This window comes from Caulobacter sp. LARHSG274, from assembly GCF_052871235.1.
In genome coordinates, this window is sequence record NZ_JBIXJO010000009.1 from 1 (window position 1) to 108,693 (window position 108,693).

The 108,693-nt window shown below is 69.8% G+C and carries 101 protein-coding genes and 1 pseudogene; 44 read left to right on the plus strand and 58 right to left on the minus strand.

From position 1 onward, the window contains the following. Window positions 1-212: 212 nt before the first annotated feature. Complete coding sequence (gene radC / locus ACIPQB_RS15435) at window positions 213-986, minus strand: RadC family protein (RefSeq protein ID WP_446486134.1); 774 nt, start codon at window positions 984-986, stop codon at window positions 213-215. A 56-nt stretch (window positions 987-1,042) separates the two neighbouring features. Beyond that, window positions 1,043-1,873, minus strand: coding sequence for a type I methionyl aminopeptidase (gene map / locus ACIPQB_RS15440; RefSeq protein ID WP_446486135.1), 831 nt, complete (start codon window positions 1,871-1,873; stop codon window positions 1,043-1,045). A 267-nt stretch (window positions 1,874-2,140) separates the two neighbouring features. Between map and ACIPQB_RS15445 the strand changes: the two genes are divergently transcribed. From ACIPQB_RS15445 to ACIPQB_RS15455, 3 genes are all read left to right on the plus strand, one after another. Then, entirely contained in the window at window positions 2,141-2,614 is a 474-nt protein-coding gene (locus ACIPQB_RS15445; protein ID WP_446486136.1) for a hypothetical protein, read from the plus strand. Then, window positions 2,571-3,749, plus strand: coding sequence for a DNA-packaging protein (locus ACIPQB_RS15450; RefSeq protein ID WP_446486137.1), 1,179 nt, complete (start codon window positions 2,571-2,573; stop codon window positions 3,747-3,749). Before ACIPQB_RS15445 ends, ACIPQB_RS15450 begins: the two co-directional genes overlap by 44 nt. A 195-nt stretch (window positions 3,750-3,944) precedes the next feature. Continuing rightward, a complete protein-coding gene (locus ACIPQB_RS15455) occupies window positions 3,945-4,487 on the plus strand; it encodes a dihydrofolate reductase family protein (RefSeq protein ID WP_446486138.1) in 543 nt (180 codons plus the stop codon). 141 nt (window positions 4,488-4,628) lie between these two features. Here ACIPQB_RS15455 and ACIPQB_RS15460 read toward each other — a convergent pair whose 3' ends face one another. The 6 genes from ACIPQB_RS15460 to ACIPQB_RS15485 form a co-directional block, all read right to left on the minus strand. After that, window positions 4,629-5,039 (minus strand): DUF3806 domain-containing protein, encoded by a 411-nt coding sequence (locus tag ACIPQB_RS15460; RefSeq protein WP_446486139.1) that lies wholly within the window; start codon window positions 5,037-5,039, stop codon window positions 4,629-4,631. A gap of 57 nt (window positions 5,040-5,096) precedes the next feature. Further along, window positions 5,097-5,744: a hypothetical protein gene (locus ACIPQB_RS15465; RefSeq protein ID WP_446486140.1), complete on the minus strand. Its 648-nt coding sequence runs from the start codon at window positions 5,742-5,744 to the stop codon at window positions 5,097-5,099. 176 nt (window positions 5,745-5,920) lie between these two features. Continuing rightward, window positions 5,921-6,604, minus strand: coding sequence for a DUF6445 family protein (locus ACIPQB_RS15470; RefSeq protein WP_446486141.1), 684 nt, complete (start codon window positions 6,602-6,604; stop codon window positions 5,921-5,923). Window positions 6,605-6,705: 101 nt separating this feature from the next. Continuing rightward, window positions 6,706-7,344, minus strand: a complete 639-nt coding sequence (gene msrQ / locus ACIPQB_RS15475; RefSeq protein WP_446486142.1) for a protein-methionine-sulfoxide reductase heme-binding subunit MsrQ — start codon at window positions 7,342-7,344, stop codon at window positions 6,706-6,708. Then, entirely contained in the window at window positions 7,344-8,261 is a 918-nt protein-coding gene (msrP, locus tag ACIPQB_RS15480) for a protein-methionine-sulfoxide reductase catalytic subunit MsrP (protein WP_446486143.1), read from the minus strand. Before msrP ends, msrQ begins: the two co-directional genes overlap by 1 nt. 216 nt (window positions 8,262-8,477) lie before the next feature. Continuing rightward, window positions 8,478-11,354, minus strand: coding sequence for a bifunctional [glutamine synthetase] adenylyltransferase/[glutamine synthetase]-adenylyl-L-tyrosine phosphorylase (locus ACIPQB_RS15485; RefSeq protein WP_446486144.1), 2,877 nt, complete (start codon window positions 11,352-11,354; stop codon window positions 8,478-8,480). A gap of 124 nt (window positions 11,355-11,478) precedes the next feature. Between ACIPQB_RS15485 and ACIPQB_RS15490 the strand changes: the two genes are divergently transcribed. The 4 genes from ACIPQB_RS15490 (at window position 11,479) to ACIPQB_RS15505 (ending at window position 15,120) form a co-directional block, all read left to right on the plus strand. Next, the gene (locus ACIPQB_RS15490; protein ID WP_446486145.1) at window positions 11,479-13,005 is read left to right on the plus strand and encodes a collagenase; all 1,527 of its coding nucleotides are present in this window, start codon (window positions 11,479-11,481) and stop codon (window positions 13,003-13,005) included. A gap of 204 nt (window positions 13,006-13,209) precedes the next feature. After that, complete coding sequence (locus ACIPQB_RS15495; protein ID WP_446486146.1) at window positions 13,210-13,578, plus strand: BlaI/MecI/CopY family transcriptional regulator; 369 nt, start codon at window positions 13,210-13,212, stop codon at window positions 13,576-13,578. Continuing rightward, window positions 13,568-14,470: a M56 family metallopeptidase gene (locus ACIPQB_RS15500; RefSeq protein WP_446486147.1), complete on the plus strand. Its 903-nt coding sequence runs from the start codon at window positions 13,568-13,570 to the stop codon at window positions 14,468-14,470. Before ACIPQB_RS15495 ends, ACIPQB_RS15500 begins: the two co-directional genes overlap by 11 nt. 98 nt (window positions 14,471-14,568) lie before the next feature. Continuing rightward, window positions 14,569-15,120 carry a hypothetical protein gene (locus tag ACIPQB_RS15505; protein ID WP_446486148.1) on the plus strand — a complete coding sequence of 184 codons (552 nt, stop codon included), beginning with the start codon at window positions 14,569-14,571 and terminating at the stop codon, window positions 15,118-15,120. A 448-nt stretch (window positions 15,121-15,568) separates the two neighbouring features. Here ACIPQB_RS15505 and ACIPQB_RS15510 read toward each other — a convergent pair whose 3' ends face one another. The 18 genes from ACIPQB_RS15510 to ACIPQB_RS15595 form a co-directional block, all read right to left on the minus strand. Further along, window positions 15,569-16,975 carry a sensor histidine kinase gene (locus ACIPQB_RS15510; protein WP_446486149.1) on the minus strand — a complete coding sequence of 469 codons (1,407 nt, stop codon included), beginning with the start codon at window positions 16,973-16,975 and terminating at the stop codon, window positions 15,569-15,571. A gap of 3 nt (window positions 16,976-16,978) precedes the next feature. After that, window positions 16,979-17,293, minus strand: a complete 315-nt coding sequence (locus ACIPQB_RS15515; RefSeq protein WP_446486150.1) for a type II toxin-antitoxin system RelE/ParE family toxin — start codon at window positions 17,291-17,293, stop codon at window positions 16,979-16,981. Next, window positions 17,294-17,512 carry a hypothetical protein gene (locus tag ACIPQB_RS15520; RefSeq protein ID WP_446486151.1) on the minus strand — a complete coding sequence of 73 codons (219 nt, stop codon included), beginning with the start codon at window positions 17,510-17,512 and terminating at the stop codon, window positions 17,294-17,296. 32 nt (window positions 17,513-17,544) lie between these two features. Continuing rightward, complete coding sequence (locus ACIPQB_RS15525) at window positions 17,545-18,216, minus strand: response regulator transcription factor (RefSeq protein ID WP_446486152.1); 672 nt, start codon at window positions 18,214-18,216, stop codon at window positions 17,545-17,547. Between the two features lie 239 nt (window positions 18,217-18,455). Beyond that, entirely contained in the window at window positions 18,456-20,021 is a 1,566-nt protein-coding gene (locus ACIPQB_RS15530; protein ID WP_446486153.1) for a trypsin-like peptidase domain-containing protein, read from the minus strand. Window positions 20,022-20,167: 146 nt separating this feature from the next. Then, window positions 20,168-20,632 carry a cytochrome c-type biogenesis protein gene (locus tag ACIPQB_RS15535; protein WP_446486154.1) on the minus strand — a complete coding sequence of 155 codons (465 nt, stop codon included), beginning with the start codon at window positions 20,630-20,632 and terminating at the stop codon, window positions 20,168-20,170. Beyond that, window positions 20,629-22,605 (minus strand): heme lyase CcmF/NrfE family subunit, encoded by a 1,977-nt coding sequence (locus tag ACIPQB_RS15540; RefSeq protein WP_446486155.1) that lies wholly within the window; start codon window positions 22,603-22,605, stop codon window positions 20,629-20,631. The genes ACIPQB_RS15535 and ACIPQB_RS15540 overlap by 4 nt, the downstream gene beginning before the upstream one ends. Before the next feature lie 166 nt (window positions 22,606-22,771). Then, on the minus strand, window positions 22,772-23,272 hold the full coding sequence (ccmE, locus tag ACIPQB_RS15545; protein ID WP_446486156.1) for a cytochrome c maturation protein CcmE: 501 nt from the start codon (window positions 23,270-23,272) through the stop codon (window positions 22,772-22,774). Continuing rightward, on the minus strand, window positions 23,269-24,384 hold the full coding sequence (gene ccmI, locus ACIPQB_RS15550) for a c-type cytochrome biogenesis protein CcmI (protein WP_446486157.1): 1,116 nt from the start codon (window positions 24,382-24,384) through the stop codon (window positions 23,269-23,271). The genes ccmE and ccmI overlap by 4 nt, the downstream gene beginning before the upstream one ends. Window positions 24,385-24,478: 94 nt before the next feature. Next, a complete protein-coding gene (locus ACIPQB_RS15555; protein ID WP_446486158.1) occupies window positions 24,479-25,819 on the minus strand; it encodes a hypothetical protein in 1,341 nt (446 codons plus the stop codon). 182 nt (window positions 25,820-26,001) lie between these two features. Then, complete coding sequence (locus ACIPQB_RS15560; RefSeq protein WP_446486159.1) at window positions 26,002-27,381, minus strand: ATP-binding protein; 1,380 nt, start codon at window positions 27,379-27,381, stop codon at window positions 26,002-26,004. A gap of 22 nt (window positions 27,382-27,403) precedes the next feature. Further along, window positions 27,404-28,081, minus strand: coding sequence for a response regulator transcription factor (locus ACIPQB_RS15565; protein ID WP_446486160.1), 678 nt, complete (start codon window positions 28,079-28,081; stop codon window positions 27,404-27,406). 18 nt (window positions 28,082-28,099) lie between these two features. Continuing rightward, window positions 28,100-28,417 (minus strand): PepSY domain-containing protein, encoded by a 318-nt coding sequence (locus ACIPQB_RS15570; RefSeq protein WP_446486161.1) that lies wholly within the window; start codon window positions 28,415-28,417, stop codon window positions 28,100-28,102. Window positions 28,418-28,647: 230 nt separating this feature from the next. Beyond that, complete coding sequence (locus ACIPQB_RS15575) at window positions 28,648-29,583, minus strand: DnaJ C-terminal domain-containing protein (protein WP_446486162.1); 936 nt, start codon at window positions 29,581-29,583, stop codon at window positions 28,648-28,650. Window positions 29,584-29,670: 87 nt separating this feature from the next. Further along, window positions 29,671-33,507: a baseplate multidomain protein megatron gene (locus ACIPQB_RS15580; RefSeq protein WP_446486163.1), complete on the minus strand. Its 3,837-nt coding sequence runs from the start codon at window positions 33,505-33,507 to the stop codon at window positions 29,671-29,673. After that, window positions 33,495-33,989 (minus strand): NlpC/P60 family protein, encoded by a 495-nt coding sequence (locus ACIPQB_RS15585; RefSeq protein ID WP_446486164.1) that lies wholly within the window; start codon window positions 33,987-33,989, stop codon window positions 33,495-33,497. The genes ACIPQB_RS15580 and ACIPQB_RS15585 overlap by 13 nt, the downstream gene beginning before the upstream one ends. Then, window positions 33,986-34,636 carry a baseplate hub domain-containing protein gene (locus ACIPQB_RS15590; protein WP_446486165.1) on the minus strand — a complete coding sequence of 217 codons (651 nt, stop codon included), beginning with the start codon at window positions 34,634-34,636 and terminating at the stop codon, window positions 33,986-33,988. The genes ACIPQB_RS15585 and ACIPQB_RS15590 overlap by 4 nt, the downstream gene beginning before the upstream one ends. Then, window positions 34,636-35,265: a phage distal tail protein, Rcc01695 family gene (locus ACIPQB_RS15595; protein ID WP_446486166.1), complete on the minus strand. Its 630-nt coding sequence runs from the start codon at window positions 35,263-35,265 to the stop codon at window positions 34,636-34,638. The genes ACIPQB_RS15590 and ACIPQB_RS15595 overlap by 1 nt, the downstream gene beginning before the upstream one ends. A 78-nt stretch (window positions 35,266-35,343) precedes the next feature. Here ACIPQB_RS15595 and ACIPQB_RS15600 point away from each other — a divergent pair, with 78 nt between their 5' ends. The 4 genes from ACIPQB_RS15600 (at window position 35,344) to ACIPQB_RS15615 (ending at window position 36,844) form a co-directional block, all read left to right on the plus strand. Then, a complete protein-coding gene (locus tag ACIPQB_RS15600) occupies window positions 35,344-35,820 on the plus strand; it encodes a DUF805 domain-containing protein (RefSeq protein ID WP_446486167.1) in 477 nt (158 codons plus the stop codon). A gap of 78 nt (window positions 35,821-35,898) precedes the next feature. After that, the gene (locus ACIPQB_RS15605; protein WP_446486168.1) at window positions 35,899-36,357 is read left to right on the plus strand and encodes a DUF805 domain-containing protein; all 459 of its coding nucleotides are present in this window, start codon (window positions 35,899-35,901) and stop codon (window positions 36,355-36,357) included. 49 nt (window positions 36,358-36,406) lie between these two features. After that, window positions 36,407-36,610, plus strand: a complete 204-nt coding sequence (locus ACIPQB_RS15610; protein WP_446486169.1) for a hypothetical protein — start codon at window positions 36,407-36,409, stop codon at window positions 36,608-36,610. Between the two features lie 54 nt (window positions 36,611-36,664). Next, window positions 36,665-36,844: a hypothetical protein gene (locus tag ACIPQB_RS15615; RefSeq protein ID WP_446486170.1), complete on the plus strand. Its 180-nt coding sequence runs from the start codon at window positions 36,665-36,667 to the stop codon at window positions 36,842-36,844. On the opposite strand, the gene ACIPQB_RS15620 is transcribed toward ACIPQB_RS15615, so the two are convergent. The 8 genes from ACIPQB_RS15620 to ACIPQB_RS15655 all read right to left on the minus strand — a co-directional run bounded on the left by ACIPQB_RS15620 (window position 36,845) and on the right by ACIPQB_RS15655 (window position 40,790). Next, window positions 36,845-37,372 (minus strand): phage tail tape measure protein, encoded by a 528-nt coding sequence (locus ACIPQB_RS15620; RefSeq protein ID WP_446486171.1) that lies wholly within the window; start codon window positions 37,370-37,372, stop codon window positions 36,845-36,847. A 9-nt stretch (window positions 37,373-37,381) separates the two neighbouring features. Continuing rightward, a complete protein-coding gene (locus ACIPQB_RS15625) occupies window positions 37,382-37,567 on the minus strand; it encodes a phage tail assembly chaperone (protein ID WP_446486172.1) in 186 nt (61 codons plus the stop codon). Beyond that, a complete protein-coding gene (locus ACIPQB_RS15630; protein ID WP_446486173.1) occupies window positions 37,564-37,854 on the minus strand; it encodes a gene transfer agent family protein in 291 nt (96 codons plus the stop codon). Before ACIPQB_RS15630 ends, ACIPQB_RS15625 begins: the two co-directional genes overlap by 4 nt. A 2-nt stretch (window positions 37,855-37,856) precedes the next feature. Beyond that, window positions 37,857-38,273 (minus strand): phage major tail protein, TP901-1 family, encoded by a 417-nt coding sequence (locus tag ACIPQB_RS15635; RefSeq protein ID WP_446486174.1) that lies wholly within the window; start codon window positions 38,271-38,273, stop codon window positions 37,857-37,859. 33 nt (window positions 38,274-38,306) lie between these two features. Next, complete coding sequence (locus tag ACIPQB_RS15640; protein ID WP_446486175.1) at window positions 38,307-38,735, minus strand: DUF3168 domain-containing protein; 429 nt, start codon at window positions 38,733-38,735, stop codon at window positions 38,307-38,309. After that, window positions 38,732-39,001, minus strand: coding sequence for a head-tail connector protein (locus tag ACIPQB_RS15645; RefSeq protein WP_446486176.1), 270 nt, complete (start codon window positions 38,999-39,001; stop codon window positions 38,732-38,734). The genes ACIPQB_RS15640 and ACIPQB_RS15645 overlap by 4 nt, the downstream gene beginning before the upstream one ends. Window positions 39,002-39,167: 166 nt before the next feature. Next, the gene (locus tag ACIPQB_RS15650) at window positions 39,168-40,394 is read right to left on the minus strand and encodes a phage major capsid protein (protein ID WP_446486177.1); all 1,227 of its coding nucleotides are present in this window, start codon (window positions 40,392-40,394) and stop codon (window positions 39,168-39,170) included. A gap of 189 nt (window positions 40,395-40,583) precedes the next feature. After that, window positions 40,584-40,790, minus strand: coding sequence for a hypothetical protein (locus tag ACIPQB_RS15655; protein WP_446486178.1), 207 nt, complete (start codon window positions 40,788-40,790; stop codon window positions 40,584-40,586). A gap of 212 nt (window positions 40,791-41,002) precedes the next feature. On the opposite strand from ACIPQB_RS15655, the gene ACIPQB_RS15660 reads away from it, so the two are divergent. Continuing rightward, a complete protein-coding gene (locus tag ACIPQB_RS15660; RefSeq protein ID WP_446486179.1) occupies window positions 41,003-41,146 on the plus strand; it encodes a hypothetical protein in 144 nt (47 codons plus the stop codon). Window positions 41,147-41,149: 3 nt separating this feature from the next. Here ACIPQB_RS15660 and ACIPQB_RS15665 read toward each other — a convergent pair whose 3' ends face one another. The 6 genes from ACIPQB_RS15665 to ACIPQB_RS15690 all read right to left on the minus strand — a co-directional run bounded on the left by ACIPQB_RS15665 (window position 41,150) and on the right by ACIPQB_RS15690 (window position 44,679). Next, window positions 41,150-41,578 carry an HK97 family phage prohead protease gene (locus ACIPQB_RS15665; protein WP_446486180.1) on the minus strand — a complete coding sequence of 143 codons (429 nt, stop codon included), beginning with the start codon at window positions 41,576-41,578 and terminating at the stop codon, window positions 41,150-41,152. Further along, entirely contained in the window at window positions 41,571-41,822 is a 252-nt protein-coding gene (locus tag ACIPQB_RS15670; protein WP_446486181.1) for a hypothetical protein, read from the minus strand. Before ACIPQB_RS15670 ends, ACIPQB_RS15665 begins: the two co-directional genes overlap by 8 nt. A gap of 43 nt (window positions 41,823-41,865) precedes the next feature. Then, window positions 41,866-43,014 carry a phage portal protein gene (locus ACIPQB_RS15675; RefSeq protein ID WP_446486182.1) on the minus strand — a complete coding sequence of 383 codons (1,149 nt, stop codon included), beginning with the start codon at window positions 43,012-43,014 and terminating at the stop codon, window positions 41,866-41,868. A gap of 413 nt (window positions 43,015-43,427) precedes the next feature. After that, window positions 43,428-44,024, minus strand: a complete 597-nt coding sequence (locus tag ACIPQB_RS15680) for a peptidylprolyl isomerase (RefSeq protein WP_446486183.1) — start codon at window positions 44,022-44,024, stop codon at window positions 43,428-43,430. Beyond that, complete coding sequence (locus tag ACIPQB_RS15685; RefSeq protein ID WP_446486184.1) at window positions 44,021-44,419, minus strand: type II toxin-antitoxin system VapC family toxin; 399 nt, start codon at window positions 44,417-44,419, stop codon at window positions 44,021-44,023. Before ACIPQB_RS15685 ends, ACIPQB_RS15680 begins: the two co-directional genes overlap by 4 nt. Continuing rightward, window positions 44,416-44,679 (minus strand): type II toxin-antitoxin system VapB family antitoxin, encoded by a 264-nt coding sequence (locus ACIPQB_RS15690; RefSeq protein WP_446486185.1) that lies wholly within the window; start codon window positions 44,677-44,679, stop codon window positions 44,416-44,418. Before ACIPQB_RS15690 ends, ACIPQB_RS15685 begins: the two co-directional genes overlap by 4 nt. Window positions 44,680-44,745: 66 nt before the next feature. On the opposite strand from ACIPQB_RS15690, the gene purL reads away from it, so the two are divergent. Beyond that, a complete protein-coding gene (gene purL / locus ACIPQB_RS15695; protein ID WP_446486186.1) occupies window positions 44,746-46,971 on the plus strand; it encodes a phosphoribosylformylglycinamidine synthase subunit PurL in 2,226 nt (741 codons plus the stop codon). A gap of 11 nt (window positions 46,972-46,982) precedes the next feature. After that, on the plus strand, window positions 46,983-47,339 hold the full coding sequence (locus ACIPQB_RS15700) for a hypothetical protein (protein WP_446486187.1): 357 nt from the start codon (window positions 46,983-46,985) through the stop codon (window positions 47,337-47,339). Window positions 47,340-47,427: 88 nt separating this feature from the next. On the opposite strand, the gene ACIPQB_RS15705 is transcribed toward ACIPQB_RS15700, so the two are convergent. Then, a complete protein-coding gene (locus ACIPQB_RS15705; protein WP_446486188.1) occupies window positions 47,428-48,309 on the minus strand; it encodes an AraC family transcriptional regulator N-terminal domain-containing protein in 882 nt (293 codons plus the stop codon). 141 nt (window positions 48,310-48,450) lie between these two features. Between ACIPQB_RS15705 and ACIPQB_RS15710 the strand changes: the two genes are divergently transcribed. Continuing rightward, a complete protein-coding gene (locus tag ACIPQB_RS15710; protein WP_446486189.1) occupies window positions 48,451-49,326 on the plus strand; it encodes an oxidoreductase in 876 nt (291 codons plus the stop codon). 43 nt (window positions 49,327-49,369) lie between these two features. Here ACIPQB_RS15710 and ACIPQB_RS15715 read toward each other — a convergent pair whose 3' ends face one another. Next, complete coding sequence (locus tag ACIPQB_RS15715) at window positions 49,370-49,870, minus strand: winged helix-turn-helix transcriptional regulator (RefSeq protein ID WP_446486190.1); 501 nt, start codon at window positions 49,868-49,870, stop codon at window positions 49,370-49,372. 117 nt (window positions 49,871-49,987) lie between these two features. Here ACIPQB_RS15715 and ACIPQB_RS15720 point away from each other — a divergent pair, with 117 nt between their 5' ends. The 7 genes from ACIPQB_RS15720 (at window position 49,988) to ACIPQB_RS15750 (ending at window position 58,232) form a co-directional block, all read left to right on the plus strand. After that, the gene (locus tag ACIPQB_RS15720; protein WP_446486191.1) at window positions 49,988-50,797 is read left to right on the plus strand and encodes an SDR family NAD(P)-dependent oxidoreductase; all 810 of its coding nucleotides are present in this window, start codon (window positions 49,988-49,990) and stop codon (window positions 50,795-50,797) included. 12 nt (window positions 50,798-50,809) lie between these two features. Then, window positions 50,810-51,409: a YdeI/OmpD-associated family protein gene (locus ACIPQB_RS15725; protein ID WP_446486192.1), complete on the plus strand. Its 600-nt coding sequence runs from the start codon at window positions 50,810-50,812 to the stop codon at window positions 51,407-51,409. A 52-nt stretch (window positions 51,410-51,461) separates the two neighbouring features. Then, entirely contained in the window at window positions 51,462-51,656 is a 195-nt protein-coding gene (locus ACIPQB_RS15730) for a hypothetical protein (protein WP_446486193.1), read from the plus strand. Window positions 51,657-52,138: 482 nt separating this feature from the next. Next, entirely contained in the window at window positions 52,139-55,021 is a 2,883-nt protein-coding gene (locus tag ACIPQB_RS15735) for a TonB-dependent receptor (protein ID WP_446486194.1), read from the plus strand. Between the two features lie 247 nt (window positions 55,022-55,268). Beyond that, complete coding sequence (locus tag ACIPQB_RS15740) at window positions 55,269-55,748, plus strand: hypothetical protein (protein WP_446486195.1); 480 nt, start codon at window positions 55,269-55,271, stop codon at window positions 55,746-55,748. Window positions 55,749-55,851: 103 nt separating this feature from the next. Continuing rightward, window positions 55,852-57,678 (plus strand): ABC-F family ATP-binding cassette domain-containing protein, encoded by a 1,827-nt coding sequence (locus ACIPQB_RS15745; RefSeq protein WP_446486196.1) that lies wholly within the window; start codon window positions 55,852-55,854, stop codon window positions 57,676-57,678. 128 nt (window positions 57,679-57,806) lie between these two features. Beyond that, on the plus strand, window positions 57,807-58,232 hold the full coding sequence (locus ACIPQB_RS15750; RefSeq protein WP_446486197.1) for a hypothetical protein: 426 nt from the start codon (window positions 57,807-57,809) through the stop codon (window positions 58,230-58,232). Window positions 58,233-58,707: 475 nt separating this feature from the next. Here ACIPQB_RS15750 and ACIPQB_RS15755 read toward each other — a convergent pair whose 3' ends face one another. Then, on the minus strand, window positions 58,708-59,610 hold the full coding sequence (locus ACIPQB_RS15755) for an EamA family transporter (protein WP_446486198.1): 903 nt from the start codon (window positions 59,608-59,610) through the stop codon (window positions 58,708-58,710). Window positions 59,611-59,691: 81 nt separating this feature from the next. Between ACIPQB_RS15755 and ACIPQB_RS15760 the strand changes: the two genes are divergently transcribed. Then, window positions 59,692-60,171 (plus strand): Lrp/AsnC family transcriptional regulator, encoded by a 480-nt coding sequence (locus ACIPQB_RS15760; RefSeq protein ID WP_446486199.1) that lies wholly within the window; start codon window positions 59,692-59,694, stop codon window positions 60,169-60,171. 63 nt (window positions 60,172-60,234) lie between these two features. Here ACIPQB_RS15760 and ACIPQB_RS15765 read toward each other — a convergent pair whose 3' ends face one another. Continuing rightward, window positions 60,235-60,867 (minus strand): hypothetical protein, encoded by a 633-nt coding sequence (locus ACIPQB_RS15765; RefSeq protein WP_446486200.1) that lies wholly within the window; start codon window positions 60,865-60,867, stop codon window positions 60,235-60,237. A gap of 317 nt (window positions 60,868-61,184) precedes the next feature. Between ACIPQB_RS15765 and ACIPQB_RS15770 the strand changes: the two genes are divergently transcribed. Next, window positions 61,185-62,558 (plus strand): APC family permease, encoded by a 1,374-nt coding sequence (locus tag ACIPQB_RS15770; RefSeq protein WP_446486201.1) that lies wholly within the window; start codon window positions 61,185-61,187, stop codon window positions 62,556-62,558. Window positions 62,559-62,571: 13 nt separating this feature from the next. On the opposite strand, the gene ACIPQB_RS15775 is transcribed toward ACIPQB_RS15770, so the two are convergent. Next, on the minus strand, window positions 62,572-63,327 hold the full coding sequence (locus tag ACIPQB_RS15775; RefSeq protein WP_446486202.1) for an aspartate/glutamate racemase family protein: 756 nt from the start codon (window positions 63,325-63,327) through the stop codon (window positions 62,572-62,574). Window positions 63,328-63,473: 146 nt separating this feature from the next. Here ACIPQB_RS15775 and ACIPQB_RS15780 point away from each other — a divergent pair, with 146 nt between their 5' ends. Continuing rightward, window positions 63,474-64,667, plus strand: a complete 1,194-nt coding sequence (locus tag ACIPQB_RS15780; RefSeq protein WP_446486203.1) for a MalY/PatB family protein — start codon at window positions 63,474-63,476, stop codon at window positions 64,665-64,667. A 48-nt stretch (window positions 64,668-64,715) separates the two neighbouring features. Here the strand turns inward: ACIPQB_RS15780 and ACIPQB_RS15785 are convergent, their stop codons facing one another. Continuing rightward, the gene (locus ACIPQB_RS15785; RefSeq protein WP_446486204.1) at window positions 64,716-64,916 is read right to left on the minus strand and encodes a hypothetical protein; all 201 of its coding nucleotides are present in this window, start codon (window positions 64,914-64,916) and stop codon (window positions 64,716-64,718) included. Between the two features lie 149 nt (window positions 64,917-65,065). Between ACIPQB_RS15785 and ACIPQB_RS15790 the strand changes: the two genes are divergently transcribed. Continuing rightward, the gene (locus ACIPQB_RS15790; protein WP_446486205.1) at window positions 65,066-66,721 is read left to right on the plus strand and encodes a phytoene desaturase family protein; all 1,656 of its coding nucleotides are present in this window, start codon (window positions 65,066-65,068) and stop codon (window positions 66,719-66,721) included. A gap of 69 nt (window positions 66,722-66,790) precedes the next feature. Here ACIPQB_RS15790 and ACIPQB_RS15795 read toward each other — a convergent pair whose 3' ends face one another. Then, window positions 66,791-67,033 carry a hypothetical protein gene (locus ACIPQB_RS15795; RefSeq protein ID WP_446486206.1) on the minus strand — a complete coding sequence of 81 codons (243 nt, stop codon included), beginning with the start codon at window positions 67,031-67,033 and terminating at the stop codon, window positions 66,791-66,793. A 450-nt stretch (window positions 67,034-67,483) separates the two neighbouring features. Further along, window positions 67,484-69,457, minus strand: a pseudogene (locus ACIPQB_RS15800) (long-chain-fatty-acid--CoA ligase); the annotation flags it as partial. Between the two features lie 202 nt (window positions 69,458-69,659). Between ACIPQB_RS15800 and ACIPQB_RS15805 the strand changes: the two are divergent. Then, window positions 69,660-71,435 (plus strand): response regulator, encoded by a 1,776-nt coding sequence (locus ACIPQB_RS15805; protein WP_446486207.1) that lies wholly within the window; start codon window positions 69,660-69,662, stop codon window positions 71,433-71,435. Here the strand turns inward: ACIPQB_RS15805 and ACIPQB_RS15810 are convergent. Next, window positions 71,432-72,931 (minus strand): bifunctional aminoglycoside phosphotransferase/ATP-binding protein, encoded by a 1,500-nt coding sequence (locus ACIPQB_RS15810; protein WP_446486208.1) that lies wholly within the window; start codon window positions 72,929-72,931, stop codon window positions 71,432-71,434. The genes ACIPQB_RS15805 and ACIPQB_RS15810 overlap by 4 nt on opposite strands. Before the next feature lie 108 nt (window positions 72,932-73,039). Between ACIPQB_RS15810 and ACIPQB_RS15815 the strand changes: the two genes are divergently transcribed. Beyond that, window positions 73,040-73,693 carry a TetR/AcrR family transcriptional regulator C-terminal domain-containing protein gene (locus tag ACIPQB_RS15815; protein ID WP_446486209.1) on the plus strand — a complete coding sequence of 218 codons (654 nt, stop codon included), beginning with the start codon at window positions 73,040-73,042 and terminating at the stop codon, window positions 73,691-73,693. Window positions 73,694-73,747: 54 nt separating this feature from the next. Here the strand turns inward: ACIPQB_RS15815 and ACIPQB_RS15820 are convergent, their stop codons facing one another. After that, on the minus strand, window positions 73,748-83,308 hold the full coding sequence (locus ACIPQB_RS15820; RefSeq protein ID WP_446486210.1) for a M10 family metallopeptidase C-terminal domain-containing protein: 9,561 nt from the start codon (window positions 83,306-83,308) through the stop codon (window positions 73,748-73,750). 434 nt (window positions 83,309-83,742) lie between these two features. On the opposite strand from ACIPQB_RS15820, the gene ACIPQB_RS15825 reads away from it, so the two are divergent. The 3 genes from ACIPQB_RS15825 (at window position 83,743) to ACIPQB_RS15835 (ending at window position 85,502) form a co-directional block, all read left to right on the plus strand. After that, complete coding sequence (locus ACIPQB_RS15825; RefSeq protein ID WP_446486211.1) at window positions 83,743-84,279, plus strand: phage tail protein; 537 nt, start codon at window positions 83,743-83,745, stop codon at window positions 84,277-84,279. 91 nt (window positions 84,280-84,370) lie between these two features. Next, a complete protein-coding gene (locus ACIPQB_RS15830) occupies window positions 84,371-84,922 on the plus strand; it encodes a phage tail protein (protein ID WP_446486212.1) in 552 nt (183 codons plus the stop codon). Between the two features lie 34 nt (window positions 84,923-84,956). Further along, complete coding sequence (locus tag ACIPQB_RS15835; protein ID WP_446486213.1) at window positions 84,957-85,502, plus strand: phage tail protein; 546 nt, start codon at window positions 84,957-84,959, stop codon at window positions 85,500-85,502. A 22-nt stretch (window positions 85,503-85,524) separates the two neighbouring features. On the opposite strand, the gene ACIPQB_RS15840 is transcribed toward ACIPQB_RS15835, so the two are convergent. Continuing rightward, window positions 85,525-85,836, minus strand: a complete 312-nt coding sequence (locus tag ACIPQB_RS15840) for a DUF6916 family protein (RefSeq protein ID WP_446486214.1) — start codon at window positions 85,834-85,836, stop codon at window positions 85,525-85,527. Window positions 85,837-85,910: 74 nt separating this feature from the next. Between ACIPQB_RS15840 and ACIPQB_RS15845 the strand changes: the two genes are divergently transcribed. From ACIPQB_RS15845 to ACIPQB_RS15875, 7 genes are all read left to right on the plus strand, one after another. Continuing rightward, window positions 85,911-86,435, plus strand: a complete 525-nt coding sequence (locus ACIPQB_RS15845) for a GNAT family N-acetyltransferase (protein ID WP_446486215.1) — start codon at window positions 85,911-85,913, stop codon at window positions 86,433-86,435. Further along, window positions 86,435-87,397: a Gfo/Idh/MocA family protein gene (locus tag ACIPQB_RS15850; protein ID WP_446486216.1), complete on the plus strand. Its 963-nt coding sequence runs from the start codon at window positions 86,435-86,437 to the stop codon at window positions 87,395-87,397. Before ACIPQB_RS15845 ends, ACIPQB_RS15850 begins: the two co-directional genes overlap by 1 nt. Before the next feature lie 241 nt (window positions 87,398-87,638). Continuing rightward, window positions 87,639-88,997 (plus strand): nucleotide sugar dehydrogenase, encoded by a 1,359-nt coding sequence (locus ACIPQB_RS15855; RefSeq protein WP_446486217.1) that lies wholly within the window; start codon window positions 87,639-87,641, stop codon window positions 88,995-88,997. Between the two features lies 1 nt (window position 88,998). Continuing rightward, the gene (locus tag ACIPQB_RS15860; protein WP_446486218.1) at window positions 88,999-89,652 is read left to right on the plus strand and encodes an acyltransferase; all 654 of its coding nucleotides are present in this window, start codon (window positions 88,999-89,001) and stop codon (window positions 89,650-89,652) included. After that, window positions 89,649-90,581, plus strand: a complete 933-nt coding sequence (locus tag ACIPQB_RS15865) for an NAD-dependent epimerase/dehydratase family protein (protein WP_446486219.1) — start codon at window positions 89,649-89,651, stop codon at window positions 90,579-90,581. The genes ACIPQB_RS15860 and ACIPQB_RS15865 overlap by 4 nt, the downstream gene beginning before the upstream one ends. Further along, window positions 90,578-91,663 carry a non-hydrolyzing UDP-N-acetylglucosamine 2-epimerase gene (gene wecB, locus ACIPQB_RS15870; protein ID WP_446486220.1) on the plus strand — a complete coding sequence of 362 codons (1,086 nt, stop codon included), beginning with the start codon at window positions 90,578-90,580 and terminating at the stop codon, window positions 91,661-91,663. The genes ACIPQB_RS15865 and wecB overlap by 4 nt, the downstream gene beginning before the upstream one ends. Beyond that, window positions 91,660-93,030 carry a hypothetical protein gene (locus tag ACIPQB_RS15875; RefSeq protein ID WP_446486221.1) on the plus strand — a complete coding sequence of 457 codons (1,371 nt, stop codon included), beginning with the start codon at window positions 91,660-91,662 and terminating at the stop codon, window positions 93,028-93,030. The genes wecB and ACIPQB_RS15875 overlap by 4 nt, the downstream gene beginning before the upstream one ends. Before the next feature lie 170 nt (window positions 93,031-93,200). Here ACIPQB_RS15875 and ACIPQB_RS15880 read toward each other — a convergent pair whose 3' ends face one another. From ACIPQB_RS15880 to ACIPQB_RS15890, 3 genes are all read right to left on the minus strand, one after another. Next, the gene (locus tag ACIPQB_RS15880; RefSeq protein ID WP_446486222.1) at window positions 93,201-93,371 is read right to left on the minus strand and encodes a hypothetical protein; all 171 of its coding nucleotides are present in this window, start codon (window positions 93,369-93,371) and stop codon (window positions 93,201-93,203) included. After that, window positions 93,368-94,465 carry a hypothetical protein gene (locus tag ACIPQB_RS15885; RefSeq protein ID WP_446486223.1) on the minus strand — a complete coding sequence of 366 codons (1,098 nt, stop codon included), beginning with the start codon at window positions 94,463-94,465 and terminating at the stop codon, window positions 93,368-93,370. The genes ACIPQB_RS15880 and ACIPQB_RS15885 overlap by 4 nt, the downstream gene beginning before the upstream one ends. A gap of 104 nt (window positions 94,466-94,569) precedes the next feature. Next, complete coding sequence (locus tag ACIPQB_RS15890; RefSeq protein WP_446486224.1) at window positions 94,570-95,658, minus strand: helix-turn-helix domain-containing protein; 1,089 nt, start codon at window positions 95,656-95,658, stop codon at window positions 94,570-94,572. Window positions 95,659-95,979: 321 nt separating this feature from the next. On the opposite strand from ACIPQB_RS15890, the gene ACIPQB_RS15895 reads away from it, so the two are divergent. Then, window positions 95,980-96,471: a hypothetical protein gene (locus tag ACIPQB_RS15895; protein WP_446486225.1), complete on the plus strand. Its 492-nt coding sequence runs from the start codon at window positions 95,980-95,982 to the stop codon at window positions 96,469-96,471. 140 nt (window positions 96,472-96,611) lie between these two features. Here ACIPQB_RS15895 and ACIPQB_RS15900 read toward each other — a convergent pair whose 3' ends face one another. Beyond that, window positions 96,612-98,285, minus strand: coding sequence for an MFS transporter (locus ACIPQB_RS15900; RefSeq protein WP_446486226.1), 1,674 nt, complete (start codon window positions 98,283-98,285; stop codon window positions 96,612-96,614). A 172-nt stretch (window positions 98,286-98,457) separates the two neighbouring features. Between ACIPQB_RS15900 and corA the strand changes: the two genes are divergently transcribed. Continuing rightward, window positions 98,458-99,426: a magnesium/cobalt transporter CorA gene (gene corA / locus ACIPQB_RS15905; RefSeq protein ID WP_446486227.1), complete on the plus strand. Its 969-nt coding sequence runs from the start codon at window positions 98,458-98,460 to the stop codon at window positions 99,424-99,426. A 220-nt stretch (window positions 99,427-99,646) separates the two neighbouring features. On the opposite strand, the gene ACIPQB_RS15910 is transcribed toward corA, so the two are convergent. Then, entirely contained in the window at window positions 99,647-99,874 is a 228-nt protein-coding gene (locus tag ACIPQB_RS15910; protein ID WP_446486228.1) for a hypothetical protein, read from the minus strand. 402 nt (window positions 99,875-100,276) lie between these two features. Beyond that, window positions 100,277-100,906 (minus strand): TetR/AcrR family transcriptional regulator, encoded by a 630-nt coding sequence (locus ACIPQB_RS15915; protein ID WP_446486229.1) that lies wholly within the window; start codon window positions 100,904-100,906, stop codon window positions 100,277-100,279. Between the two features lie 374 nt (window positions 100,907-101,280). Between ACIPQB_RS15915 and ACIPQB_RS15920 the strand changes: the two genes are divergently transcribed. The 4 genes from ACIPQB_RS15920 to ACIPQB_RS15935 all read left to right on the plus strand — a co-directional run bounded on the left by ACIPQB_RS15920 (window position 101,281) and on the right by ACIPQB_RS15935 (window position 108,222). After that, window positions 101,281-102,465 (plus strand): efflux RND transporter periplasmic adaptor subunit, encoded by a 1,185-nt coding sequence (locus ACIPQB_RS15920; protein WP_446486230.1) that lies wholly within the window; start codon window positions 101,281-101,283, stop codon window positions 102,463-102,465. Between the two features lie 153 nt (window positions 102,466-102,618). After that, the gene (locus tag ACIPQB_RS15925) at window positions 102,619-105,795 is read left to right on the plus strand and encodes an efflux RND transporter permease subunit (protein WP_446486231.1); all 3,177 of its coding nucleotides are present in this window, start codon (window positions 102,619-102,621) and stop codon (window positions 105,793-105,795) included. Window positions 105,796-105,965: 170 nt separating this feature from the next. Next, on the plus strand, window positions 105,966-107,366 hold the full coding sequence (locus ACIPQB_RS15930; RefSeq protein WP_446486232.1) for an efflux transporter outer membrane subunit: 1,401 nt from the start codon (window positions 105,966-105,968) through the stop codon (window positions 107,364-107,366). 436 nt (window positions 107,367-107,802) lie between these two features. After that, window positions 107,803-108,222 carry a hypothetical protein gene (locus ACIPQB_RS15935; protein ID WP_446486233.1) on the plus strand — a complete coding sequence of 140 codons (420 nt, stop codon included), beginning with the start codon at window positions 107,803-107,805 and terminating at the stop codon, window positions 108,220-108,222. A gap of 3 nt (window positions 108,223-108,225) precedes the next feature. Here the strand turns inward: ACIPQB_RS15935 and ACIPQB_RS15940 are convergent, their stop codons facing one another. After that, entirely contained in the window at window positions 108,226-108,477 is a 252-nt protein-coding gene (locus ACIPQB_RS15940; protein ID WP_446486234.1) for a hypothetical protein, read from the minus strand. Between the last annotated feature and the right edge of the window lie 216 nt (window positions 108,478-108,693).

Sequence of the window (108,693 nt, forward strand, 5' to 3'; positions counted from 1 at the left end):
GCCATGCAACCCGTCTACTCAAACAATGGCGGCACGCCCGTCAGCGTCCTCTCACGCCGAAAATCTCAAGACCCGAGTCAAATCAGCAACATCCCGACCGCTCCACAGCCCCAACCGGACAGCCGTGCCACAAGGGCGGGAATGACGGAGCTTTATTGGGGAAAGGAGACCCCAAATGGACAACCCGCACCTCTCCCCTCGCCCGCGAACGTTCAGAACAACCCCAGCGCCTTGAAGCTGGCCACGCCGTCGCGGCCGACCACCAGGTGGTCGTGGACGTTGATCTTCAGGGCCTTGCCGGCCTCGATGATCTGCTTGGTCATGTCGATGTCGGGGCGCGAGGGGGTGGGATCGCCGGAGGGGTGGTTGTGCAGCAGGATGATGTTGCTGCTTGATAGCTCAAGCGCCCGGCGCATCACCTCGCGCGGATAGACCGGGGCGTGGTCGACGGTGCCGTGGTTCATGATCTCGTCGGCGATCAGCTGGTTCTTCTTGTCGAGGAACAGCACCCGGAACTGCTCGCGCGGCTCGTTGGCCAGGGCGACGCGGACATAGTCCAGCAGGGCGGTCCAGGACGAGATCACCGGCCGCCGGGCGATCTTGTCGCGCCCGGCCCGCAGGGTGGCCTCGTGCAGCAGCTTCAGGTCGAGGGCGGCGCTGTCGCCGACGCCGGGCACGGTCTTCAGCTCCTCGAGGCCGGCGGCGATCACCGCCCCGAACGAGCCGAACCGGGCCAGCAGCGTCTTGGCCAGCGGCTTGACGTCGCCGCGGCTGAAGGTGCGGAACAGGTAGAGCTCCAGCAGCTCATAGTCCGGCAGGGCGACCAGGCCGCCGGTCCGGGCCCGCTCGCGCAGCCGCTCGCGGTGGCCGAGGCGGTGATTGACGGGGGCGGCGTCGGCCAGGCCGGGCGATCGGCCGCCCGGCGGCGCCTGGTCGGCCGTTCGTTCGGCGTTGAACCTCTCGCCCAGTGACTTGCCGCTGACCATCGCCTTCCCGCCTGCGCGAGGCGAGTAGGGCAGATCAATCGCGGGTTGTCGAGGGCTTAGGCCCCGAGGATCGGCGGCTGGAACAGGCCGGCCGGCGAGGCGGTGAAGATCTCGTAGCCGTCCTCGGTGACGCCGATCGAGTGCTCGCACTGGGCCGACAGCGACTTGTCGCGGGTCACCGCCGTCCAGCCGTCGCCTAGCACCTTGACCGCGCTCTTGCCCAGATTGACCATCGGCTCGATGGTGAAGAACATCCCCGGCTTCAGCACCGCGCCCTGGCCGGGCCGGCCGAAGTGCAGGATGTTGGGCGCGTCGTGGAACACCTTGCCCAGGCCGTGGCCGCAGAAGTCGCGGACCACGCTGCAGCGCTGGGCCTCGACATAGGATTGGATGGCGTGGCCGATGTCGCCCAGGGTCGCCCCCGGCTTCACCGCCGCCAGGCCGCGGGCCATGCCCTCATAGGTGACGTCGACCAGCCGGCGGGCCTTGGCCCCGACCTCGCCGACCCCGTACATCCGCGAGGTGTCGCCGTGCCAGCCGTCGACGATCACGGTGACGTCGATATTGACGATGTCGCCCTCGCGCAGGGCCCATTCGCCCGGAATGCCGTGGCAGACCACGTGGTTGCGCGAGATGCAGACGGTCTTGGGATAGCCGCGATAGAACAGGCAGGCCGGCAGGGCCCCGCGGTCGAGGATGAACTCGCGGGCCAGGCGGTCGAGCTCGTCGGACGACACGCCGGGCTGCACGTGGGGGATCAGCATGTCCAGGCACTCGGCCGCCAGCCGGCCGGCCTTGCGCATGCCCTCGAAGTCGGCGGGCTTGTGGATCTTGATCGCGCCGGTGCGGGTCTCGGCTTCGATCTCGGCCGTGTCTTCGAGGGTCATGGTGGTCTGCTCAGGCTGTAACGGCCGGCGCGGCCCGCCTGCGAGGCGGCGCGACCGGCGGATCTCTTCGGGGCTTATGTCGCAACGATAGCACAGAAGTTCAACACGCGCGTCCCGATGGGAGGCCTTTGCGGGGATCGAGCGCGGTCGATGCTCGGCGTCCAGCGCATGAACCCCAGAAAAATCAAAGCTCTAAACTTTCTCGACCAAACTTGTCCTCGGCGCCCGCAGCCCCCGTAGACTTCTGTCATGGCCGGGAGAAGCAAGATGAGCCCCGAAGAACGGATGCGAGGCAGCGACAGCCTGCTGGCGAGGATGCACGCCGAAAACGTGTTGCTGATCGAGGCGACCACGTCTCAGCGCAACGCGGCCGAACAGAACAAGCTGCTCGGCGAGGTCGCCCTGACCGGCCGCCGCGTCAACGCCACCCTGGCGATGGGCCGCAAGTCGCTGGCCGACGTCCAGGCCCAGCGCCGGAAGATCGCGGCCTCGGTCGCCAAGGGCCGCCCCGCCAACGAGAACGACCCCGCCCCCCAAGAGGAGATGGAAATGAATGACGACTCTGGCCGAACCCCCGAACGTTTTGAAGCGCTTCACGCCGAAATCCAGCGAAGACTGGCTGCACTTGCTGCCCGACGGGAAAGTAAAGCAATGGATGGTCGAAACGTTCTGGTCCCTCGTGGTGGACGCGGCGAAGATGCTGCCCCCGGTCCCGGCGGAGCACCAGACTCCCCCGCCTGATCCCTGGACCACCTGGCTGTTCCTGGGCGGCCGCGGCGCGGGCAAGACCTTCGCCGGGGCGGCCTGGATCGCCGACCAGGCCACGCGCCACGGCCATCTGGCCCTGGTCGGTCCCACCTTCCACGACGTGCGCGAGGTGATGATCGAGGGGCCTTCGGGCCTCAAGAGCCTGTACCTGCCCGGCGACCGGCCGCACTGGCAGCCCAGCCGCCGGCGGCTGGTGTTCGGGACCGGCGCCGTGGCCCAGGTGTTCTCGGCCGAGGACCCCGACTCCCTGCGCGGCCCGCAGTTCCACGCCGCCTGGGCCGACGAGTTCTGCGCCTGGCCCAAGCCGGCCGAGACCCTGGCCATGCTGCGGTTCGGCCTGCGGCTGGGCCAGGATCCGCGGCTGATGGTCACCACCACCCCGCGGCCGATCCGGGCCCTGCGGACCCTGGTCGCCGAGGCCGGCACCGTGGTCAGCCGGGCGGCGACGGCGGCCAACGAAACCAACCTCGCCCCGGCCTTCCTGGCCACCCTGCAGAGCCTGTACGGCGGCACCCGCCTGGCCGCCCAGGAGCTGGACGGGCTGATCGTCGAGGGCGAGGGCGGGCTGTTCCGGGCCGAGGACCTGGCCCGCTGCCGGGGCGCGCCGCCGGCCGCCTTCGAGCGGGTGGTGGTCGCCGTCGACCCGCCGGCCACGGCCACGGGCGACGCCTGCGGCATCGTCGTCTGCGGCCGGGCCGGCGAGCGGGCCTTCGTGCTGGCCGACCGCACCGCCCGCGGCCTGTCGCCCAACGCCTGGGCCCGGCGGGCGGTCGAGGCGGCGGTGCTGTGGCGGGCCGACGCCCTGGTCGCCGAGGCCAACCAGGGCGGCGACATGGTCCGCTCGGTCCTGGCCCAGGCCGACCCGCCCTGCGGCGTCAAGCTGGTGCGGGCCTCGCTGGGCAAGCGGGCCCGGGCCGAGCCGGTGGCCGCCCTCTACGAACAGGGCCGGGTGGTCCACTGCGGGGCCTTCGCGGCCCTGGAGGAGGAGCTGATGGCCCTGGGCTCGGGCGACCTCGACCACAGCCCCGACCGCGCCGACGCCCTGGTCTGGGCGCTCACCGACCTGATGCTGGGCGCGGGCCGCCGGCCGCGGCTGAGCGTGCTGTGAGGGGTCCGGCGGGGCGCCGGCGGTTCGCTGGATATGAGGGCCGGACCCGTCGGCTTGAGCCGGGTTCGGCCCCTCGTGAGACAGGGCGGCGCCCAAATCCGTGTTCGGGATGTCGGCGTCAGCGTCGCTCGGGCGTCCTTAGGAGCATCAAGACCACGGGAGATAAAAGTGTCCGCATCAGTGCTCTTCATGTCCATGTCGCTGGACGGCTATATCGCGGGGCCCAACGATGACGTGGGCAATCCCGGCGGCGACGACTTCATGCGGCTGCACGACTGGTACGGGGATTTTTCCCGACCGACCGGGCCGGTCGGACAGCTTTGGGACGAATGGAACGGGCCAGGCGCCATTCTGGCGGGTCGGCGAACCGTGGAGCAGGTCGATCACTGGGGCGGCGACAATCAGGGCGTCCCGATCTTCGTCCCCAGCCACAGGCCGCCCGGGCCGTCGGTCGCGAACTATCCGCTGGTCAACTATGTGAGCGACGGGATCGCCTGCGCCATGGCGCAGGCCAAGGCCGCCGCCGGGGACCGGGACGTCTTGATGCTGGGCGCCTATACGGCGCAACGGGCGCTGGAAGCCGACGTGCTCGACGAACTGCAAATCCACCAGATCCCAGTCCTGTTCGGACGGGGCCGCCGACTGTTCGACGTCTTGCCGTCGCGCGTCGAGCTGGAGATCGTTCGGGTGATCGATACGCCCGAGGCCACGCACCTCCGCTACCGCGTCCGCCGCTGAGCCCGCCGTCACGCGTTTGGGGTCGCCGGCGTCAAGGCGCGGAGGGGCCTCGGGCTGGGAGAAGGCCCAGGTGGAGACCGGTCCGGCGGGTATCCCCCTAATCCTCCCTTCTCAGAGTCAGAGAAGGGAGGAAAGCGGCTCCTAGGCGGAAGCCGCCTGTTGCCCGAGTTGGCGCAGTCTTCGCACCGTCGCGTCCAGCAGTTCGGCCAGATCGCAGGGTTCGCCATCCTCAAGCCTGTGGCGCATCATCGAGAGCGGTGAACAGCCTAGGGCCCGGTCCCGAACAACGATCGCGACCTCATCGCCAAACTCGTCGTCGAGCATCATCGCCCAGCAAAGCCATGTCTGCTCAAGGAGGAGGTTTCCAAAGGCATAGCCAAGCGCCTCGGTCGCGGCGTGGGGGCGGGTCAGGTCGGGCAATAGCGCGTCGTAGAGCGCTTGCACATCCACAAGATCCGGAAAGCCGTCCGATCCCGCGAGATGGCCGGCCAGGGCGACCCCTGCGGAAATGCTTTCGCGTTCGGAGTCGGACAAAGATCGGTAAATGCCCATAGCTGGACCTTTTGTGACGCCGCTCTGGTGTCGAAGAGGGGTGGAGAAGCGGACGTATCAGGAGACCCAAAGGGCCAACCAAGCGGCGACCTCCCAAACGCCGCCGGGGTCACGCCGTAAAAGCCAGAGGAACCCGCCTCCCGCCAGAGGGCCAGAACCGCCGCCGACATAGGTCAGCGCTTCCGTCCCGTCCGGTGAAAGCACCGGCACGCTCACTGTCATGGAACGGTATGCATACAGGCCGGTTCGTCGATCGACCCTGTCGGCGCCGGGAGGCGCCTGCAGATGCACGCCGCGAGCGGCCGCATCTTGTCGAACGACGTCGCAACGACTGACGCTGAACAACTGAGCCGTCACGAATGCATTGATGGTGGCAGCCGCCGGCGGCGTAGGTCGCGTCGATGACACCTCGCCGCTCGGCGCGACCGCGAACCATCGCGGCGGTTCGACCTCCTCGCCTTCGACCGGAGGGTTTACCCGTTGAAGATCATAGCCGTCCGATCCGACCCATAGCTTGATCTGGCCGGAGTCCACCCGATCATTCAGCACCGTTCGGGCGGCCGTCGCGCCACCCATCATTTTCTCAAATGCGACCTCAGCCGCCGAACAGGCCTCGTCTTGTGCGGAAGTGCTCCCGGCCGCCGCATTGGAGCTCGCGCCGAGAAGAAGGCCGCTAGCGACGAGGCTGCAAAGAATCCGGCTCATGAGTGAAACTACACTCGTAATTGGAGGGCCGCCACCCCTCGCCCCGTTGTCCGCAACGGGTCAGGTCTAATTACGGTGACAGTGCACTAATTAAGCCGGATCAGGCCGATCGCTCAGTCGCGTGGCCCCTGGAGGCGCAAGTCGAAGCGCGAATTAGATGCACTGTCACCGTAATACTATGCAAGGCGAATGAAGACGTTCGTCGTCAGTCGTTCCGGGCATCCCAGGTCGGTGAAGTGATCTGGAGGAATCATTCCCGAGTGAAGAGCATTGCTTGGATAGACGGCAATTCTGCCACTATGCCCGGTAATGGCGGCGGTCATTTCATAGTCGTCGTTTGATCCGCAAATATAACTTTCGCGAGCCCCAAGATGCTTTATCGAGGCCAGATAGTCGTCGAGCCTGTCTTCGGTCACTCGCTCCAGTCCCGTGGCCCGATGGCGGTAGAGGGCGGTGCCCAGGGTGGGGGTCAGGTAGTGCAAGATGGCGATCATCTTGCCGCTGGCGTCATCAAAATGCGGGTGGCTCTGAAACCTCGTGAGTTTTTCGGGGCGCGTCGTGACCCTTGAAAAGGATGCCGATGTGGCCCCCAAAATGTCCGCGTCGAAGGCGTCGCTGATCATGGGCGCCAAGGTGTCCAGCATGGGACCGATGTAATCAGCCATCAGGCTGTCGCCCGGCGTGATGAAATGGCGCTCACCCGGGTATGGGCCTGTCGCTTGCGGATAGGGAGCCAGCGCGCGCGCGCGACTGACGATCGCATCGAGGTCGACGACATAGTTGTCGACAATCAGGACCGGCACTTTTTCGTGCCCGACATGGAGCAGGTGTGGTTCGATTGTCGTCCGCCTTTCCTGCACGTTCCAGTTCGATGGCGGCCATCAAGACTTATTCTCTGAAAGTCCGCAACGGCTCGGGATTGCGGTGGGGATTGCGGTGACAGTGCACGAATTGGACCGGCTCAAGCCGAGGCCTTCCCCCTGCCCCACCGGTCCCAGGCCCGCCAGCCCAGCAGCGCCGCGAGGATCGCCCCATAGACCAGCGGCGGCCGGTGGTCGGCCTTGACCAGCAGGTAGTAGTGGACCACGCCCAGCGGGACGATCAGGTAGATCAGGTTGTGGATCTGCTGCCAGGTCCGCCGGCCCAGCCGGCGGATCATGCCGTTGGTCGAGGTCACGGCCAGCGGGACCAGCAGGGCGAAGCCCAGCATGCCCAGGGTGATGAACGGCCGCTTGAGGATGTCCTTGGCCAGCTGGTTCCAGTCGAAGAACAGGTCGACGCCGATATAGGTCAGCAGGTGCAGGGCGATGTAGCTGAAGGCGAACAGGCCGACCGTGCGCCGGAAGCGGACCAGGCGCGGCTGCTTGAAGATCCGCGCCGCCGGGGTGATCGCCAGCCCGACCAGCAGCAGCCTCAGGCCCCAGACGCCGATCTGGCGGATCAGGGCCTCGATCGGATTGGCCCCCAGGTCGCCGCTGAACCCGCGCCAGGCCAGCCAGACCAGCGGCGCGAAACAGGCCAGCCAGACGCCGGCATAGACCAGGTTGTCCTGCGTCTTGCTGGGCCGCTTGCGGACCAGCCGCTTGACCGTGGCGTCCATCAGAAGTTGGTCCGCAGGTCCATGCCGCGATAGAGGTCGGCGACATACTGGCCATAGCCGTTGAACGGCAGGGTTTCGCGGCGGCGGAACTCGCCGATGCGGCGCTCGGTGGCCTGCGACCAGCGCGGGTGGTCGACGGCCGGATTGACGTTGGAATAGAAGCCGTATTCGCGCGGGGCCGACAGGTTCCAGGCCGTGGCCGGCTGCTTTTCGACCAGGCTGATCCGCACGATCGACTTGGCGCCCTTGAAGCCGTACTTCCACGGCACGACCAGCCGCAGCGGCGCGCCGTTCTGGTTGGGCAGGACGTCGCCATAGAGGCCGACGGCCAGGATGGTCAGGGGGTGGACCGCCTCGTCGATGCGCAGGCCCTCGCGATAGGGCCATTGCAGCACGTCCCAGCGCTGGCCGGGCATCTCGGACGGCCGCTTCAGGGTCTCGAAGGCGACGTACTTGGCCTTGGCGGTCGGCTGGACCGCGGCGATCAGGTCCTTGAGCGGAAAGCCCACCCACGGGATGACCATCGACCAGCCCTCGACGCAGCGCATGCGGTAGATGCGCTCCTCCAGCTTGTTGGCCTTGATCAGGTCGTCGATGGCCAGGGTCATCGGCTTTTCGCATTCGCCGTCCACCCGCACCGTCCACGGCCGGGTCTTCAGGCCGCCGGCGTGCTCGGCCGGATCGGCCTTGTCGGTGCCGAATTCGTAGAAATTGTTGTAGCCGGTGACGTCCTTCTTCGGCGTCGGCGGCTCGGTGGTCGAAAAGCCCTTGCTGAAGCTCAACGCCGCCTGCGCCCCGCCCGCCAGCCCGGCCAGGCCCAGCCCCGCCGCCGCGCCCAGGAACTGCCGCCGGCGCAGATAGAGGCCATGGTCGGTGACGTCGTTGTCGGTCAGGTCGGGGGCGTGGCGGATCAGCATGGCGGCGACTCCAGGGCTACCCTGGAGGATACGCGGCGGCGGCGCGATTGGTTACAGGGGAAAAGTGGCCGTCGCACAGCACGACTCCCTTCCCCCTTGATGGGGGAAAGGCCGGGGATGGGGGTGACTGCTGAGCCGGCGGCGCGAGGAACGCTTCGCGTTCACCCCCATCCGACCCCTTCGGGGCCACCTTCCCCCATCAAGGGGGAAGGAAAATCAGCCCCGCACCACCGCCTCGAACGCCTGCCGGGCCTCCTTCTTGGCCCTCGTCAGCTTGGCCTTCAGGGCGCGGAACTCGCGCACGCCGCCGGCCCGGGCCAGCAGGGCGCGGAAGGCCTTGGGTTCGGTGTCGGGGTCGTGGCCGTCCTCCAGCGCCACCTTCAGCAGCTGCGACAGGTCCTGCTCCAGCCGCCAGGCCGCCTCCAGGGCGGTCAGGGCGGCCTTGTCGCCCAGGCCCGCGGCCTTCAGGGCGGCCAGGGCCTCGCCGGTGTTCTGGGCCAGGGGACCGCCGTCGGCCGCGTGGGCCAGCTGCAGGAACTGGGCGGCGAACTCGATGTCGACCAGGCCGCCGGGCGTCAGCTTGAGGTCCCAGTCGCCCTTGCCGGGCCGTTCGCGCTCCATCAGCGCCCGCATCTCCAGCACCTCGGCGGCGGTGCGCCCTGGATCGCGCGGCCGGCGCAGGGCGGCGGCGATCGCCGCCTCGGCCCGGGCCTGGAAGGCCGGCGAGGTCGCCCAGACCACCCGGGCCCGGGTCAGGGCCTGCAGCTCCCAGATCTCGGCCTCGCGGTCGTAATAGTCCTCGAAGGCCGCGAAGCTGACCGCCACCGGGCCCTTGGTGCCCGAGGGCCGTAGCTTCAGGTCGACCTCGTACAGCGTCCCCTCGCCGGTCGGGGCCGACAGGGCCGAGGTCAGGCGCTGGGTGAAGCGGGCGTAGAAGCTGTCGGCGCTCCAGCCCTTGAGTTCCGAGGCCGCCTCCGGGGCGTCGGCGGCGTAGAGGGTCATCAGGTCGAGGTCCGAGCGGGCGGTCATCTCGCGCGAGCCGGCCTTGCCCAGGGCGACCACCGCCACCTGGCCCGGGAAGCTTCCGCCCAGCCGGGCGACCTCGGCCAGGGCGACCGGGGCCAGGCCGCCGACGATCAGGTCGGCCAGGTCGGCGAAAGCCGCGCCGGCGTCGCGGGCCCCGGCCGTGCCGCTGATCACCCGCACGCCGATGCGGAAAGACTGGTCGCGGAACAGCCGCCGGGCCGCGTCCATGGCCGGCTCGAACGCCTCGACGCCCCAGGGCGGGTCACGCGGCATCTCGATCGGCCCGAAGAAGGCGGGGTCGAGCAGGGCGTCCAGGGCCGTCGGCCGCCGGGCCAGGGTGGCGGCCAGGCGCGGGGCGAAGGCCATGACCTCGACGATCAGCTCGAACAGGCGCGGCTGGGCCAGGAACAGCGACTGGATCTGCACGCCGGAACTGAGCGAGGAGAAGAAGTCGCTGAAGCGGTTGAAGGCGTCCTCGGGCGCGCCGGTGGCGTAGGCGGCGTCCAGCAGCCGCGGGGCCAGGCGGGTGAACAGCTCGCGGCCGCGCTCGGTGCGGGTGGCGGCGATGTGGCCGTGGTGCCAGCCGCGGATGGCGGCGGCGACCCGCTCGGGGTGGGAAAAGCCCATGCGCCGCAGGGTGGCCAGGGTCTCCGGATCGTCCTCGACGCCGGTGAAGACCAGGCTGCCGAACCGCGAGGACAGCGCCTCCTCGCCCTTGAACAGCGCGCCGTAGCGGCGGTTGACGCCCTTCAGCAGGTGGCCGACCACGGCGTCGAAGCCGCGCAGAGCCCCGTGCCCCCACAGGGCCGCCACCCGCCTGCGGTCGGCGTCGGACTCCGGAAGCTTGTGGGTCTGGTCGTCGGCGATCATCTGGGCCCGGTGCTCCAGGGCCCGCAGGTCGCCATAGGCCTTGGCCAGATAGGCGCGATCCTCGGGCGAGACATGGCCGGCGGCGGCCAGGGCGGCCAGGGCGTCGAGGGTGCGCGGCGAGCGCAGGTCCGGGTGGCGGCCGCCGAGGATCAGCTGCTGGGTCTGGACGAAGAACTCGATCTCGCGGATGCCGCCGCGGCCCAGCTTGAGGTCGGCGCCCTTGGCGGTCAGGCGCTCGTCGACCTTGTAGGCGTGGATCTGGCGCTTGATCGAGTGGATGTCGGCGATGGCCGCGAAGTCGAGGTTGCGCCGCCAGATGAACGGCTGCAGGTCGTCGAGGAAGGCCTGGCCGCGGGCCAGGTCGCCGGCCGCGATCCGCGCCTTGATGTGGGCCGCCCGCTCCCAGTTCTGGCCGACGCTCTCGTAGTAGTCGAGCGCCGCGTCGACCGGCATGGCCGGCGGGGTCGAGGCCGGGTCCGGGCGCAGGCGCAGGTCGATGCGGAATACGTAGCCGTCGGCCGTGCGCTCGGCCAGCAGCCGGCCCAGGTGGTTGGCGATGCGCACCGCCACCCCCTGCGGCTCGACGCCCGAGGCCACGGGCAGCGCCTCGGGCGCGTAGAAGATCGAGAAATCGATGTCGCTGGAATAGTTGAGCTCGAAGGCCCCGTGCTTGCCCATGGCCACGCAGAACAGGCCAGGCAGCGGGCCGTCGGGCCCCTCCCCCACCTGGCGCAGGGCCCCGCGCGCCGTCTCCAGCCGCGCCGCCTGGGCCAGGCTGGCCTCCAGGGCCGCGTCGGCGAAGCGGGTCAGGGCCCCGGTCACCGCGTCCAGCTCCCAGACCCCGCCCAGGTCGCACAGGGCGGTCAGCAGGTGCAGGTCGGCCTTCAGCTCGCGCAGGGCCTTGCGGGCGGTCTCAAAGTCGGGCTCGGCGGCCACGGCCGCGGCGGCGGCCAGGATCTCGCCCAGTCGCACGTCGGGATCGGCGGCCAGGATCAGCGGCAGCCGCCGCCCGTCGCGCCGGGCCAGGCCGGCCAGGTAGGGCGAGGCGGCGAACACCGGCGCCAGGGCCGGCCAGGCGGCCTCGACCGCCGCCATCGCCTCGCCGGCCTTGCGGGCGATCGCCTCATGGGCCCGCTCGGCGGCCTTGGGATCGACCACGGGGCCGCAGGGGGTGAGGCGTTCGAGCAGGCGAGTCATGCCGGCACTGTGGCGCGGGCGGACGGTCAAAAAAAGGGTTGCCTGCCGCCGCGTCGCCGGCTCAACCTGAGATAAGCTTCCGAAGACGGACATGTCTTCGGCGATGGGGATCGGGGGGAATCGAATGAAGGCGATCGCGCGCGGGCTGATGATCCTGCTGCTGGCAGTCCTGGCCCAGCCGGCTTCGGCCGCCGACCGCTGGCTGAAGGCCACGACCCAGCACTTCAACGTCTATGGCGCGTCGAGCGAAACCGAGCTTCGCGCCGCGGCGTCCGACCTCGAGCGCTACCACCGGCTGCTGGCCGGCGTCATGCCTGTGGACGGCCAGGCGGCGGCCAGCCGGCTGGACATCTATCTGGTCGGCGAGCGCGACGACCTGCAGAAGGTCGAACCGGGGCTGGACCGCGACGTCGCCGGCTTCTACCGCGCCGGCCCCGGCGGCCGGGCGGCCTTCGTCACCTGGAACGGCCGCGACCGCGACCAGGCCCGTCACATCCTGCAGCACGAATACGCCCACCACTTCATGCGCCAGAACTTCACCTGGGCCTATCCGGTGTGGTTCACGGAAGGCTTCGCCGAGTACTTCGCGACCGCCGAGGTGCGGGGCGACGCGATCCAGCTGGGCGGCGCGGCCGACATCCGCGCCCAGGCCTTGGAGCGGCAGCCCTGGATCTCGATGGACGCCCTGCTCGACGCCCGCCAGAGCGGATCGCGCGGGGCCATGGTCTACGCCCAGGGCTGGCTGCTGACCCATTATCTGCTGCGCGATCCCGAGCGGGCCGGGCAGTTGCAGGCCTATTTCGCCGCCCTGCGCGGCGGCCAGGCCGAGCCCGCCGCCTTCGCCGCCGCCTTCAAGACCGACAAGGCCGCCCTGCAGCGGCAGCTGACCACCTACGCCAAGTCGGGCATGACCTACACGGTGATCCCGATCAGGCCGCTGGCCGCCGCGGAGATCACGGTGACGCCGCTGCCGCCGTCGGCCGACGACCTGCTGCTCGACTCGCTGCGCCTGATGCGCGGCCGGCGCGGCGAGACCGACGCCCAGGCCGCCGACATCCTGGCGGCGATCGACAGGAAGGCCGCCCGCTATCCCGGCGACCCGCTGGCGGTCCGCACCCTGGCCCACGCCCAGCAGGTGTTCGGCGACCCCGCCGCGGCGGTCGCGACGCTGAAGGGCGCGCAGATCCAGGACGATCCCTATGGCCAGTACCTGCTGGGCGTGTCGTGGCTGTCGGTCGGCCGGCGCGACCCGGCCCGCCAGGCCGAGGCCGCGGCCGAGGGCAAGAAGGCGTTCGCCCGGGCCCTGAAGCAGGATCCGACCTTCTATCCCGCCCTCTACCGCTACGCCCGCACCCTGCCGGCCGGAAGCGACGCCGTGCTCGACGCGCTGGTCCAGGCGCACCTGCTGGCCCCTCAGGTCGAGGAGATCCGCATCGACGCGGTGATCGCCCTGCTGCGCAAGGGCGAGTACGACACCGCCGGCGCCCTGATCGCGCCCCTGGCCCAATCCCCGCACCTGAACCTCAATGTCGCCGCCGCCCAGGTGCTGCGCGACAAGGCCGCCGCCCGCCAGGCGCCGGCCAGCGACCAGGCCCTGGTCGCCGAGGCCCGGGCCCGACTGGCGGCCCTGGCCGCGGACGGCAAGTCCTAGAGCAAGCCGCGCGATGTTGGAATCGCTTAGCTTGCTCTAGATTTTTGTTTTCGCATCGCTTTTGCGGAAAACCGCCGGCCACTTTTCCGCGCGATGCTCTAGCCGACCGACCGCCGGACCAAGCCCGCTGAAGCTTGCTCGTCTTCGACCGCTTGACAGCCGATGTTACAGGCGTAATCGTTACGGTTCGACGAGGCGAAGCGCATGAACATCACCCAGGCCGAGAGCCGCATCATGGACGCGCTCTGGTCGCGCCACCCGCTGACGGTGGACGAGATCATGGCCGAGGTCGCCCCGTCGCAAGGCTGGGGCGAGGCCACGGTCAAGACGCTGATCAACCGGCTGCTGAAGCGCAAGGCGATCCGCTCGGACCGCATCGAGGGCCGGGCCCGCTACGCGCCGATCATCCAGCGCGCCGACTATGTGCAGGCCGAGAGCCAGAGCCTGCTGAACCGCCTGTTCGACGGCCAGCTGACGCCGCTGGTGGCCCATTTCGCCCAGCACCGGGCGCTGTCGGCCGACGAAATCAAGCAACTGAAGACCCTGATCGCGGACCTCGACGATGGTGGCTGAACTCCTGGCCATGACTCTGCTGCGGGCCCAGGCCGCCGCGGCGGCGGCGGTTCTGCTGGTGCTGCTGCTGCGCGGACCGGCCCGGCGGCTGATCGGACCGCGCCTGGCCTATCGCCTGTGGGCCCTGACGCCGGTCGCGGCGATCGCCACGGTCTTTCCCAGCCTGTCCGAGACCCTGGGTTCGGGCCAACCGCCGACCCTGATGGGCGAGGAGCACGCCGTCGCCCTGCTGGCCGCCTGGCTGGTCGGCGCGGTCGCCCTGGCTACGGCCATCCTGCTGCAGGAGCGGGCCTTCCGGGCCCGGGCCGAGGCCAGACGGGCCGGCCCGGCGGTGATGGGCGTTTTCTGGCCGCGGATCGTGCTGCCCGCCGACTTCGCCACCCGCTTCGACGCCGAGGCGCGGCGGATGATCGACCTGCACGAGCGCACCCACATCAAGCGCGGCGACCCGATCGCCAACCTGGCCATCGCCGGCGTCCAGGTGCTGGGCTGGTGCAATCCGCTGATCCACCTGGGGGCCCTGTGCGCCCGGCTGGACCAGGAGATGGCCTGCGACGCCACGGTGCTGGGCCTGCGGCCCGAGTTGCGCCGCACCTACGCCCTGGCGTTGGTCGAGGCCCATACCCTGCGCCAGGGCTCGCCCCTGGCCTGCTTCTGGGCCGCCCATCCGCTGCTGCTTCGGGTCAAGCTGCTAGCCCGGCCCGAACCCAGCCCGCGGCGCCAGGCGGTCGGCGCGGCCGCCATCGTGCTGCTGGCCCTGGTCACCGCCGGCGGCGTCTGGACCGTCACCCCGCGCGGCCCGCTGCCGCCGCATGACGTCTCCTGGCCCGGCCGCCCGATCGCCGAGGCCCCGGTCGACGGCATCAACCTGCCCACCATCCACCGCCGCTGACTTTCGCGACGTTCCGCCGTCGAAGCCCATGGCTTGACGCTTGAGATTACATCTGTAACTTTCATAGACTACAGATGTAATTTACACAGGGACCGCGCATGACCTTCGTCCTCCAGTTGCCGTTCTCAAGCGGCCGCAGGACCCGGCGCAAGGCCGTCGCGGTCCGCCTGTTCGACCTGATGGTCATGGCCCTGATCGCCCTCGGCGCCGCCCTGACGGTGGTCTATGTCGTGCAGTACGAGCTGAAGGTGGAGCCCAAGCGGCCGGCCCAGGGCGCGGCGCTGGCCAAGGCCAAAGTGATGGGCCGGGTGCGCTGGGCCATGGTCGAGCCGCGCCTGGTCGCCCGGCTGAAGCAGCCGCACGCCCTGGAGCTGGGCCGGGTCTGGGCCACCCGCGAGGGCCGGGTCTGCGGCCTGGTCCACGGTTGGGGCAGCTTCGGCGGCCTGACCGCCATGACCCGCTTCTACACGGTCGGCGACGAACCGGTGTTCAAGCAGGACGGCGGCGGCGACTTCGACTACCAATGGTGGCAGTGCAAGCGCGACCACTATGTGATCATCCGCGAGGGCTCCGAGGAGACCGGCTTCTGCGCCACCAAGCTGGGGCAAGAGCGCTGCTACACGGTGATCGTCGGCGCACGGACCTATTAGACCCACGGCCTTCGATTTCGACCGTTTTCATCCCCAACGCCGTCATCCCGGGCCTCGTGCCCGGGACCCATGGTTCAGCTGACAGCGAAGCGCAATGGCGCGCCAGCGCGCCACCCTCCTGCACCTGCGGCGGACAAATGGGTCCCGGGCACGAGGCCCGGGATGACGGAAAAGGGGGAAACGACAGGCCGAACTCAAGGGCGCTTGGCGGCGCGTCCCGTCCGACCCAGACCGGCTAGAAACGCACCGACCTCGTCGACCGCAACGGCCGCAACCCGGCCCCGCCGGGCGTCCCGCCTCGACGACCTGACGCAAGCGCTCGATCTTCAGATCGTCCTCACGCCGGCGCTGCACCACGAGCGGCAAGCCTTCGCGGACGACGTTCTTTGTCACCAAGGCAGCGTTCTCCAACCTCCGAAATTATCGACAGTTGGCGATCTTTGACAAGTCATTCGACCCGCGGCAGGACCAGGGCCACGCGCAGGCCGGGGCCGGAGCCGTTGTATTCGCCCGGCCCCTCGGCCAGTTCCAGCCGGCCGCCGTGCGAGGCGGCCACGGCCTGGACCAGCGACAGGCCCAGGCCCGCGCCGGGCTCGCTGCGGCTGTTCTCCAGCCGCACGAAACGCTGGATCACCCGGGCGCGGTCCTCGTCGGGCACGCCGGGCCCGGTGTCGGTGACCGAGAATTCCAGTTCGCCGGACGAGCGCCGCCGAGCCCGCAGCATCACCGCCCCGCCGCTGGGGGTATATTTGATCGCGTTGTCGAGGATGTTGGCCAGGGCCTGGGCGATGAACTCGCGGTTGCCGCGGATGTTCAGGGCGGGGGTGATCTCGGCCTTGAAGTCCAGGCCCTTGTCCTCGCAGCCGGCCTCGTAGAGCTCGGCCATGTCGGAGGCCAACTCGCTGGAGTCGAAGACCTTCTGGTCGGGCGCCTCGCCGGCCGCCTGCAGGCGGGCGATGGCCAGCACGGCGTTGAAGGTCTTGAGCACGCCGTCGGCGTCGATCAGCGCCGTCTCCAGGGCGGCGGTCGGGTCGCCCTTGCCGTTCTCGGCGTCGATCAGCGCCACCTCCATGCGGGCCCGCAGCCGGGTCAGCGGCGAGCGCAGGTCGTGGGCGATGGCGTCGCCGGCGTGGCGCAGGCCGCCCATCAGCCGCTCCAGGCGGTCGAGCATGTCGTTGAGGCCGACGGCCAGCTCGTCATATTCGTCGCGGGCTCCGCGCACCTGGGCGCGGGCGTGCAGGTCGCCGGCCCGCACCGCGTTCACCAGGTCGACCAGGCCCTGCATGCTGCGCGAGACGTTGCGGCTGATCAGCAGCCCCCCGGCCAAACCGAGAATGATCACCAGCACCGCCGCGCCCCACATGGCGCTGACGATCTTCAGCACATAGGCTTCGGACTCCTGGACGTCGGCCCCGACGAACAGCGCCTCGCCGCCGGCCAGGCGCTCCTGCACGCCGCGGGCAGAGCGTTTGACCTCGGCCCCGTCGATGTCGGTCTCGGTGAGCTTGAAGGTCTCCCAGGTCGGCCCCTGGCCTTCGAAGTCGTCGATCGGCGACTCCTCGATCGAGCCGGAGATCCGCTTGCCGTTCTTGTCGAGCAGCAGGTAGAGGAAAGGCCGCTCGCCGGTGGCCCGCTCGACGATGGTCTGGTTCAGGGCGTTGACCCCGCCCACCCGGTAGGCGGCCTCCAGGCTCTCCATCTCGCGGGTGATCTCGGCGTCGGCCCGGCGGTTCACCTCGCCGGCGGTGGCGATGTAGATGTAGCCGAGGAACGCGCTGGCGGCGGCCGCGAACAGGGCCAGGAACAGCAGGGTCAGCCGGAACGGCGTCGATCGGATCAGGCGCGGCAGGCGCATGGGCTAGCTCTTCTTGCCCATCAGGGCGGCGATGTCTCGGCGGCTGTCGAGGATGCGGAGGACGAGAATGCCGTCGCCATCCGAAAGCGGCTCGTAGATAATCAGCCACGGCGCAACACTGAAACTATGGGGATCGCCCCGTAGGTCTCGACGACGAGGACCAAGACGCGGGCGTTTCGCCAAACGCAGCATGGCCATGTCAAGGCGGACGAGAACCGTGTCCGCGCGAGCCTCGCCGCTGTCCTGAGCAATCCACGCGTATATACGGTTGAAGTCCGCCTGGGCTTCGCGGGACTTTACGACCTTGGGCGCGCTCATTCAGTCCTGGCGGTTCTTTCTGAACTCCCGTTTCGCCTCCGCGAGCATCTTCTCAAAATCCCAGGGCTCGGAAAGCCCCGCGGCATGTTCGCGCCGAGCCTGATCGAGCGACTCGTTGATCGCATCGCGATTGCGCACGATCCAGGCGTCCATCTCGGCCTCGGAAAGCTCCGGGCCGAAGTGGTCGTCATCAGGAACGGGCTGGGTCAGCTTGTTCATGCCGCTAGCCTATCACAGGCTCCGAACGCCGCCTACGGATCGAGCCGGTAGCCGGCCCCGCGCACGGTCTGCAGCATGGGTCGGTCGAAGCCCTTGTCGATCTTCGAGCGCAGGCGCGAGATGTGGACGTCGATGACGTTGGTCTGCGGATCGAAGTGGTATTCCCACACCTTCTCCAGCAGCATGGTGCGGGTCACCGACTGGCCGGCGTGGCGCATCATGAATTCCAGCAGTTGGAACTCGCGCGGCTGGAGATCGATCTCCTTGCCCTGGCGATGGACGGTGCGGTTGATCAGGTTCATCTCAAGCTCGCCCACCTTGAGGGTGGTCGCGACGGCCCCGGTCTCGCGGCGGCGGGACAGGGCGTCGACCCGGGCCATCAGCTCGGCGAAGGCGTAGGGCTTGACCAGATAGTCGTCGGCCCCGGCCCGCAGGCCGGTGACGCGGTCGTTGATCTCGCCCAGGGCCGACAGGAACAGCACCGGCGTCTGGTCGCCCTCGCGGCGCAGGGTCTCGACCACCTCGACGCCGTTCTTCTTGGGCATCATCCGGTCGACGATCAGCACGTCGAAGCCGCCCTTGCCGGCCTCGGTCAGGCCCGCCTCGCCGTCGGGGGCGTGGACGCACTGGTAGCCCGCCTCGGTCAGGCCGTGGCTCATCGCCCCGGCCGCCTCGAGATCGTCCTCGATGATCAGGATACGCATCACCAGCCCCCAAAGCAGGAAGGGGCGTCATCGCACGAATCGATGACGCCCCAGTCGTGTTGTCGTCACGTCCACCCATGGTGGCGCGATCCGCGCTCTGGCGAAAGCCCCCTTGCGAAGGCCTCCGTGATCGTCGCCCTAGAGCAAGCCGCGCGATGTTTGAAACGCCCAGCTTGCTCTAGTTTTTTGCTTTCGCATCGCTTTTGCGGAAAACCGGTGGCCACTTTTCCGCGCGATGCTTACGGCGCGATCTTCAGCGGCACGATGGTCGGCCGGCCGCCGCGGACGATCCGCAGGTTGACGCTGGGCCGCTGCAGCTTCTTGGCCGCCTCGACCGCCGTGGCGACCTGGGCGGCGTTGGTGACCGGCTCGCCATTGATGCTGGTCAGGACGTCGCCCTTGCGCAGGCCCTTCTCGCCGGCGTCGGAATTGGCTTTGACGCTGTCGATCAGCACGCCGCGCACGGCCGGATCGATGCTGTAGGTGCGACGGGCCGTGTCGTCGATCGGCGACAGGGTCATGCCCAGGGCGATCGACGTCTGGACCTGCGGCTTGGCCGGAGCCTCGGCGCCGTCGTCCTGGTTGTCGTCGTCGTTGAGCGCCAGTTCCTTTTCGGCCGGACGCACGCCCGAGCGGATTTCGATCGTGCGCGGCTTGCCGCCGCGCAGCACCGACAGCTTCAGGGTGTCGCCCGGACGGCCCTTGGCCACTTCGCGGGTCAGTTCCGAGCCGTTCTTGATCTCCACGCCGTTGACGGCGGTGATCACGTCCTCGGGCAGCAGGCCGCCCTTCTGGGCCGGACCGCCGGCCACTAGGTCGGCGACGATCGCGCCCTTGACGTCGCCCAGGCCCTGCGCCTCGGCCATCTCCTTGGTGAAGGGCTGGATCTGGGCGCCGATATAGCCGCGCACCACCTTGCCGCCGCTGATCAGCTGCTTGGCGGTGGCCTCGGCCACGTCGGCGGGGATGGCGAAGCCGATGCCCACCGAGCCGCCGGTCGGCGAGAAGATCGCGGTGTTGACCCCGATCACCCGGCCGTAGATGTCGAACGACGGGCCGCCGGAGTTGCCACGGTTGATCGGCGCGTCGATCTGGATGTAGTCGACGAAGGTCGAGGAGCTGTCGCCCAGGTCGCGGTTATAGGCCGAGATGATGCCCGCCGTGGCGGTGCCGCCCAGGCCGAACGGGTTGCCGATGGTGATCACCCAGTCGCCGACCCGCGGCTTGGCCTGGTTCTCGAAATTGACGAACGGGAAGGCCGCGCCCTTGGCCTTGGGGTCGACCACCTTGAGCACGGCCAGGTCGGTGCCCTCGTCGCGGCCGACGATCGTCGCCTTCAGCTCGCGACCGTCCTTGAGCACGACATTGATGCCGTCGTCGTCGGCGTCGGCGACCACGTGGTTGTTGGTGACCAGGTAGCCGTCGGCCGAGATGAAGAAGCCCGAGCCCGAGGACTGCTGCTTCGGGCCGGGGGCCTCCTCGCCGTCGTCGCCCGGCTTCTGGCCGCGCGGCACGATGTCGAAGCCCTCCAGGCCGGGGATGCGCAGCTTCGGCGCGGCGGCGGCCTTGGAGGTCACGTCGATCTGCACCACGGCGGGCGAGACCTGTTCGAAGATGTCGGCGAACGACAGCGGCGCGCCGGGCGGCGGCGCGAACATCGGGGCCGGGGCCCCTGAGGTGCGGATCACCTGCGGCTCGGCGGCGCCCGCCGGACCCATGCGCATGCCGACCCCGGCCAGCGCCGCGCAGGCCACGCCCGCGCCGGCCACCGCACCGATCATGAAACCAGACTTCCTAGCAGTCATCTTCCGTCTTTCCTCACCCACGGCGGCTCGGCGCCGGGTCTTTCGCGTTCAGAACCTAGTTGCGCTGGCGAAAGGCGCAATGGTCTTCGAACGATGTTTCCGCTACGCCCAAGATGGTCTTGCGGCGTCTTCGCGGCGCAATCGTGTCATTCGTCCTTCAACAACAGCTGAAGACGGGCTTCTTCCTCGGAAGAAAGCCCCTCCGGGTCCTGGCCGAGCGGCGTCGGGGCGGTCCGGCGGCGCAGGAGCAGGATCATCAGCCCGACGCCCAAAAACAGCGCAACCCAAGGCGTCGCCCAGAGCAGGGCGTTGCCGAGCGAGAACGGCGGCTTGAGCAGCACGAACTCACCATAGCGGTCGACCAGGAAGGCGCGGATCTGCTGGTCGCTGCGTCCCTGCTTCACTTGGTCGCGCACGATGCCGCGCAGGTCGCCGGCCAGGGCGGCCTCGGAATCGTCGATCGACTCGTTCTGGCAGACCAGGCACCGCACCTCGCGGAAGATCGCCCGCGCCCGGGCCTCCTGGGCCGGATCGGGCAGGCGCTCGGCCGGGTCGGCGGCGGCCCCGGCCATGCAGGCGACGGCGGCCAGGATCGCCAGGAGCCGCCTCACGCCGCCTTCTCCGCGCGCTTGGCCACCCCGAACCGCAGCCGCCGGTCCGACAGCGAGATCAGCCCGCCCAGCGCCATGACCAGCGGCCCCAGGAAGATCAGCCGCACCCAGGGATTGACGAAGGCCCGCACCAGCCAGGCCGGCTGGCCGTCGGCGCCCGCCCGCCGCTCGCCGAGCACCACATAGAGGTCGTCCAGCCCCCGCGGGCAGATCGCCACCTCCGAGGTGGTCTGGCGGCCGGTCGGATAGAAGCGGCGCTCGGGGGTGGCGGTGCAGATCTCGCCGCCGTTCCGGGTGATCTTCACGATCCCGCGCTCGGCGATGTAGTTGGCGCCCTCGACCGCCCCGACCTCGGTCAGGACCAGCTCATAGGCGCCCAGTTTCAGCCGGCCGCCGACGCTCATCGCCTCGGCCGCCTCGACCCGCCAGGTGGTCTCGAACGACGCGCCCAGCACGAACAGGCCCAGGCCCGCATGGGCCAGGGTCGTGCCCCAGGCCCCGCGCGGCAGGCCGGTGGCCCGGCGGCGGACCTCGGCCCAGGGGGCGCGGAAGGCCCGCACCCGCTCGGCCAGCTCCATCACCGCCCCGCCGACCAGCCAGGCCCCGACCGCCAGGCCGCCGCTGGCCAGGGCGTTGCGCGGGGCGACGACGGCGAAGGCCACCAGGCCCAGGATCGCCGCGCAGGCCAGGGCCAGCCACAGCCGGCGGACCACCAGCCGCGCGTCGCCGCGCTTCCAGGCCAGCAGGGGTCCGGCCGGCAGCACCGCCATGGCCAGGACCAGCAGCGGCACGAAGGTCATGTTGAAGAACGGCGGGCCCACCGACACCGCCTCGCCATCCATGGCCTCGCGGATCAGCGGGAACAGGGTGCCGACCAGCACCACGGCCGTGGCCGTCGACAGGATGATGTTGTTGAGGACGATGGCGCTCTCGCGGCTGACTGGCGCGAACAGGCCGCCGGCGTTCAGGCTGCGGGCGCGCAGGGCGAACAGCACGAAGCCGGCCCCGGCGGCGATCCCCATGATGCTCAGCAGCAGGATCCCGCGGGTCGGGTCGACGGCGAAGGCGTGGACGCTGGTCAGCACGCCCGAGCGCACCAGGAAGGCGCCCAGCATCGAGAAGGTGAAGGCGGCCAGGCCCAGGAACACCGTCCAGCCCGGCAGGGCCCCGCGCTTTTCCAGCACCACGGCCGAATGCAGCAGGGCCGTGCCGATCAGCCAGGGCATGAAGCTGGCGTTCTCGACCGGATCCCAGAACCACCAGCCGCCCCAGCCCAGCTCGTAATAGGCCCAGAACGCCCCCAGGGTGATGCCGACGGTCAGGAAGCTCCAGGCCGCCAGGGTCCAGGGCCGAACCCAGCGGGCCCAGGCCGCGTCGACCCGGCCCTCGACCAGGGCGGCCATGGCCAGGGAGAACACCACCGAAAAGCCGACATAGCCGCAGTAGAGAAACGGCGGATGGAAGGCCAGGGCCGGGTCCTGCAGCAGCGGATTGAGCGAACGGCCCTCGACCGGGACGTCGAGCAGCCGGGCCATCGGGTTGGAGGCGAAGACCGTGTAGGCCAGGAACAGCACGCCCAGCGCGCCCTGGGTGGCCACCGCATAGGCCCGCAGGCGCGGCGGCAGGGCCTTGCCATAGGTCGCCATGGCCGCGCCGTAGCCGGTCAGGACCAGGCACCACAGCAGCATCGAGCCCTCGTGGCTGCCCCAGGCGCCGGCCACCTTGTAGAGCATCGGCTTGGCGGTGTGGGAGTTGGCCGCGACATTGGCCACCGAGAAGTCCGAGACCACGAAGGCGTGGACCAGGGCCAGGAAGGTCAGGGCCGTGCACAGGAAGGCCCCGATCGCCGCGCCCCGCCCCGCCCCGGCCAGGATCGACATCCGCCGCGCCCCGCCGACCGCCGACAGCAGCAGTTGCAGGACCGACAGCACCAGGGCCAGGACCAGGGCGTAGGCCCCGAATTCGGTGATCATGACAGCACTCCCCTTCTCCCCTTGCGGGAGAAGGTGTCGCGAAGCGACGGATGAGGGGTCGAAGGCGTGATCAGCCGCGCACGGACAGGACGGCGCGACCCCTCATCCGTCGGCCTTCGGCCGCCACCTTCTCCCGCAAGGGGAGAAGGAATGGAAAGGCGGCCGGTCACGTCGTGGGCTTCCCCGACCTGTAGCCATCATAGGCCGGCTTGGCGCCGTCCCCGCGCCACTCGCCCTGTTCCTTCAGGGCCTTGGCGACCTCGCGCGGCATGTAGCGCTCGTCGTGCTTGGCCAGCACCTGGTTGGCGACGAAGGCGCCGGAGGCGTCGAAGGCGCCGGACGCGACGACGCCTTGGCCCTCGCGGAACAGGTCGGGCAGATCGCCGCGATAGCGCACCAGGGCGGTCGAGCGCTGGTCGGCGACCACGAACTCGACCAGCCCGTCCGGATGCTTGACCACGCTGCCCTTCTGGACGAGGCCGCCCAGCTGCGCCTTGCGCCCGGCCGGCACGTGGGCGGCGGCGGCCTGGGACGGGGTGTAGAACAGCGAGATGGCGTCGCGCATGCCCCACAGGGCCAGGCCCACCGCCAGGGCGACGACCGGCGCGACGGCCAGCAGGACGGTCAGGCGGCGGCGCGCCTTGCGGGACTTGGGCAGGAAACTCATGGCGTCGGGGCTTTGGGGGTCTGGGCGGCCTGGCGCAGGGCGGCCAGCACCTTGGGCTGGTCGCCGAAGCGGCCCTGCGCCTTGGCGAGGGCGGCGTCGCGCCTGGCCGTGTCGCCGAGCACGGCATAGGCCCGCACCAGCCGGATCCAGCCGTCGGAGTCGTCGGGATTGGCTTCGAGCTTGGCGGCGAGGCTGGCGACCATGCCCTCGATCATACCCTGGACGCCGGCGTCGGCGCCCTGGGCAGGCTGGCCATCGGCGGGGGCGGCGTCGGGCAGGCGGCCCAGGGCCGCGACCTGCGCGATCTCCTGGCCGAAGCCGGCGCGGCGCGGATCGTCGGCGGGCAGGTCAGCCAGCAGGGCCCGCCAGTCCGCGAGGCCGCCGGCCAGGTCGCCGTCGGCGATCCGGGCCTTGGCCAGGTGATAGCGGGCGCTGATGTTCTTGGGGTCGCGCCTGAGGGCCTCGCCGAAGGCGCGGCGGGCGTCGGTCCCGATCTCGCCGTCGCCCTCGGCGACGAAGGTCTCGCCGAGCCCGGCCCACAGATCGACCCGGTCAGGAGCCAGGGCCACGGCGCGGCGCAGGGCCTGGGCCGCGCCGGTCGCATCGCCGCCGGCCATACGAGCCAGGGCCAGGTGCTTGAGGGGTTCGGGATCGCGGGGCCGCTGGGCCGCCACCTGCTCCAGCACGGCGGCGATCTTCTCGGGCTCCAGCTGGCCCGGATCGCTGGCGCGCCATTGCGCCACCCGCTTCAGGAACGGCTGGTCGGCCAGGCCGGGAACGCCGACCTGCATGTAGACCGCCAGGGCCACCAGCGGGGCCAGGGCGGCGACGGCCAGGACCAGCGGCCGGGTCTTGGGGGAAGCGGGGGCCCAGGGCGTCTGGTGATCGGCGGCGGCGATCAGGCGGCGGCCGGCTTCGGCGCGGGCCGCCTTCAGCTCGCCGTCGGCCAGCAGGCCGCGCTCGGCCAGATCGTCGATCTCCGACAGCTGCCGCCGGTGCACGGCCAGGCTGGCGTCATCGCCCGCCGACAGCGACGCGCCTGCCGCGCCGCGCAGCACCAGGGCGGCGACGACGGCCGACAATCCCGCCGCAGCGATCCAGAAAGCGATCATGCGCGCGTGTTAGCGGGGAATGGCTTCGGCCGTTAGCGAAAAAATCGCTTAAGGGCGGCCGAATCGAGCCTTGCTCGCCTGCGCGGCCGAAGCCCTAGGCGGCCGCCGCCATGGCCGCCGCGGCGCGGCGGCGGACGATCTCGGCGGTCTTGTCGTCGCGACTGTAGCCGATGTAGCTGGCGGCCAGGTCGACATAGCGCTGGGCGATCACCTGGTCGCCGCCCTCGCCGGTGCGGACCACGTGCAGGATGTCCTCGATATAGTGATCCAGGCGGGCATTGAGCTTTTCCAGCACCTTGGCCCGGCTCGAACCATAGCCGCTCTGGGCGGCGCAGGGGCGGGTGTCGGCCAGAAAGGCCAGGACCGCGGTCATCCTGCGGTTCAGCCGCTCGTCGGGCTCGGCCGTCAGCAGCGGCACGCCCTTGCCGCCCTTGCCGCCCAGCATCGAGATCGGCCGCAACGGCAGGGCGGCCAGCAGCTCCTTCTCGGCCGCGTTCATCCGCGCCTCGGCGGCCTGGGCGACGGCCTGCTTGTGCTTGGCCAGCCGGCGGCCCCAGGGCCCGTCCTTGGCCAGGTCGACCGACTGTTCCAATTCGGTGATCTGCTGGGCGACCTTCTGGGCGGCCAGGGCGGCCTTGCGCCCTTCGGCCTCGCCCTTGTCGGCGTCGAAGCCGCGGACGAAATCGATGTTCTTCTCGATGTCGGCCAGCACCCGCTCGCCGAACAGACCGACCTCGGAGGCGGCCCAGAAGCGGTCGCCCGGCCGGTCCATGACCGCCGAGATCACCCGCAGGATGCGCCAGTCGTCGGGCAGGTGGGCGGCCAGCATCTCGAACAGCAGCGGCCCGGCGTCGGGGCGGATCGCGCAGGCGTCCTTGTAGGCCAGGCGGGCCGACGAGGCCCGCTCCTCGCTCATCCGACTAACCCATTCCGACAGCTTGGGCAGGGCCGCGCGGACGATGGCCGACAGTTCCAGGCACGAGGCCAGGGTGTCGGTGTCGCAGATCGGGGCCAGGGCCGTAAAGCCCGGCGTCGCCTGGGCGCGCAGGCCCTCGGCGGCGATCTTGCAAAGCGCGTTGAAGACATCCGGCGGCCCCTGCTCCAGGTCCCACGGGTTGCAGCGGGCCGCGGCCTCCTCGACCTGGCGCGGGGCCTCGGCCTTCAGGGCCGCCCACAGCAGGCCGAGCGCGCGCGGCGGGAACGAGGTCTGGTCGGCGTCGCGGGCGGCGAACAGGGGAACGATCGGCGCCAGAACGCAGTTGCGGATATAGCGGGCGGCGGTCTCGTCCTCGACCAGGCGGCGCACGGCCGCAAGGGCGCCCTGCCCTCCCGCCGGTCCCGACAGGGCCAGCTCCAGGCTGCGCAAGGCTGCGTCGGGCGCGGTTTCCACCAGCATCCGAACCATCAGCAACTTGTTGGCGGCGATCCCGGCCATGCCCCCCCGCTGGATCAGCCCACACCGGGCCGCGTCAACCATGTTGCCAACGAGGTTAAGACTTTCCGAAACCATATGTTTTTGCCGTACGAACGGCAGCGTCGAAAGGTCGCTGGGGGTGAAAAACAACCTTCGGGCGGCGGACGCGCATCGACAGGTTGCGACAGGGTCGCGCGCGGCCCCTATCCCTCGGACCGCGGCAGCACCAGGATCACGCGCAGGCCGCCCAGCGGTGAGGCGCCGAGGGTCACCGAGCCGCCATAGGCGCGGGCCAGTTCGTCGACGATCGACAGGCCCAGGCCCGAGCCCGGCGTGTGCTCGTCCATCCGCTGCCCCCGCTTGAGGGCGTCGATCCAGCGGTCGGGCGGCAGGCCCGGACCGTCGTCGTCGACCGTCAGGGTCATGCGCTCGGGCGAGCTGGCCTCGGCCTCGACTCGAATCTTGCCGCGGCACCACTTGCCGGCGTTTTCCATGACGTTGCCGGCCAGCTCCATAAAGTCCTGGCGCTCGCCCTGGAAGCAGAGGTCCTCGGGACAGCGCCAGTCGATCTCGACGCCCTTGTCCTGGAAGATCCGCTCCAGGGTCACGGCCAGTTCGTCGAGGATCGGCTCGACCGGCGTGCGCTCGCCCGAGGTCTGGGACCGGGCGGCGGCGCGGGCCCGGCGCAGGTGGTGGTCGACCTGCTCGCGCATCACGTCGGCCTGGCGGCTGACCACCTCGGCCAAGGGGCTGGGCTGCTGGTTGGCCTCGGTCAGCATCACCGACAGCGGAGTCTTCAGGGCGTGGGCCAGGTTTCCGACGTGAGTGCGCTGGCGCTCGACGACTTCCTGGTTGTGGGTCAGCAGGGCGTTGAGCTCGACGGCCAGCGGCTCCAGTTCCTCGGGATAGCGTCCTTCCAGCTTCTCGGCCTTGCCGCGGCGCACCGAGCCCAACTCCCGCCGCAGGCGGAACAGGGGCAGGAGGCCGACGCGCACCTGCACCACCACCGCTGAGACCAGGCCCGCCCCCAGCAGGATCAGGGCAATGGCGGTGTTGCGGGCGAAGATGTCGGCGTCGCGGTCGATCGGCGAGCGGTCCTCGGCGGCGATGAACACCACCGGCCGCGGATAGCCCGGCAGGCGGGTCAGGATCGCCGCCGCCCGCAGGCGGGAGTTCTGCGGACCGGGCAGGTCGAAGAACTGGGTCTTGCCGGGGTCGGCGGCCAGGCGCTCGGTCTGGATCGCGGGGATGGTCAATGAGCTGTCGAACAGCGAACGCGACTGGTCGATCATCCGCAGGGTCCGCGCGGGCGTCATGTCCAGGATCTGCCAGTAGCGGCCGGAATAGACCCGGGTGGCGCGGATGTCGGTGAGGAACGGGGCCTTGACCACGCCGTCCTCGACGCTGGAGCTGGCATAGAGGTCGTCGGTCAGCACCGTCAGGGCCGCGTCGAAGCGGCGGATGGCCGAATCGCGGAACTGGGCGGTCAGGAATAGGCCGGCGATCAGCAGCACCACCAGGTTCCAGCCGGCCGCCAGCAGCACCAGCCGGCGGACCAGCGAACGCTTGCTGAGGTCCCACACGGCTAGGCGCTCCTGTGGGGCGTCACTCGGTGGTCTCGCCTTCCAACGGGGTCAGGCGGTAGCCTAGGCCGCGCACCGTCTCAATGCGGTCGCTGCCCAGCTTCTTGCGCAGGCGGCCGATGAACACCTCGATGGTGTTGCTGTCGCGGTCGAAGTCCTGGTCGTACAGGTGCTCGACGAGCTCGGTGCGGCCGATCACTCGGCCCTGGTGCATCATCATGTAGTGCAGCAGGCGGTATTCCAGCGAGGTCAGGCGCAGGGGCTCGCCGTTGACGCTGGCCCGGGCGGCGCGGGGGTCCAGCCGCAGACCGCCGCAGCTGAGGCTGGGCGAGGCGTGGCCGGCCGAGCGGCGCAGCAGAGCGCGCAGGCGGGCCAGCAGCTCCTCGGTGTGGAACGGCTTGGTCAGATAGTCGTCGGCGCCGGCGTCAACGCCGGCGACCTTCTCGTTCCACGACCCGCGGGCCGTGAGGATCAGCACCGGCGTGGCGACGCTGCCGCGTCGCCAGCGCTCCAGCACCGACACCCCGTCGACCTTGGGCAGGCCCAGGTCCAGCACCACGGCGTCGTAAGGCTCGGTCTCGCCCAGGAACTGGGCCTCCTCGCCGTCGGCGGCGTGGTCGACGGCGTAGCCCGCATCGCCGAGGGCCAGCTTCAGCTGGCGCGACAGGTCGGGATCGTCTTCGACAAGCAGGATGCGCATGGGTGGCCTTTGTTGCCGCTAGTCGGCGCTGAGGATCTGGCCGGTCCGGGCGTCGACGATGAAGTCGATGCGGCGGCCGTCGGTCGTGGCCCAGCGTACGCGATAGTTGGGACCTTCGAGGCCGGCGTCCAGCACCCGGCCCGGCGTGCGGCGGCTGATCTGCTCGATCACCCGGCCCAGCGGCACCAGCTGGCCCGACTGCACCCCGCCCCGCGCCTGGTCCTGCCGGGCCCGCCAGTCGGCGCCCAGCGAGTCCGGCCCGCGCTGCGCCAGGGCCGCGCCCGGGAGGGCGGCGGCGGCCAGGGCGGCGGCGAAGAGGATGTGGATCGGCTTCATGAGTTCGGGTTTAGAACATCGCGGCTGAATGGAGACTGAACGTAGGGTTTATGGACGGGGTGGGTCATTCTGTCACGGGCTGGGTGGGCGCGTGAACTCGCGATCGCCAGCCTGCTTCGCTGGCGGCCGGCTGAGCGCATGTTTCAGGCGCTCCTCCCCCGAGGCAGGCCCGAACAAATCCTGACGTTGGATCGCGTTTCCTTGAGCGCAGGCCGCTCGGCGCTAAAAATCTACCGCCGCTTGGGCGTATAGGGCCGCTTCTCGCGCCACTGCTCGGCGAACTTTTCCAGCTCGGCGTCCGGCGCTTCCGGCAGGGTCACCACCAGCCGCGCGAACAGGTCGCCGCGCTTACCCTTGGCGTCCGCAAGGCCGCGGCCCTTGAGCCGCAGCTTGGCCCCGGTGTTGGAGCCCTTGGGGATCGACAGGGTCACCGGACCGTCGGGCGTCGGGGCCTCGACCTTGCCGCCGAGCACCGCGTCGGGCACCGAGATCGGCAGGTCCATGATTAGGGTGTCGTTGTCGCGCTGGTAGATCCGGTGCGGCTTGATCGCCAGCTCGATCAGGGCGTCGCCCGCCCCGCCGCGGCCAGGACCGCCCTGCCCCTTCAGGCGCAGGGTCTGGCCTTCCTGGGCGCCGATCGGGATGGTGACGTCGATGGTGCGCCCATCGGAGAAGGCCACGCGCTTCTTGCCGCCCTTGATCGCCTCTTCCAGATCGATGTCGAGGCGGGCCCGCACGTCGACGCCGCGCGGCGAGAAACCGCCGCCGCTAAAGCCGCCGCCCGCCCCGGCCCCGCGGTTGCGGCCGAGAATGTCGCCGAACAGGTCGTTGAGGTCGATCTCCGGACCCTCTGCGCCGCCGCGCGAGAAGCCGCCGCCGGCGCGGTTGAAACCGCCGCCGAACGGGTTGCCGCCCGCGCCGCCGAAGCCGCGCATGGTCTCGCGGCCGTCGGCGTCGATCTCGCCGGCGTCGAACTTCTTGCGCTTTTCGGGATCGCCGATGATGTCGAAGGCGGCGCTGGCCTGCTTGAACCGCTCCTCGGCCTTCTTGTCGCCCTTGTTGGCGTCGGGGTGGTGCTGCTTGGCGAGCTTGTGGAACGCCTTGCGGATCTCGGCCGCAGTGGCGGTGCGGGAAACGCCAAGTTCCAGATAGGGGTCGCGCGCCAAGGAGGCTCCTCGCATCGGAAAGAACGAAACTTACGGCCCTCAATTAGGCCGTTCGCGGCGGCGCGCAAGCGTTATGTTGCATTATTATCACAGCAACAGGGTTCGCGTGGCGCCCCAGCCGAACAGGGCCGAGCCTTGGGCGACCCTGACAGCCAAGGCCCCGGTTGGTCCAGCGGCGAAATCGGCGGCGCGCTGGGCGGCCGTATAGATGAAGGCCGGCGTCGTGGTCTCGGCCGTCCGGACCACGGTCTCGCCGTCGAGGATCTCGACCCGCCAGACCTCGCGCTCCTCGCCGAGCGGAACCTCGGCGTCCCAGCCGTCGCCGGCCAGGCGGGTGCGGCGGATCCAGCTGACGGCGACGTCGCCGCCTTGGACCCGCGCCCGCAGATGGACCGGCGACCACGGCCGGGCCGAGAGGTTGCGCCAGGTGGCCACGACCTCGCTCATCGCCGGTCCCGCCGCCGGACCGCCGGCCGGAGCGGCGCGCCAGACCAGCGGCAGGCCGCGCTCGGCCAGCGCCACCTCGGCCCGCGCCAGGGTCTCGTCCAGCACCACGACCTCCGCCCCGGCCGGGACCAGGGCGGCCATGTCGGCGTCGCTGCCGGCCTGGCCGCGCAGCAGGCCCGACAGGGTCCAGGCGTCCTGGCCGACCGCCTCGGCTTCCAGGAACTGCAGGATCTCCCAGGCGCCGCCCGGTCCCCGCACCGCCAGGGCGTTGGCCCCGGCCAGCACCGCCGAGCGTTCGCGGCCGCGCGGCGCCGCGCCCTCCAGCCGCACGGTCAGGCGGCTCGCCCAGTCGAAACGGTGCAGGGGTCCGGCCGCCAGGTCCGACAGGGTGACCCCAATCGTGGCCGGGGCGGCGGCGGTCGCCCGCAGCCGCAGGGCCTCCAGCCCGACGCCGGCCTGGACGTCGAAGGCCCGCCACGGCGAGGCCGACACGGCGACCAGCGGCCGGCCGTCCTCCTGGCCGACGCCCATCAACACGGGCAGGTCGAGCACATGCAGCACCGGCGGGCCGGAGGTTTCACGTGGCGGGGCCGGCGTCCAGTCGAGGTCGGCGTCAGTCGCGACCGGAACCACCAGCGGCGCCAGTTGGGCGCGTGGCCGCTCGTCGAGGTCGATCCGGGTCACCCGCCAGGCCTCGCCCTCCAGGGCGAGACGATCGCCGGGCTCGAGCCGCAAGGCGGCCAGCGGCGACAGGTGGATCGTGGACTCCCGGCCCTCGCCGGTCGCCAGCAGCCGGCGGGCCGCCGCCCGCGCCTCGGCGGCGGACAGGACCATCGGCGCGTCGAGGTCGGCGCTCCCCTCCCCCGTCTCGTCCTCGCGGCGGACGATCACTGCGCCGGTCTGGTAGTCGCGGGCCGCATTGATGAAGCGCAGGCGCAGGGTGGCGACCGGCGCGGCGAGGGTGCGGGTCGCGGCGCCGGGCGCCTCGCGATCGTCGGGCCAGGCCAGGTCGTCCCCGCCCAGCGTCAGGGCGGGCTTGCCACCGCGGGCGGCCAGGCTGATGCCATCCTGGCGCTCGACGGCGTCGAGGGCGAAGGCCTCCAGCAGCGGCGCCAGGGCGTCGCGCAGCCGCATCGGCCGGTCGACCACATAGCCGACGACCGAGCCGCCGGCCTCGCCCGGGTCCAGGGCGACGCCGGCCCGCTCGGCCAGGGCAGCGATCAGTTCGGGCAATGGGGCGATTCCGGCCCGGCCGTTCAGCCAATGGCCGAGGGTCCAGTTGGGCCCATCCGCCCAGATCGCCTCGCGCGCCGGAAAGTCGGGGAACGGCCGGGCGTCCCAGCACCAGGCCGCCGCGCCCTCGATCATCGGCCGGCCATAGAGCGGCGACAGCGGATTGGCGGCCGGATCGGCCAGGTGGGCCAGCACGGCTTCCAACGCCCGTCTCTGGCCGACCTCGTCACGCGTTCCGTCCGAGAACGGCGGCAGCGCGCTTTCCATGCTCTTTTTGTCGACGAACAGGTTGGGCGCGTTGGCGCCCTTGTCGACCGCCCCGCAGCCGAACTCGACCAGCCGCAGCGGCTTGGAGCGCGGGACCCAGGCGGTCGGGCTGGCCGAGCGCACGCCGCCGGGACGGTTGAAGTGCGGGTTGCTCCACCAGGCCAGCAGGTCCTTGGGCCGGAACACCCAGGGCTCGCCATGGGCGCCGTCGGTGATCGGCGTGCGGACCTGGGCCAGGCGGTCGGCCTGGCTAGCGTAGAACCAGTCGAAGCCCTCGCCGCCAGCGAGGCCGTGGCGCAGATAATCGAGGTCGTGCAGTCCCGCGAAGCCGGCCGCGGCGTCGAGATGGTCCTCGCCGTCGCGCCAGTCGGCCATCGGCGGATAGAAGTCGATCCCGACGAAATCGATATTGGCGTCGCTCCACAGCGGATCGAGGTGGAAATGGACGTCGCCCGAGCCGTCGGCCGGCTGGTGGCCGAAATATTCGCTCCAGTCGGCGGCGTAGCCCAGCCGGGTCGACGGCCCAACCAGGCTGCGGACCTGCCCCGCCAGGGCCTTCAGCGCCGCCACGGCGGGATAGGACGACGGGCCGTCGCGCACCGTCGTCAGGCCGCGCAGCTCCGAGCCGAGGATGAAGCCGTCCACCCCGCCGGCCAGTTGGGCCAGCTTGGCGTAGTGCAGCAGCATCCGCCGCAGGCCCCAGTCGCCGGCCGGGCCGCCATAGGTCGGCAGGCCGTCCTCGACGCCGAAGTGGCCGGCCTGAGCCGCGCCGAAGAAGGCGGCGACCTGGGCGCCGGCGGCGGCGGTTCTGTCGGGCGAGCCAGGTCGTCCGACGGCCGGATGGCAGCTGATCCGGCCGCGCCAGGGGTAGGCACCCTGCTCGGCCCCGCCATAGGGGTCGGCCCGGCCGTTTCTGGCCGGCACGTCCATCAGCACGAACGGATACAGCGTCACCCTCAGGCCGCGCCGCTTGAGCTCGGCAATGGCCTGCAGCACCGCCCGGTCGGCCGGCGTGCCGCCATAGGCCGGGCCGCCGGCGTTGAGCGAGACCAGCGCCGCGTGCTGGCGGTCGATCCCGTTCACCCGCCAGTCGAACGGGATCGTCGTCTTGGCCGCCTGTTCGACCTTGGGCCGGATGGCGCACGAGCCGCAGCGCAGGTCGTCGCCGAACCAGGCGACCACCAGGGTCACCTCCTCGACATTCGGCAACTGGGCCTGCAGTTGGTCGAGCGACACCAGCAGGTCGGCGCGGCCCTCGGTGTTGTTCAGGGTCTCGGCCGTGGTCCGGGTCAGGCCGTCGCGGCGCAGGACCAGGTCGGTCGCATAGACGAACTCGCCGGCTCCGGGGATCAGGCAGACGCCCTTCAGGCGCTCCTCCAGGCCGGGCGGCGCGCCGCTGGCGCGCGGGCGGCGGAACACCTCGAACGACAGCTGCGGCGGACGATTGCCGTAGGCGCCCAGCGGCAGGTCCTCGAACACCACATAGGCCGTGCCGCGATAGGCCGGGGCCGCGCCCTCGACCGCGGCGATCAGGGCGTCGGGCGCCTGGTCCTCGGTCCCCAGGTGGACGCGCATGACCACGCCGCTCATGTCCATCGGCTTGCCGTCGGCCCAGACCCGGCCGATCCCGTCGATCGGTCCCTCGCAGACGGCGACGGCGAACGACAGGCTGTAGGCGGCGCTGGTGGTGCGTGCACCCTTGCTTCCGCCCGAGCGGCCCTCGACCCAGCGCTCCTTGAACCGCGCCGCCCAGATCACCTGGCCGGCCGCCCTGGCGCGGCCGAACACCGCCGCCATCGGCGCGCCCTCGGCCGCCCCCGACAGGCGCAGCTCCGGGATGCGCGGCCCGACCCGCCGGGCGGGCGTCAGGGCGTTGATCGCAGCGCTATCGATCGCATGGCCGAGGGTCGCGCCGACCGCCGCGCCGATCGGCCCGCCCAGGGTCTGGCCGACGGCGGTGAGGATCACTTGGGCCATGGCGGCGCTCCTTGAGGCGTGGGGAATCGAAAGGCCGCGACCAGCCGCTCGCGCCACCAGCGGCCCAGCCAGCTTTCGACGCAGGCCCGGCCCCAATAGGCGTGGATCATCCGGTCGGGGGCCGAGAGGATCGCGCAGTGCTTGGCCGGCGCGCCGGGGGCCATGCGGAAGGCCAGGACGTCGCCGGGCAAGGCGGCGTTGGCGTCGAGGGGGATCAGCCGGCGGCCCAGGGCGTCGAGCAGCAGCTCGCGGCCGCCCAGTTCGGCCCAGTCGGGGCGATAGGGTGGCGGAAGCTCCGGCTCTACGCCGTGCAGCGCCCGCCAAACGCCGCGCGCCAGGCCCAGGCAGTCGCAGCCGACGCCGCGCAGGCTGGCCCGGTGCTGATAGGGCGTGCCCAGCCACAGGCGGGCCTCGGCCAGGGCGGCGGCGCGGCCGGCCGGGCTGTCGGCCTCACTGGAAGGGATAGACGGCGCGCGCGTCACCGCCGCCCGCCGTCGTTGCGCTCGCCCTCCGACGGGTACAGCGTCAGGAAGTCCTCGCCCGGGGCGCTGGGAAAGCCCCGGAAGTTCAGGCAGTTGCCGAACGCCTCGCGGCAGGTCGCCCAGCGCTTGTCGCAAGTCGCGCCGGGAAAGTCGGCCAGGTCGAGGCCGCAGCGGGCGTCGCCGAACGCCGCGTCGCAGGAGCGGCCGAAGGTGCGGCCCGCCACCCGGTCCAGCGCCGCCAGAGGCCCCTCCAGTTGCAGGGTGAAAGTTCCGCCCTCGGTCTTGACCGCAGCCACGCCGGCTCGCCACAGCAGCAGGTGCAGGCCCGGGGCCGACCAGTCGACCAGGCGGCATTCCACCGCCGCCCCGTCATAGAGCCCCGCCGCCAGGTCGCTTTCCGACAGGCCCTCGTCGTCGAAGCCGCCGACCGCCGTCGCCAGGCCGGGCGCGAAGCCGGCCGCCGTCTCGGCCGCGCCGGCGGTCCAGCCGCTGGCCGCCCGGCAGGCGACCCCGTCCACCGCCAGGTCCTGGTCGTGGTCGGTGAAACCCAGGCGAACGCCATCCGGCCGGGTCAGGATCCAGGCGTGGCACAGGCAGGCCGCGCCGCTCTCGAGGCGGGCGGCCAGTTCGGGCGGAACGGCGCGCATCAGACCCGCACCTCGACCAGGGCCACGGCTCCGACCCGCGCGGCGTTGAAGCTTTCCAGGGTGACGTCGATGCGGTCGCCGTCGAAGCGCACCGGGGTGTCGAACTCGAAGCCGGCGGTGACCGCCGCCCCGGCCGCCGGGGCGGTGTTGATCGTCACCAGGCCCGTGGCCGCATCGACGCCGAAGGCCGCTGGACCTAGCACGACGCCGGCGACCGCGACCTTGACCGTGCCGGCCGCCGGCTTGGCGATCGGCCGGATCACCGCCGCCTCGCCGTCGCCATAGGCCTTGCCGAGGGCGAAGGTCCTGCGGACCCCGTCGCCCGTCCCGATCGCCTGGTCGGTCGCGGCCGGCGTCATCGACGGCGGGCACGACTTGCAGTCGGCCGGGTCGCGGAAGCGAAAGCCGTACAGCCGCCCGCGCCGCGCCTCGAAGAAAGCGACCAGGGCGGCGGCGTCGTCCAGCGGCCGCACCGCGGTGCCGATCAGGTAGCGCCGGCGGCCCTGGGCCCAGGGGCTGGACCGCCGCTCGAACCCCGAGCCCAAGGTCGTCACCTGGGTCCGCCGCTCGACGCCCCCGGTGCAGCCGAAGGCCAGGCGCGCGGGCAGGCGCGTTTCGTGGAATGACATGGAACCTCCGAAGATTGTGGAGCTTTACCGAGGCTGCGCGACATGGTTGATCAGCGAGATCGGGCCGAGGGGGAGCGCATGGGCGGGCTGAAACTATTGCTGAGTCCGGCAGGACGGATCGGCCGCCGGGCCTTCGCTTGGTCCGCGCTAGGCCTCTACGGCCTGCTTCCGGCGGTGGCCGTCACGAACGTGCTGCTTGGGGCAACTGGCGGAGGTCTGGTTTCCCTCGCGCTGTCCTGCGCCCTGCTCGGCCTCGTGGTTCTTGCGCCCTATGTCGGTCTGTGTCTGCATTTGAAGCGGCTGCGGGACGCAGGCCGCGGGCCGGGAAGTCTGATGTCCCTGACCCTGCTCACCCTGGTGGGAACGCCGCTAGCGCTGGCGCTGCCCAGCCTGCGGCTGGCGTACGGCCATGACGCAGGTCCGGAGGGCGGTGACGCGATGATGTTCGCGGCGATGGCGCTCGGCGCGTGGGCGCTGCTGGCTTGGCCATTCTACAGCCTATGGGTCGGCCTGGCGCGACCCAAGACGGAAGAGGCCTCCGTCACCAAGGGTTAAACCCGCGTCATGACTTGCAATTCACTTCAGCCGCGATGCTGCCGGCCCTAATCTCCGTCTCAGGATTGGGAGCTGGAAATGGACTGGAAATCGCTGTTCTTCACCGCCGAGGGCCGGATCGGCCGGCAGGCGTTCTGGATCGGCTGGCTGATGCTGCTGGGCGCCCACGTCGTCGCCGGCTGGATCCCGCTGATCGGCTGGGCCGTGGGCCTGGCGGCGCTGTTCGCCTCGGTCTGCCTCTATACCAAGCGCCTGCACGACATGGGCCGCAGCGGCTGGTGGCAGCTGCTGCCGATCGTCTTCGGCCCGGTGCTGGTGATCTCAGCCGCCCTCTCGTTGGGCCTGGGCGCGATCTTCTCGGACCTGGCCAACGGCCCGACCGAATGGGTGGCACTGGCCGGGGTCGGCGGCCTGCTCGGCGCGGTGGCCCTGGCCTTCGTGGTGGCGATCGCCTTCACCCTATGGGTGGGGATCAGCGACGGCCAGCCCGGCGAGAACCGTTATGGCGAACCGCCGCTGAACGCGGTGCTGGTCTAGCTGCTGTAACTTGAGTATTCAGGCGGTTCACAAGCGAGTGAACCGCCTGATGGATTTGAGGACGCTGTTCCTGTCACCGCGAGGACGCTTGGGACGAGCGGCGTTCTGGCTAGGGTGGCTGGCCCTCACGGGCGTCGGCCACTTCGCCCAGTTCTTGCCTCTGCTGGGCCAGGTCGTGATCCTGTTTCTCGCCTACTGCTCGACCTGCTTGCATATCAAGCGCCTGCACGACCTGGGCCTGGCCGGCGGTTAGGTCGTCATCGTCATCCTGGCTTGGCTGGCGATGATCGTGGCGCCGATGTGGAGCATGAACGGCTACCTGCCCGAAGGTCATCGCACCATTCTGAACCTCTCGAACGACCCGCTGGTGGTCTATGGAAGCTTGGCGGTCTGGCTTGGCTTCATGATTTGGCTCGGCTTCGCCGAGGGTCAGCCCGGCGAGAACCGCTATGGCGAACCGCCGCTGGCGCCCTTGCCCGTTCAATAGTCACAGCCGCCGCGCACCCAGGCTCACCGCCCGGGCCAGGGCCTGGGCCAGTTGGGCGTCGGAGCGAGCCAGGCCGGCGGTGTCGCCGCCCTGAACATTGACCGTGACGCTGACCCCACCGCCGCCGGCCGGCTCGATGACGCCGCCGGCGGCCGGGCGGAATAGTTCGGGGCCGCGCTCGCCGACCAGATAGGCGCCGCCCGCGGTCACCGGGCCGCCATCGGCCCGCGCTCCTGAGAACACCTTGCCCACCGCCCCGGCCAGGGCCTGGACCAGGCCGCCGCCGCTCCCGCCGGCGCCGGCCGACACCGCCTGCAGCACCGCGCCCGCCAGTTCGGCCAGGCTGACCTTGCCGTCGGCGGCGGCGTGGGCCAGCGAGCGGGCCAGACCGGTTCCGGCCTTGGCGAAGGCCTCGTCGATCGACCGCGCCGCCTGTTCGGCCGGAGCCTTGAGGGCCGCCAGGGCGGCGGCGGCCTCGGTGGCGCGGGCCGGGACGGCGTCGAGGCCGTCGCTGTCGAAGTTGCTCATGGGGTCTCCCTAGGGGGTCTGGTCGTCGGGAAAGCGGGCGATCAGGGCGTCGAGGGCCCGGCGGCTCAGCACCGGCGCGGCCGGGGCCTCGGTCAGGGCCCGCCACTCGGCCAGGGACAACCGCCAGAACGCCTCGGGCGGGATCGCTAGCCGCAGGGCCGCCAGCTGCAGGGCGGCGCGCCAGCCGGCGTTCACGCGCAGGCCGCCAAGGCGGCGGCGACCGCCGCCACCGCTTCGGGGATCGAGACCGGCTGGCCGGCCAGCACGTCCGGATCCTCGCCGCCGCCCTCCAGCAGGGCGGCCAGTACCGTCGTCAGCTCGCGCGCCGACAGTCGGCCGAAGCGCTCGGGCAGAGCGCTCCAGTCGTCGAGGTCGAGCGCCGCCTCGATGCGGGCCAGGGCCCCCAAGGTCAGGCACAGCCGGCGCGGGGTTCCGGCCAGGACGGCGACGACCTCGCCGCGGGCGGGGTTGGGACTGGGCACGGTCAGATCGCCGTGAACGTCACCGCCCCGGCCGAGGCCAGGGACAGGGCGAAGGCGGCCTCGCCGTCGTGCTCGCCGGCATATTCCAGGGCCGCCACCAGGAACGGCCCCTCCAGCTGCACGAAGTCGGGGATCACCAGCCGCCAGGTGCGGGCGGTCTGGGCGAAGAAGCTGTCGCGCACCGCCGCGTCGGAGGCCGCGTCGCGGAACACCCCCGAGCCGGAGACGGCGACCGAGCGCACCCCGGCCCCGACTAGCAGCTCGCGCCAGCGGCCGGCGCTGTCGCCGTCGGTGGCGTCGATGGTCTGGGCGTTGAGGCTGATGGTCCGGGCCCGCAGGCCGGCCACGGTGACGAAGGCCTGCGGCGACCCGCCGTCGCCGATCTTCAGGAGGATGTCTTTGCCGGCTTGGGCGGCCATGGCGATATTCCTTTTATAAGAGGGTTCGCGGCCTCAGGCCGCCTCCGTCACCGCCCGCACCCGCAGCACGCCGAGCGACAGCTCGCGATCGGCGGCGCGGAACACGTCCGCATAGGTGACGCGCAGGGTGACCAGCCGGCGGCCGGCCACCGGCGGGCAGGCGTTGTGCAGGGCGGCGCGGACGGCGGCGGTCACGGCCCGCGCCTCTTCCGGCCCGCCGAACCGCGAGGCGCAGGTCAGGGTGAGCAGATGCTCCAGCCCCCCGCCGGCCGCGACGTCGTCGGGACCGAACGGCCGGCTTTCCTGGCGGCTGACGATCACGCAGGGATAGGTCGGGTTGCGCGGCGGATCGGCGTGGACGCGCTGGGCGACCAGGGCGGCCACGGCCGGTGCGGCCTGCAGGGCGCCGACCACGGCGGCGGCCAGGGCGGCGTCGGGACCCAAATTCCCGGGGCCGCTCACAGCCGCGCCTCCCGATAGGGGGCCAGCCAGGCCTCGACCAGACCGGGCGGCGGCGGGGCGCCGTCGCGGTGCTCGTAGGCGTGGGCGACGAGGATCAGCACCGCCAGCCGCAGCGGGGCGGGACTGGCCAGGGTCAGGGTCGCGCCCGTGGCGGCGGCGACCTTGGCCTCAGCGGCGTCGATCAGCAGGGTGACCAGGGCGTCCTCCGTGGCGTCAGCCACGCGCAGGAAGCCCTTGGCCTCGGCCAGGGTGGTGGAGAGGGGCATGATAGGTTGTCCGTGAAAAAGGACGCCCCCTCCGTCACGTCGCCAGGCGGCGACGCGCCACCTCCCCCGCGATGCGGGTGAGGAGAAGGGGCGGTCTCCTCCCCCGTAAAACGGGGGAGGTGGCGCGCTGCGAATACGCAGCGTGACGGAGGGGGCGTCGCGGCGGCTAGCTGGCCGCGAACTTCAGCAGCTTGATGGCGTCGAAGTTCTGCACCCCGCCGCCGACCCGCTTGGTGGTGTAGAACAGCACGTGCGGCTTGGCCGAATAGGGGTCGCGCAGCACCCGCACGCCGGCCCGGTCGACGATCAGATAGCCCTTCTCGAAGTCGCCGAACGCGATGGCCGCGGCGTTGGCCGCCACATCGGGCATGGCCTCGATCTCGCTGACCGGGAAGCCCAGCAGCGTGGCCGACTGGCCCGGCTGCAGGGCCGCGTTCCAGATGTAGTTGCCCTGGGCGTCCTTGAACTTGCGCACGGCGCTGACCGTGCGGCGGTTCATCACGAAGCGGCCGTTCTGGCGGTACTGGGTCTTGGCCGCATAGACGAGATCGATCAGCTTGTCGGTCGGATTGGCCGCCGGCCAGGCGCCGGCCACGCCGGTCGCCAGGTAGCCGAGTTGGCCCCAGGTCGCCGTGGCGTCGGGCGCGGCGGCGTAGGCCAGCAGGCCCTTGGGCTTGTTGACCCCGTCGCCGGCGATGAAGGCGGCGGTCTCCTGGGCCGCGAAGGCGTCCTGCACCTCCTCGGCCAGCCACTCGTCGATATTGACATAGGCGTCGTCGAGCAGGGCCTGGGTCGCGGCCGGGCTGGCGTAGAGTTCGCCGGCCGGGAAGTCGATGACGTCCAGGGTCGGGGCGGCGGTCTCCGGCCGAACCGCGGTCTCGGCCACCCAGGCGGCGGCCAGGCCCGCGGTCGAGACCGGCTTGCGGAACGTGCCGGCGCCGATGGTGCGCACCTGGCAGATGTCGCGCATCGGGCTGGCGGCGGCCAGGCGGCGCAGGATCTGCCGCTCCAACTCGGCCGGGGCGACATAGCCGCCGGCCGTGGCCGTTCCTTCCGACAGGCCCTTGGCCTCGAGCAGCAGAGACGGGGTCTCGCCGGTCTTGATGTAGCGGTCGAAGGCGGCCTTGCGCTCGTCAGGGACGACCAGCCTGCCCTCGCCGCCGATCGTGGGACGCCGGGCGTCGGCCAGCACGCGATCCAGCCGCGCCTGGGCCTGGGAGACGGCGTCGTCGATGCGGGCGACCTTCTCCTCCAGCAGCACGTCGGCGCGCTTGGTCTCCAGCGCGGCGAGGCGCTGGTCGTTGGCGGCCTTGAAGCCCTCGAACGCCGCCAGCACCTCGTGCAAGGCGGCGCGGGCCTCCGGCGAGGCCGCGGCCTGTTTGGTTTCCTTCATGTCGACAGTTCTCCAGTTTTGAAGAGCGATCGCTAAGCGATCGGCGGGGGAGTTTTCGAGAGGCGGACGAATCCCCTCTCCGGCCCTCCGGGCCGCCTCCCCAAGGGAGGAACAGTTCAGCCAGGCGTCATCGCGACGGCGCGCGGGCGCGGCCGTTCAGACGGTCCAGTTGTGCTGAAAATCGTGGGCCTAGGGACGCGCCAGGCCGATCGAGAGGATCAAGCCAACACCGAACGCCAGACCCGCGCCCCAGGCCAGCAGCTTGAACGTCACCCGGATCACCCGATGCGTCGCTCTCGTCCCGGCCAGGCCGAAGACAAACACCACTCCAAGCAGCGCCAGGGGCACAAGGCCGAGGACGGCTGCGAAGCCGGGCTGAGCGCTGAAATCTTGCATGCGAAAGCGCTCTGAGCGGATCAACGTCGACCCTAGACTTGGCGAGATGCACAAATCAGTCAGGCATTTTCAAGAAACCGTCAGCCGCCCCCGGGCAGCATCAGGAGGGTGACGATCTTTCCGAGAGAATACGCAGCGAGATTCATGCTTTCGCGCTTGCCGGTTCGCAGGACGCGGACCATGCTCGGGCTATGACTGGACCAGTGTTCACCGTGGCCGACGACGTCACGCTTTGGTTCGCCGATGGCGCAATTCACATCAAGACGCGTGAACCGCATGGCGATCCCGTTGAAATGACCCAGGACGACGCACTTGAGCTGGCGGCGATCTTGACCAAGCTGGCCAAGGAAATCTGACGTTCAGTCGCGTGTTTTCGCTTGCTGCAACCGCGCTCCCGGCAGCATCGGAAAGGTGACGATCGACACCTCCCACAGTTCGACCTCGGTCAGCACCCGCAGACGCCCGGTCTCATCGGGGCGCGCCTTGACCGCGCGGAAACCGATCGACAGGCCGTCCAGCGCGCCGGCCTCGACCAGGGCGGCGACCAGGCGGCCGCGCGGGGTCGTGCGCAGGATGCGGCCCCGGACGTAGAGGCCCGTGGCGTCTTCCTTGATCTCGTCCCAGACCCCGACCGGCTCGGCGTCGTCGTGCTGGTGCAGCATCTTGACGCCGGCCGGGCCGGTGCGGGCCAGGCTGGCGACGAAGGCTCCGGCGGCGGCGACATCGTCATTGAGGTCGCGGGTCCAGAACAGCGAGGCGCGGCCTTCGATGGGCAGGTCTTCAGTCACGGCGGTCTCCGTCCAGCTTGCTCTCGATCCGGGCCAGCGAGGCGCGGGTGGCGTCGGCCTGGGCCTCCAGCCGGGCCAGGCGTTCGGCGACCGGGGCCTGGGCGTCGAGGCGCTGGCGCAGGTCGTCGATCCGGGCGCTGGCTCGCCCGGCTCCCATCAGGGCGGCGGCGGCCTGCAGGGCCACGGCCACCAGCACGGCGACCGAGATCTGGCGGTCCAGTCGCCAGCGGGTGGGTGATGTCATGGGTGTCTCTTGCCTCCTTCCCGTCGGCGGATGGGGGAAGGGCTCAGATCTCCAGCCCCGCCAATCGCCGCCGCTCGGCGTCGGTCAGGAAGCTGGCCGCCTCCAGCCGCGACCACAGGGCGTCGCGTTCGGCCGACAGGGCCGGGACGGCGTCGAGGTCGCAGGCGATGCGGGCGTCGGGGAACTTGGGGGCCAGCCAAGCCGACAGGGCCCGCGCCGCCCGCTCGGCCAGCGGCACGACGGTGTGGCGCCAGAACGCGCCGTTGGCCTCGCGATAGTTGGCGTAGGTCGCGTCGCCGGGAACGCCCAGCAGTTGCGGCGGCACCCCGAAGGCCAGGGCGATCTCGCGGGCGGCGGCGTGCTTGCCGGCGATGAAGTCCATGTCGGCCGGGCTCAGCGACATCGGCCGCCAGTCCAGCCCGCCCTCCAGCAGCAGCGGCCGGCCGGCGTTGGCCGTCCCGGCGTGGGCGTCGCCGAGCTCGGCCTTCAGCCGCTCGAACTGCTCGGCCGAGAGCCGGTCGCCCGCTTCGCGATTAGCGTAGACCAGGGCCCCGGACGGCCGGGCGCTGTTGTCGAGCAGGGCCTTGTTCCAGGCCCCCGAGGCGTTGTGGACGTCGATGGCGAAGGCGGCGGCCTCCAGGGGCGAGAAGCCATAGTGGTCGTCGCTGGGATTGAACAGTTTCAGATGCAGCACCGGCAGCCAGCCGGCGGCGTCGCGGCCGAGCCGGGCCGTGCGGCCGGCGGCCTGGTAGTCATAGGCCAGCGGCCAGCCGCGCGGTCCCGGCACCACGGCCATGCGGTCGGGGCGCAGGGCGTAGAGCTCGGTGGGAGCTGCCGCGCCGTCCTGGGCCGCCTCCAGATAGCCGTTGCCCGCCACCTGCAGGTGGCCGAAGAACGCCTCCATCAGGTCGGGCCCGCCCTGTTCGGGATTGGGCGACCGCAGCAGCCGGCCCAGCGGGTGGTCGTCGGCCCGCACGCCGCCGGCGAACACCGCCAGCGGCACGGCGGCGGCGGCCTCGGCGATCATCCGCACGCAGCGATAGGCGATCGGGTTCTTGCCGAACCCCTCGGAGGCCAGGGCCGCATAGTCGCGCGGCGTCCAGCGCGGCCGTCCGGCCGTGGTGATGGCGATCAGCCGCGCGGCGCGGGAGTCCTTGGTCTCCGGCGGCCGGCGAGGACGGAACAGGGGCATGGGGCGCCTCGGGAATGAGAACGGATCAGGAGCGATGTCGTGGGATGGGCTGGGCGAAGCGTCTCAGAAGAACCCGTCGGGCCCGCTTCGCTTCTTCCGGCCATGACACAAAGATACGGGAGCAGCGGGCGCCGCGGCCCAAAAAGGCTGAGATAATTTCAAGCCGTTGATTTAACGAACTTTTATCTCGCCGACGCCGAGTATCGAGTCGGCTGGATCCCCGCCAAGCGGCCCGGAACGATCCTCCGTGGGGGGCCCGACCGTTCCGGCCAAGGCGGATCTTCACGAAAAAGGGCCGGAGATTTCTCCCCGGCCCTTTCGCTTGAAGACGGAGCGAAGGTCTTCAGCGATCGCGTTTCGCGCACCAGCCAATCAACGGGCGAGCCTCGCGCGCCGTTCCCAACCGGCCCGCCTTAATCCCGGCTAAGCTTTTGGATCTTCACGGGCTTTTCGATGATCTGGCCCTTCATGTAAGGATCGTCGGCCTTGCTGACGGTGGGGGCGTCGTGGATGGCGCGGACCACGTCCATGCCCTCGACCACCTTGCCGAAGGCCGCGAAGCCCTGGCCGTCCTTGTTGCGGATCCCGCCGAAGTCGAGGGCCGGGTTGTCGCCCAGGCAGATGAAGAACTCCGACCCCGCCGTGCCCGGCGCGCCGCGCGCCATCGAGATCACCCCGTCGGTGTGGCGGATGCCCGTGACCGCCGTGGTCTCGTGGGCGATGGCCGGCAACGGGCTGTCGTCGCGGTTCAGCCCGCCCTGGATGACGCTGATGGTCGCGGGGTTGTTGTCGTTCTTCGGACTGACCGTCCGGTAGAAGGTCCCGCCGTCCAGCAGATGCCGGTCGGCATAGGCCAGGAAGTTGGCCACGGTGACCGGCGCCTTGTCCGGATAGAGTTCGATGACGATCGGCCCCAGGTCGGTGACCATCCGCACCCGAACGGGCGCGGCCGCCGCGGCGGTCAGCGGCAGGGCGGCGGCGAGCGCCAGCAGATGGCGGCGGGAGATCATGCCAGCGCACTTTCGATGTCTGTGTGGGTGAAGTCATTGCCCTTGAAGAGCAGCGGAAGGCCGGAAACCTTGGCCAAGGCGTACGAGAAGCAGTCACCAAAGTTCAGCTTGGCGCGATGCCGGCCCCGGCCGAACCGCATGGCCGCCTCGACGGCGAGACGCGCATGCTCGTCGGTGAAGTTGATGATTTCGATCCGAAGCATGTCGAGATCTTCGTAGAGCTTTTCGGCCGCGACCTCAGGGCCGAAGGCGGTCGCATAAACCTGGGCGGCTTCGACGACCGTCGCCGCGGACATCAGCTTGCGCGGCTCGGCGATCATGAAGTCCAGGAAGACGTCGCGATCGCTTTCGCGAAGGACGACAGCCATCAGGGCCGACGTATCGACGACGATCACCGCAACATGCCTTGCTCGTCGTAGATTTCCGCCTCGATCTCGGCGAGCGTCTTGTTGGACAGCCTGGGTCGGGCGTCCAGTTCACGCAACCACGCCTGGATGTCGGCCTTGCGCTGGGACGGCGTCTCCGGCTTCAGGCCAAGCGCCCGGAGCTTCTCGGACAGGGCGTTGTGAATGGCGTCGGTCAGGCTCAGCCCTGTGGCTCCGGCGACCTGCCGCGCCAACTGCTCCGTCTCCGCCCGCTTGATGCTGAGGCCCATTCTAGAACTCCAATCCCGTTTCTAGAATATAGCGGAATCCCCCGACGCGCGCTAGAACGCCCGCCCATGAGCACCTCGCCCGCCCCCACGACGTCCCCCGCCAAGTCCATGGCCGATACGGCCCGCGAATTTGGCCTCAACGCGCAGGAGTACGCCGTCGTGCTCGACCGCCTGGGCCGCGAGCCCAACCTGGTCGAGCTGGGGGTGTTCTCGGTGATGTGGTCCGAGCACTGCTCGTACAAGTCGTCGAAGAACCAGCTGAAGAAGTTCCCGATCACCGGCCCGCGGGTGATCTGCGGCCCGGGCGAGAACGCCGGCGTCATCGACATCGATGACGGCGACGCCATCATCTTCAAGATGGAGAGCCACAACCACCCCTCCTATATCGAGCCCTACCAGGGGGCGGCGACCGGCGTGGGCGGCATCATGCGCGACGTCTTCACCATGGGCGCGCGGCCGATCGCCCTGCTCAACGCCCTGCGCTTCGGCGAGCCCGACCATCCCAAGACCAAGCGGCTGGTCGACGGCGTGGTCGCCGGCATCGCCGGCTACGGCAACTGCGTGGGCGTGCCCACGGTCGCCGGCGAGACCAACTTCCACAAGGGCTACAACGGCAACATCCTGGTCAACGCCATGTGCGTTGGCCTGGCCGACGCCGACAAGATCTTCTACTCGGCCGCCCCTGGCCCCGGCCTGACCGTGGTCTATTTCGGCTCCAAGACCGGCCGCGACGGCATCCATGGCGCGACCATGGCCAGCGCCGAGTTCGACGAGGTCAGCGACGAGAAGCGTCCCACCGTCCAGGTCGGCGACCCCTTCGCCGAGAAGCTGCTGATCGAGGCCACCCTGGAGCTGATGGCCACCGGCGCCGTCGCCGCCATCCAGGACATGGGCGCGGCCGGCCTGACTTCTTCGTCGGTCGAGATGGCCGGCAAGGGCGGGGTCGGCATCGAGCTGAACATGGACGCCGTGCCCCAGCGCGAAGAGGGCATGAGCGCCTACGAGATGATGCTATCGGAAAGCCAGGAGCGGATGCTGGCGGTGCTCAAGCCCGGCCGCGAGCGCGACGGCCACGCCATCTTCGAGAAATGGGGCCTGGACGCGGCGATCATCGGCGTCACCACCGACACCGGCCGCCTGGTGCTCAGGCACCATGGCGAGGTGGTCTGCGACGTACCCCTGGCCCCGCTGTTCGACGACGCCCCGCTCTATGACCGCCCGTGGGTGCAACCGGCCCTGCAGCCGCGCCTCGACCCGGGCAAGATCCCCGGCCCGGCCGATTGGAACGCCGCGGTGCTGAAGGCGGTCGGCTGCCCGGACATGGCCTCCAAGCGCTGGCTGTGGGAGCAGTACGACCGCCACGTCATGGCCGACACCCTGGAAGACAGCGCCACCGGCTGCGACGCCGGCATCGTGCGCATCCACGGCAAGGGCAAGGCGATCGCCGTGACCAGCGACGTCACCCCGCGCTACGTCCAGAACGATCCCTACGAGGGCGGCAAGCAGGCCGTCGCCGAGGCCTGGCGCAACCTGACGGCCGCCGGCGCGACGCCGATCGCCATCACCGACAACCTCAACTTCGGCAATCCCGAAAAGCCGGAAACCATGGGCCAGATCGTCCGCGCCACCGACGGCATGGCCGAGGCCTGCCGGGCCCTGGATTTCCCTGTCGTCAGCGGCAATGTCAGCCTCTACAACGAGACCAACGGCGTCGCCATTCCGCCGACCCCGACGGTCGGGGCCGTCGGCCTGATCACCGACTACGATCTGCGCATGGGCTTCGGCAACGTGGCCGAGGGCGACTCGCTGGTGGTGATCGGCGAGACCCACGGCGAACTGGGGGCCTCGATCTATCTGCGCGAGATCCTTGGCCGCGAGGACGGCGCCCCGCCGCCGGTCGACTTGGCCGCCGAACGCAAGAACGGCGACTTCGTGCGCGGCCTGATCCCGACCGGCCTAGTCGCCGGCCTGCACGACCTGTCGGACGGCGGCCTGCTGATCGCCGCGGCCGACGTCGCCCTGGCGTCGAAGGTGGGGATCACCCTCAACGCCAACAGCCACGCCCACGCCCACCCCTATCTGTTCGGCGAGGACCAGGCCCGCTACCTGGTCGCCACGCCCGATCCCGACGCCGTGCTGGCCGCGGCCAAGGAGGCCGGCGTCCACGCCAACCTGGCCGGGGTGGCGGGCGGCGACGCCTTCGCCTCGCTGGGCCTGTTCAGCGTGCCGCTTGAGACCCTGCGCGCGGCCCATGAGGCCTGGCTGCCGGGCTTCATGGGCGCGGCGGCGTAGGGATCCTCGGCATGCGTACGAACGCGATCCTCGCCGCGGCGAGTCTTGCCCTGTCGCTGCTGGCGGCCTGCGCGCCCACGGCGCCAGCCCCCGCCCCCTCCGCCCAGAGCGAAGCCGCCACCTGCGCCACGCGCGGCGGAACGCTGCAGCCGGTCGGCCGCCTCCAGCGCCCCACCTGCGTCGTGCCGTTCGCCGACGCCGGCAAGACCTGCTCGGACAAGGCCGACTGCCAGGGCGCCTGCATCGCCGAGGGCAATCTGCAAGCCCAGGGCGCCACAACCGGCCAGTGCCAGAAGACCAATGTCCAGTTCGGCTGCTATGCCCGGATCGTGGACGGCAAGGCGACGGCGGCGATCTGCGTCGACTGAAGACTGGTCTCGCCTGAATCGCCAGTTTTAGATCCGCTCATCCCGGCGAATGCCGGGATGAGCGGAGAAAAGTTTGGAGCAACACGCTCTAAACCATCACCAATCCCTGCGGCGACGCGCGCAGACGGGCGGCGTCGCGGCCCGGCGGCGCGCCGAATAGGCGGGCGTATTCGCGGCTGAACTGGCTGGCGCTGTCGTAGCCGACGCTGAACCCCGCCCCCGCCACGTCGCCTGGCTGGCTCAGCAACAGCGTGCGGGCGGCCTGCAGCCGCAACTGCTTCTGGTATTGCAGCGGGCTCATGGCCGTGACCGCCTTGAAGTGGCGGTGGAACGAGGCCGGGCTCATTCCCGCCAGCCGCGCCAGGTCTTCCACCTGCATTGGGGCGGCGAAGTTGGCCTGCAGCCACTGGATCGCGCGGTTCACCTGCGACAGGCGGCTCTCAGCCAAGCCGATCTGCCGCACCATCGCGCCGCTGGGCCCCTGAAGCAGCCGCCACAGGACTTCCCGCTCCAGCATCGGCGCCAGCACAGGGATGTCGGCGGGCCGATCCAGCAAGCGCAACAGCCGCAGGATCGCGTCCAGCAGCTCGGGCCCGGCCTCGTTCACCTGCAGGGCCGTCGATGCGACCGGAGCCGCCAGTGCGGGCGCCTCGAGGATCAGCCTGGCGATCTTGGCCGGATCGAGGGCGACGCTCAGCGCCGCATAGGGTCCCTCGACGACCTGGCCGCTGACCGGTAGATCGACCGACACGGTCAGGAACTTGCCCGCGTCATAGCGGAAGATCCGATCACCAAGCACCGTGTGCTTAGCGCCGGTCACGATCAGACACAGCAGGGGCTGATAGACGACCGGCATGGGTTCGGTCGGGGCGCTGGTCAGGAACAGCGTCAGGCCCGGCACCGGCGCCGGCCAGGCTCCCTCGCGCGCGTGGCGATCGAGCAGCGCGCGGATTTCGATCAACGGATCCATGGCGCCACATGCCTCGAGCCGGCGGCCGGCATCAAGCGCGCGGCGCCCGGATTGATCGGATTGTGCAAGACGCTGCGAGCAACGCCCTAACCCACCGAGGCTCCCGGGGCCTTCAATGTCTCCACCAACAAGGAGATTTCCATGAGCAAGATCTGGTTCGTCACCGGCGCGGCCCGCGGCCTCGGCGCCGAAATTGCCAAGGCGGCCCTCGCTGCCGGCGACCGCGTCGTGGTCACCGGCCGCCGCCGCGAGGCGCTGGAAGCCACGTTCGGCCCCGACGGCGACGCCCTGTTGTCGCTCTCGCTCGACGTCACCCGCGAGGCTGACGCCCAGGCCGCCGTGGAGGCGGCCCTGGCTCGCTTCGGGCGCATCGACGTGCTGGTCAACAACGCCGGCTACGGCAATCTGGGCCTGTTCGAGGAGACGACCGACGCCGAGGCCCGGGCCCAGTACGACACCAACGTCTTCGGCCTCTACAACGTCACCCGCGCCGTCCTGCCCGCCATGCGCGGCCAGCGCTTCGGCCGGATCTTCAACATCTCGTCGGTGGGCGGCCTGGTGGGCGGCGAAAGCGGGTCGCTTTACTGCGCCACCAAGTTCGCCGTCGAGGGCTTCTCGGAGTCGATCGCCAGGGAGGTCGCGCCGTTCGGGATCCACGTGACCATCGTCGAGCCCGGTTTCTTCCGCACCGATTTCCTCGACGAAAACTCGGTCCGCTACGGCTCGCGCCAGATCGAGGACTACGCCGAGGTCTCGGCCCAGATGAAGGCCTTCTGGGACGCCCGCAACCATGCCCAGGCGGGCGACCCGGCCAAGCTGGGCCGCGTGCTGGTCGATCTGGCCAACCGCGCCGACCCGCCGCTGCGCTTCGCCGCCGGATCGGACGCCGTGGCGATGATCAGCGGCAAGATCGCCAGCCTGCGAGCCGAACTCGACGCCTGGAGCGATCTGTCGGTCACCACCGATGGCGACGATGTTCCGGCCCAGGTCGAGGCCGCGGCCGGCGCCTGGCGCTGATCCGAGGGCGGGCCCACTGGGCGGGTCGGGGCGCTGGCGCCCGCTAGTCCCCGGCCCGCCGGCTTGAGATCAAGGCGACGCGGGCCCGCGTCGCCTCCTCCGCCGCCGGGCCGGCGGCATAGACGAAGTCCGGGCCATCCATCGGCTTGCCGGTGCGGCGATCCACCAGCATGGGCTCGGCCGGCAGGCCCGTGGCGGCTTCGACCATCTGACTGGCGATCCCTTCAGCCGCGTAGTGCCGGTTGCCGAACGCCATCAGCGCCATCAGCACCGGGACGAAATCACGACCCACTTCGGTCAGCACGTATTCGTGGCGCACCGGCCGCTGCTGGTAGGGCCGCCGCTCCAGAAACCTGGCTTCGACCAGGGCCGCCAGGCGCTTGCTGAGGATGTTGGGCGCCACGCCCAGGCTCTGCTCGAACTGGTCGAACCGGGTCAGGCCCTGGAAGGCGTCGCGCAGGATCATCAGGCTCCAGACGTCGCCCACCCGCTCCAGCGTGCGGCCGACGGGGCATTGTCCGGGATCGAAGGCGCGACGGGTCATGCCCTTGATATAGGGGAGCAGCTAGCAAATCGGAAGCTGGTCACTTGCACTTTGAAAGTGACATCCCATTTCAGCTCCACGACGGACCACGGGGCCCGCCAGCAAGGACTGAAAACCATGAGCAAGCACAACCTTCCCGGCGCGGCCCTGATCACCGGCGCCTCCACCGGCATCGGCGCGACCTATGCCGACCGCCTGGCCCGCCGCGGCCACGACCTGGTGCTGGTCGCCCGCGACACTGCTCGCCTCGAGGCCCTGGCCGCCAAGCTGAAGGCCGCCACCGGCGTCAAGGTCGACATCCTCACCGCCGACCTGACCGACAAGGCCGACCTGGCCCGGGTCGAGGCCCGTCTGCGCGACGACGCCAGCATCGACATCCTGATCAACAACGCCGGCGTCGCCCTGGCCGGCGCCTTCGTCGAGCAGGACCTGGAGCGGGTCGAGAGCATGATCCAGCTCAACGTCGTCTCGGTGACCCGCCTGGCCCACGCCGCTGCCAAGGCCTTCGCAGCCCGCGACCGCGGCGCGATCGTCAACCTCTCCTCGGTGGTCGGCCTGGTTCCGGAGTTCCAGATGGCGGTCTATGGCGCGACCAAGGCCTATGTCACCTTCTTCACCCAGACCCTGCGCCTGCAGCTGAGCCCGAACATCCACGTCCAGGCCGTGCTGCCGGGCGCGACCCGCACCGAGATCTGGGACCGCTCGGGCAGCGGCGGGGCTGAGGTGCTCGATCCCAGCACGCTGATGGAGGTCGACGACCTGGTGGACGCGGCCATCGCCGGCTTCGACCAGGGCGAAGTGGTCACCATCCCGTCCCTGCCCGACCCGGCCGACTTCGCCGCCTATGACGCCGCGCGGCTCAAGCTGCTGCCGAACCTCTCGCGCAACCGCTCGGCCGAGCGCTATAAGGTGGGCGAACCCGCCTGACGACGAGACCCGATGAGCGAAGCCAAGTCCGGCCTGCCGATCCTGGCCTTCGCCACCGCCGCCGACTGGGAGGCCTTCCTGGCCGCCCAGCCGGCGGACAGTCCGGGCCTGTGGCTGAAGCTGGCCAAGCAGGGGGCTGGCGTCGCCAGCGTCTCCAAGGCCCAGGCCATCGAAGGGGCCCTGGTCCACGGCTGGATCGACGGCCAGCTCGACAAGTACGACGACCGCTTCTGGCTGATCCGCTTCACGCCGCGCAAGGCCCGGAGCAAATGGTCGGCGATCAACCGCGCCACGGCCCTGAAGCTGATCGAGGCCGGCCGCATGGCCCCCGCCGGGCTGGCCCAGGTCGAGGCCGCCCGGGCCGACGGGCGCTGGGACGCCGCCTATGCGCCGCAGAGCCGGGCCCAGGTCCCCGACGACCTGGCCCGGGCGCTGGACGCCTCGCCCGCCGCCAAGGCGCTGTTCGAACGGCTGGACGCGACCAACCGCTTCGCCGTGCTGTACCGCGTGAACGACGCCAAGACCGAAAAGACCCGCGCCGCGCGGATCGAAAAGTTCGTCACGATGCTGGCGCACGGCGAGACTATCTATCCGTTGAAAGCCAGGACCTGAGGCGGGAACCAAGCCCCGCCCCGACCGCTTGGCCCAAGGCGAGGAGCCTCCGATGACCGCGATCGCCAACCTGGACGAATTCATTCTCGAAGAGACCGCCGACGGCATCTTTCTCACCGTCACCGGCGACGACGAAAAGACCCTGAAACTGCGGGTCACGCTCGACGATCTGGAGGAGATCATCGAAGCGATCGACGAGGTGTTCGGCGCCGACGAGGACGACGACGAAGAGGACGACGCGGTTTAGAGGAAAACACCTTCCCGCCATGGTCCACGCCACCTTCCAGCGGCGCAGACGGCCCCCCTCCTGGCCGATGACTCTCCGCAAGGGAGAAGCGGAAGGCGACAGCGGAGAGCAGATCGACGCTGGAGCTCTATAATTACAGACAAGTAATGATTCTTGTAAGCTTGACCATATGAGTTTCGATGCTTCGCGAACGGCGACATGATCACCACATCTCGCCACATGAACGCCGATATTCCGTCCAACATTGCAGGCCGGATGTCATTTTGCCTTAGTCTCGCCCCAATCGAGCCACGGCGTTGCTTAAGTGTGACAGGTCCGGTGTGAAATCTTTACAGTCAAGTTGTGGCGATTGACTGCCGCCGCCACGGACTCCTATCCCGACGGTAACCGGGGCCCCGAGGTCCTCGGGAAACCTGAAGCTGACAGAGCCGCGGACCTGACGCGTCGTTCGACCGTGTCCTGCGCGCTCGGAGGGACCGGACATGAAAACTCAGATGATACGCGGGCGGCTGCTGGCCACGACGATGATCGTGGGGGTCGCCACTCTTGCGGGCTGGACCGCCAACGCCCAGACCGCCTCGACCCAGGCGGCTCAGCCCGCCCAGACGGCGCCCGAGAACAATGAAGTCGAGGCCGTGGTCGTCACCGGCTCGCTGCTGCGCCGGACCAACACCGAGACCCCCTCGCCGATCACGGTGCAAACCACCGAACAACTGAAGGCTCAGGGCATCACCACAATCGCCGACGCCATCCGCAGCCTTTCGGCCGACAACTCCGGCTCGATCCCCGCCGCCTTCGGCAACGGCTTCGCCGCCGGCTCGACCGGCGTGTCGCTGCGCGGCCTGTCGGTCAACTCGACCCTGGTGATGATCGACGGCCTGCGCAACGCCAACTATCCGCTGGCCGACGACGGCCAGAAGGCTTTCGTCGACCTCAACTCGATCCCGTTCAATGCGGTCGAGCGGATCGAGACCCTGAAGGACGGCGCCTCGTCGCTGTACGGCGCCGACGCCATCGGCGGCGTGGTCAACATCATCATGAAGTCGAACTACCAGGGCATGGGCGCCGACGTGTCGTACGGCGACAGCGAGCACGGCGGCGGCAACCAGTACCGCTTCAACGGCGAGATCGGCTACGGCGACCTCGATACCGACAAGTACAACCTGTACCTCGACCTGGAATACCAGCTGGACAAGGCCATCCGCGGCAACCAGCGCGGCTTTCCCTACAACACCAACGACCTCAGCTCGATTCCGGGCGGCCAGAACAACAATCCGCAGGCCGGCGGCAGCACCTTCTATGGCAACGTCCTGCGGGCGGGCCTGACCACGCCCGGCGACCTGACCACCGGCGTCGCGCGGACCTATCTGGACCATCCCAACCAGTGGCAACCGCTGCGCGCCTGCGGCGCGGACGCTCCCCTGACCATCGACGAGCGCACCGACGAGGTGTTCAACCAGTCGATCGGCTCCTACTGCGCCCAGAACGTCGCCGATTTCGGCGACATCCAGCCCAAGCAGTCGCGCGCGGCGGTCTATGGCCGCTTCACGATCAAGCCGAACGACAATCTGGAAGCCTATCTGAGCGGCAGCTTCGTCCAGAGCAAGACCTCGGTCCGCGGCACGCCGGTGACCGTCTCGTCGAGCACGCCCAACAACCTGTCCAACCTGGTCCTGCCGGTCTGGATCTGCGACACCGGCGTCAACTGCGCCACCGATACGACCGCGGTCGGCCGCAGGCTGAACCCGAACAATCCGTTCGCGGCCGACGGCGACTACGCCCTGATCAAGTACCGCTTCAGCGACCTGCCGGCCTCGGCCCGCTACAACAACCGCATGCTGCGCATGGTCGGCGGGGTGAAGGGCTCGGCCATGGACTGGGATTACCAGGCCAACCTGGTGATCGCCCACGGCTCGCTGGAAAGCGTGCAGACCGGCTTCCTCAGCTACAAGCAGCTGATGAGCGACATCCAGACGGGCGCCTACAACTTCATCGACCCGTCGCAGAACAGCGCCGCCGTCCGCAAGGCCCTGTCGCCTGACCTGGCCAAGACCTCAACCACCGACCTGGACTCGATCAACGTCCAGGCCTCGCGTCCGGTCTTCAGCCTGCCGGGCGGCGACGCCCAGCTGGGCCTGGGCGGCGAGTTCCGCTACGAGGCGACCAACGATCCGGCCCTGAACCCGGTCAACGACGCCCAGGGCCTGGGCAACGCCCGCACCGAGGGCAACCGCACCGTCGCCTCGGCCTTCGCCGAACTGGGGATGCCGATCACCGAGCAGATCGAGGTCAACGTCTCGGGCCGCTACGACCACTATTCGGACTTCGGCGGCAACTTCTCGCCGAAGATCGGCGTCAAGTTCACCCCGGTCAAAACGATCGCCCTGCGCGGCACGATCTCGAAGGGCTTCCGCGCCCCGAGCTTTTCAGAAGCCGGCAACTCGGCCAGCCAGGGCTTCACGACCTTCTCGTTCGACCCCGACAAGTATGCGGCCTTCCTCGCGGCCCACGGCAACAACGAGTACACCAAGGCCTATTCGCTCTCGCTGATCACCACGGCCAACCCGGACCTGGATCCGGAAAAGTCGACCAGCTACACCTTCGGCGCGGTCTGGGCCCCGACCCGCACCTTCAGCGTCTCGCTGGACTACTACCATATCAAAAAGAAGGACGTGATCGCCCAGGCCAGCGCCGGCACGGCCCTCGCCGCCTACTATGCCGGCGAAGCCATTCCGGCCGGCTACATCGTCACCGCCGACGCGGCCGATCCGCAGCATCCGGGCGCCCTGCCCCGCGTGCTGTCGGTGGCCTCGCCCTACATCAACGCCGACTCGCTGGTGACCAGCGGCCTGGACCTGAACGTCCAGGCCAGGTTCGACCTGCCGGCCGACGTGAAGTGGACCAGCAACCTCGACGCCACGACCCTGTTCGACTTCAAGTACACTCAGGACGGCACGACGTATAACTATGTCGGCAAGGAAGCGCCCTACGTGCTGTCGTCCGGCGCCGGCACCCCGAAGAACCGCCTGTCGTGGACCAACACCTTCGAGCGCGGTCCGATCCACGTGACGGGCGTGATGAGCTATGTCAGCGGCATGCGCGAAATCGACGACAGCTACGACAGCGTCTGCCTCTATGGCGACCCTGGCTTCAACTGCCGCATCAAGTCGTTCACGACCGTCGACCTGACCGGCGCCTATGACGTCACCGACAAGGCCACGGTCTATGCCGACGTGATGAACCTGTTCGACACCGGCCCGATGTTCAACCCGGCCAACTACGCCGGCGTGAACTGGAACCCGACCTATTCGCAGTCGGGCATCGTCGGCCGCTACTTCCGGGTCGGCGTCCGCGTGAAGTACTAGGATCTCGCGTACGGGATCAACGGTGCGATCCCGATGAGGTGAGAAGGGGCCGCCCGCAGGGACGGCCCCTTTTTCTTGGCTCGTGCGCGGCCACCGCTTCACCGATCAAATCTATTAATAATGCGGCGTTATAGACAACAAGTCTTTAAAGCCACAAAATCAGGACCTCGCAAACTCTCCTGACAGGCGAATAGCCTTGGGCCAAATCTATCCGATAGACCCACTATACTATAGGGCGAGAAATCTGGTGGCGATGGCCAACGCCATCGCCACCGATTGCGAGCAGAGCGAATTCTTCGAGAACTTCGAGCTTGCGGAGTTCGAGGGCGCCGACGACGCCGAGCATCGGGAGTTCCACGCCGACTGGATCTACTTCGTCACGATCGCCATCGTGTTCATTTCCTCGACCTATCTGATGAACCTGCGGGTCGGCGGCGATCGCGAGCGGCGGCTGACCAGCGTGGTGACGCGGGAATTCGAGCGCTGGAACGCCACGGCCCTCGAAACCTCCAAGGAATGCGGCCAATTCTTCGACCGCACCTATGGCGGCTATTCCTCGCTGATGGCGGCCCTGGGCCAGGAGCAGGACGCCCTGCCCTATACGGTCGGGGCCTGGGTGGTGCAGAACATGCTCGGCCACCTGCCCCGCACCGCCGAGGAAGTGCGCTTCGCCTTCACGATCGGCGCCCTGGCCACCCAGGGCTTCCACGACTGGTGGAGCGAATAGGGGCGGCGAACGGCCGCGGGCGGAGATTTTACCCCGTCCCCTGGCCGCGCCTGCTATAGGCCCCCATCTCCTCCCTTCTCGCCGACAGTAGACGCTCCCGATCATGGCTTCCCCGACTCGCGCCCCCGTCCTGGCCCTCAAGGACGTCCGTCTGGCCGACGGCGCCAAGCCGCTGTTCGACGGCGTCGACCTGGCCCTGGAGCCGCGGGTCCGCGCCTGCCTGGTCGGCCGCAACGGGGCGGGCAAGTCGACCCTGCTGAAGATCCTCGCCGCCCAGGGGGCCGAGCCCGACAGCGGCGAGCGCGCCGCCCAGCCGGGAGCCAAGATCGTCTATGTCAGCCAGGAGCCGGACATCGCCGGCGAGACCCTGCTCGACTACTGCACGGCCGGCGGGGCCGAGGACTACGAAGCCCACGCCACCCTGGCCGACTTCGGCCTCGACTACGCCAAGAGCACCCAAGGCCTGTCGGGCGGCGAACGCCGCCGCGCCGCCCTGGCCCGGGCCTTCGCCGAGCAGCCGGACGTGCTGCTGCTGGACGAGCCGACCAACCACCTGGACATCTTCGCCATCCAGACCCTGGAGGAGGAGCTGGCGGCCTCCAAGTGCGCGGCCCTGATCGTCAGCCACGACCGCGCCTTCCTCAACCGCGTCACCCAGCGCATCTTCTGGCTGGAGCACCGCAAGGTGCGCCGCCTGGACAAGGGCTTCGCCGAGTTCGAAATCTGGAGCGAGCAGGTGCTGGCCGCCGAGGCCGACGAGGAGCGCCGGCTCAACAAGCAGCTGGAGAAGGAAAACGCCTGGCTGGCCCGCGGCGTCCAGGGCCGCCGGGCCCGCAACGAGGGCCGTCGCCGCGCCCTGATGGAGCTGCGCGGCCAGAAGAAGGCCCTGCAGTCGGACAAGCGCGGCAGCATGACCCTGGCCGTCGAGAGCTCGGGCACGTCGGGCAAGCGGGTCGTCGAGGCCAAGCACGTCACCAAGAAGTTCGGCGAGCGGGTGATCGTCGAGGACTTCTCGACCCGCATCCTGCGCGGCGACCGCGTGGCCCTGGTCGGCCCCAACGGCGCGGGCAAGACCACCCTGGTGCGGATGCTGCTGGGCGAGATCCCGATCGACGCCGGCGACATCAAGCTGGGGACCAATCTCGAAATCTCCTATGTCGACCAGAACCGCATGGCGCTGTCGGAGAAGATGACGCTGTGGGACTTTCTCACGCCCGGCGGCGGCGACTCGATCCTGGTCCGCGGCATTCCCAAGCACGTGGCCGGCTACGCCAAGGAGTTCCTGTTCACCGAGGCCCAGCTGCGCCAGCCGGTCACCAGCCTGTCGGGCGGCGAGCGCAACCGCCTGCTGCTGGCCCGGGCCCTGGCCAGCCCGACCAACCTGATGGTGCTCGACGAGCCGACCAACGACTTGGACATGGACACCCTCGACCTGCTGGAAGAGGTTCTGGCCGATTTCGAGGGAACCCTCATCCTGGTCAGCCACGACCGCGACTTCATCGACCGGCTGGCGACCTCGACCATCGCCATGAACGGCCACGGCAAGGTGCTGGAGACCCCCGGCGGCTGGACCGACCTGATCGACCAGAGCCCGGACTTCTTTAAAGGCGCGCGCGGGGCGGCCGACGACTTCGCCACCGGCACGGGCTCGAACAAGGCCGCCCCGCCGCCCGCCCCGGCCCCGAGGAAGACCGTCAAGCTGTCCTACAAGGACCAGCGCCGGCTTGAGGAGTGCGAGGCCCTGGTGGCCGCGTCGCCGCAGATCATCGCCGACCTCGAGGCCAAGCTGGCCGACCCGGGCTTCTACGCCAAGGATCCGACCGGCTTCGCCAAGATCATGAAGGCCCTCGACAAGGCTCGCGCCGACCTGGCCCAGGCCGAGGAGGACTGGCTGGCCCTGGAGGAAAAGCGCGAGGCGATGGCGGGGTAGAGGGCCAGCGCGGACCACCGCCCCGCCCCCGCCAAGCTTGACTTGAAGACGCCTCACAAATCCGTATCCTGGGTTGTAGCTGGGATGGGGAGAGACTTTTGCGGCATATTCTCGGAATCGCTGCGGCGTTGCTGATATCGGGCGCCGCTCAGGCCGGCGCGCCCAAGCTCGACGCAAGTTCGAACTACGGCCTGATCGCTCTGGAGATCGAGCCGGGCGGGCCGATGGTCGCCGCCAATGGCGGCTACACCCTGAACATGGGAACCTTCTCGCCGCAGGAGCACGCCTTCACGACGACGCCCTTCAGCGGATGGGCCTCGCTCAACAAGGTCGGAAAGACCGGCGGCCCCCGCGCCTACTACCTGGCCAAGGCCAAGCCCGGCGCCTACGCGTTCCTGAGCATGTCGGTGAAGAACTGGGGCGTCTGCTATAACGCCGACAGTCAGACCTTCGACGTCAAGGCGGGCGAAGTCACCTTCATCGGTCGCTATGATCCCCGCGACAGCCTTGTCGAACTCGGCCAGGCCGTGAGTTCGGGTCAGTTTCCGTCGTAGGCACGCAACACGGACATCTACTATCTGTTCGACTCGTCGCGCCTGGCCCTGACGCCGCCCGATCAGTTGGGAGAATGGCGTCCTGCCTTCGAGGAATGGCTGAAGACGCAGCAGCCCGACATCAAGGCGCCGGTCGTGGCGGTCCAGGCGACGCCGACCCATTTCAACACTGGGCGCGATGCGTTCGGGACGCAACGGATCTGCGGCGGCTACTACGCCAAGCGCGACAAGTCACCCGCCCCAGACGCGGCGCCGGCGACACCCTAGTTGAGTGGTGAGCCGCTCCGGTTCAACTGGGTGGTGCGGGGGACCCCACCTGTCGGCGGATCGGAACACATACGGTCTGAGAACTACCCGAACTGATGATTGGCATGTCCGTTGCCGACACCGGCGGCGGACATTGTCGGTAGCGGTCAATCCCGTCATTTCAGAGCGGGAACGACGTCGCATCTGAAAAAAACGCCGCAAAAGCCCCTCAATTATGCAGCGGCGCTTCCGCTCGCCGGCCGGCCTGGTCCGACAGGGTTGCGCCGATCGAGGCGGCGACCACCAGGGCGATGGCCAGCCATTGGCGGCCGACCAGGCGCTCGCCGAGGAACAGCAGGCCCGCCAGGGCCCCGACCGCCGGCTCCAGGCTAGCCATCACCCCGAAGCTGCGCTTGGGGATGCCGCGCAGGGCGACCATCTCCAACGAATAGGGCAAGGCGCTGGAGACCAGGGCCACGACCAGGCCCAGGCCCAGGGCGGCGGGGTCGAGCAGGCGGGCCCCGGCCGCGACGATCCCGAAGGGGGCGACCAGCAGGGCCGCCGTGGTCATGCCCAGGGCCACCGACCGGCCGCCGTGCAGGTGGCCGGTCCGCTGTCCGGCCATGATGTACAGCGCCCAGAACACCGCCGCCGTGGCCGCAAAGGCCACGCCCGCGGGGTCGAGGTCGAGGCTGGGATTTCCGAGCGGCAGCAGCAGGAGCAGGCCCACGACCGCCAGGCCGATCCAGGCGAAGTGGCTGGGCCGGCGGGCGTGCAGCAGGGCCAGGCCCAGCGGTCCGCTGAACTCGATGGCGATCGCCAGCCCCAGGGGGATGGTTCGCAGCGCCATGTAGAAGCACAGGTTCATCGCCCCCATGACGGCGCCATAGACCACCACAGCCACCAGGTCGCGCCCGACGGGCGGCGCTCGCCAAGGTCGCCAGACCAGGCACAGCGCCAGGGCCGAGAAGCCGACGCGGTAGGCGCTCGCCCCCTGGGCCCCGACCAGCGGAAACAGCGCCTTGGCCAGGGAGGTGCCCGCGCACATCGAGACGATCGCCCCCAGCAGGGCGGCATAGGGCGCCAGGGCGCGAAGCTGGGCGGCGCGGGCGGGCGCGGAAACGCTGGACATGGCCGCAAGCTAGCGAAAAGGATGCGACGGGAGGCGGCGATTTCAACCGCCCGGGAAACTGTTTTCGTCACGGAGGATCGCTTGGCGACGGAAACCGTCACGCTCGATGCGTTCGACCGCCACCTGCTGGACCTGGTGCGGCGCGACACCCTGCAGCCGGCGCGGCTGCTGGCCCAGGCCGTGGGCCTGTCGGAATCGGCGGTGCTGCGCCGGTTGCGGCGGCTGCGGGCCGAGGGGGTGATCGTCGCCGATGTCGCGGTGGTCGATCCCGCTCGTCTGGGCGCGGTGATCACCCTGCATGTGCTGGTGGAGATGGAGCGCGAACGGGCCGCGACCGCCTTCGCCGAGGCGCTGCACGGACGGCCCGAGGTGCTGGGGGCCTGGCAGGTGACCGGCCGCACCGACTTCCTGCTGACCCTGGCCGTGCCGTCGATGGCCGCCTATGACGCCTTCATCCGCGAGGTGATGAGCGACGAACACGAGGTGCGCAGTTTCCAGACCCTGGTCGCCCTGCGCGAGGTCGTCCGCTTCGATCCCCAGCGCGCGCCGCTGGCGGGCTGAGAAGGAACACACACCCCGTCCCAAACCGATCCCAACGGACGCGGGGGTGTTCCTACCTTCCTTTCAGGAGCGAACGTCGCTTTCTCCGCCAGAGTCCAACCAGCGTTTATGGGCCAGCCAACGACCGATCGCTTCGGCTTCGATTTTCTGCCCCAGGGCGTTACGATGCAGGCCGTCGATACGCGTGCGCGGCTCGTCCAGCGCGGTCACAAAGGCTCGGCGTTCGACTTCGTTGAATGTGTTCGCCGGCCACCGCTGTGAGACGAGCTTATCTATTCTGCACATTGCAAAGTATTCCTCCGACGTGCGATCTTTGGGATCCGGCACCTGCGGAACAATGAGGAACTTATCAGTAGAGAGCAAACTTATCGCCCCGGCGAGGGTTTTCACATAGTCCTCCGGACGCTCGCCCGTGTTCCGCCGGTCGTAGAATATTGTCGTCACTTGCCGATGGGCAACATCCTTGGCCAGACGATCACGCATCGACACCATGCTCTGCCCAGGTTCGCCGTCGTTGTAGACGCGCATCCCGGAACGGCTTGAAATAATGTTGAACCATCGCGATTTATCCAGGCGAGGCGCAATGTTCCAAACCTTCTCTATCAATGGAATGCGCGACGCGATCGCTGTGCTGTCTCCGTGCACGACGAGGCGTGAGACCTCCGGTGCGCATGCTTGCAGGAACATAGCGGACATGAATATTGCTGCAAAACGCCAAATCACTTGGATCCCCCCGAATCTATTTTCGGAAAGACTGGCCTCTCAAGGCATGCGTGTCAAATGCCGTCATACTCGCCTGATGGATGAGGTAGAAATCGACGTGATGGATACGCTAGGCCCGGATCGCCGGCGGCGGGACGCCTCGCTCCGCAATGCCGGCCGCATCGGGCGGGAATTGGCGCCTATAATCTGCACAAACCCGGTCGCGGTCGGCTGGATCCCAATGTCTAGCTTGGGCGCCGCAGGCATGGCGTGTCACGGGAGGCCTTCACCAGCCGCCCAGCGAGCCAGCCGTGCAGACGCCTCAAACGCTCCATCGTACGCTCGGGCCGCTGGAGATCGTATTCCTGGTCTTTTCCGCCCTGTCGCCGGCGATGTCGGTGTTCATTTACGGGGACGGCGTGCTGCGCATGGCCGGCACGGGGGCCGTGGCGGCGGTCATGGCCGGCGGCGTGATCGCGGCGGTGGCGGCCTATCTCTATGCCGAACTCGGCGCGGCGTTTCCCCGGGCCGGCGGCGTCTATCCGAGCCTGGTCGGCGTTCTGGGACCGTTCTGGGCCTTTCCCTACATCACCATGATGATGGTGGCGGCGCCGACCGTCATGGCCTTCGGCCTGCTGGGCTTCGCTGACTATGTGCGCGTCCTGCTCCCGGGCCTGCCGCAGCTTCCGGTGGCGCTGGCTTGCCTGACCCTGGCCTGCGGCGTGGCGGTGCTGCGCGTGCGCACCGGCGCCGTCATCACCGGCGTCTTCCTGCTGATGGAGGTCGGGGCGCTGGCGCTGCTGACGGCGATCGCCCTGGCCCATCCGTCCCGGTCGCTGTTGAGCGCCCTGGCGCATCCGGTCTGGCTGAACCACGCGGTCGCCCAGCCGCTGCCGATCGCGACGCTGGGCCTGGCCGTGGTCTCCGCCATCTTCACCTGCTCGGGCGCCCACTGGGCCCTCTATTTCGGCGAGGAGCTCACCGACGCGCCGCGCCGGATCGGAGCGCTGGTCACCTGGATCGGCGTCCTGGCGGCTTTGATCATCGCCGTGCCCCTGATCCTGGTGGTGCTGAGCGCGCCCGACCTGGGGCGGATCCTGGGCTCCGACACTCCGGTGGTGTCCTACATGATCCTGGTCGCGGGGCCGAAATTGACCGCGGTGATCAGCGCGGTGCTGGTGATCGCCATCTTCAACGCCCTGGTCGTCGGGGTCATGGGCTTTGGCCGGCTCTACTATTCCACGGGCCGTGACGGCATCTGGCCCGGACCGGTCAACCGGCTGCTGGCCCATGTCCATGCCGGTTCGCACGCCCCGATGGCCGCGACCTTCGTGCTTTGTCTCGCCTCAGCCGTCCTCATGCTGGCGGGACAGCGGACGCTGCTGATCTTCACCGCGATGCAGAACATCCCGGAATATCTGTTGCTGGCCACCGCGGTCCTGGTCGGGCGGCGGACCGGCCGCAGCAACGGACCGTTCAAGGCGCCGCTGCATCCGCTGGTGCCGCTGGTCACCCTGGTCGCGGCCGGCGGCATGATCTACTCGGCCCTGATGGATCGAACGGCGGGCCGACCGGCCCTGCTGCTGGTCGCCGCCCTGTTCGTCGGCAGCTGGGCCTACTTCCGGTTCCGCGCAAAACAGCCGTCCGCCTGGACGCCCGCGGCGGCCGATCCGGTGGATCCATGAGATCCATCGCCGCTCAGTCGCCGGCGGCCGGCGAAGCAAGCCCGCTCCCGGCCAGCAACTGCTCCAGCGCGCCGGACAGGCCCGCGACCTGCGCCGCAACGGGATGGCGGCGGCCGGGCCTTTCCCCGCTCTCGGCGCAGCGGGCGACCTTGTCGATGGCCGCGTGGTGAGCGTCCAGCACCGGAACGCGGCTGGCGGCGGCGATGGCGCCCAGCCTGGGGATCAGCCCGGCCCCGCCGACCAGCACCCGGCTGGCGCCGGCCTCCCGCGCCCGCGTCTCCAGAAACACGGCGATCTGCGTCGGATCGTCGGGCAGGTGATCGATCGTTTCGACGCCGGCCAGTTGGCCCGCGACCCCCAACTTTTGCGCCAGTTCCAGTATGACCTCGCGCCAGACCTCGCCGCGGGTGGCGGCGATGAAGGGCCCGGGCAACGCCGCGACGGCGTGCAGTCCCGCCTCGGCGAAACCCACCACAGGGATGTCGCAGACTTCCGAAACGGCATCGAACCCCGGATCGCCGAAGCAGGCCAGCAGGATCGCATCGGGCCGGTCGCTATCCGCAAGCGCCCTGGCCACGGCGTCCAGGACCGCATGTCCCGCCACGGCGATCCCTGCGCGCGAGGCGATGTAGCGAAAGCCGAACGCCGCGGTCACGGTTCGCAGGGTGAAGCGGTCCCCCAGCTGGGCGCGGACCCGCGCCTCGATCGTCTCGGTGATCGGCGTCGAGGTGTTGGGATTGACGATCAGCAGGCGGCGGCGAGCTTCCATGGCCGGTTGAAGCCAGGGTTCGAGGGCGGCCGCAATCGTCTCCGCCTGCGCGGACAAGGTGACGGGACCGGGCGCCACGCGATTGGGCGCCGAACCTGTCGGCTTCATCGACGCCCGGTCAGACCGCGCCTCAGGAACAGCCTCGCATGACCATCGTCGCGTCCGAGTTCGACGCCATCCACGACCGAAAGGCGTACGGGTCGGCGAAGTGGGCCAACCAGTGGGATGAGTACTCCCCGGCGATCGAGGGCGAGGGCATCCTGTCGCTGTGGACCGCCGACATGGACTTTCGCGCCCCGCAGCCGGTGATCGACTGGATGGTCGACGCGGCCCAGCACGGCGTCTATGGCTACACCTTGCGCGATCCCGGCCATTTCGAGGTCGTGCAGGCCTGGTTCGCGGAACGCCATGGCTGGACGCCCGAGCTGGAGACCCTGCTGCCCGGTCCAGGCGTCATGCCCTGCGTCGCAGCGATCCTTCGCACCTTCACCCAGCCCGGCGACGGCGTGATCGTGCAGACGCCGGTCTATTCCCCCTATTTCGAAGTCATCAGCGGCAACCAGCGGCGTCTACTGGTCAATCAGCTCCGGCTTGAGGACGGCCGCTACCGCCTCGACCTGGAGAATTTCGAGGCGCTGGCGCGATCCGGGGCGAAGGCGTTCATCCTGTGCAATCCGCACAATCCGTCCGGCCACGCCTGGACTTTTGAGGAGCTGACGGCGCTCAACGCCATCTGCGAGCGCTACGGTCTCATCGTGATTTCGGACGAGATCCACTGCGATATCCGGCTGAACGCCGCGCCGCACGTCGTGTTCGCCTCGATCAGCGAGAGCGCGCGACAGCGGTCGTTCATCTGCCTGGCCCCCACCAAGACCTTCAACCTCGCCGGCCTGCAGTGCGCCGTCGTCTCGGTGGCCAATCCGCAGTGGCGGGCCCAGTTGTTCGACACCCTGCGCTTCTCGTTCATGACCAACCCGAACTTCTTCTCCCGGCTGGGCCTCGAGGTCGCCTATCGGGAGGGCGGGCCCTGGCTGGACGCGCTCACGGACTATCTCCGCGGCAATCTTGAGCTCGTGACCGGGTTCGTCGCAGCGTCCCTGCCGGGCCTGCGTCCGATGCGGCCGGACGCCTCGTTCCTGGTGTGGATCGACGCCAGGCCGGTCGACGACCGGGTCGGCGACGTGAAGGCGTTCTTCCTGAACGAAGCGAAGGTCAACCTGTACAGCGGCCGGGTCTACGGACCGGGCGGCGAAGGATTCATTCGCCTGAATATCGGCTGCGCGCGGCCTTTGCTGCAGGACGCCCTGCAACGCATGGCCGACGCCTTGGCGAATGGATAGGGCCGGCTGGCGACACGGATTTCAGGGATAGGGCGCCCTCTTCCGGTCTCAGAATCCCTCGTCGTCGTCCTCCGCGGCCTCCTCGTCCTCGCCGCCCATGGCCGCTTCGAGGCTTTCGATGATGTCGTCCATCTGGGCCGGGGTGATCTCGACATAGAGGGCGTCGCCGCCGACGGCCGAGACCAGCAGGCGGTAGCCGTTTTCGGTCTCATGCAGGCTGAAGGTTTCGAGGGACTGCAGCTTGGCCATGTCGAGAATCCGGGATGCGCGGGAAGGACAACCGCCGATATAGGCGCCGTCGCCGGTTTTCGCCATGGCGTTCGGGCCCAAGCCCACTCGCCCCATTGTCTATTATCTGCTCGCGTATCAACCTTCCCGCCTTACTCCGGGAAGACCTCATGACCGCCGCCCATCACCGCGATGCGATCGTCATCGGCGGCGGCCACAACGGCCTGGTCTGCGCCTTTTACCTGGCCGGGGCGGGCCTGAGGGTCACGGTCTGCGAGGCGCGGGGCGTGGTCGGCGGGGCGGCGGTGACCGAGGAATTCCATCCCGGCTTCCGCAACTCGGTCGCCAGCTACACGGTCAGCCTGCTCAGTCCCAAGGTCATCGCCGACATGGACCTGCACGGCCACGGCCTGCGGATCCTGGAGCGGCCGATCTCCAACTTCCTGCCCCTCGACGATGCGACCTACCTCAAGCTGGGCGGGGGACTGGAGCGCACGCAGGCGGAGTTCCGCAAGTTCTCGGCTCGGGACGCCGAGCGCCTTCCGGGCTATTACGCCATGCTCGACGAGATCGGCGACGTGCTGCGGGATCTCGCCGGCGAGACCCCGCCGAACCTGACCGACGGCCTGCCGGGCCTGTTGCGCGGCCTGCGCCAGGGCTCGCGGCTGGCGGGCCTGTCGCTCGAACGCAAGCGCGACCTGCTGGACCTGTTCACCAAGAGCGCCCGCGACTTCCTGGACGGTTGGTTCGAGAGCGACGCGGTCAAGGCCAGCTTCGGCTTCGACGCCGTGGTCGGCAACTTCGCCAGTCCCGACACCCCCGGCTCGGCCTATGTGCTGCTGCACCACACCTTCGGCGAGGTGAACGGCAAGAAGGGCGCCTGGGGCCACGCGGTCGGCGGCATGGGGGCGATCACCCAGGCCATGGCCAAGGCCTGCCACGCCCGCGGCGTGGAGATCCTGCTCAACGCCCCGGTCGAGGCGGTGCATGTCGAGGACCGACCGCCGGCCAAGGGCGGCGGCAAGGCGGCGGTCGGGGTGCAACTGGTCGACGGCCGCCAGATCATGGCCCCGATCGTCTCGTCGAACCTGAACCCCGCCCTGCTCTACGGGTCGCTGGTCGCCCCCTCGGCCCTGCCCGCGCCGTTCAGGAAGGCGATCAAGGGCTACAAGAACGGCTCGGGCACCTTCCGGATGAACGTGGCGCTGTCGGAGCTCCCGGACTTCACCTGCCTGCCGGGCAAGGCCGTGGCCGAGCACCACCAGTGCGGCGTCGTTCTTTCTCCCAGCCTCGACTACATGGACGCGGCCTATCGCGACGCCAAGGCGACCGGGATCAGCAAGCGGCCGATCGTCGAAATCCTGATCCCCTCGACCCTGGACGAGAGCCTGGCCCCGCCCGGCCAGCACGTGGCCAGCCTGTTCTGCCAGCAGTTCGCCTGGGACCTGCCGGACGGCCGGTCCTGGGACCAGGAGCGCGAGGCGGCCGCCGACCTGATCATCGACACGGTCGACGCCTGGGCGCCCAACTTTAAGGCCTCGGTCCTGGGCCGGATGATCCTGTCCCCGCTGGATCTGGAGCGGAAGTTCGGCCTGACCCACGGCGACATCATGCACGGCCACATGTCGCTGGACCAGCTGTGGGCGGCCCGGCCGCTGCTCGGCCACGCCAGCCACCGCGCGCCGATCAAGGGGCTCTATATGTGCGGTGCAGGCTGTCACCCGGGCGGTGGGGTCTCGGGCAACCCCGGGCGCAACGCGGCGCGGGAAATCCTGCGCGATCGCGACTTCGCCACGGCGGTGAAGCTCAGCGTGGCGGGGCGGTGATCTCGCCCCCCACCATCGGCGCCAGATGCTGGGTCCCCTTCCCTTTGCAGGGAGGAGGGCTTCGGAACCCTAGGCGGCCGCCTGGGCTGCGTTGACGAGGCTGCGGCCCCAGGTGGCGCGGCGGGCTTCCGGCTCGGAAACATGAACCTTGGCGGTCTTGCCCTGGGTGCGCATGTGCTTGGCCAGTATCTCGGCGACCGCGACGGCTTCGGGCTGGCAGGGATAGGAGCCGATCAGCTCGGGCGCGTCGTTCCAGGTGACGTGCCAGACGCCGGAGACGGGTCGTACGAAGTAGTTGTGTTCGTAGGCCATGGGAAACTCCTCGGTCTGGTTCTTAGCGTCTAACGTACAGCGGCCGCGTGACAGCTGTTTCAATGCTGCACGGCAACATCGTGCTGCATTGCACACTGCACGAGCCGGGCCAAGAGGACCAATGGTGAATCCGCGGGCAACTTTAAGGCGTTAGGGTTAAAAAGGCCGGGATTCCAGACGCGACCTCCATGGATTCGGCGGATCCGCCGAGGTTTTTGGGTCAACCTACCCGCCGGCGCGACAGGGTGGGCGGCTCATCCTTAACCACCACTCGCCCCTCATCACCCCCGCGATAGGTTCCGGCGCCGTGACGCCGGCTGCGCGGGCGGACAGCGGTGACGGACCTCCCTAGCCGCCGCCCAGGACATTGGTGGCGATCATGACCCCCAGAACGGCGATGACGATCGCCAGGACCAGCAGGACCTTCTTCCATGCCCCTGAACCGGCCTTGGCCGCGGGCTTGTCCTTTCCGTCGGCCCGCGGCAGCGCCGCCACGGCCTCAGGCGGCGCCTCGGCCACGAACACCGGCTCGGCATGGAAGGCCTCCTCAGGCACAGGGGCCAGCTCGGCGGCGGGGGCCGTGGTCAGCGGGTCCAGGGGAAAGGCCTCGTCAGCCGCAGGCTCGGCCAGGGCCTCGGTCACCTGCGGCTCCAGCAGCGGCGGCGGCTCCGACAGCGGTTCCTCCGGTTCCGGCGCATAGAGCCGCGCGGCCTGGGCGCCGTCGGCGGCGGCCAAGGGGGCGGCCAGGGGAACGGCGGCCGGCGGCGCGGCCTCGGCGGTCGGCAGCACATAGCCGGCCATGCGCTGACGGATCAGCTTCTTGTCGACCTTGCCGGTGGCCCCCAGCGGAATCTCGTCGACGAAGATCACGTCGTCCGGCGTCCACCACTTGGCGATCTTGCCGTGCAGGAAGTCGAGGAACTCTTGCTTGGTCGCGGTCTCGCCGTCCTTCAGCTTGACCAGCAGGATCGGCCGCTCGTCCCACTTGGGGTGGGGCACGCCGATCACCGCCGTCATCGCCGCCTTGGGATGGCCCAGGGCGATGTTCTCGATGTCGATGGTGCTGATCCACTCGCCGCCCGACTTGACCACGTCCTTGGCCCGGTCGGTGATCTGCATGAAGCCGTGGCCGTCGATGGTGGCCACGTCGCCGGTGTCGAAGAAGCCCTCGTCGTCGAGGATCCGGCCGCCGGCCCCGCGGAAATATTCCGAGGCGATGATCGGGCCGCGGATCTTCAGGTTGCCGAAGCTCTTGCCGTCGTGCGGCAGACGCTGGCCGGCGTCGTCGGTCAGCTTCAGCTCGACCCCCATCGGCGGCCGGCCCTGCTTGAGGCGGTAGGGCATCTGCTGCTCGAACGGCAGCGCGGCCAGATCCTCGGTCATCACCGACAGGGTGCCCAGCGGCGAGGTCTCGGTCATGCCCCAGGCATGGACCACCTCGACGCCGTAGTCGTCGTGGAAGGCGCGGATGATGTGCTCGGGACAGGCCGCCCCGCCGATCACCACCTTTCTCAGGAGCGGCAGCTTCAGCCCGGTCTCGCGCAGGTGCTGCAACAGCATCTGCCAGACGGTGGGCACGGCGGCCGAGAAGGTGACGCCTTCGCTGTCGAGCAGCTCGTAGATCGAGGCCCCGTCCATCCGGCAGCCCGGCATCACCATCTTGGCCCCGGCGCTCGGGGCCGAGAACGCCACGCCCCAGGCGTTGGCGTGGAACATCGGCACCACCGGCAGGATCACGTCGCGCTGCGACAGGCCCATCACGTCCGGCTGCAGGGTGATCAGGGTGTGCAGCATGTTGGAGCGGTGCGAATACAGCACCCCCTTGGGATCGCCCGTCGTGCCGGAGGTGTAGCAGAGCCCCGCGGCCGTCCCCTCGTCGAAGCCGCCCCAGGCGCAGTCGGCGTGATGCTGCTCGACCAGGTCCTCGAAGCACAGCAGGCCCTTGAAGTTCGGCGCCTCGCCGGCCGGTCGGAAGTCGGCCGGCATGTGGTCGCGATCGGTGAACAGCACCACGTGCTCGACGCCGGGCAGGTGCTGCAGGACGCCGGCGAGGATCGGCATGAAGGTCAGGTCGGTGAAGATCACCCGGTCGCCGGCGTGGTGGGCGATCCAGGCGATCTGCTCGGGAAACAGCCGCGGGTTCAGGGTGTGGCACACCGCCCCGATGCCCATGATCCCGTACCAGGCCTCCATGTGGCGGCCGGTGTTCCAGGCCAGGGTGCCGACCCGGTCGCCCGGCTTGACGCCCAGGGCCAGCAGGGCGTTGGACACCCGCTTGGCCCGGTCGCGGATCGCGGCGTAGGTGGTGCGGACGATCGGTCCCTCGACCGAGCGACTGACCACCTCGCGTCCGCCATGCCACTGGGCGGCGTGGTCGATGATCTTGTCGACCGTCAGGGCCCCGTGTTGCATCAAGCCCTGCATCGGTCGCTCTCCCGGATCATTATCGTTGTTCAGGCGACGCTAGCGGGGCCGCCGCCGCCTGGCAACGCGGCGCCCGCCGCGGGCGAACCCTAGGACGAGTCTGGCCGCGCTGATCAGCCGCAGCGCGCGTTCAAGTCCTGGGAGCGGCGATCGGTTAGTCTGCGGATCAGAAAACGTCGATCGACGAACGGGACTGTATCAAGTGAGAAGGTTTGCTTCCTCCTGGTCCCCGTGGGCCGACGACCGGCTGGACGAGGTGGCGCTCGACACCCATCGGCTGCTGCCTTCGCGCCTGATCCCGGCCGCCCTGGTGACGGCGGGGGTCGCCCACGCCCTGAACCCGGGCCTAGCCCTGTCGTGGCTGGCGCTCCTGCTGCTGGGCGAAGGCCTGGCGCGGCTGGTGACCGGGCGGTTCAGGCCGGGCGTCTCCGCGCCGCGCAGCCTGCGGGCCGGTTTCGTGCTGGCCGCCTTGCCGATCAACCTGACCTGGGCGGGCCTGGGCGCGGTGCTATGGCTGTCGCAGGAGACCGACTTCAAGCTGGCGGCGGTCGGCGTCTGGGCCGGCCAGATCATTTATACCCAGAATTTCCGCCACCAGCCGGCGGCCCTGCTGGCGGTCAGCGCCGCCGCGCCCCTGGCCAGCCTGATCCTGTTTCCGCTGGCCTTCTTCGACCTGCGCGGCATCGGGCCGGAAACCGCGCGCTGGAGCCTGCTGCTGGTGGTGCTGACCACCGTCAGCGTCATGCTGTCCAACCGCGCCGCGGCCCGGCGGATGGACGAACTGACCCGCGGCCTGCGCGAGGAGCGCGAGCGGGCTGAGGACGCCAACCGCGCCAAGTCGACCTTCGTCGCCGTCACCAGCCACGAGCTGCGCACCCCGATGAACGGCCTGCTGGGCATGGCCCACGCCCTGGACCGCTCCCCCCTCGACGCGGCCCAGCGCGAGCATGTGCGGCTGATGATCAAGTCCGGCGATAACCTGATGCAGGTGCTCAACGACGTGCTCGACCTGTCGAAGATCGAGGCCGGCCGGGTCGACCTGGAGCTGGTCGCCATCAACCTGCACGACCTGGTCCGGGCGGCCGGCGACGCCTGGCGCGACGCGGCCGCCGAGAAGGGCCTGTGGCTGAGGGTCGAGATCGCCCCCGAAACCCCGGCCTGGATGCTGGCCGACCCGCTGCGCATCCGCCAGGTGCTGATGAACCTGATCTCGAACGGCCTGAAGTTCACCTGCACGGGCGGCGTCACCCTGCAATTGACCAACGCCGCGACCGCGCGCTCCGACGGGCTGCGCGACCTTCACCTGCGCGTGGTCGACACCGGCGCCGGGGTGCCGGCCGCCTTTCACGAGCGCATCTTCGACAGCTTCACCCAGGCCGACAACGCCGTCTCGCGCAGCCATGGCGGCACCGGGCTGGGCCTGACCATCTCGCGCGCCCTGGCCCGCCAGATGGGCGGCGACGTGGTGCTGGAGCCGACGGCCGGCGCCGCCTTCCTGTTCACCCTGGCCGCCGCGCCGATCGCCGCGCCGCCGGTCTTGGCCGAACCGGAACCTGACGAGGCCGGCGCAGGCCTCGACGCCCTGCGGGTGCTGGTGGCCGAGGACAACGCCATCAACCAGATCGTCGTGCGGGCCATGCTCGAGGCGACCGGCGTGGCCCTGACCATCGTCGACGACGGCTGCGCGGCCCTGGAGGCCCTGAAGGGCGGGGCCTTCGACGCGGTGCTGATGGACATCAACATGCCGGTGATGGACGGCATCACCGCCCTGGCGGCGATCCGGGCCGGCGCGGCCGGCGACCCGTCGACGCCGGTGATCGCCCTGACCGCCTCGGCCATGTCCGGCGACCGCGAGCGCTTCCTGGCCCTGGGCTTCGACGACCACCTGGGCAAGCCGATCCGGCCGCGGGACCTGCTGGCGGCGATCGACAGCGCGGTCCGGGGCGAGCCGGCCAGGGCCGAACTGGCGCGGTCTTAGCCCATCGTCTCCGCCAAAGCCCGGGCCTCGTCCTCGAAGGCGCTGACCGTGTCGACCCGTCGCCAGCCGATGTCGCCGGTGTCGCGGGCCAGTTGGCTTTCCAGCACCCCGACATCGGCGTCGGAGGCGTCATTGACGCGGGCGGCGACCCGGGCCCGCAGCACTTCGGGCGGGGCCTCCAGCCAGACGCCCTGGAAGGCCACGTCGGCCTCGCGGGCGAGGGCCTCGGCGCGGGCCCGCTGCTCGGGCTTGAGGAACACCGCGTCGACCACCACCGAACGGCCGGCGGCCAGGGTCAGGGCGGCGTCGCGGAACAGCTCGCCATAGACCCGCTCGCTCATCTCCGCCGTGTAGGCCTCCTGGGGCAGGCGCTGCAGCGAGGGCACGCCGCACAGGCGCTTGCGGATCTCATCGGTGCGCAGCACCACCGCGCCGGGGGCGCTGCCCAGGCCGGGGGCGCAGACCCGGGCGAAGGTCGACTTGCCCGAGCCCGACAGGCCGCCGGTCGCCACCAGGCTGACCGGCTTGGGCGCCAGGTGCTCCAGGGCGGTGGCCAGATAGGCCCGCGCCGCCTCGTCGTCATTGCTGTAGGCCCAGACGTGGGTGCGCACGGCGGCCCGCACGCTGAGCATCAGCGGCAGGGCGGCCAGGCCGCTCCACAGACCGGGGCCGAAGGCGCGGGCGGCCTCGTCGAGATAGGCGTTCAGCACGCGCCCGGCGGCGTCGCGGCGACGGCGGAAGTCCAGGTCCATCAGCAGGAAGGCCAGGTCGTACTGGATGTCGATGTCCGACAGCGAGTCATTGAACTCGATGCAGTCGAACAGGATCGGCTTGCCCTCCTCGATCAGGATGTTGCCCAGGTGCAGGTCGCCGTGGCAGTGGCGGGCGAAGCCCTCGCCGGCCCGGGCGTCGAGCAGCGGCCCCAGCCGCTCCAGCGCCAGGTCGGTCTCGGCGATCAACCGCTCGACGGCCAGCGCGCCCAGGCGCGGGGCCAGGCCGCGCAGCAGCTTGGCGTTGGAGGCGATGGTGTAGCCCAGGGCCCCCACCCCGCCGCCCTGCGGCCGCAGCGCCGCCCCGGCGTGGAACTGGGCGATGGTCCGGCCCAGGGCCTCCTCCAGCGCGTCGTCGATGGCCCAGGGCTGCACCGCCAGCACGCCCTGTTCGTCGAAGCGGCGCATCTCCAGCACGTATTCGACGGTCTCGCCGGCCCCGTCGATCTCGACCCCGCCGCCGTCGGTGCGGGTCAGGCGGCGCACGGCGCGATAGATGTCGGGCGCGGCGGCGCGGTTGAAGCTCAGCTCGCGCTCCAGCGACCAGCGGCGCAGCTCCAGGGTGGAATAGTCGAGAAAGCCGAAATTGACCGGCCGCTTGACCTTCCAGGCCGCCTCGCCGACCAGGAACACCCGGGCGCAGGAGGTCTCGATCACCCGGTCGGCCCGTCCGCCGAACCAGGCGGCCACTTCCTGCTCGCGAACCGTTTCCGCGTCCTTGATCACGCCCAGACCCCGTCCTTCGCGCCGGCCGGCCCGGCGCCGGCGTCCCCATAGCCGAAACTTCCGTTCCCGTCTCACACACCGGCTTGCTTCCGTGTGGGTTGAGCATCTATGGTAAAGCTCACCCTGGATCGAGCTGACCACATGCTGATGGGCGCTGGGCTGAAACCCGAACGCAAGAAGACCGAAATCCTCACGGCCGCCCGGGGCGTCTTCCTGCGCCAGGGCTATCCCGACACCGGCATGGAGGTGGTGGCGCGCATGGCCGGCGTCTCCACCGCCACGCTCTATGCCTACTTCCCCAGCAAGGCGAAGTTGTTCGAGGTGGTGGTGCACGAGACGGTGCGCGACATCACCGCCCCGGTGCGCGAAGGGGCCCGCGCCAAGGGCGACGCCCGGACGCGGCTGATGGCCCTGTCCCACGCCTATGCGGCCTTCCAGTCGCGCCCGATCACCCGGGCCATGTTCCGACTGGTGACGGCCGAACGCCGGCGCTTCGCCGACCTGGCCGACCATTTCCTGCACAGCGCCCGCAGCGAGGTGGGCGGGGCGGCGATCTCGGTGGTCAACGACCTGGTCAAGACCGGCGAACTGGCCGTCGACAAGCCCTCCTGGGCCGCCGGCCAACTGCTGGGCATGATCGACCACCCCACCCTGGTGCTCGGCCTGGCCGCCGGCGACGAGGTCCAACCCGCCCGGCCGCTGCCCGATCTTTGCCATGACGCGGTGGAGACCTTCCTGGCGCGGTATGGCGTGAAGGCGTGAAGTCCGCCTTCCCGGCGCAAAGGCCGGGATAATCGAACAGGCGTCGGTCCGCTCCTACAGCAGGATGTCCGACGCGGTCAGCGTCGTCGCCACGGTCAGGGCCAGGACGAAGTCGGCAATTCCATCGCCGTTGACGTCGGCCGACAGGTGGGAATAGCCCGAACTGTCGGCGGCTGAGATCACCAGCTGTCCGGCCACGCTGCTGAAGGCCGACACCACGGTGAAGGCGTCGTTGGCGGCGGTGGCGGAATTGGCGTCGATGCCGGTCAGGTCGATGCGGTCGCCCTCGGCGGTGCTGAAGCTCCACACCAGGTCCGAGGCGATGGCCGAGCTGTCGGTGGTGGCCGCGAACACGAAGGTGTCGGCTCCGGTCCCGCCGACCAGGAAGTCGGCCCCGCCGCCGCCGGTCAGGGTGTCGGCCCCGTCCAGGCCGTAGAGGATGTCGTTGCCGCCGGCCGCCACCAGCACGTCCGCGACATTGTGGCTGGCCCCGTCGCCGACCAGCACGAAGGCTTGGCTGGGGCCGCCGCTGGTGATCAGGTCGGTGCTCTTCAGCGTCGTGCCCTGGACCACGATGGCCGACTGCAAGGCCCCGCCGGCGTCGGGGGCCGAATAGATGAAGGTGTTGCCCTCGTAGCGGGCCAGGGTGACCTTGCCGCCGTCGATCGCCGAGATGTCGACCTTGTCGGTCCCATAGTTGAAGCCGAGGATCAGGTCGTAGGCGGTGAAGTTGGAGTCGGCGATCGACGTATAGAGGAAGGTGTCCGTCGCCGGGCCGCCATAGAGGATGTCGGTGCCGCCGCCGCCGATCAGGGTGGTGTTGGCCGTGCCCCCGACCAGCACGTCCATGCCCGCCCCGCCGCGCAGGGTCTCCACATCGGTGCCGCCATAAAGGGTGACGCCGGTGACCGCGCCGCTGACGATCAGGTCGTCGGCCTGCACGTCGCCATTGACCTGGACCACGCTGAGGCCCGTGCCGGGATTGCCGAAATAGATGAAGCTGCTGGCGCCCAGCCGGGCGATGGCGACCACGCCGCCGTCGGCGGCCGAGACGTCGATCTTGTCCACGCCGGGCGTGAAGTCGGTGATCATGTCCCAATGGGCGAAGGTCGAGTCGCCGGCCGCATAGGCGAAGGTGTCGGCCCCGCCGCCGCCGGTCATCAGGTCGGCCCCCGTCCCGCCGGTGAGGACGTCCGCGCCGCTCGATCCCTGGATGCTGAAGCCGAAGTCGGCGACGCCGGTGACGACGTCGGTGACCTGCAGTCCCTGGCCCTGGACCAGGATCTTGTCCTCCGCGGTCCCGTCGCCGTTCTGGTCGATTTCCAGGACCTTGTTGGTTCCGTCGGTGACCAGGGTCAGCTTGGTCGAGGCGGTCATCAGCGGGGTCAGCCGCAGGCTGTCGACGCCATGGGCGAAGTCGGTGATGGTGTCGTAGGTCGCCACCGGGCTGTCGCCGACGGCTTCATAGGCGAAGATGTCGGCCCCGCCGGCGCCAGTCAGGATGTCGGCCCCGCCGCGGCCGGTCAGGGTGTGGCCCAGGCCGTCGCTGATCAGGATGTTGGCGTTGGCGTCGCCGGTCGCCGAACCGGTGACGGTGACGGTCAGTTGCGCCGTCGCGGTGGCGCCGCTGGGATCGCTGACCGTGTAGTCGAACCTGTCGGTCACCACTTGGCCGACGATCAGGCCCTCCTGGTTGGCCAGGTAGCTGTAGGTCCCGTCCGGATTGATGGTCAGCTGGCCATAGCCGCCGTTGACCACCGTGCCGCCGCCGACCACCGCCTGGTCGGCATGGGTCAGGTTGAAGGCGACGCTGGTCACCGTCAGGGTCGCGGCGGCGTTGTCGATGTCTGTGTCGTTGGCCCGCACCGAGCCGGTGGTCGACAGGCGCTGGGTCACCGAGGCGGCGTCGTTCGCCGCGACCGGGGCGTCATTGACGTTGGCGACCGCGGCGGTGGCGGCGCTGGCGACGGCTTCGGCCGCCCCACGGCCGTCGGTGTAGCTGGCCACGACCCGGATCGCCGCGCCGACGTCGGCGTCGCCGAGCGCATAGGTCGCCTGGTCGGAACCGACGTTGGCGAAGCCCGAGCCGCTGTCGCGCTGCCACTGGTAGTGCAGGGTTCCCAGCCCATCGACGTCGGCCAGGGTCGAGACCGCGGTCAGCACCTGGTCCTCGGTGACCGAGCCGGAGATCGTCACCGCCCCGGTCGGGGCGTCGTTGACATTGGCCACCGCGGCGGTGGCGGCGCTGGTCGCCGTCTCGGCAAAGCCGCCGCCGTCGGTATAACTGACCACCACCCGCACCAGACCGCCGACGTCGGCGTCGCCCAGGGCGTAGGTCGCCTGGTCGGCGGCCCCGAGGCTGGCGAAGCCCGAGCCGGTGTCGCGTTGCCAGTCATAGTGCAGGGTTCCCAGGCCGTCGGCGTCGGCCAGGGTCGAAACCGCGGTCAGCACCTGGTCCTCGGTGGCCGTACCGGTGAGGCTGACGCCGCCGGTGTGCGGGTCGTTGCCGTTGGTCACTGCGGCGGTGGCGGCGCTGGTCTTGCTCTCCGCCGCGCCCTGGCCGTCGACATAGCTGACCACCACCCGGATCGTCGCCCCGACGTCCGGATCGTCCAGGGCGTAGGTCGCCTGGTCGGACCCGACATTGACGAAGCCCGAGCCGCCGTCGCGCTGCCATTGGTAGTGCAGCGCGCCCAGCCCGTCGGCGTCGGCCAGGGTCGAGGTGTCGGCGGTCAGGACCTGATTCTCGGCCGCCGTGCCAGTGATGGCCACCGCGCCGGTCGGGGCGTCGTTGACATTGGCGATCGCCGGCAACGACGAACTGGTGGCGCTCTCGGCGAAGCCCTGGCCGTCGGTATAGCCGACCACCACCCGCACCGTGCCGCCGACATCGGCGTCGCCCAGCGTGTAGGTCGCGGCGGTGGCCCCGACGACGTCGGCGTAGCCCGACCCGACATTGCGCTGCCACTGATAGTGCAGCGTCCCCAGCCCATCGACGTCGGCCAGGGTCGAGACTGCGGTCAGCACCTGGTCCTCGGTCGCCGCGCCGGTGACGCTGACGCCGCCGGTGTGCGGGTCGTTGACCCCGGCGATGGCGGCGGAGGCGGCGCTGGTCACGGTTTCCGCCGTGGCCTGGCCGTCGACATAGCTGACCCTGACCCGCACCGTGCCGCCGACATCAGCGTCACCCAGGGTGTAGGTCGCCTGGTCGGACCCGACGTTGACGAAGCCCGAGCCGCTGTTGCGCTGCCATTGGTAGTGCAGGGTTCCCAGACCGTCGGCGTCGGCCAGGGCCGTCGTGTCGGCGGTCAGGATCTGGTTCTCGGTGGTCGTTCCGGTGATCGCCACGCCGCCGGTCGGGGCGTCGTTGACATTGGCGATGGCGGCCGTGCCCGCGCTGGTCGCCGTCTCCGCCGTGCCGTGGGCGTCGGTATAGCTGACCCGCACGCGCACCGTGCCGCCGACATCGGCGTCGCCCAAGGTATAGGTCGCCTGGTCGGCGGCCCCGACGATGTCGACATAGCCGGACCCGACATTGTGCTGCCACTGGTAGTGCAGCGTCCCCAGGCCGTCGGCGTCGGCCAGGGTCGAGATCGCGGTCAGCACTTGATCCTCGGTCGCCGCGCCGGTGATGCTGACGCCGCCGGTGTGCGGATCGTTGATATTGGCGATCGCCGCGGTCCCGGCGCTGGTGGCGCTCTCGGCGAAGCCCTGGCCGTCGGTATAGCTGACCACCACCCGCACCATGCCACCGACGTCGGCGTCGCTCAGGGTGTAGGTCGAGGCCGTCGCGCCGACGACATTGGCGTAGCCCGACCCGACATTGCGCTGCCACTGATAGTGCAGCGTTCCCAGCCCATCGACGTCGGCCAGGGTCGAGACCGCGGTCAGCACCTGGTCCTCGGTCGGCGTGCCGGTGATCGACGCGCCACCGGTGTGCGGGTCATTGGCCCCGGCGACGACGGCGGTCGCCGCGCTGGTCGCCGTTTCCGCCGTGCCATGGGCGTCGGTATAGCTGACCACCACCCGCACCAGCCCGCCGACGTCGGCGTCGACCGGCGCGTAGGTCGCCTGGTCGACGGCTCCGATGCTGACGAAGCCCGACCCGACATCGTGCTGCCAGTCATAGTGCAGCGTTCCCAGGCCGTCGGCGTCGGCCAGGGTTGAGACCGCGGTCAGCACCTGGTCCTCGGTCGCCGAGCCGGTGATCGACACCCCGCCGGTATGGGGATCGTTGATATTGGCGATGGCTGCGGTCGCGGCGCTGGTCACCGATTCCGCCGCACCCTGCAGGTCGGTATAGCTGACCCGCACCCGCACCGTGCCGCCGACGTCGGCGTCGCCCAGGGCATAGGTCGCCTGGTCGGCGGCCCCGATGCTGACGAAGCCCGACCCGACATTGTGCTGCCAGTCATAGTGCAGCGTCCCCAGGCCGTCGCCGTCGGCCAGGGTGGAGGTGTCGGCGGTCAGCACCTGGTCCTCGGTCGCCGCGCCGGTGATCGACACGCCGCCGGTCGGCGGATTGTTGAAATTGGCGATGGCGGCGGTGGCGGCGCTGGTCGCGGTTTCCGCCGTGCCGTGCAGGTCAGTATAGCTGACCACCACCCGCACCGTGGCCCCGACGTCCGCGCCGTCCAGGGTGTAGGTCGACTGATCGGCGGCCCCGATGCTGGCGAAGCCCGAGCCGGTGTCGCGCTGCCAGTCATAGTGCAGCGTCCCCAGGCCGTCGGGGTCGGCCAGAACCGAGGTGTCGGCCGTGAGGACCTGGGTCTCCATGGTCGTGCCGGTGATCGACACGCCGCCGGTCGGGGCGTCGTTGATGTTGGCGATGGCGGCGGTGGCGGCGCTGGTGGCCGACTCCGCCGTGCCATGCAGGTCGGTGTAGCTGATCACCACCCGCACGACGCCGCCGACATCGGCGTCGCCCAGGGTGTAGGTGGCCTGGTCGGAACCGACATTGACGAAGCCCGAGCCGACATCGTGCTGCCACTGGTAGTGCAGCATCCCCAGGCCGTCGGCGTCGGCCAGGGTCGAGCCCGCGGTCAGCACCTGGTCCTCGGTCGCCGTGCCGGTGACGCTGGCTCCGCCGGTGTGGGGGTCGTTGATGTTGGCGACGGCGGCGGTGGCGGCGCTGGTCGCCGACTCCGCCGTGCCATGCAGGTCGGTGTAGCTGATCACCACCCGCACCACGCCGCCGACGTCGGCGTCGCCCAGGGTATAGGTCGCCTGGTCGGAACCGACATTGACGAAGCCCGAGCCGACGTCGTGCTGCCACTGATAGTGCAGGGTTCCCAGGCCGTCGGCGTCGGCCAGGGTCGAGACCGCGGTCAGCACCTGGTCCTCGGTCGCCGCGCCCGTGATCGACACCCCGCCCGTCGGGTTGTCGTTGACGTTGGCGACGGCCGCGGTGGCGGCGCTGGTGGCGCTCTCGGCGGTTCCGCCGTTGTCGGTGTAGCTGACCACCACCCGCACCGTGGCGCCGACATCGGCGTCGCCCAGCGCGTAGGTCGCCTGGTCGGCGGCCCCGATGCTGGCGAATCCTGAGCCGGCGTCGCGCTGCCAGTCGTAGTGTAACGTCCCCAGGCCGTCGACGTCGGCCAGGGTCGAGGTGTCGGCGGTCAGCACCTGGTCCTCGGTCGCCGCGCCGGTGATCGACACCCCGCCGGTGTGCGGGTCGTTCACGGCGGTGACCGTCTCCGACAGCGTCAGGGCCGTGCCGTAGGGCGTCGCGCCGCCGGTCGTCGTCAGATCGGCGGTCTGGCCGGTGGTCGCCGCGCCGGCCGAGTCGTCGATCATGTAGACGACCAGGGCCGGGGCCGGGCCGTTGAAGTCGGCCGCCGGCAGGAAGCGCACCAGGGTCGCGGCGTCGAGGATGAAGGCGTTGTTGGTCGCGACCGCCGGGATGTCCTGCCAGGCGCCCGAGAAGTACTGCCAGGTCCCTTCGGCGGCGGTGGCGGTGTTGGCGGTGATCGCCACGCCGGTCAGGGCGTCGGCCGACGAGCCGCCCGACACCTGGTCCTTGCTGTCGGAGAAATGGCTGGCGAACAGGGCCGAGACGGTCTGGCCGGCGGGGTTGGCGGCGTCCTCCAGGATCGTCGTCAGGGCGACGGCCGCGCCGCCCACCGTGACCGGCGCGTCGTTGACCGCGGTGACCGTATGGTCGAGCACCACCGTGCCGACGGAATAGCGGGTCGAGCCGCCGCTGGTGGTGACGTTGACGACCGCACCATTGGTCAGGGCCCCGCCGGAAGCGTCGACCAGGTGAGCGGTCAGGGTCGGGCCCGGGCCGTTGAAGTCGGCGGCCGGCAGGAAGCGCAGCGGCGTGGTGGCCGCCAGCAGCACCGCCGCCGCCGTCGAGGCCGCGCCGACATTCACCCAGGTCGAGCCGTTATAGTACTGCCACTGGCCGGTCGAACCGCTGGAGCCGTTGGCGGTGATGGCGACGCCGGCGAAGGCGTTGGCCGACGAACCGCCCGACACCTGGTCGGCGCTGTCGTCGTACTGGCCGGCGAACAGGGTCGAGACCGTGTTGGTCAGGCCGGCGTTGGCGACGTCTTCGTTCGTGGCGGCCAGGCTTTCCGTGCCGTCGCCGCCGACCAGCGGCGCGTCGTTCACCGCGGTGATGGTGATGGTGTAGCCGTCGGTGTCGGACTGGGCCCCGCCCGAGCCGCTGCCGCCGCCGTCATTGGTGACCACTGTCAGGGTGGCGGTCCCGTTGTCGTTGGCGGCGCCGGTGAACAGCAGGCCGCTGGCCGCCGCCAGGGTGGCGTTGATCGCGTTGAGCGTGGCGGTGATCGTTACCGTGCCCGTGCCGTTGCCGCTGACCTCGCCCGAAGTCAGGCCGGCGGAGACATTGGTCAGCAGGGTCAGCACGCCCTTGTTCACCGACAGGGTGACGGTGACGGCCTGCAGGGCCGGATTGGCGTCGGGGTCGTCGATCTGGAGGCCGGTGACGGCGATGCTGGCGGCGTCCTCGAGGCCGCTGGCGCTGGTCACCGTGCCGTTGATCGGGGCGTCGTTGACCGCCGCCAGCGTGATCGTGGTCGTGCCGCTGTTGACGCCGCCGGCCGGAATGTCGGGCGTGCCGTCGTCGAGCGTCCAGGTGACGGTGCGGGTGAGATTGAGCCCGTAATTGGTCGGGTTGTCGCCGGTGGACTGGAAGCGGATCGCCGCCAGCACCGCCTGGTAGTTGGCCAGGGTGTCGTAGCCGTCCAGGGTCAGGGTCTCGGTCGCGGCGTTCCAGCTGACCGTGATGTTGGTGCCGGCGATCAGGCCGCTGGCCTGCATCCCCGCCCCGTAGCCCAGATGGTCGTCCGAGGTGCTGGCCTCGTTGGACGCGAACTTGCCGCCGGTGATCTGCACGGTGGAGCCGGACAGGTGGTCGCCGTCGGTGTCGGTGATGGTCGGCGCGCCGGTCAGCAGCACCGTGGCGGCCCCGGCCTGCTCCACCGGCTGGCTGGCCGTGCCGTTCAGGTTGCCCAGGGTCGGCAGTTGCGAAAACACCATGCCCTGGATGTTGCCGCCGGCGCTGACGAAGGTCGGACTGGGGAAGAAGGTGTTGATCAGGGTGGCCGTCGTGCCGAGCGCGTCCAGTTGGAAGACGTAGATCACGTCGTCGGTGCTGCCCGAGCCGTCGTCTTCGGACTCGACATAGAGCTGGCGGTTGACCTGGTCGAAGGTCATGTCGCCAGGATAGAAGGTCGCGGCGACCGCGCCGACCAGGGTCACCTTGACGGCGGTTCCGCTCGAGGCGTTCTCGCTGATGTACCAGATGGCGTTCTGGGCGGCGTTGTAGCCGGCGAACGGCGACGGGGCGTTCGACTCGGTGGTGAAGTAGACGAGGTCGGTCGAGGTATCGACCTCGACGTCGTAGATGTAGCCGTTGGAGCCGTCGTCCGGGAACTGGGTCTGGCTGACCAGCTGGGTGGTGGTGTTGGGGCTGGCCAGGTCGAGGCGGAACAGGCCGGTCACGGCCACGCCGCCGGTCAGCAGCTCGGTGTAGAACAGCCGGCCGACGGTGGAATCCAGCGCGAAGTCCCGCGGGTCGAGGACGTCGAAGCCGCTTTCCTGGCCGCGGCTGTCAGTGGCCGAGGTGACCAGGAAGCCCTGGTCGGAGATCGCCCCGGTCAGGGGGTTGTAGCCATAGACCCGGATGCCGGTGTTGGCGGGCGCCGTGCCGCTGCCGTCCTGGTAGCCGACATAGATCTTGTGGTTGATCGCATCGACCTGCATGCCGTTGATGATCACGGTGTCGGGAAAGTCGACGACAGTGGTCGGGGTGGCGCTGCTGCCGATCGCGCCGCGCACCAGGATCGCGTTGTCGCCGCCGGGACCGCTGTTGGTCAGGCCGAAATAGAAGCCCGCCGCGGTGTCCAGCCCGACGTCGGCCTGGAACGAACTCGGCAGCGGGTCCGTGCCCGGGGTGTTGTCGATATTGATGGTCTGGCTGGAGCCGTCGTTGTTGATCCGCACGATGCGGGTGTCGGCGTCGCCGCCCTCGGTGGTGAACCACAGCTGGCCGCTGGGCTTGAGGCCGAAGACGCTGACGCCGTCATCGGTCGAGCCCGCCCCGAGGAGGTAGTTCGTGCCGCCGACGCTGGCTGAATGGACCTGGGTCGTTCCCGCCAGCTCCTTGGAACCGCCGTCGTCGATGTTCTCCATCGCCGTCAGCGTGCCCCCGGCATTGACGCGGAAGGTGCTGAGGCCGTTCTCTGTCCCCCCGACCGTCAGATAGGTGGTCGCGCCGAAGGTGTTGACGGTGATCCCCGTCGCGCCGGCCAGCCGCAGGCTGGCGGTGTCGGAGACGTTGGCGACATTGGCCAGCACGCCCGAGGCGTTGACCGAGAACACGCTGAGGCCGTTGTCGACCGCTCCGGTGACGAACAGGTAGGTGATCCCGCCGACCACCGCCGTGGCCACGTCGCTGGCGCCGTCGAGCTTCAAGGTGCCATTGTCGGTGACCGAGCTGGTATGGGTCAGGGCCCCGGCCGCACTGACCGAGAAGACGCTGACGCCGTCGTCGACGCCGCCCGCCGCGAACAGGTAGGTGGTCCCGCCGATCACCGCCGTGGTCAGGCCCTTGACCCCGTCCAGCTCGTAGGTCCCGTTGTCGGCGAGATTGCTGAGCGAGGTCAGCTTGCCGTCGCCGGCCACGCTGAAGACGCTGATCCCGTCGTCGTTGGTCCCGGCCGCGAACACATAGGCCGTCCCGCCCACGGTCGCCGTAGCCACCCGCGACACGCCGCCCAGGTTCAGGGCCCCGGCGTCGGCGACGTTGTCCACGCTGGTCGGGGCGCCGTTGACGCCGACCCGGAACACGCTCAGGCCGTTGTCCCCGGCCCCAGCGGCGATCAGATAGGTGTTGCCGTCCGAGGTGATCGTCGACAGGCCGCTGACCCCGACCAGGTTCAGCAGCCCGCTGTCGGTGATATTGGCGACATTGGTCAGCGTGCCGTCCAGGGCCAGGGAGAACACGCTGATCCCGTTGTCGACCCCGCCGGCCACGAAGACATAGGTCGCGCCGCCCACATCCGCCGAGGTGATGAAGGACGCGCCGTCCAGCTCCAGGGCCCCGGCGTCGGTTTCGTTGTCGCCGTTGGTGAACAGAATCGACATGGATCAGTCCTTTGCCTCGGCCGACCCGGGGTCCGGCCGATGGGCGCCGATGGGGCCGCAAGGCGGAGCTCCGGCGTCGAATGGAAGGGATGCAGGGTCGCGGGCGGCGCGGATCGCGTTGGGGCGCGCTGACGAGCGGATGTGCAAGGTCGCGTAAATTTTACGCACTCCACTCCCCCATCGCTCTAGTTGTCCGATTGACGCAACCTTAACGGTGAGGCTGGACGCGCACAAGTAGAGAGATCGAGGGTCATTGAACGATGCTCTCGTTTCTGTTGTGCAGCTTTGGATAGTGGGTTACGAAAGAATCAATCGCTGGGCGGGGTCGACAACTCTCAGTCAGCTTAAGAATTGATCGCAATCTGGGGTTTCGTCGGTCTCGATCTAATACCCTGGCTTGCGGCGCCGTTGTCTTGGGGAGCGAGGAGCCGAACATGAGTCAGCCCTATATCGGTGAGATCCGGATCTTCGCGGGCAACTTCCCGCCGGCCGGATGGGCGTTCTGCGACGGGCAGCTGATGCCCATTTCCGAGAACGACACCCTGTTCAACCTGATCGGCACCACCTATGGCGGCGACGGCCAGGAGACCTTCGGCATCCCCGACCTGCGCGGCCGGGTTCCGGTCCACCAGGGCACGAGCGCCGGGGTGACCTATGTCATCGGCGAGAGCGCCGGGGTCGAGACCGTGACCCTGACCAGCAACCAGATGCCGATCCACACCCACGCCCTGATCTCGACGGCGACGCCGGCTTCCGTGGACAAGCCCAGCGGCCAGTCGATCTTCGCCGACATGGGTCCCGCCGGCGTCAATCTCAACGCCTTCGTCCCCTACGACGGGACCAACCAGGTGGCGCTGGCGGCCGCCTCGGTCAGCATCACCGGCGGCAACCAGCCGCATGAGAACATCCAGCCCTATCTGGGCCTCAACTTCATCATCTCGCTCTTCGGGATTTACCCGTCGCAGAACTAGAGCATCGCGCGGAAAAGCGGCGGCCGGCTGGCGATGCGAAAGCAGGGACCTGGCGCTCGGCGCCCCGAAGATCTTCAGGAGCATCAAAGAGATGACTGATCAATTCGTCGCCGAGATCCGGGTCTTCGGCTTCAACTTCGCGCCGACGGGGTGGGCGCAGTGCAATGGCCAGCTGCTGCCGATCTCGCAGAACACGGCGCTGTTCTCGCTGCTGGGCACCACCTATGGCGGCGACGGCAGGTCGACCTTCGCCCTGCCGGACCTGATGGGCAACGTCCCCCTGCATGTCGGCCGCAACCAGCCGGGTCCCGGGCTGTCGGTCTACGACCTGGGACAGATGTCCGGCGCCCAGAACGTGACCCTGCTGCAGACCGAGATGCCCGCGCACACCCACACGCCGATGGCGGCCTCAACGGTCGCGACCGTCACCGCCTCGTCGGGCAACCAGATGGCCAGGGCCTTCAAGGGCAATCTCCAGTCGTCCAGCTCGGGCCTGTTCTACAGCGCCGCCCCGCCCAACACGATGATGGCCCCCCAGGCCATCGGCCCCCAGGGCGGCGGCCTGCCCCACAACAACGTCATGCCGACGCTGGTGCTGAACTACTGCATCGCGCTGCAGGGCGTCTTCCCCGCCCGCAACTGAGCCCTATCCCGTCGATCAAAAAGGAGCATTACCCATGGGCACCCCCTTTATGGGCGAGTTGCGGATCATGTCCTTCAACTTCGCGCCGAAATACTGGGCGCAATGCAATGGCCAGCTCCTGCCGATCAACCAGAACCAGGCGCTGTTCTCGCTGCTGGGCACCATGTACGGCGGCAACGGCCAGACCACCTTCGCCCTGCCCGACCTGCGCACCCGCGTTCCGGCCCATGTCGGCCAGGGCTGGGTCCAGGGCGAGGTGCTGGGCGAGTACAATCACACCCTCGTCAACTCGGAAATGCCGCAGCACCTGCACTTCCTGCTGGCCGACGCCACCACGGCGGCGACCAGCAACAGCGCCACGCCGACCGCCGGGGCCAGCTTCGGCCAGACCATCGGCAAACCCAGCCAAGGCGCCAACTTCACCTACAACATGTACAGCAACACCATCAGCAACCTGACCGCCGAGGCGCCGGCCGCCCTGGCCAACGCCGGCGGCGGCCAGCCGCACCAGAACACCCAGCCGTTCCTGACCCTGAACATCTGCATCGCCCTGCAGGGCGTCTTCCCGTCCCGGAACTAGGCTGGAGCGGGTGGGCGTGGTGCTAGTTGAACACCGCCTGGTAGTCCTGGCGTCCCGCGGCCGGCGTGTGGACCGGGATCAGGTACAGCCCATAGGCGGTTCCGTCCTCCGGGACGATCGTGTGCAGGCCCTCGGCGAGGACGTCGCCGGGCGGACCGCTGAACAGCAGGGTGAACGGGGTCAAGCCCATGTCCTGGTGCCAGGGCTGCGGCGGCGGCCGATCGACCTGGTTCAGGGTCAGCACGTGCCAGCCGCCCTGAATCCGGAACGCCTGGCCGACATGTCGGGCGAAGAGGTCGGCGGTCAGGGCGGCGGGTTCGGCGGTCAGGGTCATGGCGATCCTCGGGATTCCATCGGGGCTTGGCCGTCATGACGGTTTCGCCACTTGAACGCGAAGACCTTCCCACGATGCAGCTGCAGGCGGCAAGCGCCGACCTGCCGCTTCCCGGTTTCGCCCTGCGTCCCGAGGCCCCCGCCGACGCGGCCTTCCGCCTGGCGCTGTTTCGGACCTCGCGCGGCCCCGGCTGGGACCAGCTCCGGCTGCCGCCCGACCTGCTGGCGCGGATCATGGAACAGCAGTTCCACGCCCAGACCCAGGGCTACCGCGCGGCCTATCCCGCCGCCCGGCTCGAGATCGTCACGGTCGGCGACGACAAGCCGGTCGGGCGGCTGGCGACGGACCTTGGCGCCGACGCCCTGCACCTGGTCGACATCGCCCTGGTCCCGGACTGGCGCGGCCGCGGCCTGGGCGGGGCGATCCTGCGACGGCTGATCGGCGAGGCCGAGGCCCGGGGCCTGCCGCTGACCCTGCAGGTGGCGTGCGACAATCTCAGGGCCCAGCGGCTCTACCGGCGCCTGGGCCTGGAGCCGACCACGGCCGACGCCACCCACCTGACCATGCGCTGGCGCCCGGCGCCGCCGGAGCCGGCCTGATGCACGTCGCCGTCGTCGGCTGCGGGGCCTGGGGCCTGAACCTGGTCCGGACCTGCGCCGAACTGGGCGTGCTGGGAGCCGTGGTCGACGCCGACCCGGCCGCCGCCCAGCGCCAGGCCGCCGCCTGGGCGGTCCCCGCCCTCTCCCTGCAGCAGGCGCTGGAGGAGGCGCGCCTCGACGCGGTGATCGTCGCCACCCCGGCCACGACCCACGCCGCCATCTGCCGCCAGGCCCTGGACCACGGCAAGGACGTCTTCGTCGAAAAGCCCCTGGCCCTCGACCTGGCCGAAGCCCAGGTCCTGGCCGCCGCCGTCCGGCGCTCGGACCGGGTGGTCATGGTCGGCCACCTGCTGCGCTATCACCCGGCCTTCGAGGCGCTGGCGGCCATCGTCGCCGGCGGCGAGATCGGGGCCCTGCGCCTTGTCACCGCCTCGCGCCTGAGCCTGGGTCGGGTCCGGGTCCATGAGAACGCCTTCCTCAGCCTGTCGCCGCACGACGTCTCGATGATCCTGGCCCTGGCCGGCGCGGCGCCCGACCGGGTGGACGCCGTCGGCCGGGCCTTCATCACCCCCGGCGTGGTCGACGAGGCCCAGGTCGATCTGGGCTTCGCCTCCGGCCTCCACGCCCACCTGGCGGCCAGTTGGCTCAGCCCGTTCAAGGAGCAGAGGCTGGTGGTGGTGGGCGAGACCGGGGCCCTGGTGTTCGACGACGTCCGCCCCTGGCCCGAGAAGCTGATGCGGCGCGACCACGCCGTGACGACGACCGCCGCTGGGCCGATCGCCGCCGGCGGCGAACCGCGTTTCCTCGACTTGGCCGTCGAACCGCCCCTGACCCGAGAAATCCGCCACTTCGTCGAGTGTTGCCGCAACAGGACCACGCCTTTGACGGGTATCGATGAAGCACTTCGCGTCCAGGGGGTTCTGGAGCGAGCGCAATCTATACTTCAGAGATCGACAACCTAAACCATCAGCTGTGCCATGACGGTGCGCCTCGACCTTTCGGGCAGTCCACGACAGCATTCTTATATTGCCCATTTTCAAGATGTCACATCATCCAATATTTTACATATCGAAGACAAGTCCTGGCAATTCGAAATCATCTTCAAATAGACGCCGCTTGCCTAAACCTTTTCGAAGAGTAGGCTTCCATGAGGTCGACCGACAGATCCACCGCCACCAAGAGCGACCGGAGCGAAACGGATCAATGAACGTCCACGCGCCGCTGTCTCCACTGGTCAGCCCCGAATCCGAGGCGCCGAGCTTTCAAGGCCTGATCCGCAGGATCCAGGCGCGCGAGGCGGTGATCGGCGTGGTCGGCATGGGCTATGTCGGCCTGCCGCTGTCGGAGGCCTTCGCCACGGCCGGCTTTCCGGTGCTGGGCTTCGACCTCGACGCCGCCCGGCTGTCGGCCCTGCGGCGCGGGATCTCCTATCTGGGCCATTTCGCCGATGCGCGGGTGGCGGCGATGCGGGCCCGGGGCTTCGCCGCCACCGCCGCGCCCGAGGGGCTGGCCCGGGCCGACGCCATCCTGATCTGCGTGCCGACCCCGATCACCTCGCACCGCGCGCCCGACCTCAGCCACGTGGTCGAGGCCGCCGAGACCCTGGCCGGCGTGCTGCGCCCCGGCCAATTGGTGGTGCTGGAATCGACGACCTTTCCCGGCGCCACCGCCGAGGTGCTCAAGCCGATCCTCGAGCGCGGCGGCCTGAGGGCCGGTTGCGACTTCGCCCTGGCCTATTCGCCCGAGCGCGAGGACCCCGGCAACCGCGCCTTCACCACCGCCTCGATCCCCAAGATCGTCGGCGCCGACAGCGAGCCCGAGCGCCGGGCCGCCTGCGCCCTCTACGACGCCATCACCACCACGGTGCCGGTCCGCGACACCCGCACCGCCGAGGCGGTCAAGTTGACCGAGAACGTCTTCCGCTTCGTCAACATCGCCCTGGTCAACGAGCTGAAGGTGTCGTTCGACGCCCTGGGCGTCGACATCTGGGAGGTGATCCAGGCCGCCCAGACCAAGCCGTTCGGCTACATGCCGTTCTTCCCCGGCCCCGGGATCGGCGGCCACTGCATCCCGATCGACCCGTTCTACCTGGCCTGGCGGGCCAAGGCCGAGGGGGCCAGCCTGCGGATGGTCGAACTGGCCGGCGAGATCGCGCGGGCCATGCCCGGCCGGGTGGTCGAGCGCACCCTGCAGGCCCTGGCCGAACGCGGCCGCTCGCCGGTCGGGGCCCACGTCCTGGTGGTCGGCGCCGCCTACAAGCGCAATGTCGACGACACCCGCGAAACCCCGGCCCGCGACATCATCGAGATCCTGCGCAGCCACGGCGCCCGGGTCAGCTATCACGACCCCCTGGCCCCCGAGCTGCTGGTCGGCGACACCCTGATGGCCTCGATCGCCCTGGGGCGCGACGCCCTGGCCGGCTTCGACTGCGCCATCATCGTCACCGACCACGACGGCGTCGACTATGAGCGGCTGGTCCGCGAGACGCCGCTGGTGATCGACACCCGCAACGCCACCGCCCGGGTCGATCCGGCCCTGGCCGGCAAGATCGTCAGGGCCTGAGATGGACGCCCGCGATCCCCCGCGCGAACCGGCCTGGGTCCACCCCCTGGCCGAGGTCGAGCCCGGCGCGGCGCTGGGCCCGGGCACCAAGGTCTGGCGCTTCAGCCACGTGGCGGCCGGGGCCCGGGTCGGCGCCGACTGCGTGATCGGCCAGAACGTCGCCATCGGCCCCGGCGCCGTGGTCGGCGACCGCTGCAAGGTGCAGAACAATGTCAGCCTCTATGCCGGGGTGGTGCTGGAGGACGGGGTGTTCTGCGGCCCCAGCTGCGTGTTCACCAATGTGACGACGCCGCGGGCCGAGATCGACCGCAGGGCCGAGTTCCGGCCCACCCGGGTCGGCCGCGGCGCGACGATCGGGGCCAACGCCACCATCGTCTGTGGCCACATGCTGGGCCCCTGGTGCCTGGTCGCGGCCGGGGCGGTGGTCACCCGCGACGTTCCCGCCTTCGCTCTGATGGCCGGCGTGCCGGCTCGCCGGGTCGGCTGGGTCAGCCACGCCGGCGAGGTGCTGGGCGCGGACCTGGTCTGCCCGCGCACCGGCGATCGCTACGCCGAGCGGCCCATGGGCGCTGAAGTCGGCCTGCGGCGGGTGATCAACCTGTCGGGCTTCGGCGACGAGGACCTTTCCGAACAACCGTCGGCGAGCGTCGGATGAAACGAGCCCTGGTGATCGGATCGGAAGGCAATATCGGCAGGCCCCTGGCGGCCCACCTGCGGGCCGACGGCTGGGCGGTGCTGTGCGCCGACATCAAGCCCGGCTGGCGCAAGGGCTATCTGCAGGTCGACATCAACCAGCCGGCCGACCTGATCCCGACCCTGCGCTGGAAGCCGGACGTGATCTTCGCCCTGGCCGCCGTGGTCAGCCGGGTGACCTGCGAGCAGGCCTCCAGCCTGGCGGTCGCCACCAATCTCGGCGGGCTGAACAACGTCATCCTGCTGGCCCAGGCCGCCGACGCCCGGCTGGTCTATTTTTCGACCTCGGAGGTCTATGGCCCGGCCGACGGGCCGATGGACGAGGCGGCGACGGTTCCGCGGCCCAACAACCGCTACGGCCTGACCAAGCTGCTGGGCGAGCAGCTGGTCGACTACGAGGCGGCCCAGCACGGCCTGCGGGCCGTGACCCTGCGGCCGTTCATGATCTATGACGAGAACGAGGACTTCGGCGACCACCGCTCGGCGATGATCCGCTTCGCCCATGACCTGGCCCGCGGCCGGCCGATCGAGGTGCATCGGGGAAGCGCCCGCGGCTGGCTGCACGTCTCCGACGCCGTGCGGGCGATCGAGGCCGCCGCCGGGCTCGAGGACCACGCGGTGATCAATATCGGCCACCCCGACGTCGCGCCGATCGAGGCCCTGGCCGAGGGCCTGCGGGCCCGGCTCGACGCCTCGCCCAGCCTGGTTACCCTGCACGACCTGCCGGCCCGGATGACCGCCGCCAAGCGGCCCAGCCTGGAGCGGATGCGCGACCTGCTGGGCGTGACGCCGGAGGTATCTCTGGACGAGGGCCTCGACCGGGTCGTGGCGCGGGTGCGGGCCCGGCTGGCCCAGGTCCAGGCGGAGTCCCAGACCCGGGCCCCCGCATGACCGCCCGCCTGCTGACCGTGGTCGGGGCCCGGCCTCAGTTCGTCAAGGCCATGCCGGTCAGCCGCGCCATCCGCCGCATGCCCGGCCTGGACGAGGTGATGGTCCATACCGGCCAGCATCATGACTCGGCCCTGTCGGCGGCGTTCTTCGCGGCCCTGGACCTGCCGGCTCCCGCCGAGAACCTGGGGATCCACGGCGGCTCGCACGGCGAGATGACCGGCCGGATGCTGGCGGCCCTGGACGGCGTCATCGCCCGTCACGCCCCCGACCTGGTCATCGTCTATGGCGACACCAACTCGACCCTGGCCGGGGCCCTGGCCGCCGCCAAGGCCGGCGTGCCGGTGGCCCATGTCGAGGCCGGGCTGCGGGTCTTCGATCGTTCGATGCCGGAGGAGACCAACCGCGTCGTCGTCGACCATCTGAGCCGGCTGCTGTTCGCGCCGACCCGGACCGCCGTCGCCAACCTGGCGCGCGAGGGCCTGGTCGAGGGCGTGCTGCAGGTCGGCGACGTCATGCAGGACGCGGTGCTGGCCATGGCCGCCATGCCGCAGTCGGAGCCGGGCGTGCTGCAACGCCTGAGCCTAGTCCCGGACACCTATGCGGTGGCCACCCTGCACCGGGCCGCGACCACCGACGACGCCGCCAACCTGGCCGCCGCCATCGGCTACCTGCGCGCCCGTGCAGCCGCGCTGCCGGTGGTGCTGCCGCTCCACCCCCGCACCCGGGCCGCGGCGGCCCGCTTCGGCGTCGACCTGTCGGGACTGATGATGATCGAGCCCCTGGGCCCGCTCGACATGCAGCGCCTGCTGGCCGGCTGCACGGCGGTGTTCACCGATTCCGGCGGCCTGCAGAAGGAGGCCTATTTCCACCGCAAGCCCTGCGTGACGCTGCGCGACAGCACCGAATGGACCGAGACGATCGAGGCCGGCTGGAACCGCCTGTGGACCGTGGCCGACTACCGCCCGCGCCGAGAGATCTCCGACTACGGCACGGGCGACGCGGCCGAGCGGATCGTCCAGGCGATCGCGCGGTTCCTGGCCGTCGACGCCGCGCCGCGGGTCCTGACCGGAGCCGAGGCATGAAGGACAATAACGAGCCCCCGCCGCCCCTGCCCGGCCACGACGCCCTGGCCCCACGCAGCCGGACCCGGGGCGATCCGGCTCCGGAAGACCGGCCGCTGCGCATCCTGCTGGCCTGCAACTACGACCCGGCCAACGCCGCCACCGTCTGCGACCATATCAACGCCTTCCCGCGCTATTCCCGGCACGAGGTCCATGTGCTGTCCAAGGTCGGCGAGATTTTCGAGGGCCTGGACCTGGCCAACTTCGACGCCGTGGTCGTCCACTACTCCCTGGCCCTGGCGCTGGAGACCTATGTCGGGCCGCGCTCGCGCCGGGCCCTGGCCGCCTTCCCCGGGGCCAAGGCGGTGTTCATCCAGGACGAATACCGCTTCGTGAACGCCACCCTCGCCGCCCTGCAGGCCTGCGGCGTCGACCTGGTCTTCACCTGCCTGGGTCCCGCCGAGGCCGCCCGGGTCTATGGCCCGCTGCGCACCGAGCAGGTGCTGACCGGCTACGTGCCCCATCCCCTGCTCGACTATCCGCCGATCCCGCTGGCGGCGCGGCGGACCATGGTCGGTTATCGCGGCCGCACCTATCCGGCCTGGCACGGCGAGCAGGGCCGCGAGAAGATCCGGATCGGCAAGCTGTTCAAGCGCGACGCCCGGCGCTTCGGCCTGACCACCGACATCGCCTGGTCGGAGCGCAGTCGGCTGTACGGCCGCGATTGGCTGGACTTCATCCGCAACTGCCAGGCGGTGCTGGCGGTCGAGAGCGGGGCCAGCGTCTTCGACTTCGACGGGGCGGTGGCGGCCCGCACCGAAAGCTTCGCGGCCCTGGTCGAGCGCCCGCACCCGATCCCCGGCCTGGGCCGCAAGGCCTCGTACGAGACCCTGCGCGACCGGTTCTTCGCCGGTCGCGAGGACGAGATCGACATCGCCCAGATCTCGCCGCGGGTGTTCGAGGCCATCGCCTTGCGCACCCTGGTCATCGCCTATCCCGGCCGCTATTCGGGCGTCATCCAGCCCTGGCGGCACTATCTGCCGCTGGACAAGGACCACGGCAACATGGCCCAGGTCGCCGCCGTCCTGCGCGAGGTCGAGCAGGTGGCCGAGATCATCACCAACGCCTATGCCGAGGTGGCGCTCAATCCCGCCAATGGCTATGCGGCGATGATCGACCGCTTCGACGCCCTGGTCGCCGATCTGGCGGCCGAGCGGCCGGCCGCGTCGCTGGACCGCTGCGTCGGACCGGCCTTCCGCAAGGCCTTTCCGGTGTCGCTGGTCAGCAATCCCCACGCCTTGCGCCGGCCCGGCCTGCTGCGGCGGATGGCGAGCCGGCTGCTGAGGCCGCTGAGGGCCTGGCGGCGGCTGCGGCGACTGCTGCGTTAGGGTTCCTGGAGCACGTTTTCTTCAAGTTGAATCGCGCTTCTCAAACCCCGTCTCCCCGGCGAAGGCCGGGGCCCAGGTGAAACCCACGAGCCGCTCCGGATGAATCTGGGTCCCGGCCTTCGCCGGGAAGACGGAGGAAGGGCGCGCGCGTCGATCTAAGCCAATACGCTCTAATCGATCCGGATCCGCCGCCGGATCGGCCCGAACCGCGCGACGCCGCGCAGCAGCGCCCGCAGCGGCGGCGGCATGGTCCGCCAGCGGGCCTCGACGACGATCAGCGCCCAGCCGGCCCATTCGCGCAGCCGCAGGCCCAGCAGCAGGCGGCGGGACGGCGCGCTCACGCCAGCACCTGGCGGGTGATTTCGGTGACCGCCGTCCGCCAGCTGTAGCGGCCCGAGGCGACGATCTCGCCATAGGCGCGGTCGGCCATGGCCTGGGCGTGGACCAGGTCGCGGCTGCGGTCGAGGGCCGCCTCGATGTCCGACAGGTCGCGCCGGACCGGCTGGTAGTGGATCCCGGCCTCCAGCACGCCGCTGTAGTCGCCCTCGACCAGCACCTGGAAGGTGCGGGTGACGGCGGCCTCCAGGTGGCGCGGCGACAGGGCCCGCACCTCGCCCGATCCGGTCAGGACGACGGTCGAGGCCGGCGGGGTCCAGCCGGAGCCCGCGACCAACGGGGCGACCTCGTCCATCGGCAGGTCGCCGGCCGGGTCGAGCAGGGACGAGCCGCCCTCGACCCCGGCCACGGCGCGGCTGGCGCCGAGCAGGCGGATCCAGGCGTCGCCGGCCAGCCGCCGTTCGCCGTCGACCGCCACGTCGGCGCGGTGGCCCTCCCGGTCGGCCCAGGCGGCGGCCCGCAGGCCGACCTCGCGCTTCAGGACGCCCATCTCGCCCAGCCAGGCCGGCGCCTGCCAGGCCCGGTAGCTGACCGCGATCGGCCGCCGCGCCAGGTCCGGCGACACCCGCCGCGCCAGCCGGACCAGCGGCGCGTCGATATAGGCCGTCAGGATGCGGCGGATGGCGTAGGGCCGGTCGGCGGCGGGGTAGAGGCTGTCCCACAGGGCCGGCTCGACGGCGGTCAGCAGCAGGTCGATCCGAGCCTCGACGAGGAAGTCGCGCAGGCGCTGGAGGCTGAGGAACTCGTCGAGCGGCGCGGCCACCCGGCGCGCACGCGGCGGGACGGCGGCGACGGCCCGGGCCAGGGCGCCCCAGCCCTTGGGCGCATGGCGGGTCGCCAGGGCGGTGGCGTCGATCAGCACCAGCTCGGGATCCAGGGCGGCGATCCAGGCCGGGTCGAAGGGAAAGCCGATGTTGAAGAACACCACCCGCCCGGGGAAATGGCTCTTCCAGGCGAAGATCCGCTGCCGCTCCCAGCGCCGCATCGGCCACTGCCCGCGCCAGTTGTAGAGGACCACGGCGGTCGGGCGGTTGCGCATGTCTAGCGGTCCAGCCGCCGTGCGAACCGTGGGACCATGACTGCAACCTCAAATCGGGGCGCCCCGCGCGCTCGCCTCAACCTCGACGGCGTCGGCCGTCGCTGTCAACGCCGAAGGCCGCCCTGGACGCGCCGCAGCGTCTCCGACGGGGTCTCGCCGAACATCGTGCGATAGGCGCCGGAGAAGCGGCCCAGCTCCCAGAAGCCGTGGTCCAGCGCCACCTGGGTCACCGTGGTCGGCCGCTCGGCCGCCGCCAGCAGCCGGCCGCGGGCCGCCGACAGGTTCTTCAGGCGCAGATGGGCCTTGGGGCTGACGTCGAGCAGGTCATGAAAAGCGCGATAGAGGGTGCGGCGCGAAATGCCCAGGGCGCCGCACAGCTCGTCGATCTGCACCCCCGGCCCGGCGGCGGCGTCGAGATAGTCCTCGCTGAGCCGGACGATGCGGGCGGCGTTGAGGAAGCCCTGCCGCAGCGGGCCGTCGTCCTCGACCTGGGCCAGGGCGGTCAGTACGCCGTCCAGCAGCGCCTGGCGCACCAGGCTGACCAGGCCGTCGGGCGCCCGGCCGTCCAGGGACCGCAGCATTTCCGAGCATCGCCGCAGCGCGTCGCGGCAGGCCGTTCGCGCCGCCGGCGGCGGCGAATGCACGCCGGCCTCGGCCCACAGGCGCGGATCGATCCGCCCTTGCCACAGCGCGGCGCGACGCGAGATCAGCGCCCAAGGGGCGGTGACCACGGCATAGGCCGTGCGGCCCAGGAAGCGGCCGTCGAGCTCGCCGCCCGGGGGGACGATCAGGATGTCGCCTGCCTCGACCGCGTGTCCCCACTGATTTGCGGTCCCGTCCTGCTCGAGCACGCAGACGAGGCTGAAGGCGTCCTTGGCCAGGGCGCCGCGCACGCGCAGGTCGCCGTCGAAGCCGCCGGCGTCGAGGGCGACGTCGCCGAGCTCTGCCCGCAATTGCCGGCCAGGGCAGGCGCCGGGGGTCAGCTGGGTGACGGTCAGGTCGCGTCCGGGGACGCGCGCCCAGACCTCATGCGGTCCCTGGGTGGCGCGCACCGCCACCGCGGCGCGGACGGGCGATTTCGGCGCCGGAGCGACGAAGGACCGTTCCTCGCGGACCGGGCCGGCGCCGAGATCACGCTGGGGGCGACGACCATCGCCGACGGGCCAGGAATCCGCGAGCCTGTGATCGTCCATGGGCCTCTCCTGGCGAGAAACGGTCCGGCGGCGGGCGGCCTGTCAGCTGACGCCGCTCGCCACGCCCGCAATCGGACCTGAATTCGGAAACCAATGCCAAATACGAGTAGGTTTGAATTGTTACAAATCTTTAAATCGCCAACAAAACCTACATTGAATCTATAGGATAGCTTCACCGTTTCTGTGTTCGCATAGTTAACGCGCCATTATCCATATATACTCAAAATGTCAGCTATAGGGTTAAATTTGGCACTCGGCGCATAGCATTAACGGACGGGGTCGAGAAACCATAAGAGCGGGCTGGGGTTCATGGAGGACTCTATGGTTCTTGGACACTGGAAAGGAACCGGCATCTTTGGGAAGCGGAATCGGCCCCAGGCGGCCGGCGAGGAGAACGACTGGGCCCAGGCCCTGCGCGAGATGAAGGCCGCCCGCGACGGCGAGCGCCGCCAGAGGCGGCAGATCGCCGAGAGCGGCGCGCGCCAGTTGACCCGCGCCCAGGCCGTGCTGCGCGAAGCCGAGCAGCGCCGGCGCGAGGCCGAGGCGGCGCTGCGCCGGGCCCGGCGGATGGCCGCCGTCGGCTGGATGGCGGCCGAGGCCTGCCGCGACATGACCGCCCTGCATGCGGTCGCCGCCCGGGCGCTGACCGCCTCGCGCGAGCGGCTGCACGGCGATCCGCGCACGGTCAGCGAAATCGACTGGGCCCTGGGCGGCCTGAACCAGGCTGAGCGGATGCTCGACCAGGTGACCGCCTATCTCGACGCCCGCGGCGAGTCGGGCCCCGACGCCCACGGCCTGCTGACCCGCGCCTAGAGCCTGCCGGGATCAGATGGAATCATCTGACCCCGATGAACAGGCTCTAGATTCAAACATTTAGAGCGCGTTTGGCGGGCGAAACCGCTCACACTTTCGCCCAACGCGCTCCAAGCGCGGGCCGGCGGGCCGGACGGCCTTCAGGCCTCGATGTCGACGTCCTTGGTTTCCTTCAGGAACAGGATGCCGACCACCGCCGTCACCCCGGCGACCACGATCGGGTACCACAGGCCGTAATAGATGTTGCCGGTGGCCGCGACCATGGCGAAGGCGGTGGTCGGCAGGAAGCCGCCGAACCAGCCGTTGCCGATATGGTAGGGCAGGCTCATCGAGGTGTAGCGGATATTGGTCGGGAACAGCTCGACCAGCATGGCGGCGATCGGGCCGTAGACCATGGTCACATAGAGCACCAGGATGGCCAGGATCGCCACCACCAGCGGCTTATTGATCAGGGCCTCGTCGGCCTTGGCCGGATAGCCGGCGCTGGCCAGGGCCGCGCCCACCTGCTTGTCCCAGGCGGTCTTGCGGGTCTTGAACGCGGCCTTGTCGAGGGTCTGGCCCGGGAACGAGGCGATCACCGTCGCGCCGATCCGCACCTGGGCGACGCTGCCGGCCGGCGCGGCCTGGTTGGTGTAGGTGACGCCGGCCTTGGCGAGGTAGGACTTGGCCAGGTCGCACGAGCGGTTGAACACCGTCTTGCCGATCGGGTCGAACTGGAACGAGCAGTCGGCCGGGTCGGCGACCACCGTCACCGGGGCGCTGGCCGCGGCGGCGGCCAGGCGCGGATTGGCCGCCACAGTCAGGGTCTTGAACAGCGGGAAATAGGTCAGGGCCGCCAGCAGGCAGCCGAGCATGATGATCGGCTTGCGGCCGATGCGGTCCGACAGCCAGCCGAAGACCACGAAGAACGGCGTGCCGATCAGCAGGGCGATGGCGACCAGGCCGTTGGTCACGCCGCCGTCGACCTTGAGCATCTTCTCCAGGAAGAACAGGGCGTAGAACTGGCCGGTGTACCAGACCACCGCCTGACCGGCGGTCAGGCCGACCAGGGCCAGGATGACGATCTTCAGATTGCCCCACTTGGCGAACGAATCGGTCAGCGGCTGCTTGCTGCCCTTGCCCTCGTCGACCATGCGCTGGAACGACGGACTTTCCGACAGCTGCAGGCGGATCCACAGCGACACGCCCAGCAGCAGCACCGAGATCAGGAACGGGATGCGCCAGCCGAACGCCTGGAAGGCGTCGTCGCCGGTCGCCTGGCGGGTCAGCAGGATGACGATCAGGCTGAGGAACAGGCCGAAGGTGGCGGTCACCTGGATGAAGCTGGTGTAGAGGCCGCGGCGTCCGGGGGGCGCGTGCTCGGCCACATAGGTCGCCGCCCCGCCGTATTCGCCGCCCAGGGCCAGGCCCTGGACCAGACGCATCACCACCAGGGCGATCGGCGCGGCGATGCCGATCTGGGCGTAGCTGGGCAGCAGGCCGACCACGAAGGTCGACAGCCCCATCAGCAGCATGGTGACCAGGAAGGTGTTCTTGCGCCCCCACAGGTCGCCCAGCCGGCCGAACACCAGGGCCCCGAACGGCCGCACCGCAAAGCCGGCCGCGAAGGCCAGCAGGGCGAAGATGTAGCCGGTGGTCTCGTTCACCCCAGAGAAGAAGTGCTTGGTGATGTAGGTCGCCAGCGAGCCGTAGAGGTAGAAGTCATACCACTCGAACACCGTGCCGACCGACGACGCCCCGATCACCAGCGCGTCCTTGCGCCCCACCGCGCGGCCGCCCTTGGCGCCGGCGACGGGAATTGCCGCTTCCCCCATACGTCTTCTCTCCCATGCGCCGCTGTCGCGGCGTTCGCCCTGTTGGATGGAGCCCAGCTCCGCCTCGGGTGTTGCGCGCGGGGCGCCCATGCGGCGCAGCCCGTTCGGCCCTAGGGTTGACGAAGGGGAAGCCTCGCGTCAATCGACCAAAGGCATTGCGCAGGAAAACAGCATGAGCGTCGTCGCGGCCTACATCTATCGGGACGGCGTGCGGACCCGCAGCGTCTCGCTCGACGACCCCCAAGCCCTGGCCACCGCGCCCGAGGAGTTCGTCTGGATCGGCCTGTTCGAGCCCAGTCCCGACGAGCTGCAGCGGCTGCAGGGCCGCTTCCGGCTGCACCCCCTGGCGATCGAGGACGCCCTCAACGCCCACCAGAGCCCCAAGGTCGAGGTCTATGGCCGCGAGCTGTTCGTGGTCACCCGCACGGCCCAGCTGGTCGAGGGGGCGATCGTCTATGGCGAAACGGCGATCTTCGTCGGGTCGGGCCATGTGATCACCGTGCGCCACGGCTCGGCCCGCGCCCACACCGAGCTGCGCGAGCAGCTGGAAGCCTCGCCCGGCCTGCTGGCCAAGGGCGCCGACTATGTGCTGCACGCCGTCCTCGACTTCGTGGTCGATGGCTACGTGCCGATCGTCGAGGCGCTGGAGGAGGAGGTGCTGGAGATCGAGCGGCGGGCGCTGGAGGCCTTCCTCAGCCATGCCGAGGTCAAGCGCCTGTTCCAGCTGCGCCGCGACCTGATCCGCTTCAAGCGGGTGCTGAGCCCGATGGCCGAGATGTGCGGTCGGCTGGAGCACCTGGACACCCCCTGCCTGGACGAGGACGTGAAGCCCTATTTCCGCGATGTCCACGACCATGTGCAGCGGGTCGAGAGCCGGGTCGACGCCCTGCGCGAGGTGATCACCTCGGTGTTCGAGGCCGCCTCCCTGCTCGAGCAGCAGCGCCAGGGCGAGATCACCCGCAAGCTGGCCGCCTGGGCCGCGATCCTGGCGGTGCCGACCGCCGTGGCCGGGGTCTACGGCATGAACTTCGAGCACATGCCGGAGTTGCGCTGGACCTACGGCTATCCCGCGGCGATGGCGGTGATCGCCGCGATCTGCGGCGTGCTGTGGACGCGGTTCCGGAAGAACGGCTGGCTGTAGGGGGGACGGACGAAAATAGCCTTCCTTCTCCCCTTGCAGGAGAAGGTGGCCTCGCGGAGCGAGGTCGGATGAGGGGTCGCGCCGCCCTGTCCGGCAAGCTTAGAACTCAATCGGCAACCGCCCGTCGACCCCTCATCCGTCGGCTACGCCGACACCTTCTCCCGCAAGGGGAGAAGGGGATCGAGGCAGTCGCGAAGCGATGGAGGCCTCAGCGTCACCGTCAGCTCGCCCAGCCGCCGGCGGGATGCAGGAACCGCCCGGCCTCGGCGCCGTCGCGCAGGAACACCCGCACCTCGACGCTGCGTCCGGACGCAGCCAGGCGGCTGGCCAGGTCGCGGGCGGCGGCTTCGGCGCGGCCGCCGCGTTCGAAGGTGAGATCGGCCTCCAGGGCCTCGGAACGCACGGCCCAGCCTTGCTCGGCGGGGGCGACGGAAATCAGCAGAGCCATGAGGAGCTCCTTTTACGCAAAAACGATAACGGGCGCGGCCTTCCGGCGGCGCGAACGAGCGGGATTTCGGGCGGCGGTCGCCCCCGAAAACATCGAGGTCAGACCGGCATTCGCCCCATGAGGCAGGGTCGACACATCGGATTATAGGCTCGCTTCTTCACAACTATAAGACACTGGTAGGCGAGAAACGCAACTGTCGCGACCCAGAACTCCTGAGCGCGTTTTCAGTTTCTCGGATCGTGGAATGATCTGAACGGGGGGCCAGAAAAACTGGCGCGACTGAATTCCTACTCACTTGATAGGTTTTCAGCGGCGACGCCTTTTCCCTCCCCTTTGGCGGCGCCGGCGCGCGTCGCGCGGATCCAACGGCGGGTTCGCGCGACGCGCTGCAGCCTCCGTCGCCTACTGGTCGAGATAGGCCTTGATCAGCTTCCGGCCGGCGCGGGCCACGGCGCGGACCGGGCCGCCCGGGCCCAGGGTGACCCGGGCGGTGCAGGACCCCTCCATCAGCAGCATCAGGCCGTCGGCGAGGTCGTCGTCGGGGGCCCCGGCCCGGCGGCAGAGGTCCAGCAGCCGCGCGTGGAGCTGCTGCTTGAAGGCCACCGACACCTTCTGGGCCGGGTGGTCGACCTCGTGCAGCTCGATCGCGGCGTTGGACAGCGGGCAGCCATGGATGTCGGCGTCGCAGGCCTTGGTCTCGAAGGCGTCGAAGATCGCCTCCAGCTGGGCCCGCGGGTCGCCGCAGGTGCAGCCGGTGATCTCGTCCCACCAGATCCAGTAGTCGCGTTCCTGCTCGCGCAGCACCTCGGCCACCAGCTCGTCCTTGGACGGGAAGTTGCGGTACAGCGTCATCTTGGTGGCGTCGGCCTCGTGGGCGATCGCCTCGACGCCGACGGCGCGAATGCCATGCTGGTAGAACAGCTCGCGGGCCGTTTCGAAGATCCGGTCACGGGCCGGACGCTTGGACAACGGGACGCAAACCGGCGCCTCCAGGTCGTCCATCTTGCCCCCACCAGAATTTCTCTCAGCCATTTTCACAGCACCTCACCTTGACGTGAGAGTTACCGATCAGTATCTCTCACCGCGTAGATGATACCGAACGGTATCGTCACATCACCTACATCGTTCCAGATGGACGCTACGTCAAGCAACAGCAACTGCGACATTTCATCCTCAACCCAAGATCAACCCCGAACAGGAGCGCGAGCCATGCCCCCGAGCGCGAGCCAAGATGCCGCCCGTCCCGCCACCGCCGCCCGTCCGTGGTTGGCCGCGGCCAAGACCTGGATCGACCGGGCCGCCGGGCCCCGCCGCCGATCGCCCCGGTCGGCCAAGCGCCCCGTCCTCGAATGACCTTCCGATCCGTCTGTTCCTCCCCTCTCCAACGCCCGTTTTCAGGTTTTCCCATGCGTAAGCATCCCGCCCCCGTCCTCAAGTCCTTCGCCGTCCTGGCCGCCGCCGCCGTGCTGGCCGCCTGCACCGCCCAGGCCAAGCCGGAAGCCGCCCCGCCGCCCGCCCAGGTCACCGTCACCGACGTGGCCTTCAAGGACCTGCGCCAGTGGGACGACTTCACCGGCCGCCTGGAAGCCGTCGACACCGTCGACATCCGCCCGCGGGTCAGCGGCTACATCGACGGCGCGCGGTTCGAGGAAGGCGCCCGGGTCCGCAAGGGCCAGGTGCTGTTCCAGATCGACCCGCGCCCCTACCAGGCCGAGGTCAACCGCGCCGCCGCCGAGGTCGATCGCGCCAAGGCCCAGCTGAACCTGGCCACCGTCAACCGCGAGCGCGGCCGCCGGCTGATCGAGCAAAACGCCCTGGCCCAGAGCGAGTTCGACCGGCTTTCAGCCGAGGAGAAGGCCGCGCAGGCCAATCTCGGCGCCGCCAACGCCGCCTACCAGACCGCCCGGCTGAACCTGGAATGGACCCGGGTGGTCTCGCCGATCGACGGTCGGGTCTCCAAGGCGGTGATCACCCGCGGCAACCTGGTCACCCCGTCCGACCTGCTGACCACGGTGGTCTCCGACACCCCGATCTACGCCACCTTCAACGCCGACGAGCAGACCTTCCTGAAATACGCCTCGGCCGAGCGCGGCAAGGCCAGCCCGGTCTATCTGGGCCTGATGACCGAGGACGGCTATCCGCACGTCGGCAAGCTGAAGTTCATCGACAACGCCATGGACGCCAAGAGCGGCACCATCAACGGCCGGGCGATCTTCGACAACCAGGACGGCCGCTTCACGCCGGGGCTGTTCGCCCGCATCCGCCTGGTCAGCGACCAGTCGCAGACGGTGGCCCTGGCCCCCGACCGCGCCGTGGCCACCGACCTGGGCAAGCGCTACGTCGTGGTGGTCGGGCGCGACAACAAGGCCCAGTACCGCCCGGTCGAGATCGGCCCGCTGGCCGGCAACCTGCGCATCATCCGCACGGGCCTGAAGCCCGGCGACCGGGTGGTGGTCGGCGGCCTGCAGAAGGTCAAGCCGGGCGACGCCGTCAACCCGGTGGTGGTCAAGACCGACCTGTCCAGCGACCTCAGCCAGTTCGAGACCGCGCCCCAGCGCGTCGCGATGATCAACAGCGTCGGCCAGAACTGACTTGACCCGTTTCCCCGGCGAAGGCCGGGGCCCAGGTGAAACCCTGCCAAGTCTCAGGATGAATCTGGGTCCCGGCCTTCGCCGGGAAGACGGAATTGAGGAGCCCAAAAAGCTCCTGACGCCCCCTCCTTGCCTCCTCCCCGGACGCCGCCCATGAACTTCTCCAAATTCTTCGTCAGCCGGCCGCGGTTCGCCGCCGTGCTGTCGATCGTCATCTTCATCGCCGGGCTGGTGGCGCTGCCGCGCCTGCCGATCTCGGAATATCCCGAGGTGGTGCCGCCGACCGTGGTCGTGCGCGCCGCCTATCCGGGCGCCAACCCCGCCGTCATCGGCCAGACCGTCGCCGCCCCGCTGGAGCAGGCGATCAACGGCGTCGAGGGCATGATCTACCAGTCGTCGCAGTCGGCGTCGGACGGGGCGATGATCCTGACCGTCACCTTCGCCCTGGGCACCGACCTCGACAAGGCCCAGGTGCAGGTCCAGAACCGCGTCGCCCAGGCCCTGCCGAAACTGCCCCAGGAGGTGCAGCGCATCGGCGTGACCACCGACAAGGCCTCGCCCGACCTGACCCTGGTCGTGCACATGATCTCGCCCAACAACCGCTACGACATGCTCTATCTGAGCAACTACGCGCAGCTGAACGTCCGTGACCGCCTCAAGCGCGTCGACGGCGTGGGCGACGTGCAGATCTTCGGGGCCGGCGCCTACTCCATGCGGGTCTGGCTGGACCCTGAGAAGCTGGCCTCGCTGAACATGACCGCCGGCGACGTGGTCAAGGCCCTGCGCGAGCAGAACGTCCAGGTCGCCGCCGGTCAGCTGGGCGCGCCGCCGACCGACATGGGCTCGGACTTCCAGCTGTCGATCAACGCCCCCGGCCGCCTGACCGACGAGGAGCAGTTCCGCGACGTCATCATCCGCTCGGGCGACAACGGCGAGATCACCCACCTGGGCGACGTGGCCCGGGTCGAGATGGGGGCCAACAACTACGCCCTGCGCAGCCTGCTCGACAACAAGTCGGCCGTGGCCATGCCGATCTTCCAGCGCCCGGGCTCCAACGCCTTGGCCATGGCCGCCGACATCAAGAAGACGATGAAGGAGCTGAAGAAGGAGTTCCCCGAGGGCGTCGACTACGAGATCATCTACGACACCACCGCCTTCGTGCAGGAGAGCATCAACTCGGTCATCCACACCCTGGTCGAGGCGATCATCCTGGTCGTGCTGGTGGTGGTGCTGTTCCTGCAGGGCTGGCGGGCCTCGATCATCCCGCTGATCGCCGTGCCCGTCTCGCTGATCGGCACCTTCGCGGTGCTGCTGATGCTGGGCTTCGGCCTCAACGCCCTGACCCTGTTCGGCCTGGTGCTGGCCATCGGCATCGTCGTCGACGACGCCATCGTCGTGGTCGAGAACGTCGAGCGCAACATATCCAACGGCCTCGAACCGGCGGCGGCCACCCGCAAGGCGATGAGCGAGGTCACCGGGCCGATCATCTCCACGGCCCTGGTGCTGTGCGCGGTGTTCATCCCCACCGCCTTCATCAGCGGCCTGTCGGGCCAGTTCTACCGCCAGTTCGCCCTGACCATCGCCATCTCGACGGTGATCTCGGCCTTCAACTCCCTGACCCTGTCGCCGGCCCTGGCCGCGGTGCTGCTCAAGAGCCACGACGCGCCCAAGGACCGCTTCCAGAAGATCATCGACGCGGCCCTGGGCTGGCTGTTCAACCCGTTCAACCGCTTCTTCGCCAAGGCCTCCAACGGTTACGTCCGCAATGTCGGGCGCACCCTGGGACGATCGACGGCGGGGCTGGTGATCTATGGGGTGCTGCTGGCCCTGACCATCGGCGCCTTCATGAAGACCCCGGGCGGCTTCGTGCCGCAACAGGACAAGGCCTATGTGGTCGCCGTCGTGCAGCTGCCCGACGCGGCCTCGCTGGACCGCACCGAAGCGGTCATCCGCCAGATGAGCGACATCGCCATGAAGGTGCCGGGCATCAAGCACTCGGTGGCCTTCCCCGGCCTGTCGGCCAACGGCTTCATCAACAGCCCCAACTCCGGCGCAGTGTTCTTCCCGCTGTCCGACTTCAAGGACCGTAAGGACAAGTCGATGTCGGCCAACGCCATCGTCGGCCAGCTGAACCAGAAGTTCGGGGCCATTCCCGACGCCCAGATCGCGGTGTTCCCGCCGCCCTCGGTGCAGGGCCTGGGCACGATCGGCGGCTTCCGCATGCAGATCGTCGACCGCGCCGGCCTCGGCCCCGAGGAGCTGAACAAGCAGACCCAGAACCTGATCGACAAGGCCCGCAAGAATCCGGCCCTGGCCGGGGTGTTCTCGACCTACCAGGTCGGGGTGCCGAAGATCGAGGCCAATATCGACCGCCAGAAGGCCCGCGCCTCCGGCGTGTCGCTGACCGACCTCTTCGAGACCATGCAGGTCTATCTGGGCTCGCTGTACGTCAACGACTTCAACCGCTTTGGCCGCACCTACGAGGTCAATGTCCAGGCCGACCAGAAATTCCGCCTGCAACCGGAACAGATGCTGCGCCTGCAGACCCGCAACGCCGCCGGCCAGATGATCCCGCTGGGCGCCTTCGTCAGCTTCAAGGAGGCCACCGGCCCCGACCGCGAGAGCCACTACAACGGCGTGCTCACGGCCGAGATCAACGGCGGCCCGGCCCCCGGCTATTCGACCGGCCAGGCGCAGAAAGCCCTGGAGGACCTGGCCAAGCAGGAGCTGCCCAACGGCATGGGCTACGAGTGGACCGAGCTGACCTACCAGCAGATCCTGGCCGGCAACACGGCGGTCTACATCTTCCCGCTGTGCGTGCTGCTGGCCTTCCTGGTGCTGGTCGCCCAGTACGAGAGCTGGAGCCTGCCGCTGGTGGTCATCCTGATCGTGCCGATGACCCTGCTGTCGGCCCTGGCCGGCGTGCTGCTGACCCATGGCGACAACAACATCTTCACCCAGATCGGGCTGATCGTGCTGGTGGGGCTGGCGTGTAAGAACGCCATCCTGATCGTCGAGTTCGCCAAGGAACGCGAGGAGCACGGCGACACCCCGATGCAGGCGGTGCTGGAGGCCTGCCGCCTGCGGCTGCGGCCGATCCTGATGACCTCGATCGCCTTCATCATGGGCGTGTGGCCGCTGGTCGTCTCCCACGGGGCGGGCGCGGAGATGCGCCGGGCCATGGGCGTGGCGGTGTTCTCCGGCATGCTCGGCGTGACGGTGTTCGGCCTGGTCCTGACCCCGATCTTCTACTTCGTCATCCGCCGCAACACCGCCCGCCGGGCGGCCCTGAAAGCGGCCCGGGCGACTCCGGCCGTGGAGGCGCACTGATGAACGCCGTTTCTTCTCCCCTCCCGTTGGCGGATGGGGGAGGGGCCGGGGGTGGGGGTGACTACGGCGGTGGACGACACGCCGACCTCGCCATCTCCGGAACCGCTTTCACCCCCATCCCCGACCCTTCCCCCATCCGCCGACGGGAAGGGAGACCTCCGAGGTCACCCATGACTGCCTTGAAACTTACCCTGACCATCGGCGCGTCGGCGCTCCTTCTCGCCGCCTGCGCCGTCGGTCCCGACTACAAGACCCCCGTCCAGGCGCCGGTGGTGCTGCAGAACGCCCCGGCCGGCGCCTTCTCGACCGCCAATCCCGAGGCCCAGTGGTGGAAGGCGTTCAACGACCCGGTGCTGGACGGCCTGATCAGCCAGGCCCTGGCCGGCAACCTCGACATCCGCATCGCCGTCGCCCGGGTCGACGAGGCCCGCGCCCTGTTCAAGGACGCCCGCCTGGACCAGCTGCCGCGGGTCACCGCCGACGGGTCCTACGTCAAGAGCGACCAGCAGCAGCCCGGCTCCAACGGCCAGCGGGTCGAGAGCCAGACCTACCAGGCCGGCTTCGACGCCGGCTGGGAGATCGACCTGTTCGGTCGCGTCCGCCGCGGCGTCGAATCGGCCCGGGCCGAGGCCGGGGCCGCCCAGGCCGACCTGCGCGACGCCCAGGTGACCATCGCCGCCGAGGTGGCGCGGAACTATCTGGAACTGCGCGGGGCCCAGGCCCGGCTGGCCGTGGCCAACCGCAACCTCGACACCCAGCGCGAGACCCTGCGCCTGACCAAGGTGCGCTATGACGCCGGGGCCGGCAACCCGATCGACGTCGCCAGCGCCCAGGCCCGGCTCAACGCCACCGAGGCGGCGATCCCGGCCCTGATCACCGCCGAGAAGCGGGCCAACTATCGGCTGTGCGTGCTGGCGGGCAAACGGCCGGGCGAGCTGGACGCGGTCCTGGCCGTCAAGGACGCCGAGGTCACGCCGCTGATCGCCGCCCTGCCGATCGGCGACGCCGCCGACCTGCTGCGCCGCCGTCCCGACGTCCAGGCCGCCGAGCGCCGCCTGGCGGCCCAGACCGCCAAGGTCGGGGTGGCCACCGCCGACCTGTTCCCGCGCGTGCGGGTGACCGGCTTCATCGGCTTCCTGTCGGGCAGCGCCTCGGGCTTCGGCGACAGCGCCAGCCAGGCCTGGTCGGTGGCCCCGTCGGTCACCTGGCCGGCCCTGGACCTCGGCGGCGCCCACCAGCGGCTGAAGGCCCAGGAGGCCCGCAACGACGCGGCCCTGGCCAATTACGACCAGACCGTGCTGGCCGCCCTGGAGGACCTGGAGAACGCCCTGGTCGGTTATCGCCAGCAGCAGGCCCAGCTGGTCAGCCTGACCAGCCAGGCCGCCGCCTCGCGCCGCGCCGCCGAACTGGCCCGCATCCAGTACAAGGAAGGCGGCATCGACTTCCTGGTCCTGCTCGACGCCGAACGCACCCTGCTGGCGGCGGAGGACGCCCTGACCGTCGCCGAGACCGGGGTCAACACCAACGTCGTGGCGATCTACAAGGCGCTGGGCGGGGGGTGGACGTCGTAGGGCGAACGCCGGACACGCCGGGACGCCCCCTCCGTCGGGCTGCGCCCGCCACCTCCCCCGTTGCACGGGGGAGGAGAAGCCGCCCTCTCTCCTCCCTCGCGGAAGCGGGGGAGGTGGCGCGTCGCTAGCAGCGACGTGACGGAGGGGGCGTCCTGCAGTCGCAAAAGTTATCCACAGGGGTTCGCCCTCCCTTCCGTTTCCCCGGCGAAGGCCGGGGTCCAGATTCAGCTCGAGCGCCTGGGATGACGCGCCCGTCGACGGCGCCTGATCCCCGGCCGCCCCGGGCTCGATCTGGACCCCGGCCTTCGCCGGGGAGACGGACTTGATAGGCGCTCTATCCCCGCTCCCGCCGAAACGAACTTCAAGCTAATCAACGGCTTACACGAAAACGCAGGTTTCCGATCCTCACCCTCCAGGATGGCCGCATTCTTGGAGCATGACCCAAGCCCAAGACATCCCCACCTGGTGCCTGAACTTCCAGCTCAAGCTGATGGCCGCCCTCGACGCGACCTGGGCGATCCTGGACACCACCACCGATCCGGCCGCCATCCGCCAGGCCCGCGACAAGGCCAAGGCGATCGGCGAGATGGCCGCCATGGCCCGCAAGGTGGCGCTGATCACGCCGCGTGACCGCGCCAAGCCGTCCGGCCCGACGATGACCGACGCCGCCGCCGCGCGTCTGCACGCCACCCAAAGCGTGGCCGATGTGAGCGCGATGCTGGCGAATGTCCGACGCCCGGCCCCTCTGGAAACCGCCCCTGCGGCGGGCCCGGTCGCGGCGCCCGTGGCGGCGCAGGTGGAACACGCCCGCCGCGCGCTGGACAAGCTCAAGGGCGGGCGACGCGGGCGATTGTAGGGTTCACGAGCCCGCCGCCGCGCTCGCCGCCGAGTAGCGGACGATCAGGTTGGCGAACACGCAGATCGTCAGGCTGAACGCCATGACCATCACGCCGGCGATGCGAAGCGCCGAGGCCACCTCCTCGGACACGCCCCGCTCCCGGTCCGCGCCGCGCCGCCTGAGCGCCCGGAAGACGCCGGGCCTGAAGGCCAGCAGGAACCCCAGGGCGAAGATCACGACGGCCAACAGGTCGATCGCCAACAGTCCGGTCATCGAGGCCTCCATCGGACGCGCGAAGGTTCAATGCCGGACGGGGCGGTTCGGTCGCGCGGGTGGTCAATTCATGCGCGCCGCGGTCTTCTCCTCCCCCGCATCGCGGGGGAGGTGGCGCGATGCGAATACGCATCGTGACGGAGGGGGCGTCGGCCGCCGCCGGGCGGCCCCCGCCGGGGGGGGGGGGGGCGGGCGCCGCCCCACCCCCGGGACAGG

Excerpts from the sequence above, each read along its gene's own strand:
- ACIPQB_RS15525 (WP_446486152.1), bottom strand. The coding sequence starts at position 18,216 with ATGCGTATCCTGATCATCGAGGACGATCTCGAGGCGGCCGGGGCGATG.
- ACIPQB_RS15735 (WP_446486194.1), top strand. The coding sequence starts at position 52,139 with ATGAAAACTCAGATGATACGCGGGCGGCTGCTGGCCACGACGATGATC.
- ACIPQB_RS15460 (WP_446486139.1), bottom strand. The coding sequence starts at position 5,039 with ATGGGCATTTACCGATCTTTGTCCGACTCCGAACGCGAAAGCATTTCC.
- ACIPQB_RS15900 (WP_446486226.1), bottom strand. The coding sequence starts at position 98,285 with ATGGGGGAAGCGGCAATTCCCGTCGCCGGCGCCAAGGGCGGCCGCGCG.
- ACIPQB_RS15795 (WP_446486206.1), bottom strand. The coding sequence starts at position 67,033 with ATGGCCTACGAACACAACTACTTCGTACGACCCGTCTCCGGCGTCTGG.
- ACIPQB_RS15505 (WP_446486148.1), top strand. The coding sequence starts at position 14,569 with ATGACCTTCGTCCTCCAGTTGCCGTTCTCAAGCGGCCGCAGGACCCGG.
- ACIPQB_RS15675 (WP_446486182.1), bottom strand. The coding sequence starts at position 43,014 with ATGCCCCTGTTCCGTCCTCGCCGGCCGCCGGAGACCAAGGACTCCCGC.
- ACIPQB_RS15670 (WP_446486181.1), bottom strand. The coding sequence starts at position 41,822 with ATGACATCACCCACCCGCTGGCGACTGGACCGCCAGATCTCGGTCGCC.
- ACIPQB_RS15890 (WP_446486224.1), bottom strand. The coding sequence starts at position 95,658 with ATGGACGATCACAGGCTCGCGGATTCCTGGCCCGTCGGCGATGGTCGT.
- ACIPQB_RS15815 (WP_446486209.1), top strand. The coding sequence starts at position 73,040 with ATGGTAAAGCTCACCCTGGATCGAGCTGACCACATGCTGATGGGCGCT.
- msrQ (WP_446486142.1), bottom strand. The coding sequence starts at position 7,344 with ATGGACGCCACGGTCAAGCGGCTGGTCCGCAAGCGGCCCAGCAAGACG.
- ACIPQB_RS15785 (WP_446486204.1), bottom strand. The coding sequence starts at position 64,916 with ATGGCCAAGCTGCAGTCCCTCGAAACCTTCAGCCTGCATGAGACCGAA.
- ACIPQB_RS15655 (WP_446486178.1), bottom strand. The coding sequence starts at position 40,790 with ATGCAAGATTTCAGCGCTCAGCCCGGCTTCGCAGCCGTCCTCGGCCTT.
- ccmE (WP_446486156.1), bottom strand. The coding sequence starts at position 23,272 with ATGAGTTTCCTGCCCAAGTCCCGCAAGGCGCGCCGCCGCCTGACCGTC.
- ACIPQB_RS15605 (WP_446486168.1), top strand. The coding sequence starts at position 35,899 with ATGGACTGGAAATCGCTGTTCTTCACCGCCGAGGGCCGGATCGGCCGG.
- ACIPQB_RS15690 (WP_446486185.1), bottom strand. The coding sequence starts at position 44,679 with ATGGGCCTCAGCATCAAGCGGGCGGAGACGGAGCAGTTGGCGCGGCAG.
- ACIPQB_RS15520 (WP_446486151.1), bottom strand. The coding sequence starts at position 17,512 with ATGAACAAGCTGACCCAGCCCGTTCCTGATGACGACCACTTCGGCCCG.
- ACIPQB_RS15895 (WP_446486225.1), top strand. The coding sequence starts at position 95,980 with ATGGTTCTTGGACACTGGAAAGGAACCGGCATCTTTGGGAAGCGGAAT.
- ACIPQB_RS15645 (WP_446486176.1), bottom strand. The coding sequence starts at position 39,001 with ATGCCCCTCTCCACCACCCTGGCCGAGGCCAAGGGCTTCCTGCGCGTG.
- ACIPQB_RS15650 (WP_446486177.1), bottom strand. The coding sequence starts at position 40,394 with ATGAAGGAAACCAAACAGGCCGCGGCCTCGCCGGAGGCCCGCGCCGCC.
- ACIPQB_RS15730 (WP_446486193.1), top strand. The coding sequence starts at position 51,462 with ATGACCGCGATCGCCAACCTGGACGAATTCATTCTCGAAGAGACCGCC.
- ACIPQB_RS15495 (WP_446486146.1), top strand. The coding sequence starts at position 13,210 with ATGAACATCACCCAGGCCGAGAGCCGCATCATGGACGCGCTCTGGTCG.
- ACIPQB_RS15865 (WP_446486219.1), top strand. The coding sequence starts at position 89,649 with ATGAAACGAGCCCTGGTGATCGGATCGGAAGGCAATATCGGCAGGCCC.
- ccmI (WP_446486157.1), bottom strand. The coding sequence starts at position 24,384 with ATGATCGCTTTCTGGATCGCTGCGGCGGGATTGTCGGCCGTCGTCGCC.
- ACIPQB_RS15455 (WP_446486138.1), top strand. The coding sequence starts at position 3,945 with ATGTCGCTGGACGGCTATATCGCGGGGCCCAACGATGACGTGGGCAAT.
- ACIPQB_RS15920 (WP_446486230.1), top strand. The coding sequence starts at position 101,281 with ATGCGTAAGCATCCCGCCCCCGTCCTCAAGTCCTTCGCCGTCCTGGCC.
- ACIPQB_RS15820 (WP_446486210.1), bottom strand. The coding sequence starts at position 83,308 with ATGTCGATTCTGTTCACCAACGGCGACAACGAAACCGACGCCGGGGCC.
- ACIPQB_RS15935 (WP_446486233.1), top strand. The coding sequence starts at position 107,803 with ATGACCCAAGCCCAAGACATCCCCACCTGGTGCCTGAACTTCCAGCTC.
- ACIPQB_RS15450 (WP_446486137.1), top strand. The coding sequence starts at position 2,571 with ATGCTGCCCCCGGTCCCGGCGGAGCACCAGACTCCCCCGCCTGATCCC.
- ACIPQB_RS15720 (WP_446486191.1), top strand. The coding sequence starts at position 49,988 with ATGAGCAAGCACAACCTTCCCGGCGCGGCCCTGATCACCGGCGCCTCC.
- ACIPQB_RS15790 (WP_446486205.1), top strand. The coding sequence starts at position 65,066 with ATGACCGCCGCCCATCACCGCGATGCGATCGTCATCGGCGGCGGCCAC.
- ACIPQB_RS15765 (WP_446486200.1), bottom strand. The coding sequence starts at position 60,867 with ATGTCCGCTATGTTCCTGCAAGCATGCGCACCGGAGGTCTCACGCCTC.
- ACIPQB_RS15845 (WP_446486215.1), top strand. The coding sequence starts at position 85,911 with ATGCAGCTGCAGGCGGCAAGCGCCGACCTGCCGCTTCCCGGTTTCGCC.
- ACIPQB_RS15780 (WP_446486203.1), top strand. The coding sequence starts at position 63,474 with ATGACCATCGTCGCGTCCGAGTTCGACGCCATCCACGACCGAAAGGCG.
- ACIPQB_RS15515 (WP_446486150.1), bottom strand. The coding sequence starts at position 17,293 with ATGAGCGCGCCCAAGGTCGTAAAGTCCCGCGAAGCCCAGGCGGACTTC.
- ACIPQB_RS15710 (WP_446486189.1), top strand. The coding sequence starts at position 48,451 with ATGAGCAAGATCTGGTTCGTCACCGGCGCGGCCCGCGGCCTCGGCGCC.
- ACIPQB_RS15885 (WP_446486223.1), bottom strand. The coding sequence starts at position 94,465 with ATGCGCAACCGCCCGACCGCCGTGGTCCTCTACAACTGGCGCGGGCAG.
- map (WP_446486135.1), bottom strand. The coding sequence starts at position 1,873 with ATGACCCTCGAAGACACGGCCGAGATCGAAGCCGAGACCCGCACCGGC.
- ACIPQB_RS15500 (WP_446486147.1), top strand. The coding sequence starts at position 13,568 with ATGGTGGCTGAACTCCTGGCCATGACTCTGCTGCGGGCCCAGGCCGCC.
- ACIPQB_RS15855 (WP_446486217.1), top strand. The coding sequence starts at position 87,639 with ATGAACGTCCACGCGCCGCTGTCTCCACTGGTCAGCCCCGAATCCGAG.
- ACIPQB_RS15610 (WP_446486169.1), top strand. The coding sequence starts at position 36,407 with ATGGATTTGAGGACGCTGTTCCTGTCACCGCGAGGACGCTTGGGACGA.
- ACIPQB_RS15465 (WP_446486140.1), bottom strand. The coding sequence starts at position 5,744 with ATGAGCCGGATTCTTTGCAGCCTCGTCGCTAGCGGCCTTCTTCTCGGC.
- ACIPQB_RS15600 (WP_446486167.1), top strand. The coding sequence starts at position 35,344 with ATGGGCGGGCTGAAACTATTGCTGAGTCCGGCAGGACGGATCGGCCGC.
- ACIPQB_RS15755 (WP_446486198.1), bottom strand. The coding sequence starts at position 59,610 with ATGTCCAGCGTTTCCGCGCCCGCCCGCGCCGCCCAGCTTCGCGCCCTG.
- ACIPQB_RS15590 (WP_446486165.1), bottom strand. The coding sequence starts at position 34,636 with ATGCGCGCCGTTCCGCCCGAACTGGCCGCCCGCCTCGAGAGCGGCGCG.
- ACIPQB_RS15615 (WP_446486170.1), top strand. The coding sequence starts at position 36,665 with ATGAACGGCTACCTGCCCGAAGGTCATCGCACCATTCTGAACCTCTCG.
- ACIPQB_RS15540 (WP_446486155.1), bottom strand. The coding sequence starts at position 22,605 with ATGATCACCGAATTCGGGGCCTACGCCCTGGTCCTGGCCCTGGTGCTG.
- ACIPQB_RS15940 (WP_446486234.1), bottom strand. The coding sequence starts at position 108,477 with ATGACCGGACTGTTGGCGATCGACCTGTTGGCCGTCGTGATCTTCGCC.
- ACIPQB_RS15930 (WP_446486232.1), top strand. The coding sequence starts at position 105,966 with ATGACTGCCTTGAAACTTACCCTGACCATCGGCGCGTCGGCGCTCCTT.
- ACIPQB_RS15925 (WP_446486231.1), top strand. The coding sequence starts at position 102,619 with ATGAACTTCTCCAAATTCTTCGTCAGCCGGCCGCGGTTCGCCGCCGTG.
- ACIPQB_RS15830 (WP_446486212.1), top strand. The coding sequence starts at position 84,371 with ATGACTGATCAATTCGTCGCCGAGATCCGGGTCTTCGGCTTCAACTTC.
- ACIPQB_RS15530 (WP_446486153.1), bottom strand. The coding sequence starts at position 20,021 with ATGACTGCTAGGAAGTCTGGTTTCATGATCGGTGCGGTGGCCGGCGCG.
- ACIPQB_RS15445 (WP_446486136.1), top strand. The coding sequence starts at position 2,141 with ATGAGCCCCGAAGAACGGATGCGAGGCAGCGACAGCCTGCTGGCGAGG.
- ACIPQB_RS15570 (WP_446486161.1), bottom strand. The coding sequence starts at position 28,417 with ATGAAGCCGATCCACATCCTCTTCGCCGCCGCCCTGGCCGCCGCCGCC.
- ACIPQB_RS15680 (WP_446486183.1), bottom strand. The coding sequence starts at position 44,024 with ATGATCTCCCGCCGCCATCTGCTGGCGCTCGCCGCCGCCCTGCCGCTG.
- ACIPQB_RS15910 (WP_446486228.1), bottom strand. The coding sequence starts at position 99,874 with ATGGCTCTGCTGATTTCCGTCGCCCCCGCCGAGCAAGGCTGGGCCGTG.
- ACIPQB_RS15915 (WP_446486229.1), bottom strand. The coding sequence starts at position 100,906 with ATGGCTGAGAGAAATTCTGGTGGGGGCAAGATGGACGACCTGGAGGCG.
- ACIPQB_RS15860 (WP_446486218.1), top strand. The coding sequence starts at position 88,999 with ATGGACGCCCGCGATCCCCCGCGCGAACCGGCCTGGGTCCACCCCCTG.
- ACIPQB_RS15580 (WP_446486163.1), bottom strand. The coding sequence starts at position 33,507 with ATGGCCCAAGTGATCCTCACCGCCGTCGGCCAGACCCTGGGCGGGCCG.
- ACIPQB_RS15705 (WP_446486188.1), bottom strand. The coding sequence starts at position 48,309 with ATGGATCCGTTGATCGAAATCCGCGCGCTGCTCGATCGCCACGCGCGC.
- ACIPQB_RS15715 (WP_446486190.1), bottom strand. The coding sequence starts at position 49,870 with ATGACCCGTCGCGCCTTCGATCCCGGACAATGCCCCGTCGGCCGCACG.
- ACIPQB_RS15700 (WP_446486187.1), top strand. The coding sequence starts at position 46,983 with ATGCGTACGAACGCGATCCTCGCCGCGGCGAGTCTTGCCCTGTCGCTG.
- ACIPQB_RS15620 (WP_446486171.1), bottom strand. The coding sequence starts at position 37,372 with ATGAGCAACTTCGACAGCGACGGCCTCGACGCCGTCCCGGCCCGCGCC.
- ACIPQB_RS15825 (WP_446486211.1), top strand. The coding sequence starts at position 83,743 with ATGAGTCAGCCCTATATCGGTGAGATCCGGATCTTCGCGGGCAACTTC.
- radC (WP_446486134.1), bottom strand. The coding sequence starts at position 986 with ATGGTCAGCGGCAAGTCACTGGGCGAGAGGTTCAACGCCGAACGAACG.
- ACIPQB_RS15850 (WP_446486216.1), top strand. The coding sequence starts at position 86,435 with ATGCACGTCGCCGTCGTCGGCTGCGGGGCCTGGGGCCTGAACCTGGTC.
- ACIPQB_RS15555 (WP_446486158.1), bottom strand. The coding sequence starts at position 25,819 with ATGGCCGGGATCGCCGCCAACAAGTTGCTGATGGTTCGGATGCTGGTG.
- ACIPQB_RS15835 (WP_446486213.1), top strand. The coding sequence starts at position 84,957 with ATGGGCACCCCCTTTATGGGCGAGTTGCGGATCATGTCCTTCAACTTC.
- ACIPQB_RS15510 (WP_446486149.1), bottom strand. The coding sequence starts at position 16,975 with ATGCGCCTGCCGCGCCTGATCCGATCGACGCCGTTCCGGCTGACCCTG.
- corA (WP_446486227.1), top strand. The coding sequence starts at position 98,458 with ATGAGCGTCGTCGCGGCCTACATCTATCGGGACGGCGTGCGGACCCGC.
- purL (WP_446486186.1), top strand. The coding sequence starts at position 44,746 with ATGAGCACCTCGCCCGCCCCCACGACGTCCCCCGCCAAGTCCATGGCC.
- ACIPQB_RS15725 (WP_446486192.1), top strand. The coding sequence starts at position 50,810 with ATGAGCGAAGCCAAGTCCGGCCTGCCGATCCTGGCCTTCGCCACCGCC.
- wecB (WP_446486220.1), top strand. The coding sequence starts at position 90,578 with ATGACCGCCCGCCTGCTGACCGTGGTCGGGGCCCGGCCTCAGTTCGTC.
- ACIPQB_RS15565 (WP_446486160.1), bottom strand. The coding sequence starts at position 28,081 with ATGCGCATCCTGCTTGTCGAAGACGATCCCGACCTGTCGCGCCAGCTG.
- ACIPQB_RS15775 (WP_446486202.1), bottom strand. The coding sequence starts at position 63,327 with ATGGAAGCTCGCCGCCGCCTGCTGATCGTCAATCCCAACACCTCGACG.
- ACIPQB_RS15485 (WP_446486144.1), bottom strand. The coding sequence starts at position 11,354 with ATGACTCGCCTGCTCGAACGCCTCACCCCCTGCGGCCCCGTGGTCGAT.
- ACIPQB_RS15745 (WP_446486196.1), top strand. The coding sequence starts at position 55,852 with ATGGCTTCCCCGACTCGCGCCCCCGTCCTGGCCCTCAAGGACGTCCGT.
- ACIPQB_RS15490 (WP_446486145.1), top strand. The coding sequence starts at position 11,479 with ATGAAGGCGATCGCGCGCGGGCTGATGATCCTGCTGCTGGCAGTCCTG.
- ACIPQB_RS15840 (WP_446486214.1), bottom strand. The coding sequence starts at position 85,836 with ATGACCCTGACCGCCGAACCCGCCGCCCTGACCGCCGACCTCTTCGCC.
- ACIPQB_RS15875 (WP_446486221.1), top strand. The coding sequence starts at position 91,660 with ATGAAGGACAATAACGAGCCCCCGCCGCCCCTGCCCGGCCACGACGCC.
- msrP (WP_446486143.1), bottom strand. The coding sequence starts at position 8,261 with ATGCTGATCCGCCACGCCCCCGACCTGACCGACAACGACGTCACCGAC.
- ACIPQB_RS15635 (WP_446486174.1), bottom strand. The coding sequence starts at position 38,273 with ATGGCCGCCCAAGCCGGCAAAGACATCCTCCTGAAGATCGGCGACGGC.
- ACIPQB_RS15595 (WP_446486166.1), bottom strand. The coding sequence starts at position 35,265 with ATGTCATTCCACGAAACGCGCCTGCCCGCGCGCCTGGCCTTCGGCTGC.